85 protein-coding genes, 2 tRNA genes, 1 rRNA gene and 1 pseudogene (1 of these 89 only partly in view) are annotated in these 95071 nt (G+C 38.7%); 43 read left to right on the plus strand and 46 right to left on the minus strand.

The features are described from left to right. The 7 genes from ZA06_RS08370 to ZA06_RS08405 form a co-directional block, all read right to left on the minus strand. Positions 1-724: the 5' portion of an MBOAT family O-acyltransferase gene (locus ZA06_RS08370; protein WP_240472225.1), read on the minus strand. 632 nt of this gene lie to the left of the window's left edge; the window shows 724 of its 1356 coding nt (coding positions 1-724); its start codon is at positions 722-724; its stop codon lies off the left edge, out of view. A gap of 354 nt (positions 725-1078) precedes the next feature. Continuing rightward, positions 1079-1771, minus strand: coding sequence for an ATP-binding cassette domain-containing protein (locus tag ZA06_RS08375; RefSeq protein WP_053976913.1), 693 nt, complete (start codon positions 1769-1771; stop codon positions 1079-1081). After that, the gene (locus ZA06_RS08380; RefSeq protein WP_157503157.1) at positions 1768-2043 is read right to left on the minus strand and encodes a hypothetical protein; all 276 of its coding nucleotides are present in this window, start codon (positions 2041-2043) and stop codon (positions 1768-1770) included. Before ZA06_RS08380 ends, ZA06_RS08375 begins: the two co-directional genes overlap by 4 nt. 175 nt (positions 2044-2218) lie before the next feature. Continuing rightward, positions 2219-2575 (minus strand): hypothetical protein, encoded by a 357-nt coding sequence (locus ZA06_RS08385; RefSeq protein ID WP_053976915.1) that lies wholly within the window; start codon positions 2573-2575, stop codon positions 2219-2221. 153 nt (positions 2576-2728) lie between these two features. Next, positions 2729-3661 (minus strand): hypothetical protein, encoded by a 933-nt coding sequence (locus tag ZA06_RS08390; RefSeq protein WP_053976916.1) that lies wholly within the window; start codon positions 3659-3661, stop codon positions 2729-2731. A 68-nt stretch (positions 3662-3729) separates the two neighbouring features. Beyond that, entirely contained in the window at positions 3730-4221 is a 492-nt protein-coding gene (locus ZA06_RS08395; protein ID WP_053976917.1) for a hypothetical protein, read from the minus strand. Between the two features lie 1157 nt (positions 4222-5378). After that, positions 5379-6122, minus strand: coding sequence for an energy transducer TonB family protein (locus ZA06_RS08405; RefSeq protein ID WP_053976919.1), 744 nt, complete (start codon positions 6120-6122; stop codon positions 5379-5381). Positions 6123-6353: 231 nt separating this feature from the next. On the opposite strand from ZA06_RS08405, the gene ZA06_RS08410 reads away from it, so the two are divergent. Then, positions 6354-7397: a TlpA disulfide reductase family protein gene (locus tag ZA06_RS08410; RefSeq protein ID WP_053976920.1), complete on the plus strand. Its 1044-nt coding sequence runs from the start codon at positions 6354-6356 to the stop codon at positions 7395-7397. 131 nt (positions 7398-7528) lie between these two features. Here ZA06_RS08410 and truB read toward each other — a convergent pair whose 3' ends face one another. The 5 genes from truB to ZA06_RS08435 all read right to left on the minus strand — a co-directional run bounded on the left by truB (position 7529) and on the right by ZA06_RS08435 (position 11087). Next, positions 7529-8224 (minus strand): tRNA pseudouridine(55) synthase TruB, encoded by a 696-nt coding sequence (truB, locus tag ZA06_RS08415; RefSeq protein ID WP_394332247.1) that lies wholly within the window; start codon positions 8222-8224, stop codon positions 7529-7531. A gap of 12 nt (positions 8225-8236) precedes the next feature. Next, the gene (locus ZA06_RS08420; RefSeq protein WP_053976922.1) at positions 8237-9028 is read right to left on the minus strand and encodes an undecaprenyl-diphosphate phosphatase; all 792 of its coding nucleotides are present in this window, start codon (positions 9026-9028) and stop codon (positions 8237-8239) included. A 51-nt stretch (positions 9029-9079) separates the two neighbouring features. Beyond that, a complete protein-coding gene (locus tag ZA06_RS08425) occupies positions 9080-9349 on the minus strand; it encodes a DUF3098 domain-containing protein (protein WP_053976923.1) in 270 nt (89 codons plus the stop codon). Positions 9350-9557: 208 nt separating this feature from the next. Next, positions 9558-10181, minus strand: coding sequence for a class I SAM-dependent methyltransferase (locus ZA06_RS08430; RefSeq protein WP_053976924.1), 624 nt, complete (start codon positions 10179-10181; stop codon positions 9558-9560). A gap of 27 nt (positions 10182-10208) precedes the next feature. Next, positions 10209-11087 carry a cell division protein FtsX gene (locus ZA06_RS08435; protein WP_053976925.1) on the minus strand — a complete coding sequence of 293 codons (879 nt, stop codon included), beginning with the start codon at positions 11085-11087 and terminating at the stop codon, positions 10209-10211. 328 nt (positions 11088-11415) lie between these two features. On the opposite strand from ZA06_RS08435, the gene leuS reads away from it, so the two are divergent. Then, entirely contained in the window at positions 11416-14235 is a 2820-nt protein-coding gene (gene leuS, locus ZA06_RS08445; protein WP_053976927.1) for a leucine--tRNA ligase, read from the plus strand. Positions 14236-14650: 415 nt separating this feature from the next. Beyond that, on the plus strand, positions 14651-15760 hold the full coding sequence (gene ald / locus ZA06_RS08450; protein WP_053976928.1) for an alanine dehydrogenase: 1110 nt from the start codon (positions 14651-14653) through the stop codon (positions 15758-15760). Positions 15761-15850: 90 nt separating this feature from the next. On the opposite strand, the gene ZA06_RS08455 is transcribed toward ald, so the two are convergent. Further along, positions 15851-17098, minus strand: coding sequence for a hypothetical protein (locus ZA06_RS08455; RefSeq protein WP_053976929.1), 1248 nt, complete (start codon positions 17096-17098; stop codon positions 15851-15853). A gap of 203 nt (positions 17099-17301) precedes the next feature. Between ZA06_RS08455 and ZA06_RS08460 the strand changes: the two genes are divergently transcribed. After that, positions 17302-18006, plus strand: a complete 705-nt coding sequence (locus ZA06_RS08460) for a zinc metallopeptidase (protein WP_371328827.1) — start codon at positions 17302-17304, stop codon at positions 18004-18006. A gap of 94 nt (positions 18007-18100) precedes the next feature. Continuing rightward, positions 18101-18805 carry a Bax inhibitor-1/YccA family protein gene (locus ZA06_RS08465; RefSeq protein ID WP_053976930.1) on the plus strand — a complete coding sequence of 235 codons (705 nt, stop codon included), beginning with the start codon at positions 18101-18103 and terminating at the stop codon, positions 18803-18805. 105 nt (positions 18806-18910) lie between these two features. On the opposite strand, the gene ZA06_RS08470 is transcribed toward ZA06_RS08465, so the two are convergent. Both ZA06_RS08470 and ZA06_RS08475 read right to left on the minus strand, forming a co-directional pair. Further along, positions 18911-19381, minus strand: coding sequence for an Lrp/AsnC ligand binding domain-containing protein (locus ZA06_RS08470; RefSeq protein WP_053976931.1), 471 nt, complete (start codon positions 19379-19381; stop codon positions 18911-18913). A gap of 93 nt (positions 19382-19474) precedes the next feature. Then, positions 19475-20839, minus strand: a complete 1365-nt coding sequence (locus ZA06_RS08475) for a saccharopine dehydrogenase family protein (RefSeq protein WP_053976932.1) — start codon at positions 20837-20839, stop codon at positions 19475-19477. Between the two features lie 75 nt (positions 20840-20914). On the opposite strand from ZA06_RS08475, the gene ZA06_RS08480 reads away from it, so the two are divergent. Then, a complete protein-coding gene (locus ZA06_RS08480; protein WP_053976933.1) occupies positions 20915-21307 on the plus strand; it encodes a DUF423 domain-containing protein in 393 nt (130 codons plus the stop codon). 64 nt (positions 21308-21371) lie between these two features. After that, positions 21372-22988: a phosphoenolpyruvate carboxykinase (ATP) gene (gene pckA, locus ZA06_RS08485; protein WP_053976934.1), complete on the plus strand. Its 1617-nt coding sequence runs from the start codon at positions 21372-21374 to the stop codon at positions 22986-22988. Between the two features lie 77 nt (positions 22989-23065). Here the strand turns inward: pckA and ZA06_RS08490 are convergent, their stop codons facing one another. Next, complete coding sequence (locus tag ZA06_RS08490; RefSeq protein ID WP_053976935.1) at positions 23066-23815, minus strand: uroporphyrinogen-III synthase; 750 nt, start codon at positions 23813-23815, stop codon at positions 23066-23068. Between the two features lie 22 nt (positions 23816-23837). Next, positions 23838-24485 (minus strand): DUF4271 domain-containing protein, encoded by a 648-nt coding sequence (locus ZA06_RS08495; RefSeq protein ID WP_053976936.1) that lies wholly within the window; start codon positions 24483-24485, stop codon positions 23838-23840. A 103-nt stretch (positions 24486-24588) separates the two neighbouring features. Between ZA06_RS08495 and ZA06_RS08500 the strand changes: the two genes are divergently transcribed. The 3 genes from ZA06_RS08500 to ZA06_RS08510 are packed head-to-tail and all read left to right on the plus strand — an operon-like array spanning position 24589 to position 27147. After that, complete coding sequence (locus ZA06_RS08500) at positions 24589-25311, plus strand: polyprenol monophosphomannose synthase (RefSeq protein ID WP_053976937.1); 723 nt, start codon at positions 24589-24591, stop codon at positions 25309-25311. Position 25312: 1 nt separating this feature from the next. Then, positions 25313-26659: a dihydroorotase gene (locus ZA06_RS08505; protein WP_053976938.1), complete on the plus strand. Its 1347-nt coding sequence runs from the start codon at positions 25313-25315 to the stop codon at positions 26657-26659. Next, positions 26656-27147, plus strand: a complete 492-nt coding sequence (locus ZA06_RS08510; protein ID WP_053976939.1) for a DUF4296 domain-containing protein — start codon at positions 26656-26658, stop codon at positions 27145-27147. The genes ZA06_RS08505 and ZA06_RS08510 overlap by 4 nt, the downstream gene beginning before the upstream one ends. Positions 27148-27156: 9 nt before the next feature. Here ZA06_RS08510 and ZA06_RS08515 read toward each other — a convergent pair whose 3' ends face one another. Continuing rightward, entirely contained in the window at positions 27157-28170 is a 1014-nt protein-coding gene (locus tag ZA06_RS08515; RefSeq protein ID WP_053976940.1) for an NAD-dependent epimerase/dehydratase family protein, read from the minus strand. Between the two features lie 90 nt (positions 28171-28260). On the opposite strand from ZA06_RS08515, the gene tyrS reads away from it, so the two are divergent. After that, a complete protein-coding gene (tyrS, locus tag ZA06_RS08520) occupies positions 28261-29574 on the plus strand; it encodes a tyrosine--tRNA ligase (RefSeq protein WP_053976941.1) in 1314 nt (437 codons plus the stop codon). A gap of 104 nt (positions 29575-29678) precedes the next feature. Here tyrS and ZA06_RS08525 read toward each other — a convergent pair whose 3' ends face one another. Then, the gene (locus tag ZA06_RS08525; RefSeq protein WP_053976942.1) at positions 29679-30659 is read right to left on the minus strand and encodes a LuxE/PaaK family acyltransferase; all 981 of its coding nucleotides are present in this window, start codon (positions 30657-30659) and stop codon (positions 29679-29681) included. Positions 30660-30730: 71 nt separating this feature from the next. Then, on the minus strand, positions 30731-32458 hold the full coding sequence (locus tag ZA06_RS08530; protein ID WP_053976943.1) for a T9SS type A sorting domain-containing protein: 1728 nt from the start codon (positions 32456-32458) through the stop codon (positions 30731-30733). Positions 32459-32744: 286 nt separating this feature from the next. On the opposite strand from ZA06_RS08530, the gene ZA06_RS08535 reads away from it, so the two are divergent. Together ZA06_RS08535 and ZA06_RS08540 are read left to right on the plus strand one after the other, a co-directional pair. Further along, a complete protein-coding gene (locus tag ZA06_RS08535; RefSeq protein ID WP_053976944.1) occupies positions 32745-33428 on the plus strand; it encodes a response regulator transcription factor in 684 nt (227 codons plus the stop codon). Continuing rightward, positions 33428-34477 carry a sensor histidine kinase gene (locus tag ZA06_RS08540; RefSeq protein ID WP_053976945.1) on the plus strand — a complete coding sequence of 350 codons (1050 nt, stop codon included), beginning with the start codon at positions 33428-33430 and terminating at the stop codon, positions 34475-34477. Before ZA06_RS08535 ends, ZA06_RS08540 begins: the two co-directional genes overlap by 1 nt. On the opposite strand, the gene ZA06_RS08545 is transcribed toward ZA06_RS08540, so the two are convergent. After that, positions 34451-35506: a glycosyltransferase gene (locus ZA06_RS08545; protein ID WP_053976946.1), complete on the minus strand. Its 1056-nt coding sequence runs from the start codon at positions 35504-35506 to the stop codon at positions 34451-34453. The two genes, ZA06_RS08540 and ZA06_RS08545, sit on opposite strands and share 27 nt — an antisense overlap. 159 nt (positions 35507-35665) lie before the next feature. Between ZA06_RS08545 and trmB the strand changes: the two genes are divergently transcribed. From trmB to ZA06_RS08595, 10 genes are all read left to right on the plus strand, one after another. Continuing rightward, entirely contained in the window at positions 35666-36346 is a 681-nt protein-coding gene (trmB, locus tag ZA06_RS08550; protein WP_053976947.1) for a tRNA (guanosine(46)-N7)-methyltransferase TrmB, read from the plus strand. Continuing rightward, entirely contained in the window at positions 36343-36975 is a 633-nt protein-coding gene (locus tag ZA06_RS08555; RefSeq protein WP_053976948.1) for a LysE family translocator, read from the plus strand. The genes trmB and ZA06_RS08555 overlap by 4 nt, the downstream gene beginning before the upstream one ends. Continuing rightward, a complete protein-coding gene (locus ZA06_RS08560) occupies positions 36972-37301 on the plus strand; it encodes an MGMT family protein (protein WP_053976949.1) in 330 nt (109 codons plus the stop codon). Before ZA06_RS08555 ends, ZA06_RS08560 begins: the two co-directional genes overlap by 4 nt. 214 nt (positions 37302-37515) lie before the next feature. After that, the gene (locus tag ZA06_RS08565; protein WP_053976950.1) at positions 37516-38649 is read left to right on the plus strand and encodes an Mrp/NBP35 family ATP-binding protein; all 1134 of its coding nucleotides are present in this window, start codon (positions 37516-37518) and stop codon (positions 38647-38649) included. A gap of 23 nt (positions 38650-38672) precedes the next feature. After that, positions 38673-38915, plus strand: coding sequence for a NifU family protein (locus tag ZA06_RS08570; RefSeq protein ID WP_053976951.1), 243 nt, complete (start codon positions 38673-38675; stop codon positions 38913-38915). 100 nt (positions 38916-39015) lie between these two features. Next, on the plus strand, positions 39016-40077 hold the full coding sequence (locus ZA06_RS08575) for an NAD(P)/FAD-dependent oxidoreductase (protein WP_053976952.1): 1062 nt from the start codon (positions 39016-39018) through the stop codon (positions 40075-40077). Positions 40078-40082: 5 nt separating this feature from the next. Further along, a complete protein-coding gene (locus ZA06_RS08580; RefSeq protein WP_053976953.1) occupies positions 40083-40415 on the plus strand; it encodes a 2Fe-2S iron-sulfur cluster-binding family protein in 333 nt (110 codons plus the stop codon). A gap of 60 nt (positions 40416-40475) precedes the next feature. Beyond that, entirely contained in the window at positions 40476-41819 is a 1344-nt protein-coding gene (locus tag ZA06_RS08585; protein WP_053976954.1) for a porin family protein, read from the plus strand. A gap of 55 nt (positions 41820-41874) precedes the next feature. After that, positions 41875-42930, plus strand: a complete 1056-nt coding sequence (locus ZA06_RS08590; protein WP_240472226.1) for an imelysin family protein — start codon at positions 41875-41877, stop codon at positions 42928-42930. 20 nt (positions 42931-42950) lie between these two features. Then, a complete protein-coding gene (locus ZA06_RS08595; protein WP_053976955.1) occupies positions 42951-44339 on the plus strand; it encodes a di-heme oxidoreductase family protein in 1389 nt (462 codons plus the stop codon). On the opposite strand, the gene ZA06_RS08600 is transcribed toward ZA06_RS08595, so the two are convergent. Beyond that, the gene (locus ZA06_RS08600) at positions 44326-45231 is read right to left on the minus strand and encodes a metallophosphoesterase (RefSeq protein ID WP_053976956.1); all 906 of its coding nucleotides are present in this window, start codon (positions 45229-45231) and stop codon (positions 44326-44328) included. The two genes, ZA06_RS08595 and ZA06_RS08600, sit on opposite strands and share 14 nt — an antisense overlap. A 60-nt stretch (positions 45232-45291) precedes the next feature. After that, positions 45292-46470, minus strand: a complete 1179-nt coding sequence (locus ZA06_RS08605; RefSeq protein WP_053976957.1) for an acyl-CoA dehydrogenase family protein — start codon at positions 46468-46470, stop codon at positions 45292-45294. Positions 46471-46753: 283 nt separating this feature from the next. On the opposite strand from ZA06_RS08605, the gene ZA06_RS08610 reads away from it, so the two are divergent. Then, positions 46754-47368 carry a YceI family protein gene (locus ZA06_RS08610; RefSeq protein ID WP_053976958.1) on the plus strand — a complete coding sequence of 205 codons (615 nt, stop codon included), beginning with the start codon at positions 46754-46756 and terminating at the stop codon, positions 47366-47368. Positions 47369-47427: 59 nt separating this feature from the next. Here the strand turns inward: ZA06_RS08610 and ZA06_RS08615 are convergent, their stop codons facing one another. The 3 genes from ZA06_RS08615 to ZA06_RS08625 form a co-directional block, all read right to left on the minus strand. Continuing rightward, complete coding sequence (locus ZA06_RS08615; protein ID WP_053976959.1) at positions 47428-48141, minus strand: tRNA1(Val) (adenine(37)-N6)-methyltransferase; 714 nt, start codon at positions 48139-48141, stop codon at positions 47428-47430. A gap of 15 nt (positions 48142-48156) precedes the next feature. Beyond that, positions 48157-48684 carry a ribosome maturation factor RimM gene (gene rimM, locus ZA06_RS08620; protein ID WP_053976960.1) on the minus strand — a complete coding sequence of 176 codons (528 nt, stop codon included), beginning with the start codon at positions 48682-48684 and terminating at the stop codon, positions 48157-48159. A 127-nt stretch (positions 48685-48811) separates the two neighbouring features. Then, entirely contained in the window at positions 48812-49339 is a 528-nt protein-coding gene (locus tag ZA06_RS08625) for a 30S ribosomal protein S16 (RefSeq protein ID WP_053976961.1), read from the minus strand. Positions 49340-49505: 166 nt separating this feature from the next. On the opposite strand from ZA06_RS08625, the gene ZA06_RS08630 reads away from it, so the two are divergent. From ZA06_RS08630 to ZA06_RS08655, 6 genes are all read left to right on the plus strand, one after another. Next, the gene (locus ZA06_RS08630) at positions 49506-50201 is read left to right on the plus strand and encodes a DUF6252 family protein (protein WP_157503161.1); all 696 of its coding nucleotides are present in this window, start codon (positions 49506-49508) and stop codon (positions 50199-50201) included. A gap of 216 nt (positions 50202-50417) precedes the next feature. Next, on the plus strand, positions 50418-54806 hold the full coding sequence (dnaE, locus tag ZA06_RS08635) for a DNA polymerase III subunit alpha (RefSeq protein WP_053976963.1): 4389 nt from the start codon (positions 50418-50420) through the stop codon (positions 54804-54806). Between the two features lie 153 nt (positions 54807-54959). Beyond that, the gene (gene trxA, locus ZA06_RS08640; RefSeq protein ID WP_053976964.1) at positions 54960-55277 is read left to right on the plus strand and encodes a thioredoxin; all 318 of its coding nucleotides are present in this window, start codon (positions 54960-54962) and stop codon (positions 55275-55277) included. Positions 55278-55357: 80 nt separating this feature from the next. Next, a complete protein-coding gene (locus ZA06_RS08645; protein ID WP_053976965.1) occupies positions 55358-55900 on the plus strand; it encodes a ClpP family protease in 543 nt (180 codons plus the stop codon). 19 nt (positions 55901-55919) lie between these two features. Continuing rightward, entirely contained in the window at positions 55920-56849 is a 930-nt protein-coding gene (locus ZA06_RS08650; RefSeq protein ID WP_053976966.1) for a DUF58 domain-containing protein, read from the plus strand. A gap of 81 nt (positions 56850-56930) precedes the next feature. After that, positions 56931-57004: transfer RNA gene (locus ZA06_RS08655), tRNA-Asp, on the plus strand. A gap of 244 nt (positions 57005-57248) precedes the next feature. Here ZA06_RS08655 and ZA06_RS08660 read toward each other — a convergent pair. Continuing rightward, entirely contained in the window at positions 57249-57575 is a 327-nt protein-coding gene (locus tag ZA06_RS08660; RefSeq protein WP_053976967.1) for a hypothetical protein, read from the minus strand. Between the two features lie 60 nt (positions 57576-57635). Here ZA06_RS08660 and ZA06_RS17265 point away from each other — a divergent pair, with 60 nt between their 5' ends. Then, positions 57636-57791, plus strand: a complete 156-nt coding sequence (locus ZA06_RS17265; RefSeq protein ID WP_394332252.1) for an Arm DNA-binding domain-containing protein — start codon at positions 57636-57638, stop codon at positions 57789-57791. 215 nt (positions 57792-58006) lie between these two features. Here ZA06_RS17265 and ZA06_RS08665 read toward each other — a convergent pair whose 3' ends face one another. From ZA06_RS08665 to ZA06_RS08685, 6 genes and pseudogenes are all read right to left on the minus strand, one after another. Next, positions 58007-59530, minus strand: coding sequence for a DUF1214 domain-containing protein (locus ZA06_RS08665; protein WP_053977110.1), 1524 nt, complete (start codon positions 59528-59530; stop codon positions 58007-58009). A 375-nt stretch (positions 59531-59905) separates the two neighbouring features. Further along, the gene (locus ZA06_RS08670; protein ID WP_053976968.1) at positions 59906-61732 is read right to left on the minus strand and encodes a T9SS type B sorting domain-containing protein; all 1827 of its coding nucleotides are present in this window, start codon (positions 61730-61732) and stop codon (positions 59906-59908) included. 36 nt (positions 61733-61768) lie between these two features. Further along, a pseudogene (locus ZA06_RS17185) lies at positions 61769-62080 on the minus strand (PKD domain-containing protein); the annotation flags it as partial. Between the two features lie 12 nt (positions 62081-62092). Continuing rightward, positions 62093-62608, minus strand: a complete 516-nt coding sequence (locus ZA06_RS08675) for a hypothetical protein (RefSeq protein ID WP_053976969.1) — start codon at positions 62606-62608, stop codon at positions 62093-62095. 251 nt (positions 62609-62859) lie between these two features. Then, a complete protein-coding gene (locus ZA06_RS08680) occupies positions 62860-63429 on the minus strand; it encodes an InlB B-repeat-containing protein (RefSeq protein ID WP_053976970.1) in 570 nt (189 codons plus the stop codon). A 316-nt stretch (positions 63430-63745) separates the two neighbouring features. After that, positions 63746-64528: a hypothetical protein gene (locus ZA06_RS08685; RefSeq protein ID WP_053976971.1), complete on the minus strand. Its 783-nt coding sequence runs from the start codon at positions 64526-64528 to the stop codon at positions 63746-63748. A gap of 382 nt (positions 64529-64910) precedes the next feature. Here ZA06_RS08685 and ZA06_RS08690 point away from each other — a divergent pair, with 382 nt between their 5' ends. Further along, positions 64911-65384, plus strand: coding sequence for a hypothetical protein (locus ZA06_RS08690; protein ID WP_157503163.1), 474 nt, complete (start codon positions 64911-64913; stop codon positions 65382-65384). Positions 65385-65451: 67 nt separating this feature from the next. Next, positions 65452-65619, plus strand: coding sequence for a hypothetical protein (locus tag ZA06_RS16915; RefSeq protein WP_157503165.1), 168 nt, complete (start codon positions 65452-65454; stop codon positions 65617-65619). A gap of 58 nt (positions 65620-65677) precedes the next feature. Here the strand turns inward: ZA06_RS16915 and ZA06_RS08695 are convergent, their stop codons facing one another. From ZA06_RS08695 to ZA06_RS08705, 3 genes are all read right to left on the minus strand, one after another. Continuing rightward, on the minus strand, positions 65678-66109 hold the full coding sequence (locus ZA06_RS08695) for a hypothetical protein (RefSeq protein WP_053976973.1): 432 nt from the start codon (positions 66107-66109) through the stop codon (positions 65678-65680). A 244-nt stretch (positions 66110-66353) separates the two neighbouring features. Beyond that, positions 66354-66665, minus strand: a complete 312-nt coding sequence (locus tag ZA06_RS08700; protein ID WP_053976974.1) for a hypothetical protein — start codon at positions 66663-66665, stop codon at positions 66354-66356. A 209-nt stretch (positions 66666-66874) separates the two neighbouring features. Next, on the minus strand, positions 66875-67468 hold the full coding sequence (locus ZA06_RS08705; protein ID WP_157503167.1) for a hypothetical protein: 594 nt from the start codon (positions 67466-67468) through the stop codon (positions 66875-66877). A gap of 293 nt (positions 67469-67761) precedes the next feature. On the opposite strand from ZA06_RS08705, the gene ZA06_RS08710 reads away from it, so the two are divergent. Further along, the gene (locus ZA06_RS08710) at positions 67762-69618 is read left to right on the plus strand and encodes a helix-turn-helix domain-containing protein (RefSeq protein ID WP_053976976.1); all 1857 of its coding nucleotides are present in this window, start codon (positions 67762-67764) and stop codon (positions 69616-69618) included. 52 nt (positions 69619-69670) lie between these two features. Here the strand turns inward: ZA06_RS08710 and ZA06_RS08715 are convergent, their stop codons facing one another. Together ZA06_RS08715 and ZA06_RS08720 are read right to left on the minus strand one after the other, a co-directional pair. Further along, positions 69671-70999, minus strand: a complete 1329-nt coding sequence (locus ZA06_RS08715; RefSeq protein WP_053976977.1) for a DUF5723 family protein — start codon at positions 70997-70999, stop codon at positions 69671-69673. Positions 71000-71269: 270 nt separating this feature from the next. Further along, positions 71270-71662: a hypothetical protein gene (locus tag ZA06_RS08720; RefSeq protein ID WP_053976978.1), complete on the minus strand. Its 393-nt coding sequence runs from the start codon at positions 71660-71662 to the stop codon at positions 71270-71272. A 249-nt stretch (positions 71663-71911) separates the two neighbouring features. Between ZA06_RS08720 and ZA06_RS08725 the strand changes: the two genes are divergently transcribed. Both ZA06_RS08725 and ZA06_RS08730 read left to right on the plus strand, forming a co-directional pair. Continuing rightward, positions 71912-73237 (plus strand): pectate lyase family protein, encoded by a 1326-nt coding sequence (locus ZA06_RS08725; RefSeq protein WP_053976979.1) that lies wholly within the window; start codon positions 71912-71914, stop codon positions 73235-73237. 310 nt (positions 73238-73547) lie between these two features. Beyond that, positions 73548-77585, plus strand: a complete 4038-nt coding sequence (locus ZA06_RS08730) for a pectinesterase family protein (RefSeq protein ID WP_053976980.1) — start codon at positions 73548-73550, stop codon at positions 77583-77585. Positions 77586-77726: 141 nt separating this feature from the next. On the opposite strand, the gene ZA06_RS08735 is transcribed toward ZA06_RS08730, so the two are convergent. From ZA06_RS08735 to ZA06_RS08750, 4 genes are all read right to left on the minus strand, one after another. After that, positions 77727-78077 (minus strand): DUF2200 domain-containing protein, encoded by a 351-nt coding sequence (locus tag ZA06_RS08735; RefSeq protein ID WP_053976981.1) that lies wholly within the window; start codon positions 78075-78077, stop codon positions 77727-77729. Between the two features lie 131 nt (positions 78078-78208). Next, the gene (locus ZA06_RS08740) at positions 78209-79876 is read right to left on the minus strand and encodes a formate--tetrahydrofolate ligase (protein WP_053976982.1); all 1668 of its coding nucleotides are present in this window, start codon (positions 79874-79876) and stop codon (positions 78209-78211) included. A gap of 215 nt (positions 79877-80091) precedes the next feature. Beyond that, entirely contained in the window at positions 80092-81417 is a 1326-nt protein-coding gene (locus ZA06_RS08745; protein WP_053976983.1) for an adenylate/guanylate cyclase domain-containing protein, read from the minus strand. Positions 81418-81474: 57 nt separating this feature from the next. Further along, the gene (locus ZA06_RS08750; RefSeq protein WP_053976984.1) at positions 81475-82299 is read right to left on the minus strand and encodes a PAS domain-containing protein; all 825 of its coding nucleotides are present in this window, start codon (positions 82297-82299) and stop codon (positions 81475-81477) included. Between the two features lie 267 nt (positions 82300-82566). Here ZA06_RS08750 and ZA06_RS08755 point away from each other — a divergent pair, with 267 nt between their 5' ends. Beyond that, the gene (locus tag ZA06_RS08755) at positions 82567-82899 is read left to right on the plus strand and encodes a DUF2853 family protein (protein WP_053976985.1); all 333 of its coding nucleotides are present in this window, start codon (positions 82567-82569) and stop codon (positions 82897-82899) included. A 53-nt stretch (positions 82900-82952) separates the two neighbouring features. Here the strand turns inward: ZA06_RS08755 and polA are convergent, their stop codons facing one another. Both polA and ZA06_RS08765 read right to left on the minus strand, forming a co-directional pair. After that, positions 82953-85793: a DNA polymerase I gene (gene polA / locus ZA06_RS08760; protein ID WP_053976986.1), complete on the minus strand. Its 2841-nt coding sequence runs from the start codon at positions 85791-85793 to the stop codon at positions 82953-82955. A 125-nt stretch (positions 85794-85918) separates the two neighbouring features. Beyond that, complete coding sequence (locus ZA06_RS08765; protein WP_053976987.1) at positions 85919-86200, minus strand: hypothetical protein; 282 nt, start codon at positions 86198-86200, stop codon at positions 85919-85921. A 173-nt stretch (positions 86201-86373) separates the two neighbouring features. Here ZA06_RS08765 and ZA06_RS08770 point away from each other — a divergent pair, with 173 nt between their 5' ends. From ZA06_RS08770 to ZA06_RS08780, 3 genes are all read left to right on the plus strand, one after another. Beyond that, the gene (locus ZA06_RS08770) at positions 86374-87786 is read left to right on the plus strand and encodes an aldehyde dehydrogenase family protein (protein ID WP_053976988.1); all 1413 of its coding nucleotides are present in this window, start codon (positions 86374-86376) and stop codon (positions 87784-87786) included. Positions 87787-87890: 104 nt separating this feature from the next. Then, a complete protein-coding gene (locus ZA06_RS08775; protein ID WP_053976989.1) occupies positions 87891-89117 on the plus strand; it encodes a metallophosphoesterase in 1227 nt (408 codons plus the stop codon). A gap of 108 nt (positions 89118-89225) precedes the next feature. After that, complete coding sequence (locus ZA06_RS08780) at positions 89226-89522, plus strand: thioredoxin family protein (protein ID WP_053976990.1); 297 nt, start codon at positions 89226-89228, stop codon at positions 89520-89522. Positions 89523-89528: 6 nt separating this feature from the next. On the opposite strand, the gene ZA06_RS08785 is transcribed toward ZA06_RS08780, so the two are convergent. Both ZA06_RS08785 and ZA06_RS08790 read right to left on the minus strand, forming a co-directional pair. Beyond that, positions 89529-90191, minus strand: a complete 663-nt coding sequence (locus ZA06_RS08785; protein WP_053976991.1) for a polysaccharide deacetylase family protein — start codon at positions 90189-90191, stop codon at positions 89529-89531. 48 nt (positions 90192-90239) lie between these two features. After that, complete coding sequence (locus ZA06_RS08790; protein WP_053977111.1) at positions 90240-93557, minus strand: glycosyltransferase family 117 protein; 3318 nt, start codon at positions 93555-93557, stop codon at positions 90240-90242. A 152-nt stretch (positions 93558-93709) separates the two neighbouring features. Between ZA06_RS08790 and ZA06_RS08795 the strand changes: the two genes are divergently transcribed. The 3 genes from ZA06_RS08795 to ZA06_RS08810 form a co-directional block, all read left to right on the plus strand. After that, positions 93710-93782: transfer RNA gene (locus ZA06_RS08795), tRNA-Gln, on the plus strand. Between the two features lie 162 nt (positions 93783-93944). Next, a complete protein-coding gene (locus tag ZA06_RS08800; protein WP_053976992.1) occupies positions 93945-94331 on the plus strand; it encodes a hypothetical protein in 387 nt (128 codons plus the stop codon). Positions 94332-94961: 630 nt separating this feature from the next. Continuing rightward, positions 94962-95071: ribosomal RNA gene (locus tag ZA06_RS08810) — 16S ribosomal RNA — on the plus strand; the annotation flags it as partial.

Consider the following 95071-nt stretch of genomic DNA (forward strand, 5'->3'; position numbering starts at 1 on the left):
TGAAGCCCATTAGTTTTGCTGTTCCAATGGCAATATCGGAGTAACCTGCAAAGTCATAATAGATTTGAAAGGCATATAAAAAGGTTGCTAATAGGATGGTGGTTGAATTATAAATCCCTACATCTCCATAAACCATGTCCACGTAAGCTCCCAAACTATCTGCAATTACAATCTTTCGAAATAGCCCAATTAATAGTTGTACTACTCCTTCGTTAAACCATTCCTTTTTAAAACTGCGTTGTTTCTCAATTTGGGGCAAGAGGTTAGAAGCCCTTTCTATGGGGCCGGCAACCAACTGAGGGAAAAATGCGATATAGGTGAAGAAGGCAATAATATCTTTAGTAGGTTGAAACTGCCCTCTGTAAATGTCAATTGTATAACTTAAGGTTTGGAAGGTATAAAAGCTAATGCCTACCGGAAGGATGATATTTAATGTTAAATCATTGGGGTGCCAGCCAAAAGAGCTAACTAAGTCTGTGAACGATTCTGCAAAAAAGTTGTAGTATTTAAAAATAGACAGTAAGCCTAAATTGGCTATTAAACTCACTAAAAGCCATTGCTTTTTGCCCTTTTGAGTAGTAACGTTAAATATTCTTGCTCCAGCTGTAAAATCGATTATTGAACTAATGACAATCAACGACAAGAATCTCCAATCCCACCAGGCATAAAATATATAGCTTGATACCAGCAACAGGATGTTCTGAGCTTTTAAATTTCTGTTCAAGCTCCAATAGAGAATAAATACTGTTGGAAAGAATAATAAGAAATCAAACGAATTGAATAACATATTACAGCTGGCGTTAATTGTTATGGTTAATATGGATGCTGCATTTTAAAACTGTTAAATGGTTGAATTGTAATTTACCCCTTTGGTAAAAGAATAAATGGATTTCTTAAAGTTTGTAAAATAATTAAAAGTTTGATATGCAGTAAATTGTTGACCCTAAATTAGATATTGAAATCAAAATAAACAAGTTTCTTCTAAAAGTAAATTGCTAAGGATTCAACTTTTTCAGAAAGCTATAAACAATTCCCTGTAGAATGAAATTCGAAATAAATGGTTGTTTTTTTAGTTTTATTAGGATTGTTGAAAGGAGGATACCTGCTCATAGACACCTTCAGACATATATCCCAAGGTTACCAGTTCTTTGAGGTCCTGTATTGATTTTAGGAAACCGTTTTGTAAATACATAATACGGTCTGCCAATTGGATAACATTTTCATAATCGTGGTCTGTGATGATAAAGCCTTTGGACGATTTCAGTCCATTGATGTACTCAATAACATAGGTTTTCATTATCGGGCTAAGACCATTAAAGGGTTCATCCAACAACACAAAGTCTGCATTGGAATGTGCCATCAGCAAAATTTCAACAATGCGTTTTTCGCCACCGCTTAACTGTTGATTCTGCTTTTTTAGTAGAGGTTGTATGTATTCGTTTTCAAGTACTGCTTCTCTATGTGCTTTCTCAAGAAACAAATGGATCAAATACTTTACGGAAACATTGTTGGGCAAGAAGTTGTCCTGAGGCAGGTAATTGATAAGGCCTCTACCGTATTTAACGGATTTGATTATGTTTTCGCCTACCCTTACAAATTTAAAATCGGCTTTTTCGATACCAAAAATAATTTTGAGCAAGGTAGATTTACCTGAGCCATTGCGTCCAATCAAACCAACCGTCTCCCCTTTTTTACAGGACATATACACATCACTTAGGATGACCTTTGTGTCATAACTTTTTGAAACACTGTCTATATGTAAATGATTCATAATATCGACAGTATTACAAGGTTGATCAAGCAAATACCAATGGTCGACCCCCAGAGGGTGCGCTTGCTCAAACCTAGATTGTAGTAATAATAGTACTGTTGTTTGTCTTTAAGGTCGTAGAAGAAGAATTGCATCTTCGGAGCCGTAAACAAAAAGCACCATCCAATGGTTGCTGGCTCCCCTCCAAACAAAAGCCCTAGTGCAATGGCAATGGCATAGGCTAGAAAGAAATGTGGTTTTTGGAATAACAAAAGGTTTTTTAGGAGTCTCAAGCTATAAGTATAGGGTTAAGTTGGTTGCTGTAATTTAAGAGAATAAACAGGTTTGAAAAGTTAGGTATTCAATATTTCAATTCCAAATCAAGTTGCCTTCCCTCGGCTTGAGCCTTTTTGTCCTTTTCTGAACCGACGGCAATGCCCATAGCCATGCCAATAGGAAGTCCAATACCTAAAAAAGCCATATTTCCAAGGCTTGTGCCAAAAACCACCCCAAGTGGAATCCCAAAAACAGATATTCCAATAGCCATCCATTTCTGTTGGTAATAATTTTTGGGACTAATTGCAATTCTTTCTCCAATAATGTTACAATCTTTTTCAGGCCTTTTTTTAGTTGCGTTCGCAAGGTTTTTTCATTGTCGGGTAGTGCGTTTAGGGCTTCAATATGGGTGTTGATGGTATTTACAATAGCTTCTGGAAGGTCTCTTTTTTGCAGTTCGTTAAGGAGTTTTTCAAATTTAATATAGGCCCTTTCCAGTTTAGGGGTGTCTTTAATGATGGTGCGTGGTTGAAGAGCAGTTAATGTCATGACTATTTGCTTGATAAATATTGGGCATAATACCTAGTATGAATCCTTAAAGTTACTAAAAGCAAAAGTAAAGGCTTCCTTTTTTAATAGTTTTCTGGTTCTTTTCATTCTTATTTAATAGCAAAGCATCATTGCTAATTCTTTAGCTTATGTTTATCTATTTATTCTATTTTTAGTGAATGTTTTTAATTTCCAATTTTTAATATCTATCGCTAACAATCCATTCCAATACCAATCGGTATCTGGTTGGAAACCGGAATAGATGTATGTCAATTCCTTATCGGTTGCTAAAGGAATAGGCTTCATGTCCTCAATAGCTAAATATTCAGTTGTTAGGGAGTCCTTTATCATTCCGTTTTGTATTAAAAATACACTGTAGGTACTTTTTGGGTAACTACCTGAGGAAACAACTGAGATAGTATCTTTATTGTGAATAAGTGTAGATTCTGAAAAGATAGTGTTGTATGTTTTACTAATAAGGCTTTTATAGTTCATTTCTGTACTGTCTTTTGTAATGGTTTCAGGCGATTTGTTAAGTAAACCTGTAAGATCCTTATTTGTGGATATGGCAATTATAGGGTCATCTTGGGCTTCCTTAATTTCGTAGCTAGCTACATAGTAAGATTCTATAGAGGCATCATAGAACTTATATTTATTTCTGTAAATGGTGTCAAATACATCTTGTTGGGAGTTAATTAATAGTAAGCGGTCGATCCCTGTTGTTGAAAAATGTACATTGATAATACTATCTGGCATTTCATATATTGTTTCCAAATCTCCCTTGTGTACAATTCCAGTAGAAGCCTTATGTAGTTGCTCCCATAGTTCATCTGTGTAATTAGAAGTTAAACTTAAAGGGAGGTGATAATCCTTATGATTTTCAAACTTCGAGATATAATCAACAAGTATCGTGGTGTCTGTAACGTGGGGGGTATTTAATGGAATAGCACTGCTTTTTGTTTGTAAAGAATTTTTTTTATAGTGCTCAGAGGCTTGCAAGTCATCTTGATGGGGGTCATGTTTTACCTGTCCACATGAAAGTATTTGGATTGCAATAGCAATTGAAATGTATCGAATGTATTTCATCTAAAGGGAATTAATGTTAATAAACAAGGGTGCTTTTGTTAACCCATGCTCGTGTCTGGGTATTGCGTTTAGTTGAGGTTCTCAATCAGTTTTAATTTTTTTAGAAAGATAATGGTCAAGACGATTAAAATAATCCATCTTGAAAAATAAATACCTGAAGTCAACCAGCCGTAAGTTGCAAGAAATTCATAACTATTATAAACTGTGTCTTTTATTGTTAGGCGTTCCGTGTATAGTCCTGATAATTTGCTGGTAATTGGTATTAAAAATATGGAAATTACTCCTAGTACAATAAACAATCTCTTGGGAAAACGAGTCAGATAAATACCACTTAAATTTGTGTCTAGTTTAATGTTTTTTAACATCAGGAAAGTCGTGGATAGATATAACAGTAACGTAATTATAGGCATGGAATAGTTTATGATGCCTAAAGGAATCCCTGCTTCCAATTGCGCAAAGTAGATTAGGTAGCAAACAAAGTTTAGAATGGCATCAATTCCTGTAATGAATATAAATCCGAAGATGATCCATAATACCAATAAAATATTTTCTTTAGTCATTTAATCTTTTTAAAATTTACCAAACTAATCGTTTCTATCAGACCTTTAAGGTTTTAAAAACCTTGAAGGTCTAGCTACCGTAGTCTCACCAATCCAATTGTTACGCAAGGCTTTCTTGGTTTTCATCTCCCCTAAATATACTCTTTTCCACCATATCCCTCGAGTTTTTACTTGCATTTTGTAATCTTATAGCTACATAGATGCCTTTGTTTGGGAGTGAAGCCCGTTTTAGGGCTTGTTGTAGTTTGCAAACTCTAGTGTGCACTGTGATTAGGGCTTGCTTTAGCCTTTGTTCGGGGAGGGGTGCCTCCTGCCCAAATTGCCTCGAGGCATTCTCGAAGAAACCTCGAACCATCCTCGAACATACCCCCTATAAAAATGGGTTGAGCAGTCATTAAGCGTCAAGAGTAGTCATAAGCGGTCATAACACGTCATAAGCAGTCATAAGACGTCACACTATTGCAAATGTGAAATAATTTTTGTAAATGAGTTAATGTTAGGTGATTAATCGATGAGGAGGAGTGTTTTGAGTTTGCTAGATGGGTTGGGACTGTAAAGCGCTTCTCGATACTATTGTCCTGCATTAGCATGTAGGCCAATCACTCGAAGTGACGGATAGGGGCGGGAAAAAAGTAGTTGGTTTCTAAATAAATTTGGAAAAATATTGGTAAGGTAATCTCTTAGTATTTAGAGGGTGTCTTATGGTTTATTGTAAAATGGTTTACTTTAAATCAAAACGAGTAAACAAATAGGATAAACTATCGGAAGGGTAAATATTGTAGTGATTAGGGATATACAAAAAGTCGTCATAGATTACATATGTACTTCCATGCTCTCCTTTTATACCTGAAGTTTTAAAAACTTTACCGTCATTAACTCTTTCAAAAATTACATTATAAATCCATGGGAAAAGTAACTCTTTTTTTGTCTTTTTTACATATCTCTTAGGTTCATTTATTTCAATATAGCTAACCTTGAGTATTTGTTGTTTTACCTCAGTGGGTAAATCTTGATAGGCAACTATAGTTTTTTCGAGTTCATCTACTTGAAAAGAATTACAACAAAGGGTGAGAATGATTAATGGAAGAAATTATCTTTTCATATTAATTTTAAGGAATCCAGATGCAATAATTGTTTACATGCTAAGTCCTTGTTGATCACTTCCCCTTAAAATAAAAAGTAATGGACCCCAATTGGCTTGAGAGATTGCCATTATCAAACTGTGCCGATTTTGCGTACTCCAAAGCGTGGTCCAAAAGGCATTGGTTGGTGGAAGTTGAGGATTTGTTAATGTAGGCATCGGTTACTTCGCCTGTATTGTTAACTGTAATATTCACTACAATTTTACCGCTTTCCTCACACAGGTAACGCGGGGTTTCGTTGCTTAAAAGTTCACGACCTTTTAAGGAATAGGTCAAGGTGCTTAAAGGGTTGTTATTGGCATTTTTCTCACTCTTGTCTGCCGTTTTCATGGCCAACATGTCCTTGGCCTTTTTATAGCGTTCCAATTCATCTTGGTTTACACTATAGTCGCCAGAGCCGTTAAAGGTATTGCTGGAGGTTACTACATCATTGGTCTCCATGTCTGGGGAGGCTTCCTCCAATTGTTGGGTGGTTTTTTCAAAATCGTTGGCGTTCATCGACTTGAAGTTTTTCATCATGTCCTTAAACTCTTGGTCTTCATTGTACGCTTGGTTAGTAGTTTTGCCCAAGGCCTTTTCTAGGGCTTCCAGTTCCTTGAGTTCTTCAATTTCCTCTGGGGTAGGCGGTTCCATTTCATAATAGCTTTCGGAGATGGTGGCCTGTTGCTTTGTTATGTGAAAGCTAAAGAGCATCATCACCACAATTCCCGTAATGAGCGCGGTGATAATTAAGGCTTTATGTTTTTCTATGAATTCCAAATTTGCGACTTGAGTGCATAAATATATACGTTAATTTAACTAAAATGGATTAAAAGAGCATAAATTCGATGAAAATGGCTACAGAGGAGCGTTTTCGTACCTGTCTATTTTTGGCTAAAATGCCGTACAAGTAGCCGTTAATTTAGTATGAAATCAAAAAAATAACAATAGCTATTGGAAGCTATGCTGTTATATATGTATGTTAGCAGCAAGTAAAACCAACAAACGTAAATGAAAAATCCCTTAATCTTTTGTTTTAGTCTAATAATACTGATTTCCTGCAATAAGGAGAAAGCTCTAGAACCTCAATTTGAATTAATAGGTAAAACAAGCTTTTTAGAAAATGGAGAGAAAGTTTATCTTGAATACAATTTAGAACAGGAATTCGAAGACAGAATAATTATTGACTCAACTGTTATTGAAAATAACTCTTTTCAATTCACAACTAAATTACCACATTCCACATTACAATCTGTAATTTATACTAAAGATTATAAAGATGCTAAAAAGATTTGGTTAGAAAATAATGAAATTCTTTTTGACGCAAGTAATTCCGTTTTTAGAAATGCAATAGTAACAGGTTCAGAAACCCAAAATTTAGCTAGTAATATAGATTCATTAAGTTATTCAATGACTGATGAGCAAGTTGATAGCCTAAAATTAAGTTTCATAAAGAATCACCCAAAAAGCACATTAAGTGCATTTTATCTTTCAAAAAACATTACAGGAATAAAAAAACAAGATGTTATAAATTTATATAACTCGTTTAGCGATTCCGTAAAACAGTCGGAATATGGACAACTAATTGCCCAATTTATTGAGTTAAATAAAAACTTGAAAATTGGCGATAATTTTGTTGATTTTGAAATGGAATCACCTAACTCTGAAAAAATAAAACTATCAGATTTTAAAGGCAAAGTATTATTGTTGGACTTTTGGGCATCATGGTGTGGTGGCTGTAGAAAAACTCATCCTGACTTAGTAAAAGTTTATAATGAATATAAAGATAAAGGGTTTGAAATTATTTCTATTTCACTTGACAATAAAAAGGACAATTGGATTAAAGCGATTGAACAAGATAGTTTAACTTGGATACATTTAAGTGACTTAAAAGGTACTCATAATTTAGCTAAATTAGCTTACGGAATTAGTGCTGTTCCTGACAATTACCTAGTTGACGTCAATGGGAAAATTATCAGTAGAAACTTAAATCCTAAAGAACTTAAAATTAAATTATCAGAAATAATGTCAGCTGCCAATACCGTATATAATTAATGCTCACTTCTGTGTCAATCTAAAACTTCTCACATATTTATTATACTGATTTTCCTTCGGAAAATCAGCCGTGTGCTTACACGAACTAGCTATATGCTAGCCGATCGCTGTTCCTGTTGTGTTTGTAATAACTATTCCGAAACTAGGGTCTTTATAAAATTTTCCGGGGTGAGGGCTTTGGCCACATCAAAATCGCCAATCTTGGTACGGCGCAATACCGAGAGGTGACCTCCAGAGTTCAAGGCTTTCCCGAAATCGTGCGCCAAGGAACGAATGTAAGTTCCTTTGCTGCATACTACTCTAAAATCGACTTCGTTCTCCCCAATACGGGTGATTTCAAATTCAGAAATATTAATGGTTCTTGGTTTTACTTCTACCTCTTCACCAGCTCTGGCAAATTCATACAAACGTTTTCCGTCTTTTTTTATGGCCGAAAATACAGGTGGGTATTGCTCGATATCGCCCAGAAAGCTTTTGGTGGTCTCATGGATTAGGGCTTCGGTAATATGGTCGGTTGGATAGGTGGCATCAATTTCGGTTTCCAAATCGAAGGAAGGGGTGGTACTGCCCAACACAATGGTGCCGGTATATTCCTTTATCTGTGCCTGAAAAGTGTTGATCTGCTTGGTCATTTTTCCGGTACAGATCACCAAAAGCCCAGAGGCCAAAGGGTCTAAAGTTCCGGCGTGGCCTACCTTTATCTTTTTAATGTTATGGGCATGCCTGATTTCCCAACGCAGTTTGTTTACCACTTGAAAGGAAGTCCAGGTAAGGGGTTTGTCTATTAATAATACTTGTCCGTCTTTAAAATCTTCAGCAGTCATCATCACAAAATCAAATTACATTAAGGCCACCACAATGGCAATTAGGCCCACAATGGCACAGTACACAGAGAAATAGGAAAGTTTGCTTTTCTTCACCAAGGCAATCATCCAGGTACAGGCAAAAAGTCCCGCCACAAAGGCCGCCACAAAACCAATACTAAGAGCAGTAAAGTTGGAACTTTCGTAGCTCAATTCTCCGCCAAGGACATCTTTGGCAATCTTTCCAAAGATAAGGGGCACCACCATTAAAAATGAAAAACGGGCCGCTTTAGTTTTGTCGTTCCCCAACAGTACCGAGGTGGAAATAGTTGCTCCAGAACGCGAAATACCGGGCAACATGGCAACGGCCTGCGATATACCAATAACAAAGGCATTGCTAAAGCTTACCGGTTTGTTGGTGTTTCGGGCACGGTCTGCCAAAAACAATAGGGCGGCAGTTACCAATAGCATACAGCCAACCAACAGTATGTTACCGCCAAAAAGTTCTTCTAACTCCGATTCAAAAAACACCCCGATAATTACAGCTGGAATCATGGACAGGGCAATCTTAGAAGCAAACTGAAGGTCTTCGTTCCATTGGAACTTGAAAATACCCTCCAATAGGCTCAAAATATCCTTTCTAAACACGACAATAGTACTTAGGGCGGTGGCAAAATGCAGTACCACGGTAAACATTAAACTTTCTTGAGGAATGGAACTGTCTCCCAAAATGGCTTTCCCTAACTCGAGGTGGCCACTAGAGGATACGGGTAAAAATTCGGTAAGCCCTTGTACAATTCCAAGGATGATGGCGTCGATAATGTCCATACGGTATAAATATCAATAATGGGATGTCAAACAGAAAGGCGAAGGCCTCAACTAGTTGTTGGATTTTGGCGCTTTATGTGGGTTGAGCAAGATGGCATAGATTTCAATCGCAAAGCCAATAAGCACTAGGGTAGGAGCCACTCGGATGCGTCTGAAATTAAAAATTTCGGGGTTGAATACATTAGGGTCGTCACTACCACCTCCGGACATTAAAATAAATCCAAGGCCAATACAGGCCAAGCCAATAAGCATGAACTGGTAGTTTTTCTTCCCGAAAAGAAAGTCTTGTTTGTTGGTTTCTTTTTGCTTTTGTGCTCCCATATGCTGTAAAATTCTTTGAAACAAATTGCATTGCCAACAACCTAGGCAACGGCCTTTGTACTACTAGGCACTTTAGGCAAGTGCAAAGTAACGGTTTTATTTAAAACTTTCGCGTTAAGGAGCTGTAAATTTGGAGGGGATGGTTGGCAGGAATAAGAAATGGTTTTGTTGGCTTGAACTTATATATCTATGATAGGACTCCAGTACCTTATAATAGTTTTTTAAACACCGTCATTCGTTCTACTAAACTCTCAATAGCCAAGTTGAATGTATCTGCAATATATCTCATGGTTTGTTCGGTGTAGATAAATACGTGGGTGGCATCCTTGCGGTAATACCAAGTGTCGAAATCCGGATGGCCTTGGTACAAATGCGTCATGATATACAATCGGCCTTCGGGTTGTAAAAGCTCTACCAATTGGGCAATCTCTTGTTTGGGATTGTAAAAGTGTTCAAAGACTTCACAGCTAAAAATATAATCGTAACGATGGTTTTTGTAAGCTGGATCAGGATAGAAATAGGGATCGAACAGGTGTACTTGATACTGTTGTTCCCGAAGCATTTTCGTAATTACGGGACCACTGCCACAGCCATAGTCCAAGCCTAAATGCTCAGGAGTCTGTGCTTTTAAAATGGCATTGGTAATTGGGGATGTAAAGGTTTGGTAACCTTGGTCGTTGACATCGTTGTTGTGGGACTCGTAATGGGCTTTTTCCTGTTCGGCTGTAAAGTAGTGGATCTTGTCCATTACAAAGGCACCACAGGTATGACAGATAAAATAATAGGCATCGGCCTTTTGGTTGAGCTGGCTGTCACAAAGGGTACAATGCATAGGGTGTGGTGTTAGGCCTTAAGTTGTTTAATAATACAACTGGTCTGTTTTTAGGTTCAAGAAACGTTGGGTGGCAATAAACGTACTGATCCAAGTAATTAAAATTCCCATCAAAAATACGGCCGCAAACAAGGCGGCAATCAATACTGGTTGCCCTAAAAGGCCTAGTTCTGGGAAGGTTTTGTTGAGGTAATGCAACACTACGGCCATTCCTGCCAGAGCAACGATAGAGCCAATAATGCCCAACTGAACATTTTTCAACACAAAAGGTCGTCTAATAAAACGTTTGGTTGCCCCAACCATTTGCATGGTCTTGATGATAAAACGCTTGGAGTAAACGGCTAACCTAATAGAACTGTTAATCAATAATACCGCAATGAGGGTAAACAGTCCGCTAATAACCAACACCCAAAAGGTGATTTTCTTTACGTTATCGTTCATGAGTTCTACCAAGTCGTTGTCGTAACGGATTTCTTCAATAAAAGCTTTGGTAGAGAGTTCTTCGGTAATTTCATCTAAGGTCGCGTTGGTAACATAATCGGCCTTTAGGTATACGTCGATGGAGTTCTGCAAAGGGTTGTAACCCACAAAATCCATAAAGTCCTCACCGGTCTCTGCTTTCATGAGTTCGGCAGCTTCTTCTTTGGAAACATAGGTGATGGATTTGGTGTAATCAGCCATGGAAAGGCTCTTTTCAAGTTGGTTCACCTCCACTTCCTTGGCAGAATCGTTCAAATAAATGGTCAATACCACCTGCTCTTTAAAGTGGTCTGCCACCTTTTTGGCATTCAACACCAAAAGGCCCAAACAACCTAATAAAAACAGTACCAGTGCAATACTGATGACCACTGAAAAATAGGATGAAATTAACTTGCGCTTTTGGTATCTGTCAAAAGAAGAGCTCATATGTAATGTTGTTAGCGACGTAAAAATATAAAAGAATTCTATACCCCTTAGGTTTACAACGTTTAAACTTTCAACATTGTTATATTAAGCTTAAATTTGCGCTTTTAAAACCAAATCGATGCGGAGCATCGAAACCTTTTGCGCAGAATGTGTTGGCAAAACTTCGAATGTAGTGAAGCAAAGCGGAACGCGAAGTTTTGACAAGGGTTTTTTCAATGTCTGTTTGACATTGGGAAAAATTCCTCGCAAAAGAGTCCTTTCTTTTGATTCGTTTTCTTTGGACAAGCAAAGAAAATGAATGGGGAACTAAAAATAGAATATTATAGGTATGACATACAACTTCAATACAATTGAGAAAAAGTGGCAAGACTACTGGGCAAAGAACCAAACCTTCAAAGCCGAAAACAACAGCGATAAACCCAAATACTACGTATTGGACATGTTCCCTTACCCAAGTGGTGCGGGACTGCATGTTGGGCACCCACTGGGATATATTGCTACCGATATTTATGCACGTTACAAACGCCATAAGGGTTTTAATGTATTGCACCCTCAAGGGTACGATAGCTTTGGTTTGCCGGCAGAACAGTATGCCATCCAAACAGGACAGCATCCCGCCATCACCACCGAAACCAATATTGCAACCTATAGAAGGCAGTTGGATAAAATTGGTTTTTCATTCGATTGGTCTCGTGAAGTGCGTACCAGCAATCCAGAATATTACAAATGGACACAATGGATCTTTATCCAATTGTTTGAGTCTTGGTACAATTATGACAACAACAAAGCAGAGCCTATAGAGACCCTTGTGGTAAAATTTGCAGCGGAAGGGAACGCAAATATCAATGCGGCATGCGATGATACTATAGAAGCGTTTTCAGCAGAAGAATGGAACCAATTCTCTTCTGAAAAACAACAGGGAATCCTTTTGCAATACCGTTTGACTTATTTGGCAGAAACCGAAGTGAACTGGTGTCCTGCTTTGGGTACGGTTTTGGCAAATGACGAAATTGTAAACGGTGTGTCCGAACGTGGGGGGCATCCTGTAGTACGTAAAAAAATGACCCAATGGAGCATGCGTATTTCTGCCTTTGCAGAGCGTTTGCTGCAAGGTTTGGAAACTATCGATTGGACGGATTCGCTAAAAGAAAGTCAACGCAACTGGATCGGGAAGTCGGTTGGGGCTAGCGTCACCTTTAATGTAAATGGTCATGATGAGGTGATTGAGGTGTTCACTACACGTCCTGATACCATTTTTGGGGTGAGCTTTATGACCTTGGCACCAGAGCACGACTTGGTGTCAAAAATCGTAACCGATGATCAAAAAGAAGCGGTGAACAATTACATTGAAGCGACAGCAAAGCGTAGCGAACGTGAGCGTATGGCCGATGTAAAGACCATTTCTGGAGTGTTTACAGGGGCTTATGTAGAGCACCCGTTCAGTAAAGAACCTATTCCAATTTGGATTGGCGATTATGTATTGGCCAGCTACGGAACAGGGGCGGTAATGGCCGTGCCTTGTGGAGATCAGCGCGATTATGATTTTGCGAAGCATTTCAATATTGAGATTCCTAATATTTTTGAAGGCGTGGATATTTCCGAGGAGGCTTTTGCCGATAAGGAAGCCACCATTATTGCCAACAGCCATTTCCTAAACGGATTGAATTATAAAGACGCTACCAAAAAGGTCATCGAACAATTGGAGGCCCTTGGTCAAGGTAATGGAAAAACCAATTACCGTTTGCGCGATGCGGTATTTAGCCGTCAGCGTTATTGGGGGGAGCCGTTCCCAGTGTATTATGTGAATGGCATGCCACAAATGATTGATCAGGCACATTTGCCAATCACCTTGCCGGAAGTTGAAAAGTACTTGCCAACAGAAACTGGGGAGCCGCCATTGGGTCGCGCCGATGTTTGGGCCTGGTGTACCGAAACCAACACGGTGGTAAGCAACGGTAACATAAACAACACGACGGTATTTCCTTTGGAATTGAACACCATGCCGGGATGGGCTGGGAGTTCTTGGTATTTCTTCCGTTATATGGAAGAAGCGGCCAAACGTGGTGAAGCCTTTGCAAGCGAAGAGGCTTTAAAATACTGGGAAAACGTCGACCTATATATTGGTGGAAGCGAGCACGCCACAGGGCACTTGTTATATGCCCGTTTTTGGACCAAGTTCCTTAAGGATCGTGGGTATGTAGGGGTTGAAGAACCATTTAAAAAGTTGATCAACCAAGGAATGATTTTGGGGACTTCGGCTTTTGTGTATAGAGTTGAAGGTGAAAATAAATTCTTGTCAAAAGGATTAATTGAAGGGCAAAAAGTACAGCCAATCCATTCGGATGTATCTTTTGTAAACGCTTCAGATGAATTGGATGTTGAAGCGTTTAAAAACTGGAGAGAGGAATTTAAGGACGCAGAGTTTGTATTGGAAGATGGGGTATATAAAGTAGGTCGCGAGGTTGAAAAAATGTCCAAGTCCAAATACAATGTAGTAAATCCAGATAATATCTGTGAGGAGTACGGAGCAGACAGTTTACGTTTGTATGAAATGTTCCTTGGGCCATTGGAGCAGGCCAAACCTTGGAATACGGCGGGAATTACAGGTGTGCATGGTTTCCTAAAGAAACTTTGGAAATTGTTCTTAGAGAATGATGCCCTAAAAGTAACCGATAGCGAAGCCACCAAGGACAACTTAAAGACGCTTCATAAAACCATTAAAAAGGTAGAAGAAGATATCGAGAATTTCTCGTTCAACACATCGGTGTCTACTTTTATGATTGCTGTAAATGAGTTGACTGCCCAAAAATGTACCAGCAAAGCAGTATTGGAACCTTTGTTGGTGTTGATTTCTCCTTATGCGCCACATATTGCAGAGGAACTTTGGAGCCAATTAGGAAATGAAGGAAGTATTTCTACCGCAGCCTTCCCTGTGTTTGATGAAAAGCACTTGGTGGAAAGTAGTAAAAACTACCCTATTTCCTTCAATGGTAAAATGCGTTTTACTTTGGAGTTGCCTTTGGATATGAGCAAGGAAGACATCGAGAAAACGGTGATGGCTCATGAGAAAACCCAAGAGCAGTTGCAGGGACGTACCCCTAAAAAGGTTATTATTGTACATGGAAAGATTGTGAACATTGTAGGCTAATTGGTCTAATGTGATATAGTTGAGAGGCTTCGATTTCGTATCGGAGCCTCTTTTTTTTAATAGTATCCCAATCGTCAGTTCGAGTGGATTTCTGCAAGAAATCTGTATCGAGAAATTTTTTTGAAGTATTCCTAACCGTCAGTTCGAGTGAAATTCTTGAAAAGAATTTTGTATCGAGAACATTTACTAGTTTCAGTTCTTTTTCTCGATAGAATTGTTTGTGATTGGTATCCCAACTAATCACTCGAAATGACGAACTGATAAAAATGGCATTCCTTTTCAATTAAAAAATCCTTTAAATAGAATCCACTTTTTGAGGATTCTATAAAAATCCCAAAAACCTGATTTTCATTTATATGCTTTCGTAGATTCCTTGTATCTTTAAGTCCATCATAACCTTAAAACCTTCGATACCATGAAAATTGGCGTTCCAAAAGAAATTAAAAACAACGAAAGTAGGGTGGGCATGACCCCCGCTGGTGTGTTTGAATTAATCAATAGAAATCATACTGTTTATGTGCAATCCACTGCCGGCGAAGGAAGTGGATTTTTTGATGAAGATTATTTGGAAGTGGGAGCCATTATCTTGGATACCATTGAAGAAGTGTATGCGTCAAGCGATATGATTGTAAAGGTAAAGGAGCCCATTGCTTCCGAATATCCTTTGGTAAAGCCTAATCAAATTATTTTTACATATTTCCATTTTGCTTCGAGTGAACAACTGACTTTGGCGATGCTGAAAAGTGAAGCGGTATGTATTGCCTATGAAACCGTAGAAGATGAAGATGGTTCCTTGCCATTATTGACTCCAATGTCTGAAGTTGCCGGAAGAATGGCCATTCAGCAGGGGGCAAAGTATTTGGAAAAACCGATTAAGGGAAGAGGGGTGTTGCTAGGTGGTGTGCCTGGCGTACCTCCGGGCAAGGTGTTGGTGTTGGGCGCAGGTGTTGTGGGGGTGCAGGCTGCTAAAATGGCGGCTGGTTTGGGAGCCCATGTTACCATTATGGACATTAATATGAAACGTTTGCGCTATGTAAATGACATCATGCCCAATCATGTGGTGACAGAATTTTCAAGTGTCTACAATATTAAAAAGCACATCAAAACCCATGATTTGATTATTGGAGGGGTTCTGATAAAAGGAGGAAAAGCACCTAAATTGATTACGAGGGACATGTTGAAGGAGATGCGCCCAGGAACGGTGTTAATTGATGTGGCGGTGGACCAAGGCGGTTGTATAGAAACTACCAAACCTACTACTCATGAAAACCCTACGTTTATTATAGACGATATTGTACATTACTGTGTGGCCAATATGCCGGGAGCAGTACCTTATACTTCTACAATGGCACTGACCAATGTCACCTTGCCCTATGTGTTGAAATTGGCAGATATGGGCTGGGAAGAGGCCTGTAAACAAGATGCTTCATTGTCTAAAGGATTGAACATTGTCAAAGGTGAAATTGTATATGATGGAATCGCGGAATCCTTTGGGTGGACATCAAAGATGATGGAACCGAAGTAAAGAGAATATTTATAGTTGTTGTATATATTAAAGAAAGAAGGCTTCAAATAGTTGGAGCCTTCTTTTTTATGCTGAATGTTTGTTTGCTGATTAATCCAGTCTTACCAAGGATACCGCTTCTGTGTCCATTTCTTCCTCAATAATAGTCACATCTCCTGTAGTGCTCATTTCACCTATCACTTTTTTACCATCGCTGTATCTAAGGCCACTAAATAATAGTTTGTCATTTTGGTCAAGACTCATGGTGTAGATTTCATAGGCATTGGATGAAATCATCTCATAAGAATTATCACTTAGGTTCATTTTGTAAACATTAGTGCCATTGTACATGTACAAGGTTTCCTCTGTTTGGATGATGGCTTCGGGATTGTACGGCAATTCTATTTCAGTAAAGGTATTAGTGTCTTCCGAAAATTCATAATGAAATCCATTTGTGTGACTAACGCTTATGAATAGGGTTGAGTTAGGTTTGTCTACATGAAAATAGAAGCTGTTAGAATAAGTGTTTAAATTAGGTCCGGTAAATGAATAAGTTGAATCAAAATTTCCTGTAGAGCTATCAACCATATAAAAGGTAGAATCCCCATATTCACGATAATATAGGTTGTTATTTTTACCAACCCAGTAGAAGTCAACTTGATTTTCGCTAATAACTTCAACGCCCCCAGTAGCTTTAAGTACTTTTAATTGATCTTGATTATAGTAAATATTTCCTTGTTGATCTATGTCATAGAACAATATGCTTTGTCCGCTCAGTCCAATATCTGTATATGAAGGGGTGGGTAAGCTACTAAGGTTAAGTTTGTAGAATTCTTCTGAATATCCAGGGAAATAGATGTTGTCATTACTGTCCATGTCATAGCTTTTGCTGTTTAAAAAGTGACGAGTATCCATCGGTGGTTGTGCTAAAGGGTTTCCTATTTCAAAATTGTAAATGGCACCATCATTTTTTCCTACCAATAGGGAGTTGTACTCTTGTGTGTTGCCAATAGTGTCATAGACTTTAAAATAGCCGTTTAAAACGATAAATTCAGGGTTTAGGTCAATAATTTTGTTGACATCTATTTGGGTATTCGTGGCGCCTTCATCCAATGAAGTGCCGTCTGCATTGATAAAGGAAACCTCTTCAAAATTACCATTGGTAGTAAGTTTGTAAAGGGATGCGGTACCATCGTTGCCATTTCTTCCGAAACTTGATGTAGGATTCATGACTGCCAAGTTTTGGGCGTCTGTAATATCCAAAGCTATTTTTTGGTAGATTTTTTGGCTTCCTTCTTCATCTTTAGAGCAAGAAATAAGTGTTGCTGCCACAAAAAGGGCACAAATAAAGTGTTTCATAATAAAAAGGGGGATTTTGGTTAGGTTAATGAATTGATTTGTGTAAAAATATTTCTACAAATATAGAAATTATATTGAGTTTCAAAAATTTAGAGGAATTGGTGGATGGCCGTCAGATTATGTGAGTAACTGACAAAATTTCCTTACCATAAAATGGCCTGCTTTTTGTTATCTTTATAGAACAAATTTTAAACTCAAAAACTATGGGCGGATATATGGGGTATTACTTACTTATTGGTGGGATTGCATTGGTAAGTTGGTTAGTAAGTAATCAATTAAAACAGAAATTTAAACTGTACTCTAAAGTTCACTTAAGAAATGGCATGAGTGGAAAGGAAATTGCCGAAAAAATGTTGGCCGATAATGGTATTACAGATGTTCAGGTGATATCTACTAGAGGACAATTGACAGATCATTACAATCCAAAGAATAAAACGGTGAACCTAAGTGAAGCGGTGTACAGTCAACGAAATGCCGCCGCCGCTGCTGTGGCAGCTCACGAATGTGGACATGCGGTACAGCATGCTCAGGCATATAAAGCCTTGCAAATGCGTTCGGCTTTGGTGCCAGTGGTAAGTGTCACTTCGGGCATGTCGCAATGGCTGGTGATTGGAGGCTTGGTATTAGGGGCTGCAGCTGGTGTTGGTATGGGCTTTTGGATAGCCATATTGGGCTTGGTATTTATGGGAGCAGCAACGCTTTTCAGCTTTATTACCTTACCGGTAGAATATGATGCCAGTAACAGAGCTTTGGCATGGTTGAAAAACAAACATATGCTTACACCTGAGGAGTATGCAGGTTCTGAAGATGCCTTAAAATGGGCGGCGCGGACCTATTTGGTAGCTGCTATTGGCGCTTTAGCTTCCTTATTGTACTGGGCTATGCAGGTATTTGGTGGCCGTGATTAGTAAGGTCAATCTTATAAAAATTAAAGTCAGATGATCGCATCTGACTTTTTTTTGCTACTTTCAAAATCTAAACCAATAAACTAACTTATATTTTATGGAACAGAATGTTCAACCCAAATTCTTGTTGAACCAACTGGCAGAAACCGACCGTGTTGAGTTTTACAAAAAGACCTATACCCATGTAGCAGGGGGTGTATTGGCCTTTATTCTTTTTGAATACCTTTTATTGCAAAGTGATGCTGTTGTCAACTTTATGTTTTCTATGATGGATGGCTTTAAATGGCTATTATTATTAGGAGGCTTTATGTTGGTGGCCAATTATGCCGAGAGTACCGCAATGCGTTCAGAGGATAAAAATATGCAATACCTTGCTTTTGGAATTTATATCCTGGCAGAGGCCCTTATTTTTGTGCCATTGATTTATATGGCCATCAATTTTACCCAATCGGGGCCTGAATTACTTAATCAAGCGGCTATTGTTACCTTGTCATTGTTCACGGGTTTGTCGGCGGTGGTTTTCTTGACCAAAAAAGATTTCTCCTTCTTGAGAACAGGTTTGACCATCGGCTTTTTTATTGCTCTTGGTTTGATAATTGCTGGAGCTATTTTTGGATTCAATTTGGGTTTATGGTTTTCTGTGGCTATGTGCTTATTGGCGGGAGGGACCATTTTATACCAAACATCCAACTTGGTGAATAAATACACTCCAGACGATTACATTCCTGCAGCCTTGGGTCTGTTTGCGTCCCTAATGCTTTTATTTTGGTATGTATTACGTATTTTAATGTCTAGAGACTAGAGAATTTTATCTACAATTGTAAAAAGAGAGCCCTTGATTAAGGGCTCTCTTTCTTTTATGAAATAATTATTGTTTTTATGATGCTTGAATCTGAGGACAGACAAATTATACATTGATCTGCCTATCGATTTGCTGTGCCAAGGAAATAAAGGTTTCGGTTCTGGAAACCCCAGTAATGGATTGAATGTCTTTATTTAGAAGGTGCATAAGATGCTCGTTGTCCTTACAAAGGACTTTAATGAAAATACTCCAGTTTCCGGTTGTGTAGTGGCACTCGATGACCTCTGGTATTTTTTTTAGTTGTTTTACGGCTTCGGGATTGCTAACGGCTTTATCCAGATAAATCCCAATAAAGGCCATGGTGGTATATCCTAAAATTTTAGGATTGATAATGAACTTGGAGCCAGCAATCAATCCAGACTTTTCCAATTTACGTAAACGCTGGTGGATGGCTGCCCCAGAAATGCCTACTTGTCTGGCAATTTCCAAAATGGGAGTTCGGGCATCTTCCATAAGTGCCCTGAGGATCTTTTTATCGATACCGTCTATTTGGATATTTTGATTGACGACTTTCATGGCAAATCATGTGTTTACAGAAAAATTGAAACCTATTTATCAGGTTAAAAGTATAAAGTTAACAAACAGCCGTCAATTTATTGCCTTTTTTCATTAAAGTATTAACGGATTATAACCTAAGTAAGGGACTTCGTATTCATTAAACACAATGTCATATTGTTCCAATTCTTGAAGAATGGGGCCATACACATCTTTATGGATTGGTATTTGCACCCCAGGCCTTGTGATTTTTTCGTTTAGGACTGCCAAAGTTGTAATAGCTACAGGGAGTCCTACAGTTTTTGCCATGGCAGTATAGGTTTTGTCTTCACCCAAACAAACCATAGTAGCATCTATTTGATGTTTCTTTCCATGGAGTTCGTAGCCAAACTTATGGTACATCACAATCATGTCCTTGTCGTCATTGCCCAAGGTCCAACTATCCTCCAAAATCTTTTGAAGGATCTCGGCAGGGGTTGCCTTTTTCAAACCAACTTTTTTAGTGCTGCTAAAGATATCTAGTTCCACTAATTTGTCCCATACAATGTCATCCTGATCTATTTTAAGGGCGTGGCGAAGTTTTAGTTCCACCGAATCTGTAGGACTATAAGGCAAAAAGGCATTTACAAAGTCGCGATAGCTCATATGCTCACTGCCGTCCATAGTATATTCGTCATCGGTCATGCCTAGTTGCACAAAAATGTTCCAGGCTCTGCTAAACCCAACTTTACGAATAGTACCTCTATAAAGTGTGATGGCGTCGTCAAGACCATAGACACTTTGGTATTTTAGGGAGTCGCGATTGGCATAGGCTTCAAAGCGACCATAACCCTCAATGTCCAAAAATTCCGTACGTCTAAAAAGACGGTTATAAGGAATGTATTTGAAGGTGCCCTCCTGTAAAAACTTGGCCGCGCCTCCTTGACCTGCCAAAACCACGTTACGTGGATTCCACGTAAATTTGTAGTTCCATAGGTTATTGTCACTTTCAGGGGCAACCAAACCACCTGTAAAGGATTCAAATAACAACATTTTACCACCCTGTTCCCTAATGCGATCTATGACCTTCATGGCACTCATATGGTCGATTCCTGGATCTACCCCAACTTCGTTCATAAAAATGAGGTCTTTTTCCTTAGCGACTTTGTCCAAATTCTGCATTTCTTCACTAACATAGGAAGCGGTTACCATATTTTTGTTGAACGAAATACAGTCTTTGGCAATCTCTACATGCATTCTAGCCGGGAGCATGGACACGACGATATCGGCATTTTGAATAGCGGATTGTCGTGACTTTTTATCCTTTACATCCAAAACTATGGCCTGGGCATTATGGTGATGATTGATCAGTTTTTTTGCGTTGGTAAAGTTTACGTCACCAACGATTACAAAAAGTTGTTCTTCGTCGGATTTGTCCAATAAATATTTGATCAGGTAAGAAGCAGATTTCCCTGAACCAATCACTAAAATCTTTCGCATAATGAGAATAGTTAGTTAATTTTGTTACGAATGTAATAAAATGTTAAGGCATTAAAAACCAAATTTTTAAAATATATGAATAAAACCATTTTGATTGCAGCGTCGCTTTTGGGAGGCATTAGTATAGTTTTAGGGGCCTTTGGCGCCCATGGTTTAAAGGAATTAATCGCTGTAGACGCACAGCAGACATTTGAAACTGGGGTGCGTTATCAAATGTACCATGCTTTATTGCTGTTATTTGTGGGAAGTACTCAATTTATTCAACCTAAAACCAAAAAAATAATGTTCTATTTAGTCATGGTTGGCATCCTGTTTTTTTCAGGATCCATTTATGGCCTGGCCACCAATGACCTTACAGGGTTCAACTTCAAAACGATAGGTTTTATCACCCCAATAGGAGGGCTGCTTTTGATAGTCTCTTGGGGCTTGATGTTCTGGGACTTTTTTAAATTAAAAACCGATAAATAAGGTTTTAGGTGGTACTTTAAAATATTGTTGTTAATTTTGCGGAACAAACAACACAAACAAAATTATGGTAGAAAATACCCAAACTACGAAAACGATTTCGCTAGATGGCTACGGAATCAAGAATGCTAAGGTCAAGTATCAACTATCCCCAGAAGAATTACACAACATTACAATTGCCAAAGGACAGGGAGTGGAAGCTTCCTCTGGAGCGTTGGCAATCAATACAGGAGAGTTTACTGGAAGATCTCCAAAAGACCGTTTTATCGTAAAAGACGAGATTACCAAAGACAAAGTTTGGTGGGGGGATATCAATATTCCTTTTGAGTCTGACAAGTTTGAAAAATTATACAATAAAGTAACAGAATACCTTTCAGGAAAGGAAGTTTTTGTGCGCGACAGTTATGCCTGCGCCGATGATAACTACCGATTGAACATTCGTGTGATCAATGAATATCCTTGGAGCAACATGTTTGCCTATAACATGTTTTTGCGTCCTACCGAGGAGGAATTGGAAGGTTTTGAAGCAGAATGGACCATTGTAAATGCCCCAGGTTTTATGGCTAATCCTGAAGTGGATGGAACCCGCCAACACAACTTCGCAATTTTGGATTTTACCAGAAAAGTGGCTCTAATTGGTGGTACCGGATACACTGGAGAAATCAAAAAGGGAATCTTCTCTGCATTGAATTTTATTTTGCCAGTTTACAAGAACACTTTACCCATGCACTGTAGTGCCAATGTTGGTGAAGAAGGTGACACGGCTATTTTCTTTGGATTGTCTGGAACTGGAAAAACAACCCTTTCGGCAGATCCAAACAGAAAATTGATTGGAGATGACGAGCACGGTTGGACCAATGAAAATACGGTGTTCAACTTTGAAGGTGGATGTTATGCCAAGGTTATTAACCTATGCGAAGAAAATGAACCAGATATTTTCAAAGCCATTACAAAGGGAGCTATTCTTGAAAATGTGATTTTGGATGAGAATGGCGTGGTTGATTTTTCCAATACTTCCATTACACAAAATACACGTGTAAGTTATCCTATCCAACATATCAATAACATTCAAGAACCTTCTATAGGGAAAAATCCTAAGAACATTTTCTTCCTGACTGCCGATGCGTTTGGGGTATTGCCTCCTATTTCAAAATTGACTCCTGCTCAAGCTGCTTACCATTTTATCTCGGGTTATACAGCTAAAGTGGCAGGTACTGAAGCTGGGGTGTTGGAACCTCAGCCTTCGTTCTCAGCTTGTTTTGGAGCGCCTTTTATGCCATTGCACCCAACCAAGTATGCTGAAATGTTGAGCAAAAAAATGAAAGAAACAGGTGTGAACGTTTGGTTGGTAAACACAGGTTGGACTGGAGGTCCTTACGGTGTTGGAACCAGAATGAAATTGAAATACACTAGAGCGATGATCAATGCCGTATTGAACGGTGATTTAGGATTGTATTCATATGACGATTACCACATCCACTCAGTGTTTGGGGTTGCACAACCAAGAAGCTGTCCTGGAGTGCCAACCGAAGTGTTGAGTCCAAGAACTACCTGGAACAATGATGAGGCTTACTACAAGATGGCCTTTAAGTTGACCAATGCATTCAGGGAAAACTTCAAGAAGTTTGAAAGCTACGCAAACGAGGAAATTAGAAGAGGAGGGCCGCAACGTTACGCCTTCTAGATGCTATAAATATGAAAAAGAAAAATAAAAAAGCGATTCAATTTTGAATCGCTTTTTTTATGGTTAAGAGTAAAGGTTTATTTTCCCTTATTCACTTTTTCAATATACTTCTCTAAGGCCATAGTCATGGATGGTGTTTCAGGAGTTGGTGCGGCAATGTCTACACGTAGTCCTTTTTCTTCCACGGCTTTTATGGTGGTATTTCCAAATACGGCAATGCGCGTATTGTTCTGTTTGAAATCTGGGAAGTTGTGGAATAATGATTCAATACCAGATGGGCTAAAGAACACTAAAATGTCATAAAACACGTCTTCAAGATCCGAAAGGTCGCTGATAACGGTTCTGTAGAAAACGGCTTCTTTCCATTTTACGTTCAGGGCATTCATGGTATCTGGCACTTCCGGCTTCAATTTGTCGGTAGTTGGCAATAGGAAACTTTCGTCCTTGTATTTTTTAATTAATGGAGAAAGTTCTGCAAAGGTGCGTTTTCCAACATAAATTTTACGCTTACGGTACACTACGTATTTTTGCAAGTAAAAAGCCACGGCTTCAGACTGGCAAAAATATTTCATGGTATCTGGCACTTTAAAGCGCATCTCATCAGCTACTCTAAAAAAGTGATCCACAGAATTTCTACTGGTAAGTATAATAGCAGTATATTGGCTCAAATCTACTTTTTGTTGTCTGATTTCCTTGGCAGGAACTCCCTCAACATGAATAAAAGGGCGGAAGTCTATCTTTACTTTTTGTTTTTCCTGAAGATCAAAATAAGGCGAATTTTCTATTTTAGGTTCTGGTTGCGACACTAAAATTGTTTTCACTTTCATAGGCTTTGGTATAGGTTTAAGCTTAGTAATTGATTAATATGTGATATAAAATTAGATAAGGACCAATTTCAAGTGCGCAAAGATACAAAATAAAATAGAATAAGTTATTCATTATCATATTTTGGTGGCTCTTGAAAGTGGTTGCAAATCCAATGATATTGATAAGTACCATCAGCCCTAAGGTGCCAAAAATAACGGCTTTTGATGGGGCAATGGTGTATATTAGTAAGATGTTGATTGGCAATAGAAACAGACCGCTCAAGTTTTTGAAACTGGTCTTTTGGAACAGGTATTGGTCCATGGCGTCATCAATTTCAAAAAGGCTGCCCAAAAGACGTTCCAACAGAATTTTTATAAGCAGCAATGCTCCAATTCCGATAAGTAATTTTGAAAAGCCTATCAAGTTGAAATTGGCAGGGTCTATGAGTGTAGAGTAGGTTATGTAGGTGAAAATGGACACCGAAATAATCAAGTTCAAAAAAAGGAGGGTGTCAAAGCCATCCACAAATTTTTGGTCTCTTCCGTAGATTTTTAAATATTTGGAATTCCCAATAAGGACTAGAAAGTCGTAAAAACGGTGCTCGAACATAAATTTGGCCATTGCTATAAAGCTTAAACTCATAACAATTAAAATAGTAAACCATTCGTTGGAAACAACCTCTCTTAACATAGCGCTAAATTACTAAGAATTTTTTAGCTGTTTAACTTTTAATTAAGGACTTTTCAATAAAAATAATACTTTAAAAAACTTACTTTTGCTAAAATTTGATTGCATGAGGGATGCCATTGTCATCATACCAACCTATAACGAAATTGAAAATATTGAGGCCATAATCAGGGCCGTATTTACTCAGGACAAGGCCTTCGATATTTTGGTGGTTGATGATAACTCCCCAGATTTAACAGGACTTAAGGTAGTGGAACTTCAAAAGGAGTTTCCAGATTCCTTATTTTTGTTAAAGCGTGAGAGCAAAACAGGGTTGGGAAGGGCCTATATAGATGGTTTCAAATGGTGTTTGGAAAAGAAGTACGAGTATATTTTTGAAATGGATGCCGACTTCTCGCACGACCCCAAGGATTTGGTAAGGCTTTACAATGCCTGTGCCATTGAAGGTGCCGATGTGTCCATTGGTTCACGCTACATTAAAGGTGTGAATGTGGTTAATTGGCCTATGAGCAGGGTGTTGATGTCCTATTTTGCATCGAAATATGTAAGGCTGATCACCCGGATGAAACTGCAGGATACCACAGCAGGTTTTGTATGCTACAAGCGGCAAGTCCTGGAAGCTATCAATCTGGATGGCATCAAATTTGTGGGCTACGCTTTTCAAATTGAAATGAAATTTAAAGCGTATCTTAAAAAATTTAAAATAATAGAAGTGCCCGTGATCTTCACGGACCGCTCCAAAGGAAAATCGAAAATGAGCAGTGGCATCATTTCCGAAGCCATTTTTGGGGTGTTGAATATGAAATTAAAAAGCTTAGTTGGGAAATAGTATGAAAGCAAGTACGGTACTTATTAAAAATGCCAAGATTGTTAATGAGGGCAAAATTTTTGAAGGAGACATATTAATTGAAGGAGAGTATATCAAGGAGATTGCAGATTCCATTAGTGCAAAATCATCTACGGTAAAGGTGATTGATGCCGAAGGGAATTATGTCTTCCCTGGCGCTATCGATGATCAAGTGCATTTTAGGGAGCCAGGATTGACCCATAAAGCAGATATTGAGTCGGAATCCAAAGCGGCTATTGCAGGAGGGATTACTTCTTTTATTGAAATGCCCAACACGGTTCCGCAAACTACTACCATTGAAAAATTGGAGGAGAAATTTGCCATTGCGGCCGAAAAATCTCATGCTAATTATTCCTTTATGTTTGGTGGTACCAATGACAACTTGGAGGAGATTTTAAAAGTTGATGAAAAGAATGTTGCTGCTTTGAAATTGTTTTTGGGTTCTTCTACAGGAAATATGTTGGTGGACGATCCAAAAACCTTGGAAAAAATCTTCAGCAGTACCAATTTATTGATTGCCGTACACTGCGAGGACGAAGAAACCATCAAGGCAAATATGGCCAAGTATACGGAAAAGTATGGAGATGATATTCCAATCAAGTTCCACCCAGCAATTAGAAGTGAGGAGGCTTGTTATTTGTCCTCTTCAAAAGCTATTGAATTGGCAAAGAAAACAGGGGCAAGATTGCATATTTTCCATTTGTCCACAGCAAAAGAAACAGAACTGTTCACCAATAAAATCCCACTTAAGGAGAAGAAAATTACCGCTGAAGTTTGTGTGCACCACTTATGGTTTAGTGATGAAGATTACGATACGAAAGGAACGTTTATTAAATGGAATCCAGCCGTAAAATCGGCCAAGGATCGGGACGGACTTTGGAAAGCCTTATTGGATGGCCGTATTGATGTGATTGCTACAGACCACGCGCCTCATACTTTGGAAGAAAAGAAAAATGTGTATACCAAAGCCCCTTCGGGAGGGCCTTTGGTACAACATGCTTTGGTTGCCATGATTGAGGCTTATCACAGAGAAAAAATATCATTGGAGAAAATTGCAGAAAAGATGTGCCATAATCCGGCCATTTTGTTCCAAATTGAAAAACGAGGATATATCCGTGAAGGCTATTTTGCCGATTTGGTTATCGTAGATATCAACAGCCCATGGTCTGTAAAAAAAGAGAATATTCTTTATAAATGTGGTTGGTCGCCGTTTGAGGGAACTACGTTTAAATCCCGCATAACCCACACCTTTGTAAACGGTAGTTTGGTATATAATAACTTTAAGTTTACCAACGGGAAAGCTGCCAAGCGATTAACTTTTGATAGATGAAGCAACTACTGATTTTTTCTCTGTTACTTGCTTGCTGTTGGGGCTGTAAGGATGAGCAAAGGCCTAAAAAGCCAGACAACCTGATTGCTAAAGAAAAGATGTCGGATATTTTATATGACGTTTTTTTGATGAATGCAGCCAAGTCCATGAAAAAACAAACTTTAGAGGATAAAGGAATCCATCCAGAGGATTATGTATTCAAAAAGCATGGTATTGATAGTTTGCAGTTTGCCCAAAGTAACGACTATTATGCGTATGATACCGAAACCTATGATGCCATTATTAAAAGAGTTGAGGAACGCATCGATGTTCAAAAGAACCATTTTGATTCTATAAGGGAAGTAGAGGAAAGCGAGAAAACACGTCAACAAGATTCGGTTAAAAAGGCAAGGGATTCTGTAAGGGCAACCAAAACCGATAAAAAGATTGATGTAGATTCAATAAAAAAGGCCACTTTAAGAAAGCCTGGATTACCACAAATAGATTGACGTCTCTTATTAAAGGTCTTTTAAAAAATATTGACAAACACCCTCTATACTTGTATCAATATCCTTGAAGGTGTAGTTTAAGGTGTTTTTTACTTTTGAGCTATCGTAAAAAGAAGTGTTTCTAACGGTTTTGGCCATTTGCTTTGAAAGTTGCCTGTTGGCACCAGTGAGTTTATGTCTAAGCCAGTCCAATCGCCAACCCATTTCCAAAAACAATTGTGGAAGTTCCTTTTTTGCAGGGCTTACATCTAAGGCCGTTGCTATTTTATACTGAAAATCCTTAAAAGGAAGATTGGTCGAAACCAAAATGAAATTTTCGTTGGTAATTTCACTGTGCATCAATTGGAGCATAATGTTTACAACATCCTCCACATCTACATAGCCACCTGTACCGGTAGTATAGTAAGGGATGCCTTTATGGATCCTTCTAATAAGACCACTGCTACCATTTCCATTCCAAAAGCCAGGACCTATAATTACCCCTGGATTTACCATAACCACATCCAAACCTTCTTGAGAGCCCCGCCAAACTTCCATTTCGGCGCCGTATTTGGTAATACTATACACACTGTTATCATCTTCTGGGTTCCAAGGCGTAGTTTCGTCTATAAGCATCTCTGGTTTTGGAGGTTTGCCAACCGTGGCAATAGAACTGACATAGCATAGTTTTGAAACGCGGTTGATCAAACATAAATTGACCACATTGGCAGTGCCTTCAATATTTATTTTTCGAAGTTTGTAATAGTCGTTGGGAGCAAAGGACACTAAGGCTGCACAATGATAGACCTGTGTGATTCCTTGAAAAACGATTTCTAAGGATGGAATGTCAGTAATGTCGGCTTTAATCCATTCAATGGCATCAAACAGTTTTTCGGAATCCTGCGAGTAATATGAAAAAACCTTTTTAACGGAAGAAAGACTTTCGGGATTCCTGTAAATAGCCCTAACTTTTTCATTGTTACTGATGAGTTTGTAGAGCAAATGCGACCCTACCAAACCTGTGCCTCCTGTGACTAAAACCATGGAACTAAAGTAAAGAATTATTCATAAAGCATGAGGATTTCTACATTGATTTTTATCTTTGCGAAAAATAAGTGATCAATAGAAAATATTATGGCAAATAAGCTTGTTGAAGAATTGAGATGGAGAGGAATGGTGCATGATATGATGCCCGGGACCGAAGAACAGTTGAATAAGGAAATGACTACTGCATATATTGGGTTTGATCCCACATCAGATTCTTTGCATATAGGAAGTTTGGTGCCGATTATTTTATTGGTGCATTTGGAAAAAGCTGGCCACAAACCAATTGCGTTGGTAGGTGGAGCTACAGGAATGATTGGAGATCCTTCAGGGAAAAGCGATGAGAGAAACCTTTTGGATGAAGCAACCTTGAACCACAACGTGGAAGGTATAAAAGGTGTGCTGTCTAGATTTTTGGACTTCAATTCTACAGAAGCCAATGCGCCTGTATTGGTTAACAACTACGATTGGATGAAGACCTTTTCGTTCATCGACTTTGCTCGTGAGGTAGGAAAGCGTATTACGGTTAACTATATGATGGCCAAAGATTCTGTTAAAAAACGTTTGTCCGGTGATGAGGGAAGTGTTGGGATGTCTTTTACTGAGTTTACTTACCAATTGATTCAAGGATACGATTTTTACCATTTGTATAAAAACTACAATTGTTTGTTGCAGATGGGAGGAAGTGACCAATGGGGAAATATTACTACAGGAACGGAGTTGGTGCGTCGTATGAATGTTGGGGAAGAGGCCAAGGCCTACGCTATGACCTGTCCATTGATTACAAAGGCAGACGGTTCTAAATTCGGGAAGTCTGAAGGCGGAAATGTATGGTTGGATGCCGATAAAACTTCGGTGTATAAATTCTACCAATTCTGGTTAAACACCACCGATGAGGATGCTGAAAAGTATATTAAAATTTTTACCTTTTTAGATAAGGAAACTATTGAAGCCCTAATTGCAGAACACAAGGAAATACCACATGCAAGAATCCTTCAAAAACGATTGGCAGAAGAAGTGACCACATTTGTACACTCGAAAGAAGAATTGGAAAATGCCATAAAAGCTTCCAATATCTTGTTCAGCAAAACCTTTAAGGCAGACATTCAAACTTTAAATGAAAGTACCTTTTTGGATGTGTTTGAAGGCGTGCCGCAAGCGGAGATTTCTAAAGCAGAATTTGCGGAAGGAGGCCTGGATATGATTGCGGCGCTTTCAGCCAAAACAGGATTCTTAGGGTCTAACAGTGAAGCTAGAAGAGCACTTAAGGAAAATGCGGTGGCGGTGAACAAAGAAAAAGTGAAGGAAGATTACATCTTGAGTGAAGAAGATTTGATCCACGGACAGTATATCATCATCAACAAAGGGAAGAAAAACACTTACATCATTAAGTTAGTAGCATAAAAAAACGCCCGGAAGCAAAACCGGGCGTTCAATTAACCAACCAACTAAAAAAATAAATTTGCTTTTTTCTTAGCAAACCCTTGGTCGGTAAAAATTTATGAACCTTACAGCGCCATTAAATTACAGCCTCTAATATCTGAATGATCGAAACGACCAATAACTTCAAAAGTGTTGTTTGGATAGGCTCGGCCAAGATCTTGAGTGGCAATAAAAGCGCAAGAATTTAGGTTGGCAAGGTCAATCACGTTGATACCTCCGGTTTTATGATTGTCTACTAAAGTAAGCGCATCTTCAGGATCGCGAGTAAGGATTTGCATCCAAGGAGGGCATTCAAAAATACCTTGCCCTTTGGAATAACCTTGACTTAATAATTCCGTCATACCATATTCACTGTGGATGTATTCAACCCCAAACCCTTTTTTCAAAATTTGATGGAGTTCTTCTCTAATCAATTCCTTTCTGCGGCCTTTCATTCCGCCAGTTTCCATAACAATAGTGTGTTTTAAATCGAATTGAAAGGATTCCACCAAATCCAAAAGTGCAAAGGAAACCCCTATGAGTAAAGTCTTTTTTTGTTGAGCTTCCAACTCCAAAAGTTTCTCTTTTAAATCGCTCAGGTTATGAAGGTAAAAGCCGCTTTCAGGGTGTTTGGATTGATTAATCATATCGTTCACCATATAGATGAGCGATGAACCGTCGCGTTCCAAATAGGAAGGTAACAAGGCCAAAACCACATAGTCCTCAACAGGGCCGTAAAAATGTTCAAACCCCTTTCTAAAACTTTGTTCATAAATAGAAAGGTCGGTAACATAATGTTTGCTGGTGATTGATCCGGTGGTGCCCGAACTGCTAAATGTTTTTTGAATGGTTTCTTTACTGCTCAATACTTCATGCGACTTGAAAAACTGGATAGGCAGAAAAGGAATGTTCCGATAGTTTGAAATATCGCTTGGGTGGATGTACAGCAAATCGCAGAAGGATCGGTATACTGTATTGTGTTTGAATTGAAACTTAAAAACGTCCAGGGCTACTTTTTGAAACTCTTCCTGAGTTTGTATCCCGAAAATGTCTTGGGCTGATATCATGGTAACAAAAGTAGGTAAAAATAAAAAGCGCTGCCATGGCAACGCTTTTTAAAGATTCGGATGAAGTTTCCTTATTTGATGATCAGTTTTTTGGTAACTGAAGCATTGTTTTGTTCCAATTTCAAAAGGTACAATCCAGGGGCTAGAGTGCTCACATTTAGTTGTCCATTTAAAACTTCGGAGTTAAATACATTTTTACCCAACATATCAAGAACTGTTACTGAAATATCACCTTGGTAAGCGGTGGAAATAGTCACAAAACCAGAGTTTGTAGGATTAGGGTAAAGGGAAAACTCAAGATTTTCAAATTGATTTACTGAAAGTGTCATGTCCATCAAGCTTCTAGAAGTGATTTGTGGTGTGCCGTTAAATTCATTTACCAACGCGACAACAGGAACTGCTCCAGAAGGAATGGTAGTACCAATATAATCGGCTTCACTAAAATTAGTTCTGAAATTGATAGTAGAGCCATCACTTAAGTCGTAGTTGCTGGCAGAAGCAAATGTTGCTCCGGCATCTGTAAATGTGGCATCAACAATCTCCACTAACTCCGATTCGTAATCTTCCCAATTTGTTAAAAGGGTGGCGATGGTTACAATTTCTGGAGTCACGGCACTTCCTGTTGCTACAGAAGCGTCTTGCATTGGCACAAGTTCCAATACACCGTTATATTCAATCGCTTGGCCAACAAGTCCGCTAATGCCATTTCCTTCTGTAAAACTTGTAGTTATGATACCTGCATTATCGTCAATTAAAATACCGGCGCTGGCATCTTGAATGTATTTTTGATTTCTGAATGTTCTGGTGTAAGTAATGGTGGGAGTACTCAATAATTCGTAATAATGCTCATCTCCATTAGCTAGTACATCATCTCTCAAAGCGGCTAGATTTTCTACTTGCATTATTTCTTCAACATCAAATTCAACCGTGGCACTTACCACAGGGCTAATGGGAGCGTGGTTGTTGTCAACCAAAATCATTTCAACAACATATTCGCCTCCGTTGGTTACAGTAATGCTAACATCGTCTGTATCGTATTTCATAGGTTGGGAAACAGCGCCTTCACCATTATCTATAGTCCAGTGAATATGACCATCGATGCCTTCTCCGGGATTGCCAACCACAAAGTTTTGGACACTTATGGAAAGGGTTACGGAGGTCGTTCCTGGGATAAATTCTTCTCCATTGCTAGGAGATAGAATGGTTAAACTTGGAGCAGTGGAACCTTCGGTGCTATAAGTGCCAATTGGGAACACAGAAGCGCAGGTGCCATTGCTGGTACAGCCATCTGTGATATCGGGACCGCTATAGGTCCAATTGCCCAACACAAAAATGCTACCGTCAGGTCCAGTTCCGTCAACACGGTAAGCCCATCCGTCTAAATATTCCCAAGCCTCTCCAGTTCCATCTGTATTGATGTCTCCAAAAGTGTCAATAACAGAGCTGTTGAAGAATAATTCCAAAGCATCGTCGCCATTTACATTGGCAGCATCTGAAATGAAATCTGGGGTAATTCCAAAGTATTCTACAACAGAAGTTTCATCTGAAGCAATATAAAGATATTCTCCAGCTGAGGCAGATCCAGAAAAAGTGACTTCTTCGTCATCGGTACCTCCTCCATTGTTGGCAGAACCAAAACCGTAAAGGGATAAATCGGCAATATCATTGATAACATAAAGCTCGACAACCTTAGGTAGACCACCCGATAATGGACCATCAAAAACGCCGGATATTACCATATCCTGGCCAAAAGATAACATTGTAGTAAGCGTAAATACTAAAAAGTAAATTTTTTTCATAAATTTCAGTGTTTAAATTAGTAATGCTGTTCCTACAAATATAAACAGAAAACAGAACGATTTTGATGAAATGAAAATATAAATGCTTATTTTACAATAAATTAACGTTGATTTTAAATTGAGGGTTAAAAATTGTAGTTTGAAATTATTCGAAAAAAAATGGGAACTTTGTAGGAGATTATTTAAGGGTAAGTGAAAAGTTATCTTAATGTTATCATTGTGTAACGAAGTATAAATTTTTGTTATTAGTTTTATCTTTGACGCTGAAAAGATTACAACAAAACCGATGAAAAAAAAGGACATAAAAATTCTTCTGGTTGACGATGAACCGGACATTTTGGAAATTGTAGGATACAACCTTAGTTCTGAAGGCTATCAGGTGATTACGGCAGAAAACGGTCTTGAGGCTGTTAAAAAGGCCAAGGCTGAAAAGCCTCAGTTGATCATTTTGGATGTAATGATGCCTGAAATGGACGGAATTGAGGCTTGTGAACAAATCAGAAAGGTTCCAGAATTAAGCGAAACCATCATTACGTTTTTTACGGCTAGAGGAGAAGATTATTCCCAAGTGGCAGGCTTTGAAGCTGGAGCCGATGATTATATCACCAAGCCTATCAAGCCAAAAGTATTGATTAGTAAAGTAAAGGCTTTATTGAGACGTTTGAAGGAGGAGGATTCCGCTGAAAACGTGATGAAAGTTGGTAACTTGACCATCAATAGAGAAGAGTACAAGATTTCGGTTAAGGGAGAAGAAATCGTTTTGCCTAGAAAAGAGTTTGAACTATTATCTTTGTTGGCAACTAAACCTGGGAAAGTATTTAAAAGAGAGGAAATACTGGATAAGGTTTGGGGGAACGAAGTTGTTGTTGGAGGGCGTACGATCGATGTCCATATTAGAAAGCTGAGAGAAAAAATAGGAGATGATAGCTTTAAAACCGTTAAAGGAGTAGGCTATAAGTTTGTAGATTAATGCAGAAGAAAAAAATAAAGAAATCGTATAAGTTCGCTATTAGAACTTCTACATACATTACACTTTTTTTAACGCTCTTTATGAGTGTTTTTTTATATACCTCAAATCTAGAATATTGGTGGGTGTTAATTTTGGGGTTTGCAGTGGTTTCCTATCTGTTTTCCTTTGCTGTGATCCAATACCGTGTGGAGCGGTTTATATACCGTAGGGTTAAAAAGATTTATGATGATTTAACTTTATTGGAATCTGCCTCTTTAAGAAAACAGCCCATTACTACCGATATGGCTACGCTTACCCATGAAATAGACAAGTATGCCAAGGATAAGAAGCTGGAGATTGAAACCTTGAAGGTGCGAGAAGAATACCGAAAGGAGTTTTTGGGAAATGTTGCCCATGAGCTTAAAACCCCTTTGTTTACGGTGCAAGGGTATTTGGAAACCTTGATTGATGGTGCTCAAAACGATAAGAAAATTCGTGAAAAGTACTTGGAAAGAGCAAATAAAGGTGTGGAGCGCCTCATCTATATTGTGAGCGATTTGGATATGATTACCAAATTGGAAGCTGGTGATCTAAGTTTGAACGTTGAGGTTTTTGATATTGTGGAGTTGGTGGAGAACGTTTTCGACATGTTGGAAATGAAGGCGGCCAAAAAGAAAATATCTTTGGTTTTTGATATGGATTATACGTCTCCAGTGATGGTAAGGGCCGATAAGGAACGTATTCAACAAGTACTTACAAACCTTATTGTAAACTCTATAAAATATGGACGCGATAAAGGAACTACGGAAGTGAGTATCGAAAACCTAATCAAGAATAAAGTAATTGTTAGGGTAACCGATAACGGAGAAGGTATTGGAAAGGAAAATATCCCGAGATTGTTTGAACGCTTTTTCCGTGTAGACAAGAGTGGCTCTCGTAAAGAAGGAGGTTCTGGGTTGGGTCTTGCCATCGTAAAGCATATCATAGAGGCTCATGACGAAAAGATTTATGTAGAGAGTGAAATTGGTGTTGGAAGTGAATTTTCATTCACCCTTGAAAAGGCTGAATAGCTTTTTGTAATTCACATCGTATTCCAATTCAGAAAGTCCTTGGTAGGCATTCACCCGCTGCAACTGCTCTAGGTTAAAATCATCTTGTTTGCAATACGGTACCAATTTTTGGCTGTCCAATCTTTTGGCAAGGTATTCCTGTTCAAATTGACCAGGAGTTGGAATAAAAAAGGCTTTTTTGCCCAGTTTGGCCAAATCCATAACTGTAGTGTATCCAGATCTGGATACAATAAGCGAACTTTGGTGGATGGTGGCTTCCAATTGGTCACTGCTCATATAATTGTAAATGGTCATATTGCCCTTTTGTTCACAGGTTTGCTGCTCATCCATCACCCCTTTTATAAAAACAGTTTTGATAGACTGGTCTTTAAAAAGCTCCAAAACTTTTTCTTCCAAAAGGGTACGTTGCGGTTCTGGTCCCGACAATAATACCATGATGTCATAGACATCTTTGGAGTCCTGTTTTTCAAAACGGCTAATAGGCCCCAGATATCTTAAGGGGATTTCAAAATTATCAACATGGCCTAATTGCCCGCTTAAATTTGGTGATTTTAAACTGTCCGGAACCCAACATTCGTTATACTTCTTAATGTAGGATTGATGCATGCGCGTACTGAACCAGGTGGTATTGCCACTTAATACTCGTAATTGGTGGGAAATAATTACCGAAGGAACTTTCTTGGAGTAGGCCCCAAGTCTGTTGTCTGAAATGATACCGTCAATATTGTGGGTTGCAATGATCTGGTCGACCATCTTGTTTTCGTTTTGTATGGCCTTTAAAATGTTTGGGGCATTGGCAATCAATTTCAGTTTGAACCACTGTCCCTTTTTTGCGTAATGAATTTTATAAGAAGGCAGTTCCAAGGATTCCAAATTGGGGAATTCTTTTCTTAAAAGAGCCAGAGCATCACCATCGGAAGCAATGATAGGTTCAAAATTATGGGCTAATAAAGCACGGATAATTGGAATGCAGCGGGTGGCGTGACCCAATCCCCAGTTAAGGGGCATGACTAAAATGCGTTTTTTCATAGTGACGCTAAAGGGCTTTCTGTTGCTTATAGTTTTCAATGGGAAACTTGCGCAAGCCAAACCTCCCAAGATGCACTAATAATCAAAGATAAGTATAATACTGCTTCCATATATTTCCTTAATTTTACCGAATCTTATTATAAACATTAAATTGAAGTAGTGGGAAGTAAAAATAAGCTCAAGCGTTTTAAGGAAAATGAGACGTTTTCAAATGTATTTCAGCCTACAAGGGATGAATTGGTGAATGCGGAATTTGCGTTGAAGGGGAACTGGAATGACACAGTTTTTAAAAACGATCATCCGTTGGTGTTGGAATTGGGATGTGGAAAAGGAGAGTATTCCGTGGCCTTGGCGCAAAAATATCCAGAGAAGAATTTTATAGGAATTGACATTAAGGGAGCCCGTTTTTGGAGAGGGGCCAAAACAGCAGTGGAAGATGGGATTGATAATGTTGCCTTTTTGAGAACGCAGATTGAATTGATCGAGTATGCCTTTGCTGAAAATGAAGTGGACGAAATTTGGATTACGTTTCCAGATCCGCAGATTAAGTACAAACGTACCAAGCACCGTTTGACCAATTCGGAATTTTTAAAACGCTACAAGCACATTCTTAAGCCAGATGGTATTGTTAACCTAAAAACCGATAGCGAATTTATGCATGGTTACACCCTAGGTTTGTTACATGGTGAAGGACATGAAGTGTTGTATTCCAACCATGATGTGTACAGACAGGAAGGTAGCCCAGAAGAAGTAACGAGCATACAAACGTTTTATGAGAGTCAATATTTAGAACAAAACAAACCAATTACGTATATTAGGTTTAAAATCAAAGATTCTTGAATATTACCATAACCTTTGTTTTAGGGTTCTTGGCTGCTTTTTTAGCAGTCATGCCTCCTGGCTTGTTGAATATGACTGCTGCCAAAATCAGCTTAAGGGAAGGTCATACAAGAGGTATCGTATTTTCTATAGGCGCTTGTATTATTGTATTTATCCAAACCCTTATCGCAACCGTTTTTGCCAGATATTTAAACAAACACCCTGATGTTGTAGAAATTTTACAGCGCGTAGCTTTTGTGATTTTTGTGTTGGTGACCGTGTATTTTCTTTTGGTTGCCAAGGGAAGGGAAAAAGTGGAGGAAGAGCTGGAGCCTAAAAGCAAGCGTAGCCGATTTTTTCAAGGCGTTTTTATGTCCAGTATCAATGTGTTTCCTATTCCGTTTCAGGCGTATATGGCCATTACTTTGGCTTCTTTAGGTTGGCTGCAATTTGACACCACGAGTATTGCGGCCTATGTTGCTGGAGCTGCCATGGGCTCTTTTGCAATGTTGTACATTTACATGTTCTTCTTTGAAAAAATCAAGCATTTGAAATTTACCTCCCAAAAGAACATGAACTATATTATTGGGGGGATTACGGGAATCATTTCTTTGATCACTTTGGTCAATATCATTAAGGACTTGAAATGAAACCCGAGACCTTAAGTTTTTTTGAAAAAGTATACGAGGTGGCCAAACAGATTCCAAGTGGGCGCGTAACCAGTTATGGCGCTATTGCCAAATACCTTGGTGCTGCCAGAAGTGCCCGAATGGTGGGCTATGCCATGAATGGTTCAACGGGGAAGGATGTGCCTGCCCATCGTGTGGTAAACCGTTTTGGGTTGCTAACCGGTAAGTTTCATTTTGAAGGTTCCAGCCATATGCAACAGCTTTTGGAAAGCGAAGGAATAAGGGTAAGGGATAACCAAGTGCAAGACTTTGAAAAGGTATTTTGGGATCCGTCAAAAGAATTATAATCAAACAAAATTTGGGCATAAATCATTTCAATTAAACTGTTTCTCATTCTAAACATTTCACAGTATATTTGCATCTTAGAATAAGTCTAAATTAGTGAGATTTAGCTTTTTGTGATTTATAGAAAATAAGGAGGAGACCATCCTTTATAAATCGAAAACGAAGGGCTAAAAACAAGATTCAAAACAGTAGGAAATTCTGCGTAGAGAGTATATTATGAAGTTAAAAAAACAAGACATATCAAAGGCACTTGAAAGTATTTCAGCTCCTGGAGAAGGACAAAATATGATTGAGAGTGGTGCCGTAACCAATATAGTGACTTTTGGAGATGAGGTGGTAGTAGATATTACTATTTCAAACCCAAGTTTACAGGCCAAAAAGAAAACGGAAGTGGAGATCATGAAAGTCATCCACGACAAGGTGTATGAAAAGGCCAAAATCAAAGTAAACGTGAAGGTAAATGCTCCAGATAACCCAAAGAATGAAATTAAAGGGAAGAAAATTCCTGGAATCCAAAATATAGTAGCGGTTGCTTCTGGTAAAGGAGGGGTTGGAAAATCTACGGTGACTTCCAATTTAGCCGTGTCTTTGGCCAAAATGGGATTCAATGTAGGAATCTTGGATGCTGATATTTATGGGCCTTCGGTACCAATCATGTTCGATGTTGAAAATGAAAAGCCCGTGGCTGTTAATGTGGATGGAAAGTCGAAAATGAAGCCCATCGAAAGCTATGGCGTGAAGGTATTGTCTATTGGATTTTTCACCAGACCAGATCAAGCCGTTGTTTGGCGTGGTCCTATGGCCGCAAAAGCCTTAAATCAAATGATTTTTGATGCGGCTTGGGGAGACTTAGATTTCTTGTTAATCGATTTGCCTCCAGGAACCGGTGATATTCATTTAAGTATTATGCAATCCTTGCCTATTACTGGGGCGGTTGTAGTAAGTACGCCACAAAACGTTGCTTTGGCCGATGCTAAAAAGGGAGTGGCTATGTTCCAACAGGACAGTATTAACGTGCCGGTTTTAGGTATTATAGAAAATATGGCCTATTTTACACCAGCAGAATTGCCAGATAATAAATACTATATCTTCGGAAAAGAAGGAGCCAAGAATTTAGCTGAAGATTTGGATGTGCCATTTTTGGGTGAAATTCCATTGGTGCAAAGCATTCGCGAAGCGGGTGACGTAGGACGTCCAGCAGCACTGCAAACGGCAACTCCTTTAGAGCAATCTTTTGAAGCCCTTACTAGAAATGTGGTAGAGCAAGTAGTAAGAAGAAATGAAGATTTACCGCCAACCGAAGCAATTAAAATTACTACAATGGCAGGATGTTCTGCTGTTAAAAAATAAAAGTTACACTTTTCACTTATATAATGACAACAGAAGAATTAAAAATAAATGTAGAGAAAGCGCTAGCTGAAATCCGTCCCTTTTTAGAAAGTGATGGAGGTAACATTTCCCTAGTTTCTATCGAGGACGATAAATTGGTAAAAGTGCAGTTGGAAGGTGCTTGTGTAGGATGTAGCGTGAACCAGATGACTTTGAAGTCTGGGGTTGAGATGACCATTAAAAAGTATGCGCCTCAAATTGAGCAAGTCATCAATGTTGAGGGGTAAATAGGGAGTCTCTTGGGAAATCAATTTATTCCCAAAAATGATAAATATCATATAGAGCAATATTTCATGTGCATATGTTTGTTGCAGAAAGAACTAATTCATGATTAAAACAGATATTCTTATTATTGGTGCTGGACCAACAGGACTTTTTACGGTATTTGAAGCAGGTTTACTAAAATTAAAATGCCACCTTATAGATGCATTGCCGCAAGCTGGAGGACAGTGTTCCGAAATATATCCTAAAAAACCTATTTATGATATTCCTGCTTATCCGGAAATTCTCGCGGGGGATCTAACCGAAAAGCTTTTAGAGCAGGGGAAACAGTTTGAACCTGGTTTTACCTTGGGTGAGCGCGCCGAAACCATTAAGAAATTGGAAGACGGTAGCTTTATCGTTACTACCAATAAAGGAACAAAACACCATGCACCGGTGGTTGCTATTGCTGGTGGTTTGGGGAGTTTTGAACCTAGAAAGCCTTTAATCCATAACATTGCCAACTTTGAGGACAAAGGTGTAGAATATATGATTAAAGATCCTGAAGTGTACCGCAACAAGAGAGTGGTTATTGCAGGTGGGGGTGATTCTGCATTGGATTGGAGTATCTTTTTAAGCAATGTAGCTTCAGAAGTGACTTTGATTCACAGGAGAAATGAATTTAGGGGAGCCTTGGATTCTGTTGAAAAGGTACAGGAGTTAAAGAATAAAGGGAAGATCAATCTTATTACACCAGCAGAGGTTGTTGGGATTTTGGGGGATGATCACCTAACCGGTGTGGTCGTTACAAAAGCAGATCATATTCCAACGGAATTAGAGATAGAATGCGATCATTTTATTCCTCTTTTTGGTTTGTCACCTAAGTTGGGACCTATTGCAAACTGGGGCTTGGAAATCGAAAAGAATGCCATAAAAGTGAACAACGCTTTAGATTACCAAACAAACATTCCTGGTATTTTTGCCATAGGAGACGTGAACACTTATCCTGGGAAATTAAAGTTGATTCTTTGTGGATTCCATGAAGCAACTTTAATGTGTCAGGCAGCCTATCAAATTATCAATCCAGGGAAACGCTATGTGTTAAAATATACCACGGTAAGCGGTATTGATGGTTTTGATGGAACCAGAAAGGAAGCGCCTAAGGCAGTTGTAAAATCAATCGACTAAAAAGAATGAGTCAAGACATAAACATTACAATTATAGATAGAGAAGGGGTGTCTCATGAAATTGAGGCACCTACTGATATGGCCATGAACCTAATGGAAGTGGTGAGAAGTTATGAATTGGCTCCAGAGGGCACTATTGGTGTGTGTGGAGGTATGGCTATGTGCGCTTCTTGCCAATGCTATGTGTTATCCGATAATGAACTGCCTGAAATGCAGGACGAAGAAGAGGCCATGTTGGCCGAAGCTTTCTACGTAAAAGACAATAGCCGTCTAGGTTGTCAGATTCAGATGACGCCAGAAATGGAAGGTCTAAAAGTGGAGTTGGCCCCTGAGTCTTAATTTTTTAGATTTTATTTGGATTAAATCCAAATAACGTTAATTTTGTGCCAAATTTTTCAAATGAATCGGCACATTACATTCTTAATGGTATTCTTTGGCTGGGCAGTTTCCGCCCAGCAAACCATAGATCAAGCTACTTACGATCAGCTTAAGTCTGAAATCAAACAGGAACTTTTACAAGAAGTAAAAGATTCCATGACCGACAAAAAACAAAACTGGTTTTCCCTTAGCCGGTTTTCATTGAATGGTTATGGCGTAGTCAACTACTACAACTATGATTACGATACAGACCCTAACCTTAAAAATCAGTTCGATCCAGAACGTCTTAACTTATACTTAAAATACCAATTCAACGATTGGATCAATTTCAAATCCGAGATTGAATTTGAACATGGGGGTACAGCAACCACATTGGAGTTGGATACCCAAGAAGAGTTTGGTGAATTTGAGCAAGAAATTGAAAAAGGTGGTGGTGTTAAATTGGAGCAGGCACATATCAATTTTAAAATTCTTCCTTATTTCAATGCACGTGTAGGACGCATGAAAATGTACTTTGGGTTGCATCAAACTTTGGATACGCCAACTCGCTATTTTACCACGCACCGTCAAGAAATGGAAAACGAAATCCTGCCTTTGGGATGGTATGAAAACGGGATTGAATTATACGGAACCTTCGCAAAAAGATTCACTTATAAGTTTTATATGGTAAGCGGTTTGGATGCCAGTGGATTTTCCTCAAGAGGATGGATCAAGAATGGATACCAATCTAGATTTGAGACGGCCAATGCAGAAAGTGTGGCTTTGGCATTGCGTTTAGATTATAAGTTTGGAACGCATAAAGATACGTTTATTGGTTTTGCAGCCTATATGAACGATGCTGCTGCCAACAGACCTAAAAATGATATGGACGATACGGCCTATGTTACCATGGTGGAAGGGCACGTTAGCTATAACGAAGGAAACCTTCGCTTTAATGCCATTGGTCTTTACGGGAACATTCAAAACTCTGATATCGTTTCAAAGAAAAACGCTAATCTTTCCAATAATTTAGGCGTTAAAAGAACTCCAGTAGGAAAAACAGCCTTGGGAGTTTCTGCTGAGGTAGGTTATAATGTTTTACCTCATTTAAAGGCTTCCACAAAACAAATGTTGTACCCATTTGTAAGATACGATTACTACGATACTATGCATTCTGTAGCGGGTGAAATTATTGACAACCCAAGATGGGAACGCAGCAGTATTACTGGAGGGTTGAACTGGTTTGTACATCCTCAAATTGTGTTCAAGGCACATTATTCCGATAGAAAGTTAGGCTCTGAAAATTATGACCTGGCCACTTTGGAATATAGCGGTGAGAAGCAACATGAAAAAACATTCAGTACAGGAATAGGATTCTTTTTCTAATATATAAACAAGTTAAAATCAAATGAAAATGAGCAACTCAATCAAATCAATCTTAATGCTGGCATTTATTTCCACGGTGTTTGTGTCTTGTAGCGATAGCAACGAAGATTCTAACAACGATGATGCTATAAATGAAGCACTATACCAAGAGGTATTGACCAACTTGTCTGTGTCTGTAATTACAGAAACTTACAATTCAATGAACAACAATGCAATCGCATTGAAAGAGGCTGTAGCCAACTTAACTATTGGAGACGAAACAGCATTGCAAACAGTTAAAGAGGCGTGGCAAGCTACACGTAAGCCTTGGGAAAACTCTGAAGGATTTTTATACGGACCGGTAGATACTGAAGGTATCGATCCAGCCATCGATTCTTGGCCAGTAGACGTAAATGCTATCAACGGTATTTTGAATAGTGGAGACCCTATTACTGAAAGTTTGTTGGAGAGCAACAATGAAGCTCGTGGATTCCATACCATCGAGTACTTTGTATGGGGAATCGAGGGAGATAAAGCGGCTTCTGAACTTACAGAACGTGAGTTGGAATATTTGGTAGCTGCTACTGAAAACTTACAATCTAAAACAGCTCAATTGTACAACGGATGGATTGCTACAGGTGGAAATTTCGCCAACAATTTCGTTAACGCTGGTGAGTCTGGATCTATCTACACCTCACAAAAAGGTGCGCTTCAAGAAATCGTAGAAGGACTTTCTATCATTGCTGATGAGGTTGGAAATGGTAAAATTGAAGAGCCTTTGAACGGAAACAATGGTGGTGCAAAACCAGAAGCTGAAGAATCTCGTTTCAGCAACAATTCTAAATTGGATTTCTCTAACAACATGAGAAGTATCCTTAATGTATACGTAGGAGATTATAACGGAATTAATGGGAAAGGAATTTCTGAAATTGTAGCGACTGTAGACAGTAGCTTGGATCAAGAAATTCAGGGAGCTATCACCACTGCTATCTATGCTATTGATGCGATACCTGGCACTTTCACAGAAGCAATTTACGACAATCGTGATGCTGTTGGATTAGCACAGGAAAAAGTATTGGAACTTCAAAGTTTATTGGATAGTCAATTATTGCCTTTAATAGGTAATCTTTAATCAAGATATTTTTTAATAAAATGAGAAAGGCAAACAGGTTATTGGTAGGAACCCTTTTAATGGGAATGGTAGTGTCGTGTCAAAAAGATGACCAAGAAGGCTATGAGTCGGTGAATCCGTTAACCGAAAGAACTACGGCGGGTGGAGAGACTACGGTGTATCTTACCTCAAGTAATTCGTTCAGTACTCCTGCTGCTAACCTGTCTGCTTCTCAAATAGCCGATCATTTTGATGCCGATTTGGAATTCGGAGCGGTATTTGTATCGGCCCCTGCAGAGGTTAACGGTGGTGTTGGTCCTGTATTCAATAATACCTCTTGTATTTCTTGCCATCCAAAAGATGGAAGAAGTGCATTTCCATCAAATATTAATAGTTTAAGTGGGTTTTTCTTAAGGGCCAGTCTTCCTGGAACAGATGCTTTGGGCGGACCTGTAGCGGTGCCTGGATTTGGTAAACAATTGCAGAATCAAGCCATTTACGGCTATGAACCGGAAGTGCAGTTTTCGGTGGAGTTTACAAATCAAGTAGAGACTTTAGCAGATGGTACCGAAGTTATCTTAAAGAAGCCTAGCTATAATGTTGTGGATACCTATATTCCGTTTCCTTCGGAAGCAAATCTGTCCCCAAGATTGGCGCCGCCAGTATTTGGATTGGGCTTATTAGAGGTAATTCCGGAATACTACATTTTGCAATATGAAGATGTCAATGACGCCGATGGTGATGGCATTTCAGGAAAGGCGAACTACGTTTACAATCACGTCACAGAATCGATGACATTGGGCCGTTTTGGATGGAAAGCCAACACAGCTTCCATCATCGAGCAATGTGCCGGAGCTTATTTGGAGGATATGGGAATCACGACTCCTTTATTTCCTCAGGAAACTGGGCATGACCAATCCAACGGAAATGATGGTTTTGGAGATGATCCTGAAGTGTCCTATGACGTTTTGGAACAGGTGGCATTTTATTGTAAAACTTTGGGGGTTCCTGCTGCTAGAAATTTAGATCAGGAACACATTCAAAATGGTGCCAGAATTTTTGAAGAGTTGCAATGTGCTAGTTGTCATGTTCCCAAAATGATTTCTGAAGAAGCTGATATCAATGTTTTGGCCAATCAAGAGTTTTATCCTTACACGGATATGCTGTTACACGATATGGGGCCTGGTTTAGCAGACAATCGTTCAGACTTTTTAGCCGATGGACAAGAGTGGAAAACACGTCCGTTATGGGGAATTGGTTTGACACAGGTTGTAAATGGCCATACGCACTTTTTACATGACGGTAGAGCCAAGAATGTAACAGAAGCTATTTTGTGGCATGGAGGTGAAGCGGAAGCAGCCAAAAATGGTTTTAAAAACCTTTCTGCTAGTGAAAGACAAGACCTTTTGGACTTCGTCAATTCGCTTTAAACATATGGTATTCGGATAGCTTTCTAGGGCCTTCTAACATTTCACGGACAATTTTCAGGGTGCCGTCATTTGTGGTAGAGGTTTCCCATTTCACTAAAGAAATTTGTCCATTTTCAATTTCTATTCCCGTAATGCATCTCGGATGCACGCAGCTTCCATCATTAAAAAACGCAATCTCATTTGGAGAGGGGAATCTTGGGCGATGGGTATGCCCAACAATAGTAATTAAATTGTTGTTCGCTTGAATCCAATCCTTGATGCGGCGTTCTACCTTTATGAGTTCCTTGTAATTTATGGCAGGACTCGTTGGGTCTGCAATGCCCATAACGTTTAGGGGCTTCCAAAGAATTCTTACCAAAAACTGACTCCATTTCCAACAGACATAATTCCACCAATCTGCTTGATGACCGTGGGTTAAAAACAGTTCCTGCCCCGTTTGAGAGTGTTTTAGAATTATGGCTTCATGAACTTCAATTCCTGGGAATAATGGTTTATGGGTTCCACTTCGTTTATCAAAATAACTGTAGAGTTGTTTTTTGACATATTCAGGGTTTTTGTAGACCATATCGTGGTTGCCCCATAACATGGTAAACCTATTTTGATTGAAGTAAAGCTGAATTTGCCTATACACATCTTTGTGGGCTTGAAGAACGTGGCTATAGAACAGGTTTTCCCATAAATCGTCACCATCTCCCAATTCGCAATAATAAAAGCCTTTTGCAAAATATTGTTTTAGCGCATGAAGGTAGATATTGCGATTATTGGCAAAATCATCGGCAAAACTGTTGTCACCTCTGTGGCAGTCGCTAAAAAGTATGAATTTACTACTGTCATCAAAGGGGATGACCTTTGCATTTTTATACGCCCTATCTAATCTGGATTTTGAAGACATAGTATAAAGATGCAAAAAAAGCGAGTAAAAACTCGCTTTTAGTAACATATTTTAAATCAATTATTTAAAGGCGTTGAGGCCAGTAACGTCAAAACCAGTAATCAACAAGTGGATGTCGTGGGTACCTTCGTAAGTAATCACACTCTCCAAATTCATGGAATGGCGCATAATGCTGTATTCTCCAGTAATTCCCATACCTCCCAAAATCTGGCGAGCCTCACGAGCGATGTTGATGGCCATATCCACATTGTTGCGTTTCGCCATAGAGATTTGTGCGGAAGTCGCTTTGCCTTCATTTCTCAATACCCCCAGACGCCAAGTTAATAATTGGGCTTTGGTGATTTCGGTAATCATCTCAGCCAATTTCTTTTGTTGTAATTGGAACTGACCAATAGGTTTTCCAAATTGCGTGCGTTCCTTGCTATATCTCAAAGCTGTATCGTAACAGTCCATAGCGGCTCCAATGGCTCCCCAAGCAATGCCATATCTGGCGGAATCCAAACAACCAAGTGGCGCTCCCAAACCAGATTTTCCCGGTAACAAGTTTTCCTTTGGAACTTTTACATTGTCAAATATAAGCTCTCCAGTAGCCGAGGCTCTTAAAGACCATTTGTTGTGGGTTTCCGGAGTTGAGAATCCTTCCATGCCACGTTCTACAATCAACCCATGGATACGGCCTTCTTCATTCTTGGCCCATACAACGGCAACTTGAGCAAAAGGTGCGTTGGAAATCCACATTTTGGCACCATTTAAAAGATAGTGGTCTCCCATATCCTTAAAATTGGTAACCATGCCTCCTGGGTTACTACCGTGGTCTGGTTCAGTCAAGCCGAAGCAGCCCATCCATTCACCACTCGCTAATTTTGGCAAGTATTTTTGGCGTTGCTCTTCGTTTCCGTATTTCCAAATAGGATACATTACCAAGGATGATTGTACAGAAGCGGTACTGCGTACTCCGGAATCTCCTCTTTCAATTTCTTGCATGATCAAACCGTACGAAATTTGATCCAATCCAGCCCCGCCATATTCTTCAGGAATATAAGGTCCAAAGGCGCCTATTTCAGCCAATCCGTTGATGATTTGTGTTGGGAATTCTGCACGTTGGGCATAGTCCTCAATAATTGGAGATACATCGCGCTTCACCCATTCACGGGCAGCATCGCGAACCAATTTGTGTTCTTCGGTTAGCAATTCGTCAAGTTGGTAATAGTCTGGTGCTTCAAATAAATCTGGTTTCATGCTATATTTTTAAAAGTGATGGCGGTACTATTCGCCTGCCATGTCAATTATTTTTATGTTATGCCGCACTTTTTATTCCGTTATTTTTAACGGCCTTTTTTGAGCGGTTCACAAAAGTAGCGAAATCGTTTTCAAGATGCTAATTTTTAATTGGTGAAGCAGTTTGGGTATTCTACGTATAATTGAAAAATGAAAAAGCGAGGCTCTTTCAAGGTGAAGGAAAAGATATGGGCTATATTTGTTTATACAAATCATTTAACCAGTTACTGAATTTTAAAACAATATGAAGAAAGTAATTTATAGTGTGGCCTTGATCGGGCTGTTGGTGTCTTGTAAAAGCGAAACCAAAAAGGTAACGGAACCCATCGTTGAAGAAACCGCTCAAGAAATAGTGGAGGTTGAAAAGGAGCCAAGTATTAAAGATGTTGATTTTACATGGACAGCCTTTAAAACACCTGCTAAAGCAGGGGTGAATGGTACCTTTTCTGAAATAGCTTATGGAGAATTGACAGAAGCCGATGTTCTTGAGGACAAGTTTAAAGGGCTTACCTTTAACATGGATAAAACAACCGTGAGTACGGGAGACGCAGCTAGGGATACCACTTTAAAGAATGAATTTTTTGCCCAACTTGTGGGAGATATTTCAGGGCGAATCCTAGAGGTAAAAGATGGTAAGGCGAAGTTGGAAATTAAACTGAATGACAAAACCATTAACAAGGAATTTTCGTTTGTGCCAGCGGCAGATGGTCAATCAGTTACCTTTGAAGGAAGTGTTGATCTTTTGGAGGACTTTGGAGCAAACACTGCTTTTGATGCTTTGCACGCTGCTTGTAATGCTTTGCACGAGGGAAAGACTTGGACGGATGTAAATCTTAAAGCTGTAGTAAGTTTGCAGTAATTTATTGCAGTAATAAAAAAGGAAAAGCGTTGTCATGTTTGAACAACGCTTTTTTTATGTTACATTTTCAAATAGAAATCTTTGGTAAGCGCAATATAATCTTCGGTGTATTGGTGGCGGGCTGTTTCTATGATAAGTTCTTTGGTGTCTACTTCGGTTTCATTGAATGAGAATTGAATGAGGCTGCGCTTGATTTCGGTTTCTGGAGTGCCTTTTATCTGTAGAATTTTATTGGGATACAATTGGAATTCCCTCGCCAATGCGATAAAATTATCTGTTTCAGAATACGGTATGATCACGCAAAAGATACCGGTTTCATCTAGTAAATGTGCAGCGCTTTCCAATAGATGGCCAAAAGGCATAGCGTCTTCAAAACGGGCTAAGTCACGTTGAGTGTTGTCTGTTTTATAGGCATCGGAATAGAAAGGCGGATTTGAAATGATCAAATCATATTTATCTTCTATCTCTTCTACAAATTCCACCAATGAAGCATGGTAGCAAAACAAACGATCTCCCCAAGGGGAATTTTCAAAATTGGAAACACATTGTTCGTAGGCATCATCATCAATCTCCAGAGCATCGATAAGTTCAGCATTGCTGCGCTGTGCCAGCATAAGTGCTAAAACTCCTGTTCCAGCTCCAATATCCAAAACAGAAAAAGGGTTGGCTTCCACAGAAGCCCATGCACCCAAAAGTACACTGTCCGTGCCTATTTTCATGGCACACTTATCTTGTTCAACGGTAAATTGCTTAAATGCAAATGGTTTGTTCATTGGTCTGCAAATAATCTATTCTAGGTACAAATCGATCAATCCTTCTGGCGTTTCTACCAAAATAGTTTTGGTTTCTCTGTTCACTTCCTTAATGAATTCGTCGTTCATTGGAATCAAGATTTCAATGCCATTCCTGTCTATTTCAAACAGCGCTTGTGCTGTACTGTCATTAATATCTTTAATGGTCCCGATTGGTCCAAAGTTGACATCTTCGATAGCATAACCAATGACTTCGTGGAAATAGAATTTGTTGCCTTCCAGCTTAGGTAGAAATTCCAAAGGTAAATACAAATCACATTTCATGATGCTGTCCGCATCCTGTTCGGTGTCGACTTCTTCAAATTTAATGCGAAGCAAATCCGATTTGTGCAACTGGGAGGATTCAATAAAAAATGGCAGCAGATTGTTGCGCAGTTCTACAAAAACAGAGTCTAGATTGTCGTAAAGTTCTGGCTCATCGGTATCTAGTTTTACCAGTACTTCGCCTTTGAAACTGTATTTTTTTACAATCTTACCTAGATAAAAGCAATCTTTTTTTTGCATTGTGAGTGGGTTTTGCCTGAAAAATGAAATAAGTTAAATGTTCTTGGGGATGTGGGAGACAAACGGAATGGTACAAAAAACTCCGATAGTGACTATCGGAGTTTTAAAAGTATAAAAAATAAATTTTTTATTCTTCTTCGTTAGCAGTTTCTTCTTCTGCTGTTTCAGCGTTTGCAGCTTCTTCAGCAGCTTTAGCTTCTGCCTCAGCTTCAGCAGCCGCAGCCGCTCTAGCGTCGTTTACAGCTTTTTCTGCTTCCAATGCTTTAGCTTTAGCATCTGCATCAGCTTTTGCTAAAGTGTCTTTTTTAGCATCCACTTTCCCGCTTTTCTCTTCCAACCAAGCATTGAATTTAGCTTCAGCTTGCTCTTCTGTTAAAGCTCCTTTTCTTACTCCGCCAGCCAAATGGTTTTTAAGTAAAGCTCCTTTGTAAGACAAAATAGCTCTAGCCGTATCAGTTGGTTGTGCACCATTCTGAAGCCATTTTACAGCACCGTCAACATCTAAGTCAATAGTAGCTGGGTTAGAAGTTGGATTGTAAGTTCCTAATTTTTCTAAGAATTTACCATCTCTTTTTGCTCTTGCATCTGCTGCAACGATCCAGAAAAAAGGTTTTCCTTTTTTACCGTGTCTTTGTAATCTGATTTTAACTGACATATCAATTAATTAGTGAGGTTCGCGACCTCGGTTATTAATAAGTGTGCAAAGATACTACAATTTTAATTAATAGCATAAATTTTTTAGAATTAGACAGTGACAGAATTTTATTATACTTTTGGGTTTTTCAAAGCGTTATTTTAATTAGCCTTAAAAATTAAGCCCTATGAATAAGATGAAAAATATAATGTTTTTTGCGTTGACCTTGTTTGCAGTCTTTGGCTGTGGTGATGACTTGGAGTTCAGTACGCCTGCTGTAGTTGGAAAGAAAGACGGAGATCCTTGGAGAGCAAAGTTTTATGCGGCAGATATTGATGAAGGTGGTTTGGTTGTGCAAGGAGGAACTAGTTATGAAACATTGTCTTTAGTGACTACCTTGGACGATGTAGGGACGTACTATTTGGGTGGGGATAACCAAAATGAAGCACGATTTACAGATGCATATGGTGTCACCTATTCAACATTAAATACACCTGACCCAAGTTTACAAGTGTATCCGGCAGATGGAGAGATTATAATTGTAGATTTTGATAAGCCTACAAATACTGTTACAGGTAAATTCAAATTCAATGCTTTTTCAAAGGATGGTTTGGCGAGTGTGAATTTCATTCAGGGTGAATTTTATAAAGTACCACTTATAGGTGGATTATTGGTGACAGGAGGAGGGACCAGTTGTCAACAGGCCCAGAAAATTTCAGCTGAAGCCGCATCATCATTAGCGGCCTCAAGCAGTGAATTACCTGAATATGCTGAGTTGTGTAATGCTTATAAGGAAGCTCTAGCTGTGCAGATTAATTCTTGTGGAGATAGTTCTGGAACGTTGCAGGCAGCTATTGATGCCTTGGGAGATTGTAATCCATAAGGAAACTGAAAATAAGATATTAAAAAGCGCCTTGTACAAGGCGCTTTTTTTTGTTTACAACTCTTTATAACTTTGGCTTTGTTGCGTTTTATTTATGCGTATTTTTAAAGGCTTTTCAATAGTTGCAAAATCGTTTTTTAAGGTGTTGATATAGATGTAGATGCCTTTCTTTGAAACCGCAATTATTACCAATACTGGAATTACAACAGGAGATTTATGTACTTAATTTTTGATACCGAAACAACTGGTTTGCCCAAGCGTTGGGATGCCCCTATTTCAGATACCGATAACTGGCCAAGAGCGATACAGATTGCATGGCAGTTACACGATGAGTTAGGACGCTGTGTAGAGCATCAGGATTTTTTGATACAGCCTGAAGGATTCAATATTCCGTATGATGCCGAGAAGGTCCACGGAATTTCTACCGAATTGGCCCAAGAACAAGGTGTGTCCTTAAGTGAGGTGTTGGAAAAATTCAATATAGCCTTATCCAAAACCAAATTTGTAGTTGGACAGAATGTTGGCTTTGATGTCAATATTATGGGGGCAGAATTCTATCGAGAAGGCGTAGCCAATGCACTTCAGGAATTACCGGTTTTGGATACCTGTACGGAACATACAGCGGAATTGTGTCAAATTCCTGGAGGACGTGGTGGTAAATTTAAGTTGCCAACCTTAACAGAATTGCACCAATACCTGTTCAACCAGCCTTTTGCCGAAGCACATAACGCAACTGCCGATGTTGAGGCAACAACACGTTGTTTCTTTGAATTGGTGCGTCGTCAAGAATTTACTGTTGAAGCTCTTGATGTAGAGCCTACATATTTCAATAGGTTTAGTGAAGCTAATCCTGGAGAAATCCAATTAATTGGCTTAAAACACATCAACCTTAAAAAGGCGAGTGATGCTATTAGAAAGCGTCTTGAAAAACAGCAGACTCCAGATATTACCGAAGCTGAAATTCAGCAGAATATATCAGATCTTGAGGAAGCTAATTTCGCGCATCTACATAACCATTCACAGTTCTCCGTATTGCAGTCTACTATTAGCATTCCGGATTTAGTAGCTGCTGCTGCAAAAAACAACATGCCTGGTGTAGCTATGACAGATCATGCCAATATGATGGGGGCCTTTCATTTTGTGCGTGCGGTATTGAATCATAACAAAGGAGTTAAGGCTAAAAATGAAGAAGCAATTGCAGCTGGGGGTGAAGCCAAATTAAAGGAAATCAAACCTATTGTAGGGTGTGAATTCTTTGTGTGTGAAGATCGGTTGGATAAAAGCCGTAAAGACAACGGATATCAAATAGTGATGTTGGCCAAGAATAAAAATGGCTATCACAATTTGGCCAAATTGTCTTCCATTGCCTTTACGGAAGGGTTCTATTACGTCCCAAGGATTGATAAGGAAATCATCAAACAATACAAGGAAGATGTGATTGTCTTGACGGGGAACCTTTATGGAGAAGTGCCGAGTAAGGTATTGAACGTTGGGGAAAATCAGGCAGAGGAAGCTTTGTTGTGGTGGAAGGAGATGTTTCAGGATGATTTGTATGTAGAAATCATGCGCCACAATCAGGAAGATGAAAACCGTGTGAATCCGGTGTTGGTTGATTTGGCTAAGAAACATGATGTTAAGGTAATTGCTACGAACAATACTTATTATGTAGATCAGAAAGATGCCAATGCACACGACATTTTGTTGTGTGTGAAGGATGGGGAAAAGCAAAGTACCCCAATTGGTAGAGGGCGTGGCTATCGCTACGGATTGCCAAACCAAGAATATTATTTCAAGTCGGCCGATGAAATGAAATCCTTGTTCAAGGACATTCCAGAGGCTATTTCAAATATTCAGGAAATTCTAGATAAGGTAGAAGCTTATGATTTGGCTCGGGATGTTCTCTTGCCGAAGTTTGATATTCCTGAGCAATTTCAGCATGAAGACGATTTAAAGGATGGAGGCAAACGTGGGGAGAATGCGTATTTAAAGCATTTGACCTACGAAGGAGCCAAAAGGCGTTATGAAGAAATTACGCCCTCCATTGCTGAGCGTTTAGACTTTGAGCTGGACGTTATCGAGAAAACGGGATATCCGGGTTACTTCTTGATTGTGGAAGACTTCATTCGGGAAGCTCGTAACATGGACGTGTCGGTAGGGCCGGGTCGTGGATCGGCGGCGGGATCTGCCGTAGCCTACTGTTTGGGGATTACCAATATAGACCCAATCAAGTACGATCTGCTTTTTGAGAGATTCTTGAATCCGGATCGTGTGAGTATGCCCGATATTGATATCGATTTTGATGATGAAGGACGTAGCCGTGTTATGGATTATGTAATCGGTAAATATGGAAGCAGTCAGGTGGCGCAAATTATCACCTACGGAACCATGGCGGCCAAGTCGTCTATTCGTGATACGGCAAGGGTGTTGGATTTGCCTTTGTTTGAAGCTGACAGGATTGCCAAATTGATCCCAAACATGACCAAACTGAACAAGATTTTTGGTTTGGATGAAAAAGGGTTGAAGGCAAAGTTCAAATCCGAAGAGATTGAATTGATACAGGAACTTTTCAATATTTCGGAAGGGGCAGGTTTAGATTCGGAGACGGTAAACATGGCCAGGGTTTTGGAAGGTTCTGTTCGAAATACAGGAATCCATGCCTGTGGGGTGATCATTACCCCAGATGATATTACCAAGTTCGTACCCGTGTCCTTAGCCAAGGATTCCGATTTGTATGTGACGCAGTTTGATAACTCGGTAGTGGAATCTGCAGGACTGTTAAAAATGGATTTCTTGGGGTTGAAAACACTGACCCTGATTAAGGATACCGTGAAGATTGTAAAGGCGAAACATGGCATAGAGTTGGATCCGGAGAATTTCCCTCTGGATGATCAAATGACTTATGAGCTGTTCCAGCGAGGTGAAACGGTTGGGGTGTTCCAATACGAATCCCCTGGGATGCAAAAACACATGCAGTCCTTAAAGCCAACGGTGTTTGATGACCTTATTGCCATGAACGCATTGTACCGTCCAGGGCCAATGGAATACATCCCAGACTTTATTGCGCGTAAGCATGGAGACCAGGAAATTGTTTACGATTTGCCGGCCATGGAGGAATATCTTAAGGAAACCTATGGGATTACGGTTTATCAGGAGCAGGTAATGTTGCTGTCGCAAAAATTGGCCAACTTCTCCAAGGGTGACGCCGATATGCTTCGTAAGGCGATGGGTAAAAAGATATTCGCTTTACTTGAAAAGTTGAAACCCCAGTTTTTGGATGGCGGGGAAGCTAATGGGCATCCGCGTAAGGTGTTGGAGAAGATTTGGAAAGACTGGGAAGCGTTTGCAAGTTACGCATTCAACAAATCCCACTCTACCTGTTATGCTTGGATTGCCTATCAAACAGCTTATTTAAAGGCGCATTATCCTGCGGAATATATGGCAGCGGTACTTTCCAATAACATGAACGACATCAAACAGGTGACTTTCTTTATGGAGGAGTGTAAGCGCATGAAATTAAATGTACTTGGGCCTGATGTTAATGAATCCTTTTATAAATTCTCCGTAAACGATCAAAATGCCGTGCGTTTTGGTATGGGAGCAATTAAAGGAGTGGGTCATGGTGCCGTAAAAACCATTGTTGATAATAGAAAGAAGGATGGTTTTTATAAGTCTATTTTCGATTTGGCCAAACGTATCGATTTAAGGGCTGCGAACAAGAAGGCCTTTGAAAACTTGGCTTTGGCTGGTGGGTTCGACTGTTTTTCTGGAACCCATCGTGCTCAATATTTCCATGATGAAGGAGATGGCATTACCTTTTTGGAAAAGGCGATTAAATATGGAAACAAGCACCAAGAGAACGAGAATTCGGCACAAGTAAGTCTTTTTGGAGAGTCTAGTGATGTGCAAATTGAAGAGCCTGTTGTACCGCCTTGCGAGACTTGGGGGACTATGGAAAAATTGGCTCGGGAAAAGGAAGTGGTAGGGATTTACATCTCAGGACACCCATTGGATGATTTCAAAATAGAATTGAATACTTTCTGTAATGCCACCTTGGCGGCATTGACACAACTGGATCAGTTTGTCAACCGTGAACTAACTGTGGGGGGTGTGGTGACCGATGTGCAGCACAGGGTGAGTAAGCAGGGGAAAGGTTGGGCCATGTTCACGATGGACGATTATAATAACAGTGTTGAATTCAGGATTTTTGGTGAAGAGTATTTGAAATTCCGACACTTTTTAGTGCAGAACTCCTTTGTATTTGTGAAAGTGTTTGTTCGAGAAGGATGGATTACCAATAAGGACACCGGGCAGCGAGGAGAGCCGAGGATGCAGTTCAACTATTTCCAATTGTTGCATGATGTTATGGAAACCTATGCTAGAAAGTTGTCCATTCAACTTAATATTGCTGATCTAGAAGAGGAAAAAGTACACATGCTTAGCGATTTGATAAGGATGCACTCTGGTGAAAAGGCATTGAACTTTACGGTATATGATAATGAGGAGCAAATAAAACTGGAAATGATTGGCCGAAAACAGAAGGTGCGGATTTCACAGGAATTGCTAAAGGAATTGGAGAATCAAAATATCCTTTACAAACTTAATTAGGTGGTTTTGGACTTATGCCAAATTAGCATAATAAGCTGAAACAATGTGGATATAATCAAAACATATTGTCAGTATGTAAGCTTTGGCAAATTTTTTGACTAAGTTTGCATATTCATAGAAAACTGAAGTAAAACACAATTTAAATTATAGATTATGGCATTAGAGATAACAGATGCAACGTTTGAAGAAACCGTTTTGAATAGTGACAAACCGGTTATGGTCGATTTTTGGGCGGCATGGTGTGGTCCTTGTAGAATGGTAGCACCTATCATTGACGAGATTAGCAAAGAATACGAAGGTAAAGCTGTTGTTGGTAAAGTTGATGTTGATGCTAACCAAGAATTTGCTGCAAAATATGGTGTGCGTAACATTCCTACGGTATTGGTATTCCAAAACGGTGAAGTTGTAGGTCGTCAAGTTGGTGTAGCTCAAAAGAGTGCTTATACAGAAGCTATCGATTCTCTATTATAAAAAATACTTTCCAAAAGAAATGTGAAAGGTTTGCTGTGTTCAGCAAACCTTTTTTTATTTTTAGGAAAAAATGATATACCATGAATAAACAGCCAAAAGTACAAGATCTTATAGATAGTAAATTGTTGGACCAACGCAAAGTGTTTCTGTGGGGGCAAGTAGATGATAAGTCTGCCAAACATGTTATTGACCGCTTATTGTATTTAGATGCCTTAGAGGTCAAGGATATTCAATTATACATTAATAGTCCAGGAGGCTATGTAACCTCGGGTTTTGCCATTTATGACTGCATTAAATCACTCAATAGCGATGTCTCTACCATATGCACAGGATTGGCGGCTTCTATGGGCTCTATTTTGCTTTCTGTGGGGAAAAAGGGTAAGCGGTTTATTCAACCTCACGCCAGAGTGATGATACATCAACCAAGTGGGGGAGCAAGAGGACCTGCAAGTGATATTGAGATTACTGCTTTGGAAATTATTAAAACCAAAGAATTGAGTGCTCAAATTTTGGCCGATAACTGTGGTCAGGATTTTGAGAAGGTAATGAAGGATTTTAACCGTGACCATTGGATGGGAGCAGAGGAATCGGTGGAATATGGCATTGTGGATGCTATTATATAAATGAGTGTTTTTTATTTGAATGGATTTACAACAGGAGCTAAATAAAACAGGTGGATTCAAAAATCTTGAACTACTGGCCAAACAGGTGGTAGAGGGCTTTATTGCGGGCATGCATAAAAGCCCCTTTCATGGGTTTTCGGCTGAGTTTGCTGAACATAAAATCTATAATCGGGGTGAGAGTACCAAACACATTGATTGGAAACTCTTTGCCAAAACCGATAAACTCTTCACCAAACGTTACGATGAAGAGACCAATTTGCGTTGCCATTTAATTATAGATAACAGTAGCTCGATGCATTATCCTGAAATGCGCCAGTTTTCAATAGACCATTTAAACAAAGTTGCCTTTTCAGCTTTGGCATCGGCTTCTTTGATGCATATTTTAAAGAAACAGCGCGATGCGGTAGGTTTGAGCATTTACAGTGATGCTTATGATTATTACGCGCCTGAAAAGGGCAGTGAACGCCATCATCAGATGTTATTGCACAGGTTAAGTGATATGGTCATGGCTAAACCTGAACAAAGGCAAACGGAAACTTATACCTATCTACATCAAATAGCCGAAAAGATCCATAGACGTTCCTTGATTTTCTTTTTCACCGATATGTTCCAGACTTCTACCAATGAGGCAAAGTTGTTTGAAGCCTTGAGGCATTTAAAGTACAATAAGCACGAAGTGGTGCTGTTTCATGTGTTCGATAAGGAGAAAGAACTTCAATTTGATTTCGATAATACCCCAAAAAGGTTCATCGATGTGGAGACGGGAGAGTACATTAACCTATATCCAGACACCATTAAGGATAATTATGAGGAGGCAGTTGGCACTTATTTTAACGAGCTCCGATTAAAATGTGGGCAATACGGAATAAAATATGTAGAAGCCGACATAAAAAAAGATTTCGATAAAGTATTGACAACGTATATGATAGAGAGAAATAAATTTTTGTAGTGAAATTTTTTTCATTTTTTCTTCAAAAAATGTTTGCGCAATTGAAAAAGGGTTGTATATTTGCAACCGCAATGAAGCAACGGTTTGGTAGTTCAGTTGGTTAGAATACCTGCCTGTCACGCAGGGGGTCGCGGGTTCGAGTCCCGTCCAGACCGCAAAATTGCCTTAAAAGCTCCGAGAAATTGGAGCTTTTTTTTGGCCTAAAGTTTAGTTGTGTTGTTCCCAGGGCAATCTGGGAGTTGTGAGCCTCCCCAACAGGAGACTTGCCAATGAGAAGCTTTCCTTTTTTCTTAATTGAAGATTGGGATGCTTTTTTGTTTTAGGGGTGTTTGTATTTCTTAATTACGCTGACTTATCAGGTTTTTTCTTCTAAAAGGTGTGCTGGTAGGTGTGCATAAATTACTTCGGGTGTGGATTGAAATACATGAAACTTCTATCTATTGTTCTAGGAGTATTTCTAAACTCTTTAAGGGCTTTAGTTGTTTTAGAACTTCTTTGGGAAAAGTCTACCAAGAAGAAATTGAATAGATAGCCGTCATTTTCATTCTTGGGCTTTTTGTGGTAGTATTTTAGGTTAACATACTTAATTATAAGCTCAGTCATGAACTTAACGGAATAGGACTTTCTACTCAGAAATTCATTATCAAAATCTGCCAATTTTTTCTTTGGGACATAAGCCCTAAATCCTTCATAAAGGAAAATGCATTCTTTCGCTACTTTACCCATAATCCCATTTAAAATAAATAATCAACCTTAAATTTAGATATAATTATGAAGAACCATATCATGAAAATATTATTTGTTCTGGCTAAGAATAGGTCAAACAAGAATGGTAAATCAGTTGTTAAGTGTAGGGTGACTTACTTCCTGAAAAGAAAGGAATTTTCCACAGGGATTTTTATTAATCCTGAACACTGGAACAGTAGGCAAGAGATTATATAGCTGTAAAGACCTTTGAAACCACTGTGTTGTTGTATAATGATGTGCCTATGGATATATAGTGTCAAAGCTGTTGGGACATGCTAAAATCCAGACTGCACAAGACCATTATGGAGAGATAATTCAGGAGCGGTTAAGTAATGAGATAGATAGGATAAACAGGGAAAGTTAATTGCTTTCCCTGTTTAGTATCTAATTGTGTTGTTAGCGTTTGGTTTTTAATTAACAATTACAAAATCAGGGAGAGAGAAGGACTTGTCAAAGAATGGTTGTGTAGGTGCATATAAGCGGAAATATACAAACCAACCATCTTGACCAACTGTTTTCATAAAATTGCTTTCCATTCCTTCGGGAGCTTTAGCACCTATGTATAAATCTACGCTGCCATCCTGGTTGTATTGTAATTGTTCCATTTTGCTATCCAAACTAGCCGATGCTATTTCGGTACCGCCATTATCATAGTTTCTTCTAGTATTTTCACTGTATAAACTTAAAGACCAAAACTGAGCTACGGGTACATCTTTGGGAATAGTTAATTTATATGTTTTGTCCGCTCTAAAGAGGTTTTTATCACTATCGCGTTTAACAGTCATATAAACTTGACCTTTACCAGGGGTTGGATTTACCATGCCTTCTGAAGAAGTTACGGCTTCGTAAAACCAAACGGCTCTTTCGTCTAATTCAACTTTATCCTTTGTTATTTGTGGTACAGTAAAGTCAAAAGATTTGTACCAACTTGTGCCTTCCCAATAAGGTTCAGCAAATCGTGGATTCATTTGCATGTTTTTAAGCATAAGCTCACCCATTGCGCCTCCTTCCAGTAATATTCTTTTTTGTCTTTCATTTGGTACAAATGGGGTTCCTTTTGCAACGCCTAAAGGCTCAAGCATTGCTGCCAATGCTTTGTCTTGATTTCTAGTAGGTTCCTCCTGGTATAATTCACTCAATAATTTCCAGAATTCCAAGCCTCGAGGTGCTGTGCCAGACCATTCTTTATCAACGCCTTTAATAAATCTAATAGATTCGTAGCCACCGTCAACCCGAGCTACCTGCATTTCCTTTTCAATTTTAGATTCAAATTCTGGACTTGGATCTAGCAACCGTACACCAATAAAAATGTTGTTGGTTTCAGATTGGAAAACATAGTCCGCTTGTCCTTGGTATTTTGATAGGTCATCTTCTGGCCCGGCAATAATATAGGTGCCTCCCTTTCCTTGATCTGGCCCAGTTTGGCCAATATCACTTACAGGTCTTTGCCAAAGATCTAAAAACATGCCTGCCATGGGGCCTTGAGGCACTTTAACCTTTATGGAACCTTCAGCAAGTGACAGGAAATTGATAACGTAAGGTGTAGTAAGGTTAGCGGTTACTATGCCTCGTTTTTCCTTTAAGGATTTGTAAACCACAAAATCACCTAGTTTTGTTGCGTTAAAAGTTTTGGCTTGTTCTACTTGCCATTGCTTGAAAGAAACCATTGGTGTAGCCCAAATGTAAGCTTGGGAAGCTCTTTGGAAATCCAATGCATCAAATAATTCATCCGAGCCTTCTGTTATGTAATTATGTTCCATAACAATTTTTCCATAGGGAGTTGTTATGTCTTCGTCACCTATCAATGTTGCATTTTCCAAAGAAATTTCACTGGTTGGTAGTTTTTCTTCGGGTGTATTCGGTTCTTTTTCTTTTTTACAATTAATGAAGAGGAGTGAAATGAGAATTAATGTGAAATTAGTTTTAAATTTCATGGTTTTAGATTTAAATTCAACAATTCGTGTTAATAGGTAATAGATTGAAAGATAGTGTTTTATAATTATAAATAGGTTTGATGGTAAGAAAAATAAAACTTGAAATTCTCTAATTGCTAGGTTAAGAGAAATTTGCCTATTGTCTTTTTTTATGATGTTGTTGGATGTGACCAAACTGTTGGGCATACTTAAATAAAGACCACGCAGGACTATTATGGAGAGGTAATTCAGGAAAGGTTAAGCAATAAGATAGATTGGAAAAACAGGGGGGTAGTTAGTCCCCTGTTATTATTTGGTATTAACACTATCCTATGTTTGTGTTTTCTTTTTATAATATAGGCCATTATTGATTAAGTTTGGAAATGGTTAGGTTTGTTATCTTTTCAATGAGAAATGCCCGTAAAAAAATCGACCATTACCCATATCTGCTTTAAACCAATAATCATTTGACATCATTTCTTTACCATTATAGACTCCGTTCCAGCCTGAATCAATTGATGATAATTGGGTTAATAATTTTCCGTACCTGTCAAAAATTAATATTCTTGAAAGGGGAAAGTTGCGGATACCTTTAATGTGCCAAAAATCATTGTAACCATCATTGTTTGGGGTGAACAATTTTGGATAATCAATAATTGTCACTTCTTCTGAATCTTGACCGCAGCCATCCCTGTCTCTAACGGATACAGTGTAAATGCCACCTTCAATATTTGAGAAATAATTACTGTCTTGGTAATTTATGCCGCCAATAGAGTATTCAAAATCTCCATCACCAGGAGCTATTATTTCAATATAATTATTTCCTAAATCTCCAAAATTTACTTGTTGTATTTCTGGCAATACAGAGCGAATAAGATTAAAATCAAATGAGTTTTCACAAGTTATGCCGTTTTCAATTTGTGTCGCAGTGATAGTATAATTTCCTTCCTCTGCTATTTCTGCACTATCTGTATTAGAAATTAGAGTTCCGTCTTCATAGAACCAATTATATGAATTAAATCCAGAATTTATATTTAATGTAATTGATGGCTCCAAATTGCAAATGAAGTATTCATCTTCTAAGTCAATTTCAGGAAGCTCATTAACGATTAAATCAAATGATGTTTCTGAATAGCAAATGGGATTTGAGGTATCTTCGACCCTAACATTAATGGTTTGTGAGAAAGGTTCTGTGTTCTGGAATACTACTGGTAGAGGACTTGGAAGTAAGTTGTCATTTGAATCGTAGTATTCAATGGATAAACCTATTTGATTGCCAATTAGTTGTTGCGCTATTTTGGAAGTGTCAAATTCAGCATATCCATTTCCTTGGTCACATTCATATAAATTATCAGGTTGGTTAATATTTGGTTGCGTCACGGTTTGCAGTTGTAGTGTAGTTTCTGCATAACAGGTTGAATTATTATCGGTTACTCTCACAGTTATTAATTCACTGTATGGATTAGAGTTTGTATAGGGGGTTGGTAATGGGCTTGTTAATTCTTTACCTGTTTGGTCAAAATAATTAACGGTCATTCCCGTTAGTCCATTTAAGACTTGACTTTCTATATTTGAAGTGTCAAAATATTCAGAAATACCATCATTATTATCATCACAGCCATAAACTATTTGTAATTGATTAGGTTTAGGGTTATCATTAACTAATAGGTTGATAATAGTTTCAGATGAGCAATTAGTATTTGTATTGGTTAGTATGGCTTTTATATAATCTTTATTAACTTCAAGATTTGTGAAGTTATAGTAATCTGAGGCTAAAATTAAACTGTTATTATTGTCTACTAATTCAATAGTTAAACCTGATTGCCCTTTCATTAATTCTTTTGGAACATCAGTTAAATCAAATACAGCAAAACCATTCTCATCATTGTCACATGAATAGATGTCATCAATTTGAATTGAACTTGGAAGTGGGTCGGCAATAAAACTAAATGAAGTTTCTGTAAAGCAACACAAATCACTGCTATTACTTACTCTAGCGGTTATTATTTGAGAATTGGGCTGGGTATTGGTATAGGGATTAGGTAATGGGCTTGGTAGCTCGTTACCATTTTGGTTGTAATATGAAACTACAACTCCTGTTTGTCCGTTTAAGATTTGTGATTCTATGATAGACGTATTGAAACTAGAGGAAATTCCTGATCCTAAAAGATCTTCACATGCATGAATATCATTAATTGGATGGGCAATTGGTGGTTCTGCCACAGGAATGTTCTCGTTTAAAACATAGGTTGTTCCATTTGTTTGCGTAATTGTTGCAGTAATTGGATATTGGCCAGGGGAAGAAAAGTCATGCGAGGGGGAAACTAGTGTTGAATTGTTGTTTACTCCAGTTGTTGGGTCTCCAAAATCCCATTCAACGGAACTTATGTTACTAGTATTGTTTAGTTGGAACTCTTTGTTGGTTTCAGAGCAATTATTAGTATAATTTAATGTAAAAGGAGTAACTGAACTATTTACTAAGCCCGATACATTTATATAAAAATTATAATTGGAGCCGGGCCATAAAGGGTGATTGATTTCATCAGAATTTATATAATTTGCACCGGCAATACAACCTCTGTACTATGAGATACCAGTATCATTTGTTGTGCCAGCAATATGGGCAAGAGAGGAGGCGTTGGTAGTAACCAGTTTTTTAACTTCAACTAGGATTCTATCTACATTTGCCGGGACAATTATTGGGTCTTGAAAATTAACTGTAATAACTGTTGCGTTTGGATCTTGAATTGAAGTGTAAGGGAGGGTTTGTGCTTGGCTACTGCCTATTAAAGTTGCTGTAGAAAATGAATCAGGGAAATTATCGTCAATTTCATATATATTAAACTTTATACTTGTGCCCCATGTTGTGTAACTTATAGCAACCTGTCCTTCAGTTAAAACTAAATCTTCATTTGAATCAATTCCATAATCAGATAACAAAAAATCTCTTGCCCAGTAAATGTTCGTATATGTACATGAGTGATCTGTTGTTTTTATTAATGGGCCGCAGTTATGGGTTAAAGTGATTTGTGCATTTAATTTAAAATAACAACAAAGGAATATTAGTGCAAAAAAATTAAACTTTAAGGCTTTATTCATTTTGATTGAGTTGGTTGGCTAAGGTTTCTATAGGCATTGTCAGGTGAAATTCCGTTAGGATTCTCAGGGGACAAAACCAAGATAGCAAAAGTGTGGGGTTTTCTGTGAGAAAAATCAAGGAAATGAATTATACATGGTGAGTAATTGTTTTTGTGTTGACTATTCTTATGGCTACACTTTATAAAATTTTTTTGAATTGAGTTATACTTTAGATTTTGTGACCTATTATAGATTATGGGTTAAAGAATTGATTAATTATCTGTATCTGTCCATAATACCTCTGGGCCATAATTAATTTGGTCAGATGATTGTATTTCTTTAAAAGAATGTTCCTTGATGTCGTAGTATTTTTGCCATAAAGTAGGATATGGTTGATAAGTGCCCTCAACATTGTAAAGTTTCATAATTCCTAATCTTTCATCTTCCCATACCCAATCTGCAGTGTAAAATAATTCGTCATTCAAATAGCCCTCTGTTGTGCCATTTGAATATATAATTTTTTTTGCATTTTGATATGCATATTCATAATCAGTATACCAGAATTTATCAAACAATTGCAATTTATCTCCAACCAATTGTGATTCGGAACAGCCATTAGGATTAACATTTTCTCCAGCTTGGGTGTCAGGACAATTATCTAAATTATTTTCAACTCCATCTTCGTCATCATCAATTTTAACAAAAATTGCAGTAACAGTCTTATTAGAATTAACTGTAATTGTTATTGGATTCAGAGATCCGGTTACATCTCCATCCCAGTTTTCAAAATCGTAGTATTTTGATGGAGAGGCTGAAAGTGTAATAGTTTGTCCATTTTTCAAATGTCCCAGAACTAGGTGATATTGAACCTCCTTCAATAGGGCTTACGTTCGTAGATATTGAATGTTCTTGTGGAGTATTTTCTTTTGAACATGAAATAAGTATAAAGAAAATAAATGCGGATAAACTACAAGAAAATATTTTCATATTAATGGGGTGTTTGTCAATAAACATGTTTTTTTAAATGTTTTCAGTAGTTTGCGTGTGGTTTGTTGCTTGAAAATACGCACAATTTTCAGGGTTAAGAAAGTAAGATAGCAATTATAAGATAGCAATTATAAGATAGCAATGAATTGTAAATTGTGTTACGGGCAGTATTCAGTTGTTGTACTCATAAGTGAATTTATTTGAGCTAATTAAATAACCATCATTATCGTAAATATTGGTGTAGTTTTCTTCAGAAGTAACTTCATTATTGAATAGAGAAGTTGTTACTTTTTTTGTTGGATTGTTTTTTGTCGGAATAAATTTAAAATATCCGATCCATTGTGTAGATAAGTGCATTGGATTAATGTTGATATAAGGACTATTTTTATCATCATATGTATATTCACGAAATCCGTCATTATAATTATTAGTATGTGATGCGATATAGGTACTTTTTACTATGTTATCATCACCGTCATATTCAAAAATTTGTTCAGAAAGTAAAAGACTAGAATCATCTTGATAATATTCAATTTTATGTACTAAATCGTCTATATAAAACAGGCGTATTTTATATTCAAATATTCCTGAGCTATAATGGCTCTGAGCGTGTATTTCATGCAGCTGATTATTCGTATAGATATATTTTTCTGAATATTTTAAATCAACATTGTTTCCAGTTTTGGTTGCTGTACTGTCTAGCCTGCCGTTTTCGTAATAAAAATATTTTATGTTTTGGGGCTTGGTTGGGTTTTCAGGGTAAACATAATGTTCAATTTTATCTATAGATAAATCGTCGTTATAAAAAAAGAGGTTTGCTTTATAATTATTTTCTGTAACTTTTAGAAGTAATTTTGTTGAATTTTTTTCTTGGGAATCATTATTGTTCTCAGCTGAACAGGCAAAAATTAAAAACGCTAAAAAAGTGGCAAGTGATAAATTAAATTTTCTCATTGAGTTAATTTTTTTATGTTTTTTAACGGATGGATAAAATGAAATGTTATTATATCCATTCTATTTATTTCGACAAAACTACATATAATTCTTACATATCCATTGGTGTATAATAGAATTAAACCTATAGCTGTTTAAGAAGGTTGTTAATGTTAGTGATTATGTCTCTCCTAAGTATGAGACTTACCAATGAGAAGCTTTCCTTTTTTCTTAATTGAAGATTGGGATGCTTTTTGTTTTAGGGGTGTTTTCGGTTCTTTAATAAGCGCCCAATTTGTCAATTTTCTCCTCAAGTGTAGCTATGTGCTTTATAGACGTTACTAAATTTTTTAGCAGTAATGCAAAAGTTCAATTTGTAATGTATTTTTTATAATTTCATGTTATGAAATATACGAGCCGCTACCTTTTGGGTATTTTGTTTTTAATGATCTGCAATTGTGACGGTATTTATATGGACCGCATCTATACAATAGTAGTTTATAACAGTTCCGAAAATAATATTAAATATCATTTTGGGGATGAGTATTCTCCAATTATCTATAATGACACTATATTACCTTTAAATAAAGATGATTTAACTTTTGGAATTGTAGCTGCACAGACAAACACTTTTCTGGGTAATTCAGAGAAATGGCAAGCAAGAATTGACAGATTAGAACGAGATACTCTTTCTATCTATATTTTTGATCAAAATGAATTATCTAATTTAGGTTGGACTGAAATTAGGGATAACTACCTGGTCTTAAAAAGGTATGATTTAAGTGTTCAGGGTCTAGAAAATCTCAATTTTCAAATTGAATATCCGCCTAATCCGGATATGTCAGGTGTTAAGCAGTTTCCTCCTTATGGGGAGTAGTTGAATAGAGATATTCTTATCCAATAATGAATGAAGAAAATTAAAAACATTACAGCTGTATTCTGAATTGCTTTCTGATGATGGAATACTGTATGTATGGATATTTGATGAAGAGGTAATTAATAATACTCCTTGGGAGGAAATTGTGGAAAATGGAGAAGATTTTATTTGGAGTGAGTTGACACTGAAGGAACTGATAGATATGAATTGGATTATAGAATATGATGGAAATTGAGATAAAAAGAACAGGGAGCTATAGCTCCCTGTTTTATTTTTAATGTTATTAGTTTTATCTATAATTTGACGGTTAACCCAATACCAGGAGATAAGCCAGCAACGTTTCCTCCTGCTATTTCTGCATAGACGCCCCATTTGTCATTCCAGAACCAGCGACCGCCAATCTGCAGGCCAAAATCAATATCACTGTCGTCATGGCCACTTCCCATATAAACCGAATATCCAAAATTGGCTCCTCCGTAAACGTCCCAAGCAGGAGCAGTTAGACCAAATAAATTGTCGAAATAATAGTTGCCTTTGACACCTAAGTTCAACCAGTCAAAATCTAAACTGGTTCCTCCTCCGGGAGCAATGGTAATATCCCTGTGAATAGGAATTTCATAATTAGCACCCACAAAGCCAAAGTTCAATTCGCTTCTAGCTTGTCCGAAAACACTTGCCGCACTAAATAGTAGAGCAGAGACAAATAATAAAGTTAATTTATTCATAATTTAAAGTTATAAGTTAAACTCATTAATTACATGTTTAAATGAGGTTTGAGTTTATGCACCGTGTATGGTGTGATGTAGGGCTTTAAAAAATGTAAATAGTTTGTAGTCACTAAATTAAGTATTTTTTTTTCTCTAACCTAACGGATTTTTCAACAATCATTAAGGAGATTCTTTCAGCTTTGTCTAGAGGAGGGATTTTATATAAAAGTAAAGGGGCTCGGTGAGAGGAGTCTAATTAGTATTATTGGGTAATTTGAATCCAATCCATTTCATAGCATTCATCTGGAATTTTTTTGATGTAGCCCGATAGGCTCTGTCTGGTTGTGGTGCTTATATTTTCAACATATACACAATGGCTACCTTCAGCTACATAAATATCCCTTAGCCGCTCCAATTCGTTTTTGTATATGAAGGCAATTTTTAAGCAGGATTGCTCTTCATAGGTGCATTCACAATCTGTAAAATAGGAGATTTCATAGGTGCAACTTTCATCATCTTCACTTGAACAGCTAAAAATCAGAAATATGCCTAGTAAAAAGTAATGTAACTTCATGTTGGAAACAATTTAAGATCCTGATTTATATAAAGTTACGAAATTTTAAATGTTTGATTTTTAGAAGAGTGATATAAATTTAAATAATGAAGGCTGAGATTTTTTAATGTCCCTTATTGTTAACCGGACTGAGGGAAAAATAAGTCCCGATACCACTTTAAAGATAAAATGCCATCGGGACTTTTACAGAATTTATTCGTCTGGTTCAACTATTTGTTGGCTTTGGGGAGAACCAAGGTGCCTGTAACTTGGTGGTCTGTTTGGAATTCGGGGATGAAATTTCCGTCATCATCAAAGGAATTGACATAACTATTAAAAGTGGCATTTCCAGTGGCGCCTTCAAATCTGCCAGTACCTCCATTAAAAACAATAGGATCTTCAAAATAACCTTCATAAAAAGGATCGTCAATAATCATGACTTCACCGTAGGATCCGTCATCGGGATTGGTAAAATACAGCTCATCTCCATTGGCAGCTATCAGCACGCCATCAACATTGGTATAGGTCAAACCAGCTTCGCAAAATTTAATGGTAACGCTAAAGTTTCCTAAATGGGTGCCTGTTCCAGCACCAACTTGGTAATTAAATCCAACGAATGGGGCTTCGGTACAATAACCCTCCCCAGTCAAACTATAATTTCGCTTGGTGAAAAAAATCAATTTTAATGGTTTTTCTACAGAGCCATTAGCCATCTTGGCTTGAGTGGCGCTTTCGTTGCTTATCATATCGGTTTCTTGGGTGTCGCATGCTGTGAAGCTCAACAACAGGGTGCATGCCGAAAGGAATAGAGAAAGTGGTTTCATGATGCTTAAATTTTATATGGTTATGTTTTTGATTATTCGTGTATATAAAGGTATTGCGGACGTGTTTATTTTGGGAAAATACATGTTGCATGCAACTTAAACTATGTTGCAAACCCTGTAACAAAAGTGGTTTATTCCGTGGTATACGATAAATTCACATCCTTAAGGTTGATGAAAAAGAAGCAATGCAGGTCAAAGCTTTTTTTAATTTTTAGTAATTTTAGAATCAGCACATTAGCTGAATTGGGGAACTGGTTTGCAATCATTGAGATTGCTTAAAGACATGTGGGGATATGGATCCGCTGATATCAATGAATCAAGCTTTTATTGAAAAGCTGTATGGGATTTTAGAAGAGAACTATCAGGATGAGAACTTTGGAGTGAAGGAGTTGGCTTCAGAGGCGGGAATTAGCAGGTCTCAACTGCACCGAAAATTGCAAACTCTAAAAGGAATGTCGGCCAGTAAATTTATCAGGTCGTTTCGTCTTGAGAAGGCACACACGCTTTTGGAAAATAATGTCTCAACCGTTTCCGAAGTGTCCTATGCTGTGGGGTTTAACAGTCCTTCCTATTTTATTAAATGCTTTCACGACCATTACAAATGTTCTCCAGGTGAATTGAAATCGCTCAATTCAATTAATAATGTGGATAGATTGAAACAACAATCCATACCCGATGAGCGTTCTTCCAGTGTAGGTCAAAGAATTTGGGTAGTAGTAATGGCTACCTTTGTGGCAGGCTTGGTGATTTTCAATTTGTGGTATATCAGTCCTAAAAATCAACCATTGTCCCTGGCGGTGCTGCCCTTTAGAAATTTGAGCGAAGACCCGTCCAACCAATATTTCTCCGATGGTATTATGGACATGATCACGAGTCAATTGTCTCATGTAGATGGGCTAAATGTCATTTCCAGGACTACCATGGAACATTACAGGGGAACTACCAGAACCATCCCTGAAATTTCAAAGGCGCTCAACGTGTCCTATATATTGGAAGGCAGTGTTCAGCGGTATGCCGATAAAACACAAATTATTCTTCAATTGATCGATGCCAAGGAGGACAGGCATCTTTGGTCTCAAAATTATGAGCGGGCCTATGAGGATATCTTTGAGTTGCAGGGTGCGATTGCTCAGGACGTGGCCAAACAGCTTAAAGTGACTATTGGTCCAAATAAGGATAGAATACATCAAACTAAAGCACCTAAAAACTTTGAAGCCTTCAATACCTATTTAAAAGGACGTTTTTTTTGGCACCGACGTACAGAGGAGGATTTGAAGAAAAGCATTTATTATTTTGAAAAGGCTATAGAAATAGATCCTCATTATGCCTTGGCTTATGCAGGTTTGGCCGATGCCTATTTTATCATGGTTTGGTGGGGTTGGTATGATGTGGAAATGGGGATCGCTAAAGCCCGAAAGTATGTGGATATGGCATTGAATTTAGATTCCAAGGACGCTTCTGCCCATGCTACGTTAGGGGGGATTTTAGCTTGGTATGATTGGAATTGGGAAATGGCAGAAGAAGAGTTGAAAAAGGCTGTTTCCATAGATCCTCAGTATGCTACGGGGCATCAATATTATGCTGAGTTGTTGGACATTTTGGGAAGAAATAGAGAGGCAAGGGAGCAGATTGACCTGGCGTTAAAGTACAACCCCAATTCGCGAGTTGGAAATAGCATAAGCGCCATGGTGTTTTACAATACAGGCAATTTTAAAAGAGCTTTAGAAGAACAAACTAAGTCGGCAGAAATTTCTGGAATACCGGACTATACTTTCTGTATGAAAAATTTAATGTGGTTGGAGGATCAAGAAGAGGCGCTGAACTGTTTCAAGAAAATGGAATCGGTCAATGAAGATGATATGGCGCAAATTGATCTGTTGTTTAAAAATGGAGGTATGGAGGCGGTGTTAAGGGCCTATGCCGATCGGTTAGAATTTAAAAGTGGGGAACCTTACTATAAATTGGGAACTTTATACTGTTTGGCTAAAAATTATGAAAAAGCTTTGGAGTGTTTGGAGAAGAGCTATGAAGCTAGGGAACTTTTGATGCCACGAATGAAAAACAATTACGATTTTAAAGAACTAAGGAACGAACCTAGATTTTTAAAGTTGGTTGAAAATATGGGGCAGCATAAAAACTTTGAGGAGTGATTTTAATATATCGGGATATAAAAAGTGCCCCAAAATTGGGGCACTTTTGTCTTTATTGATAAATAGGGATTTTAAGTCCTAGATAAATATCTGCCGTTTTCGTCGATTTTGAAAAGGCATTGGAGAGTATGGAGCCAGAGCCTACCATTAGTGGGCCTGCTCTTAGACCACAGCCCCAAGCAAAGTTTCCGTATTCCCTAAAACTCGCCGGCAGATAAAAACTGAACCATTTAATTTCGTATCGCGGGGCAATAGTTATTGCATTGATAATACTCGATGCAGTGGAATTGCTTTTGTCGGTTAGGGAAAATGAGCCTTGTACGCTCACAAATAATGATTTTACAATACTATAATCTGCTAAGAAATGTAGGGCAGTTGGCAATTGTATTTTACTGTCTGTAAGCTTTTCTGTGTAATCGTAATATTCGTCAAGAATATCTTCTACTTCTTTGTCCTCAAACTCGTCGGTATTTACTATGTTGTTCAAATCATAACTGGTTTCTGTTGTGCCTTTGTAAGTCACTGAACCTATATCTGTAACCGATACGCCTACCTTTAACTTGTAGTCCTTAAGTTTTTTTGAAGTGGAGTCTATAACTGCATTTCGGCGCCATTCGTATGTGGCTCCTATATCGGCCCCAAATCCGGTACTTAAATTGGATAAATCCAAATCGTCAGTATCAAAACCTTGGGTCGAAGCATAGTTAAGGTTACCCGTTGTAGTGAGCAAGTCAGTATCTGCGCTGTAGTGTCCCTGAATTTGATCGGCGTTTATGTAAATACTTCCTGCTCCTTGAATATATTTTAAGGTGACTCCTGCCTTTAGGAAGTGATGCTGCTTGTCCAATAGCACTGTTCCATAACTAAGGCCTAATTCTCCCCAAACATGTACGGTGCCGTTCAAATTATTAATATTAATGTCAATATCTTCGTCGTCCTCAAATCCATTTTCTAAATCATCAAAGAGTTTCCCGTTCATATTATGGAGATTCAAAAAACTTCTAGCCCTTGTGGTTATGGCAATGCTATGCTTTGGGGTGATGTTCATCATAAAGGAAGGACCCAATGCATCCATATTAAGGAAAAAATTATTGTTGTTGCTGGCTGTGGTATTGGAATCTTCTTCAAAATCGAATTCTCCATTACTTTTAAAAAGGTCTTTAAAGTTGAAACTTAAATAGTCGCTTCCTGCAAAGGAGCTAAAAGAAAAGAAGTTGATATCCGTTTTAAAGGGAGAATCCACAACATTAGAAGGGTTAACTAAGACACTGTGGATTCCAGCATAATTGTCAATATTGAAACCTACATAGTTTTGGGATTGCATGGAAAAGTTAGTAGCAAGTCCTAGAAAAAGGAATGCAAACAGGAAAAGTTGTTTCATGAGGGTTTTTGTTGGTTGATAGCGGCCAAATATATTAAAAGTTTTGAAAGTGAAATATTACAGATATGAAAACTTTACATTAAATTTTTTTAGTTGAATCCATTGCACTCTAACTATATCGGAGGAAATTTTAGTGTTTTAAGGAATGGTTGCTTTGTAAGTAAATGGGAGAAGGGAAGAGGCATTCTTTTGTTTTTTGGAAAGGGGGGAGTACTATTTGGGTAAGAATATAAAAAAAATCCCTTGCTCGAAGTAGCAAGGGATTTTATATTATAAAACCCATTTGGCTAATTTATATTTTCGCTTGAAAGGCTTGATTTCTTTGTTGATTTTCTTTTTGTAGGATTTCAACATATCGTCATTTCCAAAGGCACTTTCAAGGACACCATCCCGTTGATTTTTTCTATTCGTCAGTTTTTTGATCTTGGTATCATCATCGTCATCTCCACTGGCGATGTCCATAATGTCCTGAACATAGCTGCGATTTTCTGACTCAATTTTGTCTTTGAGTTCAGAGGAAATTCCTAAATCATTCCCTGGATTAAGGGTAGAAAGTAAATCTGATGAAAATTGGGCCGAAGGCTTGGTGATGGTTTGGGCCTGAAAACTAAATGAAATAAGGGTGAAGAGTATCACTCCAAGGTACGTTACTTTGGTGCTCATAATAATTGATTTTAATAGTTTCTTAAATGTAATCAATTAAAAATCAGTAAACAACAGTTTATTTTTTATTCTTAAGCCGTACTCTTCTGAAGTGATAGAATCTCATTTTAACAACGCTATTGGGTTCTTGGTATTGGAGAATTGAATATTATGTCTTAATTTGGTAATCGATTACATTGTTATAATAGTAACGAAATGCTTTCTAGGCTATGGCATTGTGATTCCTTCCTAATTTAATTTGAGATACTCATGAAAAAACGATTACTTTTTGCTGCCTTATTGGCGGGTATGTTCCATGTGAATGGGCAAAATTATTATATGGAATCGCCGGAAGGCTTTGGAGCTGCAGCTACTGGAGGTGGGAGTGCCACTCCTATTACGGTTACTACTTATACAGCTTTAAAGACGAATATTGAGGCGGCTGGTCCCAAAGTTATTTTGGTTTCCGGAACCATCACCATTCCAGAAGGTCAGCAAATTAGTAAAGTAGTGACCGACAAAACTATTTTAGGGTTGCCGGGTGCCAAATTGGTTAACAATAGCCAGACTCAAAGTGGTTCAGGGATTTTGAACTTGAAAAATGGATCGAATAACGTAATTATAAGAAACTTGATTTTTGAAGGTCCAGGTGCCTATGATGTGGATGGACGTGATAATTTAACGGCCGATGGTTGTACCAATTTATGGGTGGACCATTGTGAGTTTCAGGATGGTGTGGATGGCAATTTCGATATTAAAGGAAATTCAGATGATGTGACTGTGTCTTGGTGTAAGTTTACCTATTTAAAGCCTGCCGTTCCAGGTGGTCCAGGGGGATCTAATGACCACAGGTTTTCCAATTTGGTGGGTTCTAGCAGCACCAATGCTCCTGTAGATGGACATTACAGTGTGACCTTTCAAAATTGCTTTTGGGCAGATGGTGTGAAGGCCAGAATGCCTCGAGCCAGAAATGCCGAATTGCATATTCTCAATTGTTATGTCAATACAGATGTATCGAGTTCTACAGCCCTAGGATTGGGAGGTGGTATCAATGATCTTACCTGCTATGTGGAAAATACAGATTTTGCCAATGTGGGCAATGTGTACCAAAATGCCAGTTCCGACGGAGGAACCGTGTCCTTGGTATTTGACAACTGCTTAAATGGCGAGTCTAATGTTGGCACAGTTACGGCGCCTACGTATAGCTATACCGTGATTGAGGTAGAAGATGTTGCTGAGGTGATTAGTAATGAAAGTTGTGGTGCTGGAGCTACTCTCGATATTACTGATACAGGGGAAATTTCCTCCTCTTGTGATAATCTGGGCCTTCAAGACTTAGAAAGCATAGGAGTAAAAGTATATCCAACGATTGTGGAAGATATGTGCTATATTGAAGTTCCGTCCAAACTTAATGGAAATGTGTCTATAGAAATTTTTACTGTAACAGGACAAAAATTGGATGCCCTTCCAAATACTCATGAAATGGATGGGTTAGAAAGATACGCCTTAGATTTGAGTCAATTTTCCAAAGGCATGTACATATGTAAACTTCAAATTAATGGAAAAACTGAAAGCTTCCGTTTGATGAAACGATAGAAAATAGTTTAAAAACCCTAAGACGAGTTCTTGGGGTTTTTTTATCCCTGATTAATAAATTGATTTTTTAGAAGTGTTATAAATGTGAAATTCACACTTTTTTGAGTAATATTTTTTGATTATAACAATTTTGTAATATATTTACGTAATCGATTACATTAATTTTAAGTAGTTGTCGACCTTCTTAAAATGTCATCGATTCCCCTTATTAATTGGCTAAACCTACCATTGTTGGTAAAGAATGTCCTGAGTTAATGTCAGTCATTGACTTGGCGTTTTTTGATAATTAACTAGAACAAATTGTTACTACATGAAAAAACATTACTTTCTTTTGCAACTGTTCCTTTTATGTGTTGTAGCTGCCGTTCAAGGGCAGACCACTACCAGCTACAATTTAGGGGACCAATCCACCTTTACCAATTCGGGTAATCAGTGGGATCCTGTGACTTCTACTACAAGTCCAGATGGGAACGTTAGAACCCAAGCCGCTACAAGTTTGTGGCATAGTGCCGGATATGGCATTGCCTTCCAAAATGGAAATTCATTGGAAATAGACGTAACGGGTACTTGTACCATCCGTTTTTACGGATCGGTCTACAGTGCGGGAACCTTAGATGGTGGTACTTCCTTAGGAGGAAACGATCTTGGCACTTTAGATGTAGATATGGATGCATATCCAGAAATGGCAGACCAAACGGGGTACTATGAATACAGTTATACGGGAGGGGCCGGAACCCTATATTTTACATTTAGTGGTTCCAATGCTTACACTCCGGCTATAGAGGTCACCTATCCCTATACCATTTATAATTTGGGAGATCAATCTACTTTTACCAATACTGGAGTGCAATGGGATCCCGTAACATCCACTACAAGTCCTGATGGGAAGGTAAGAACTCAAGCGGCAACATCTCAGTGGCATAGCACCGGTTATGGGGTTGCCTTTAAGGAAGGAAACTCTTTGGAAATTGATGTGGAGGGGACCAATACTACGGTTCGCTTTTACGGATCGGTGTATAGCGCGGGCACTATGAGTGGAGGAACCTCCTTGGGAGGTAACGATTTGGGAGTGATGGACGTTGATATGGATGCCTACCCTGAAATGGGAGACCAAACAGGCTACTATGAGTTTACTTATGTAGGCGGAGCTACTACCTTATATTTTACATTTAATGGCTCCAATGCTTATACGCCTGCCATTCAGGTGACCAATCTTCCTGCGTCTATCATTATGACAGATGTTTGGGATTTTGGGGCAGAGCAATTTGATGAGGTTTTGTATAATAATCATTTGAATGAAGAAGTAATCAATGCTTGGTATGATGGTGTAACTCCAGGAACAAGCGGGGTAAACCTACCGTCATTTTCAGCTGGCGATTTGGGTTATGTTACCAATGGTACCAGCGATCGTTTAAGAACTACCAACACCAATATTACCCGTTGGGATGAAAATATTGCTAGTTCAACTAATTTCACTGGAAGGGTATACGTTAATTCTGGAGCTAATACGAATCGTTACTTGACGCTGAATTTACAGGAAGACGATGAAGTTACCATTCATGCCAGAACAGATTCAGGAGGAAATATCAATTTTGAATATGCCGCCGACCCGGCTGCCCAAAAAGATGAGGTTGAAATGCCTGCCGCAGAGGTAGAACTGCAATTCGTGGCCCAATATGCTGGAGAATACCATGTATATGACAATATAGGGAAGCCTAGTTATTTTAGGGTTTTAAGAAAAGCCGCCAATTACATAACGATTACAGGAAATGTAGATGCTACTGAAGCACCTGGAATTCCTGAAGGATATACTGTACAGTATACTAACGAAGCAGGTAAAATGTATGAAGCTGTGGTGACCGATGGAACTTACAGCATCGAGGTGCCTGCACCTTATACTTATGCCTTAAGTCTAGGGGGCGCCAATGGGTATGTTATTACCAACGGAGATACTGTTGAGGTAACAGAGGAAAGCACTACGCATGACATTACAGTGTTACAAGTAGATTTATACAATTTAAGTGGTGCTATCACAGGATTGTCAGACCTTTCAAATTTGGAATTACATTTCACGCCAGATCCATTAGTGGAAACCATTTACCAACCAATAGTTACTGTGGATGCCGAAGCAATGACCTATACGGTAAACCTTGAAGCGGATTTAGAATATACCATTTCTGCAGAAGGTGTTAACGACTATGAGATTTTGGATAACACCATTACTATAGGAACTGCAGCTGCTACTTCCGATGTCAATTTCACTTTAAAGCCAGTATATAACGTAAGCATTATTGCTCCGGATTTGGATGCTGAGCAAATGAATGCTTTGAGTTTAACCTTTACCAATAATAACGAAGAAGGCTATACCTATACTTTTGCCGATGTTACTACTGTGTCATTACGCGATGGGGTTTATAGTATTACATATGATGGATTGGACGCCTATCCAATTGAATTGGCCCTAACTTCCAATGTAACTGTTGATGGAGCCGATACTTCTAAGGAACTTTCTTTTGATCCTGTAAGCGAATGGCTATTCGATGATAAAGTCATTTCCAATGCTGTGGCATATAAAGGATTGATTTTTTCAGGAAGTGTAAGCGTAAGAGGGGATCACAGTCCACCAGACCTAGTGGCTTCTACAGGTGCAACTATTGCCGTGCCAATTGCGGTTGATCAAAAAGTGATTGTAACCGATTACTACCAATCCAATTATACCATCGAAGATGGCGATGTGGTGGCCAATACTTCTGGAAGTACCAGTTCTAGTGTCGTTTCTGAATATGTATATGAGGGTACGGTCGATGGTACGGTGACGATTTCGGTAGGTGGAACTTCTTATTTCCGCTCTATTAAAGTGGTAGATATTGTAGCTTATACCGCTGTGATTACTGTGGGAGTTGACAAGGATTACCAAACTATTAACGCTGCTTTGGATGCTGTAGCCAATATGGAACGTCCAAACAACGAATTGGTAACTATTGTAATCGATCCGGGAAATTATGAAGAGATGTTGGTGGTTTCAAGTCATAACGTGACATTGAAAAATGCGTCATCTACTCCAAGTATTGCAATTTTGAACGAAGGTGTAGATATAGATGCCAATGCCGTTCGTATTACCTCTTATTATGGACAGAAGTACAATTTCTTTAGTCAAGGCACAGACAATAAATGGAGTGCTGAAGCTTTGGCGGTAAATACTGAAAACGGTTATACTTATTATGTGAATCAAGAAGGAACTGGAGGAGGAACTTCCTATTGGAATGCTACAGTAGTGATTACTGCCGAGGATGTGACTTTTGAAAACATCATTTTAGAAAACTCTTTTAACCAATACATTTCCCAAAAGGAATCGGAAGATACCGTATTGGCCAAAGCGCCAAGTGAACCAACCCGTCCAACCGATTATGGAAACACAAGTGTTCAGGATCGCTCGGCTGGTTATGTAACACAGGCTGCCGCTATAGGAATTGCCAATAGTGCCGATAGAGTAATCTTGAACAATTGCCGTGTTATTGGACGTCAGGATTCCTTCTATGGAGCATCCGGAGCTCGTGTCGCCATTTACAAAGGTGCCATGATGGGAGCTGTGGATTATCTGTTTGGAGGGATGACAGCAGTATTTTATCAAACCGATTTGGTATTGAACACCAGTGATTCCAGCAACGATGCTGCCTATATTACCGCAGCACAACAAACCAGTGGGAGAGGGTTTTTAATGTATGAATGTCACGTAGTATCACCAGTACCAGGTGTGGAGACCGCTTCTACTTATGGTTCTAAACCGGGGTATTTTGGACGTCCTTGGGCACCGAATACAAGTGAAGTGGTGTTCTACAATACGACTATTGATGAGTCAACATATCCAGGATCGGAAGGCTTGTCCTTGATTGCACCAGCAGGCTGGACCAGTAGTTTGGGAGGCGAGTCGTCTATGATGTATGAATATGGTACTATTGAAAATGCTGAAGGCGTAGATAATTCCGATAGCCGTGCATCTTGGTCTACCGTGTTGACCACTGCAGAATTGACTGATGGAACAGCTATCAATACTCTTAATTTTACCCAAGGAAATGATGGTTGGGACCCTTTTCCGGAATTAGACGGCTCATTGGGAATTGAAGATGACATTATGGAAACTGCGGTTACCGTGAGAGCTTACCGTCAGCAGTTATTTATTTCCAATGTGTCTTCTGCAACTCAGGTAAAAGTGTATGCTTTAACAGGTGCCTTAGTACATGAGTTTGAAACCAATCAGGATACGTCAATAGATATTGCGAATGGTCTTTGGATTGTAAACTTAAATGCTCAAGATGGTTCAAAAACCATAAAATTGATAGCACATTAAAAGTTAGTTGTTTTAAAAAATAGACAGGATCAATTAGTATGGTAAACAATCCTGTTTAGACTGTTATTTGTTTTAAAAAGCTCCAAAATATTTTGGGGCTTTTTTGTGTTTTAAATCGAGAAGATGAAAAGAGAGGTCTTTTTAAGTTCTCAAAATCTTTTCCATAGCCCTTCCCTTGGCCAATTCATCAATAAGTTTGTCCAAATACCTAATTTGTTGCATGAGATCTTCTTCAATTTCTTCTACACGGTAACCACAGATAACACCTGTAATTTTGGAGGCATTGGGGTTAATTTCGGGAGCTTCTGCAAAAAAGGTTTCAAAATCGGCCTTGGTATCTATTTGCTCCTGAAGTTCGGTTAGGTCATATCCCGTAAGCCAACAAATAATGGTGTCTACTTCCTCTTTGGTGCGGCCTTTTTTCTCTGCTTTGGCAACATAGTGGGGATAGACGCTGGCAAATGCCATTTTATATATTCTCGTGTTTTTCATGATCTTTTGGTTTTGTTAACAGTGTTGGATTTGGTAATAACAAGATACACAATAAATGGTTCAAGTGAATTAAGGCAAACAAAAAGCCCAAAATTTATCTTTTTGGGCTTTTCATTATTTAGTAATGCAGTTTAAAATAGGCCTTCAATGTTGCCGTCGGCATCTATGGTTATAAGTTCTGCCGAAGGTGTGGCTGGCAATCCTGGCATTCGCAAAATGGCGCCGGCAATAGGAATGATAAATCCTGCTCCTGAAGCAACTTCAAATTCTCTAATATTGATATCGAAGTTTTCCGGGCGGCCCAGTTTCTTTTCGTCATCACTCAAACTTTTCTGCGTTTTAGCCATACAAACCGGAAGGTCTCCAAAACCAAGCGCTTCAAAGCGCTTCATCTGATTCATTGCTTTATTGGAAAGGATGACATGTTTGGCTCCGTAAATGGTTCGGGTAATTTTTTCCATTTTGGTTCTGATGGAATCCGATAATTCATAAGTGTGGCTGATTTTTTCGGTGCAATTTTCAGCAGCTTCAACCACTAATTTTGCCAAATCTGTACAGCCGTCACCTCCTTTGGCCCATCCATAGCTTAGGGCTACTGGTACGCCCATTTTCTCACAGTGTTCAAAGAGCAACTGTTTTTCAGCTTCGGTATCACTATCAAAAGCATTTATGGAAATCACCACAGGTACCCCGAAACTTTTCAAACTGTCCACATGGCGTTCCAAATTTGGGAGCCCTTTGGCAAGAGCTTCGGTGTCTTCTTGTGTCAATTCCGACAAGGATTTTCCTCCGTGGTATTTTAAAGCTCTAATAGTGGCTACCAATACAACCGCCTTAGGGGAGAGTCCTGCATTTTGGCATTTTATATTCATGAATTTTTCGGCCCCTAAATCGGCGCCAAAACCAGCTTCGGTGACTACATAGTCGGCAAGGCTCATTCCCATTTTTGTGGCAAGGATTGAGTTGGTACCTTGTGCTATATTGGCAAACGGGCCACCGTGGATAATAGCAGGTGTTCCTTCCAAAGTTTGAACTAAATTAGGCTTAATGGCATCCTTCATCAAAACGGCCATAGCACCGTGGGCGTTGAGGTCTTTGGCGAAAACTGGTTTCCCTTCCCAAGTATCTCCTATATAAATGTTGCCCATGCGTTCTGTAAGGTCTTCCAAACTCGTACTCATACAAAGAATGGCCATAATTTCTGAGGCAGCCGTAATGTTGAAGCCTGTTTCGCGAGGCACACCTCCTGCTTTTCCTCCCAAGGCGCCCACAATGTTGCGAAGGGCTCGGTCGTTCATGTCCATACAGCGTTTCCAAAGCACTGTTCGGGGGTCAATGCCTAAACTTCTAGTTTTACTTTGGATGTTATTGTCTATTAGTGCTGCCAAAAGGTTGTTGGCTTTTTCTACAGCATGGAAATCTCCCGTAAAATGTAGGTTGATGTCTACCATTGGGATTACTTGGCTCCATCCACCTCCGGCGGCACCGCCTTTAATCCCAAATACAGGGCCTAAACTAGGTTCGCGCAAAACGGTTACCGTTTTTTTGCCAATTTTACTCAGGCCATCGGCCAAACCAATAGAAGTAGTGGTTTTTCCTTCACCGGCAGGGGTTGGAGTAATGGCAGTGACCAAAATTAAATTGCTTTGGTCAACCTTGTTTTGGTCAATAAGGTCCAAAGGAAGCTTTGCCTTGTCCGATCCGTAATAATCCAGTTGAGATTCGTCGATATTTAGTGTGGCTGCAATGTCGCGGATATGCTTTGGGGCGACGCTTTGCGATATTTGAAGATCCGTCATTTGTAATGGTCTTTTATGTATTATTGAGTTATGAACTTAAGGTATAAAGATACTTAAAAGCCTATAAAAAGAAGGAGGATAAAGGAGGTTTTATAGGAAGAAATGCTAAGCATTTTGTATTGAAATTCCTTTTATAGGAACGCAATAGCTGCCCTATAGCATCCCCATATCAACCCTATGGATACCTTATGGGAGGTGTATAGAGAAAAATGGCTTTAAGCGTATTTTTTCATTTCGGTGGTAATGATGGTCAAGGCCTGTTCCCAAGCTTTTAATAATTGCCCACTGCTATAATCACCCAATTCTTCTTCTATGGTTTCCAAAAGTGAAGATAAGACTACTGGATAATGGGCTTCACTAACCCCATACCTAGCATGACTTTCGCCTAACATTTTAAGACCTAAAGTAAGGTGTTCTGGCCTGCTCATAGAATAGACGATACCTCCTAGCATATGAGTGAGTAAGCGTCCTTGGGAAGCCATGTTATTTTTGAAAAGGGCTCTAGCTTCCGGAGCTTTTTCAAATACCCGATTATAAAACTTAGTAGCAAAGGCCTCTTCATTGCGTAAGATGTAGTCTAAGGAACGCTGCAATTCCAATTGAATATCCATTTCCTTGAATCCCTTCAATTCGTAGAGTGTGGTTTGGTGTTCATGGCCGTCCATTTGTGGGGTAAAGACCTGTCCCGTTTCCAAAGTGCCTTCGGGCAGTCCTTTATAAATGGATTCCGAAATCAAGATATTGGTCAGGGCCGTTTTGTTGAAGGATTGGATACGGCTAGCCGTATTAACAGGGTCGCCAACTACCGCAAATTGCTTATGTTTTGGATGGCCCAAGTGGCCAATGTAGGCTTTTCCAAAATTGATGCCTATGCCCAGCTTAATGGTCACATCAAAATCTACCAATTCAAAACGGTTGAGTCGTTCAATCGCATATTGCATACCCAATGCCGCCCTTACGGCATCCTGACAATTTTTGTTCCGAAGCCCTCCTGAAACTCCAAAAAGACCAATGATTTCATCGCCGGCATATTGATAGATGACACCGTTGTTAATTAAGATAGGATCTCCCAATACAGTATAGAACCGGTTAAGAATATGGGCAACATCAAAGTTGCTGTTTTCCGAAGCCATTTTGGTAAAGCCTCTAATATCGCAGAACAAAATTGCAATGGCACGCTCTTCTGCAGAACCTTCGGGAACGGTCTCCAATTGTAATTTATTGACTTCGGCGCTGGTCCATACCAAACGTTGAATACTTACATCCCCTTTTGGATAGCATTGGCAGGCCAATCTAATGGAAGGGTCCCATTTCCTAATGCTCGCTACTTCTTGCTCCTTAAGGGTTCTAGGCGTAAGGTTGTGCAGACCGTCCAAAACCCGAATTCGGCAAGTGGTACATAAACCATTGCCACCACATTCGTGCATGTGCGGTATTTGGTTGTTGATGGACAGTTCTAGGAGTGTAGAGTCAGGATCGGTGTGTTCAATCTGTTGGTTGATGCCAGTATAGGTAACCACGGGAATCTTTACATTAGCCATGTTAGAAAGCTTTGTTTCTTATAAAGATACTAAAATATAATATGCTGATGTACAGTTTTAAAAGTCTCTAAAATGCCGTTTCCCTTCTTGAGCTTTTTGGAATTCGGATTTGCTCAAAATGTTTTCGTTAAGTACCATGTCTGTCCTTATTATGGAATCCAAAAAAGAATTCATAATCTTTGGATTGTGGCGCACTTCGTCATTAATATAGTTGTAGTCTATGTTAATGCATATGGCGCCAATCAAGCCGTCTTTTTCTTTATAAATAGGAATGGTAGTGCATTTAAATTTACGGGCACCAATATTGAGTTCGTAATTGATTTTGTCTTCGTTATGCGAATTGCGTCTTTTTAGGTCCAATACCAAATTGGTGGCGGGTGCTTCTATATTGCGACCAGTGACATTATTCTTGATATAGTAAAGAGCTTTGGAAGGGTTGGTAAGGTTGTGAAGTAGAATCTCAATACCAGAATCTGGGAAACTATCCCCAATATGTTGTACAATGCGTTTGTAGTTTTTTAGATAATTGACCGATTCATCCAAAACTTGGTCGCCTTTATATTTTTTATACAATTTATTATAGCGCTTTCTGAACGGATTTTTCAAAAGGTGTTTTACATTGTTTTGTTCTCCTATAAGTACCAATTGTCTTCCTGCTTGGGGATTGGTTTTTTGGAGTAGCTCACTCACGGCCTCATTAAACAAATCTAGATCGAAACACAGCAAATTGTCCTGGTTCACTTTAAAAGGATAAAAAGGATAGTCTTCAAGAGGCGTGCCTTGTTGCTGTTTACGTTCCCTAATGCGTCCAATAATATAACCAAAACCAAGCATGATTAAGGAGGCAACAATGCTCAGGCCAATATTGAGTAAACTTTCCATAGTGTTTATGAGTTGTGGTTGGAGATCTTTGGTTAGATTTTATGCTGTTTAAATTACAAAAAAGTTTAAAACTGAAAGTGTTAAGTCTAAATATCAGTGTGTGAATGAAATTTTTTAAGTTGAAAATGGACCTGTCCGTTAAGCAAAAGTTAATTAATAGGAAGGGTTAAAAAATAGATGAAAAGTGATTGAGGTAATGTGCTGTAAATTGCTTAATTTAACCTATCTATTTGAAAATCAATTATTAATCCATAAAATTTTAAGAACATGAATGACGTAGAAGCAAAATTGTCAGAGCTTAAAGAAATTGCTGTCAGCCAACTGAACAAATGTGGTGTGAGTGATATTGACCATGCCCAATTGGACGGTTACGTAAATAGTTTAAAAACTATGGTAGACAACCACGATGCGTCCTTGGTAGCAGCCCAAGATCCATCGGAGTTGGAAACGGTGCGTAGGAATTTTGTTGAAAAGAAGTTGGGAATCACCGATAAGGACAAGGCCATGGCTGCCATTACAAAGGTTGCCGAAACAATGTCTGAATTTAAAAATAAAAACCGGCCTGCATTTTATTATCTAGTAGCTAAAGAATTGGGCTAGAAAATTCATCCGGAAAGAAAAAAAGCTATCGAATTTCGATAGCTTTTTCTGTATTAGTGGGCTTCCAGCCAATTGTCTCCTGTGTCTAAATCAACCACCAACGGTACTGCTAAGCTGTAGGCACTTTCCATTTCGGTTTTGACCAAGGTTTTGATGGTTTCCAATTCTGGTTTGTACACATCAAACACCAATTCATCATGTACCTGTAATAACATCTTGGTTTTGTAATTGCCTTCTTCCAATTTCTTATAAATATTGATCATGGCAATTTTAATAATGTCGGCGGCACTTCCCTGTATAGGAGCGTTCACAGCATTACGTTCTGCGCCACTTCGCACCACCGCATTTCTAGAATTGATATCTTTTAAATAGCGGCGTCTTCCCAAAACGGTTTGTACATAGCCGTGGTCTCTTGCAAAATCTACCTGCTCACTGATAAATCTCTTTAATTTTGGATAGGTAGCATAATAAGTATCTATCAATTCCTTGGCTTCGCTTCTTGAAAGATCGGTTTGGTTGCTCAATCCAAAGGCAGACACGCCATAAATAATTCCAAAGTTAACGGTTTTGGCATTGCTACGTTGTTCTCTGGTAACTTCTTCCAAAGGCACATTAAATACTTTTGAAGCTGTTGAAGCGTGAATGTCTTCACCATGTTTAAAAGCGTTGATCATGGTTTCTTCTTCACTTAGAGCAGCAATGATGCGTAACTCAATTTGAGAATAATCCGCAGCCAAAAGGGTGTAGTCTTCATTGCGTGGAATAAATGCCTTACGAACCTGTCTACCACGTTCCGTACGTATTGGGATGTTCTGCAAGTTAGGGTTGTTACTACTCAAGCGTCCTGTAGCAGCCACGGTTTGCATATAATCTGTATGCACTCTCCCAGTGGAAGGTTCTACCTGTAGAGGTAGGGCATCTACATAAGTGCTTTTTAATTTGCTTAGGCCGCGGAAATCCAAAATATGTTGAATGATTTCATGGTCTTTGGCGAGGTAGGACAGAATATCTTCGGAAGTGGCATATTGCCCTGTCTTGGTCTTTTTGGGTTTGTCTACCAATTTTAATTTGTCAAAAAGGATATCTCCCAATTGCTTTGGAGAGGCAATGTTAAATTCTTCTCCAGCCTCCGTATATATTTTTTGCTCCAAATCGGCGATGTCCTTATTAAGTGCTTCCGAAAGTTGCTTCAGGAATTCTTGGTCCAAATTAATACCTTCCAATTCCATGGCAGCCAAAACCCGTAAAAGAGGTACTTCAATATCATCGAAAAGAGCTTGTGTATTGGCAGCGCCCAATTCTTTGGCAAAGTGTTCTTTTAGTTGCAGGGTAATGTCGGCATCTTCAACAGCATATTCCGTTTGTTTTTCCAGAGATACCTGTCGCATGGATAATTGATTTTTACCTTTTTTTCCAATAAGACTTTCAATGGAAATAGGCGTGTAGTTGAGATAGGTTTCAGCCAACACATCCATGTTGTGACGCATGTCTGGGTTGATGAGGTAATGAGCCAACATGGTGTCAAACAGTTTGCCTTTTACCTGAATATTGTATTTGGCCAAAACCTTAATATCGTATTTAAGGTTCTGACCTATTTTTTCAATCGTTTCGTTTTCAAAAAACTCTCGGAACTGCTCAATCAATGCTTGGGCTTGATCACGATCTTCGGGAAACGGCACGTAGAAACCTTTTCCTGCTTCCCATGAAAATGCTATCCCCACCAATTCTGCCGTCAAAGGATTGATGCCTGTAGTTTCAGTGTCAAAACACACCGAAGTTTGTTGCATCAAGTTTTTGATCAATAATTTTATGGCCAAAGGCGAATCGGCACTTTGATAAAAATGCGAGGTAGAAATGGAGGTGTTTCTAGAGAATTCAGTTGTTGGAGCAGATGAACTGGAATCGTCCCCAAAAAGAGAAAATTGACCAGCTCCAGCCGTTGTTTGTTTTGCTGAGGTTGTAAGAACCGAGTTGCCTTCTGCAGAGTTGTCGGCAGAGGTAGTGTCTGCTTGAGCAGCAAAAGTTTTAATAAAATTGTCAATCAGCCTTCTAAATTCCAATTCCTGAAAAATGTTCTTTACCGCTTCAACATCAGGTTCAGACATTTCAAAATCGGTTTCACAGAATTCCACAGGCACATCCAGCATGATAGTGGCCAGTTTTTTGCTCATAAGGCCAAGTTCTTTGTTGGCCTCTATTTTCTCCTTCATTTTTCCCTTTAGCTCATGGGTATTGTCCAAAAGGTTTTCCATGCTGCCAAACTGCGCCAAGAACTTTTTGGCCGTTTTTTCCCCAACTCCTGGAAGCCCTGGGATGTTGTCCGCAGAATCTCCCATCATTCCCAAAAAGTCAATGACTTGCAAAGGATCATTCACTTCAAATTTTTCTTTCACTTCGGGAATTCCCCAAGTTTCATAGCCGCCGCCAAATACAGGGCGGTACATAAAAATATTGTCTGAAACCAATTGGGCAAAATCCTTATCTGGAGTGACCATAAAGGTTTGGTAGCCTTGTTTTTCTGCCTGTTTTGAAAGGGTTCCTATAATGTCATCTGCTTCGTATCCTTCCTTTTCCATGATAGGAATGTGCATGCATTTTAGGATTTCATGGATATATGGTACCGCAATCCTGATGGCTTCTGGTGTTTCGTCCCGATTGGCTTTGTAGGCCTCAAACATCTCTACACGATCGGTACTACCACCTTTATCAAAACATACGGCCAAGTGGTCTGGGCGTTCCCGTTTGATGACATCCAAAAGGGAGTTCATAAACCCTAATATGGCAGAGGTGTCCACTCCCTTGGAGTTGATTCTTGGGTTTTTGATAAAAGCATAATACCCTCTAAAAATCAGGGCGTAGGCATCGACTAAAAAAAGACGTTTAGGTGCTGACATGTATTTGTTTTTGAAAGAACTTCAAAACTACGAAAAGTTAGGGGCGAATAGAAATGTGTGTTGAGATTATTCCAGAAAAAAACCGAAGCGTGAACTTCGGTTTTCTCTTTTTGGCCGGTAATGCATTAGCAAAGCTTTATGGACTTCGCCTTGATTTGGAGGCTTTTCTTATAAGCTTTCACGCTAATGATATCATTACTTTTTCTATAGTTGAGGTCTAAAACCTGAGCCTTGATGGCCGATTTTAGCTCTGTACCTTCTTTAATCTCTTTTGTGGATTCGGTTTTTTCGACCGAAGTTTCCTTAATTATTTTAGTATCTTGTTGTAAGTTTTCAGTAGTATTGTTTTGTCCAATTAACATGATTGGTAGAAAGCCTAATACTATAAATGCGATAACTTTTTTCATGACCTAAAAGTGGGTTTTTGTTTGTAATGCAAGTCAAAGAAACATAACTGATACGGTTACAGTAAATTAATTAGATGAAAAACGTCGATAAATGGATTATCTGACAAACAGCACCAAAAATATCGATGAAATGCACCTTAGAGCCTTCAATCTTCTAAATTAGATCACAGTAAATGCTACAATCCGCTGCCAATAAGTATGATAGCTTGTTTGAAAAACAACAGCAGAGTCAATTTCTCATAGGAAATACAAACTACAAAACCCGAATTCAAAAACTAAAAAAGCTACAGGAGGCTATAGAATTTAGGTATAGGGAAGCTATTCAAAAAGCTCTGTACAATGATTTTAAAAAGCCATTTGCAGAAACCGATCTTACTGAAATCTATCCAGTGGTAAGTGAAATCAAGTTTGCTTGCAAGTATTTAAAACAATGGTTAAAACCCCAAAAGGTGGAAACACCATTGGCTTTGTTGGGGACATCGTCATGGTATCAACATGAACCCAAAGGTGTCTGTTTGATTATGGCGCCTTGGAACTTTCCGTTGAATCTAACATTGGGGCCCTTGGTATCTGCTATTGCTGCCGGGAATACGGTGGTTTTGAAACCTTCGGAAATGACGCCGCATATTTCAAAAGTGATGGAAGAGATTATTATGGACCTATTCCCTGAAGAGGAGGTTGCCTTGGTACAAGGAGATGTTGAAGTGTCCCAGGAATTGTTGAAACTGCCCTTCAACCATATCTTTTTTACAGGGTCACCCGGAGTGGGAAAGTTGGTGATGAAAGCTGCTTCAGAACATTTAACGTCGGTTACCTTGGAATTGGGAGGAAAATCGCCCACAATTATAGATGAAACCGCCAATCTAAAACTGGCTGCAAAACGGATTGCCTGGGGGAAGTTCATAAACAACGGGCAAATTTGTTTGTCGCCAGATTATGTGTTGGTCAAAGAATCGGTAAAGGATGATTTTATTAAAGCACTACAATTGCAGTTAGAAGAATTTTATTCTAAGAATCCTCAAGAGTCATCGGCTTATTGTAGAGTTGTAAACAGAAAACATTTTGATAGGTTGGTGGATCATTTGGATGATGCCAAGAACCGCAAGGCTAGTTTTGATATTGGAGGAGAAGCTATAAAGGAAGATTGTTATATCGCTCCAACTGTGGTTAGCAACTTGCAAGATGAGGCAAGTCTGTTGCAGGAAGAGATTTTTGGGCCTATTTTGCCTATTAAGACCTATAATACGGTAGAGGATATTTTGGAATATGTCAATGCTAAATCCAAACCTTTGGCGCTATATATCTACAGTAAAAACCAACGCTTCATTGACCAGATTTTAAAGAATACCAGAGCTGGGAGTACCGCAATTAATGCCAATGTGCTGCAATATTCCAATCATTATCTGCCATTTGGAGGAAGTAACACCAGTGGAATCGGTAAAAGTCATGGGTATTTTGGGTTTCAGGAGTTTTCAAATCAGCGGGCGGTTTTAAAACAGCATACATCAGGAGCAATTGAACTGTTGTTTCCTCCGTATACGTCCTTAAAACAGAAATTAATTAATATGACCATAAAGTGGTTTTAATGAACAGCTCATTTTAAAGTATTAAAATCTTAAGGTATAGTTAAATATGCTTCGGTGGATGGCAATACCATTAAAATGAGGTTATCTTTGGGCAAATTTGAATTATGGTTCGTTGGATTATTTTCGGGATTGTTTATGCGCTGCTAACGGCTTATGGTTTGCAGGCCATTAAAACAATTTTTAAATATAATTGGGTGCAATATGTCTTCATTGCAATTGCCCTCCTAGTCTTGGGGAATTTTATCTTCCAATTTGTTGTTGGGCCGGAAGGTCGGGTATTGACGCAGTCCAAAAGTTATGCCTTTGGTTTTTTGTTGGTGTTCCTGTCTTTTAACATTGTCGTGGTTCCTATTCTTTTGGGTGAAGATGTTCTCAGGTTGATTTTTGGGGTGTATGATAAATACGCATCAGGAAAAGAGTCTTTATATATTCCCTCTAGGCGAAAGTTTGTAAGTCAGTTGGCGCTTGGTTTGGCAACCATTCCGTTTTCATCCTTATTGTACGGTATGTATAAAGGGAAATATGATTATAGAGTGTTGAAATATACACTGCATTTTGAAGATCTTCCCGAAGCTTTTGATGGCTACAGGATTACACAAATTAGTGATGTTCATAGTGGTAGTTTTGATGACAGAAACAAGGTGGCCTATGGTATTGACCTTATCAAAAAGCAGGAGAGCGACATGATTTTGTTCACAGGGGATATGGTCAACAATAAGGCAGAAGAAATGCATGATTGGAAGGACTTGTTTGGACAATTGGAAGCCAAGGATGGCGTGTATTCGGTATTGGGAAATCATGATTATGGAGATTATGTGGAATGGAATTCCGAAGCAGATAAACATGCCAATTTGGAAGAGTTGAAGCAAATTCAAAAAGATATGGGCTTTGATTTGTTGTTGAACGAAAGCCGTTTTATAGAGCGAAACGGGCAGCGTTTGGCACTTGTTGGCGTTGAAAATTGGGGGAGAGGACCATTCAAAAAAGCAGGTGACCTTAAAAAAGCAGTGCAATCTGTTGATGAAAATGACTTTAAAATATTGATGAGTCATGACCCATCCCATTGGGAAGATGTCGTGGTTCATGATGATTACCATTATCACTTAACCTTGAGTGGTCATACCCATGGCATGCAATTTGGGATTGAAATCCCAGGTTGGGTGAAGTGGAGTCCTGCCAAATGGCGTTATAAATATTGGGCAGGTATCTATGAGCAAATGGGACAATACATTAATGTCAACCGCGGATTTGGTTATTTAGGTTTTCCGGGGCGCACGGGTATTTGGCCAGAGGTAACTGTCATTGAGTTAAGAAAAGGTAAAGTATCCTAATTTTTATTGAAAGAATTAGTAGAAACCTTACAATTTTGATATGATATTGTTTAAATTGGGAAAATATATGTAGGTTTGTATAACTGATTTGGCCTAAAACAATTATGTATGTCAAAATTTGGGGAATTAATAGATGTTGATATCCCGGTTCTATTGGATTTTTTCACAGAATGGAGTGAACCATCTATCGCCATGCACCCTGTACTAAGGGATGTGGCAGCAGCCCTTGGAGATAAAGCCAAGGTCATCAAAATTGATGTCGATAAAAATAAGGAGCTTGCCGATGCCCTTAGAGTAAAAGGCCTACCTACTTTGATTATCTATAAGAATGGTGAGATGAAATGGCGCCACAGTGGGGAGCAAGATGCTAATACGCTTATCGGTATTATTCAAGAATTTATTTAAGAATCTCTATAGGGATTTAAAAGTATATCCCAGTTGTTTGAAGTGCTCCAGAACTTTTGGAAGCACATAACTCATATTTTTGTTTGCCTTTACGCTATCGTGAAACACTACGATGCTTCCATCTTTTGCTTTTGAAGTTACATATTCCAAACACTGTTCTTTGGAAATGTCTTTGTCCCAATCATAAGAAATCACGTCCCACATGATAATTTTGTAATCTTGTGCAAGCAATCCTTCGGTTTGGGAAGGCTTTATTTTGCCATATGGGGGTCTGAATAATTTAGGTGCTAAAAGAGAAGTTTTGCTGAGGCCAAGTTGGTCACTTTCGGTATCTATGATCTGTTGGGCCTTTAATGTGTTTTCGAGATAGTCTTCAGTTTCGCTTTTCCAGCCTTTCAGATGATTGAAGGTGTGGTTACCAATACGGTGTTCTTCCTCTAAAACTTTGTGGAATATCTCAGGATATTTTTTGATGTTGTCTCCAATGCAAAAGAAGGTGGCTTTGGCATCAAATTGTTTGAGGATGTCCAAAGTCCATTCGGTAATTTCTGGGGTAGGACCATCGTCAAAGGTGAGGTAGATCGTTTTTTCGCCGGAAGGCATGTCCCAAACATAGTTTGGGAACATTCGCTTCACTACTTCCGGTGTTTTGATGGGTGCAACTTTCATGATAGGGTGTCTTTAAAAAGCAATCCCAAGAGGCATGATTTGTTAGCCTTATTCTTCCAGTTTCAAAATGCTGTCGATGGTGTCCACAGCTATATCTTCATCTTCAATCAAAGATTCTACAGCAGGTTCTTCATCTGTAAAGTGCCCAAAGAGTTTCAAATAATTGTTGAATTTTTGGGTTTCTTCCATCGCAAAATCTTTATCGTTATAGATTACCAAGATGTCTACCAAACTTCTATAGCGTTCAATATCCGTAACAATTTCATCCAAATAACGCGTTTGGTTTTCTATACTCAAGCCACTGTAGTAAGTAAGTTTCTCTTGGTATTTTTGAGAAACCTCCTTGTAAAGTTTACGACCCTTTTCTTTTTGGCCCATTTCATAGTAGGCGCTAATGTAGGGCTCCAATAATGTGTAATATCCGTAAATGTCTACTGGCATTTTTTCCATGGCCAAATCGGCAACTTTTTCGGCTCGCTCGTAGTCTTCCTCATTAATCAACTGTTCGATAAGTCTGGCAAGATTTCCGCGGTAAGTAATTCCGTTTTTACGGGTTTCTACATCGTGGTAAATATCGGTGCCACTGTTACCCCAATCCCAAGACATTACTTTGTCGTACATCAAATCGCTATCTACGCGGCCCATGTCAAATGGATTTGCTCTGTCTACAGGAGTTTTTATAGGAACCAATTTATAACATAGACCATCCAATTGCAGGTAATCTTTCATCCAGATATAATCTTCGTCTCCAAAAGCTCCACCCGTGAAATAGATTGGTCGTTCCCAATTGTTATTGGCAATAATATCCAACATCATCAACCTGTTTTTATAGATGGCTCCAGAAGTGATGCGCACATCTATATAAGGCACAATCTTGTCGGCATCTTTTTCCTTAACAATGCCATTTTTCAAAACAGCATCCTTGTCTACAGGAATTCTGATATTCTCCGTAGGGAAGTAGTTTGAATTCAATAAGTTTTCAGGGTAATAACTTGGATCTTCACCATCTTGCTGTAACCTATACTTAAATTTAGCTTTAGGACTGTCACTAGTGATAAAGTTTAAAAAGTCTTTAATTGACACAGTATCGTCAGAAATTCTTCTTTTTATAATAACATCTCTGGTACCATATTTATACTTGTCATGTGTAAGTTGAGAAGGGATTGGATCACTCTCATAAGCCTTTCGTTTCATTTGATCGATATACCAATCGGTTTGGAATAAACTGGTGTTCACTACTCGCACATCGGTGCGGATACCTTCAATTTCTTGGGCATACCAAAGTGGGAAACTATCATTATCTCCAATAGTAAACAAAATAGCATTAGGCGCACAAGACTCCAAATATTGAGCAGCCATAGCTTGTGCAGTACGTTTGTTGGATCTGTCGTGGTCATCCCAGTTGTTGGCAGCAAGAATAGCTGGCACTAATACTAGACACACAGTGGTAATTGCAGGTGCCAAGAACTTTGATTTGGTGAAGTTTTTCAATAGATCATAAAGGGCATACACTCCAAATCCTATCCAAAGGGCAAAAACGTAGAAAGATCCTACCACTGAATAATCACGTTCTCTAGGTTCAAAAGGTCTTACATTGGTATAGAACTGAATGGCCAAACCTGTAAACAGGAAGAACACCAACATAGTCCAGAATGTTTTCTTGTCTTTGTTCAATAAGAACATGAAACCAATCAATCCTAATATAAACGGTAGGAAGTAATAGGTGTTACGTCCTTTATTATTTAATACATCACTAGGAAGGTTGTCTTGGGACATTCCCAAATGCAGTTCGTCAATAAACTTTATACCGCTGATCCAGTTTCCGTGGAGGTCATCAAATTTCCCTTGGATATCATCTTGCTTCCCTACAAAGTTCCACATAAAGTAACGCCAGTACATATAGCCAAGTTGATATTCCAACATATAGCTGATGTTTTTTCCTAAGGAAGGCTTTTCGATATCCAAGAATTGTTGTCCATACTGTTTTAGGAAATTGTGATAGCCTTCATAATCGATACGGCCTTCGGCAACACGCTTTCTAAAATCATTTACCAAAGCGCGTACCTCATTTTCCATTTGGTACTCTGGTTTGATCTTGAAGTCCAAAAGTCCTGTAAAACGCATATAGTTTTCGGCATGCTCTGTACTCCACATTCTAGGTAGTAAAGCGGCCTGAGTAGAGTTGTAGTTCTGTTTGGCGTTTTTATAATTGTTTACAACAACATATTTGCCTTTTTCAAGGTCCTTTTCATATTTAGGTTTGTCGTCAACAAAAGGTTGGTTTTCGTCATAACCTGTATACTGGTCTGTAAACAAGGGACCGTAGAAAAGGTGAGTTTCCGGATATTGCTCAAGGTTATAGTAGGCCAAAAGCTCTCGGGCACTGGAAGGGTTATTCTCATTAATAATGGTATTGGCATTGGCTCTAATAGGGAGCATCAACCAAGAAGAAAATCCTATAATTATAAAGGTAAGACATAGGATGCCGGTGTTTAAATGCTTGTATCCTTTGTCACGGGTATATTTCAGTCCAAAATAAATCAAGCCAATCAGCACAATGCCTGCAATAATAGATCCTGAATTAAATGGTAATCCAACAGTATTTACAAAAAATAACTCTGAGGCACTGAAGGCTCTCATGATATTTGGAGCCAATAATTTAAAGATGAACAATAAAATGGCAATAGCAATGGCATTGGCAATGAGAAAATTCTTAACTGTTACAGTTTTGTAGTTCTTAAAGAAGTAGATCAAACCAATGGCGGGAATGGTCAATAACCCCATAAAGTGAACCCCAAAGGAAAGCCCAATGATAAAGGCAATTAAAATGAGCCAACGGTTTCCTCTAGGTGTGTGCATATCCTGTTCCCAACGCAATCCTAGCCAAAACATTACAGACATGATAAGGGTAGCCATGGCATAAACCTCAGTTTCAACAGCATTGAACCAAAACGAATCTGTAAAGGTAAAAGCAAGACTTCCTACCAAACCACTTCCCAAAATAGCCATTGCAGCCTGTTGGGTCATGCCTTCTTCATCTTCTTTTACCAATTTCTTCAATAATAAGGTAATGGTCCAAAACATGAATAAAATGGTGAATGCACTGGAAACGGCACTCATCATATTTAGCATCATTCCTACCTGTGAAGGTTCTAATGCAAATAGGGAGAAAAACGCTCCTAGCATTTGGAACAATGGTGCTCCAGGCGGATGTCCAACCTGCAGTTTTGAAGAAGTTAAAATGTATTCTCCAGCATCCCAAAAGCTTACGGTGGGTTCAATGGTTAAAGCGTAAGTGATAAGAGCTATTGTAAAAGCGATCCATCCCAGGATGGTATTCCATTTCTTGAAGTTGAAATGTGTCATAAGATGTTGTCTATTGTTGCGGACGAATTTAGTAATAAATATGATAAACACTATGGCTTTTAGGTAAACCTTGGGTTGATTGAAAATTTTTTTAAAAAAACTTTTGCGCATGTCAAAGATTGTATTAAATTTGCACTCGCAAAACAAAGCGATGGCCTATGGTGTAACTGGCAACACGTCTGGTTTTGGTCCAGAAGAGTCTAGGTTCGAGCCCTAGTAGGCCAACAAAAGCCTCCCGATTTCGGGAGGCTTTTTTGTTTCATGGTGTTTTGTGATTTGTTTTCCGGTTTCATTGCATTGAAATATTCTTTCTAAGGAAAATAATGTCGCTACTCCCTTGTGTCTATTTTCTATTTTGAACATCTTTGGAGGTTTTGATTTCTACTTATGAAAAAGACATTTGTATTTCTATGCTTATTTTTGGTATTATTTTTTTCCTGTTCAAATGATGATTTGGAAAATGAAGTTGGCAGCTGGAATGCAGTCGAGATATATTACGATGGTCACTTGGTGGCTCTGGCCTGTGTTGAGCACAAATATTTAAAGGTTGAAGAAGGCGGTGTTTATAGTTGGAAATTTAAAGATGCTGCTGCAGCACCGGAAAGTTGTTATTCGGAGCCGGACTATAAGTCATTGTGGAAGAAAAATGGTGACGACTATGAATTTTATACTAATCCGGGCAATTATTTATTAGGTATAGGGACTGTTGTGAATGGAGAATTAATTGTTGATTATCCCTCCATTGATATCAAAATAGTTTTCACTCATTATTAAAAGGTGTTTCTTCATTCTGAATAATGGTGGGTGAATAGAAGTTTTTCCTGTTTGGTGTATCGTTTATATGTTTGGTGTATCGTTTATATGTAAGGAGAGGGGTGTTTTGGATTTGTGTCCTTTGTATACATTATATATGGTATGTATTCAAAAGGGCTGCAGGAAAGGGGCAACACGCCACTTCCTATAAGCCATAAATTATTTCCAATTCCAAACGCTTCAATTCCAGCCCTGTAAATTCCTTGTTTCAAAATATTTTCCAAAAACCGCAAAAAAGGCTTGCAGATATCCAAAAAGGCGGTATATTTGCAGCCGCAAAAACAGCGAGTGCTGCGAAGGCGAGAGGAGTTCATTGAGAGGGTCGGTTATAAGTGTTTTGAGAGGCGATTGCGCCACGAAAAAAAACTTTTTAAAAAAATAACCGAAACTGTTGCGAGCTTCAAAAAAGGGTTCTATATTTGCACCCGCTTAAGCGACAAGCTTAGGAAAAACAAAGAAGACAAGTTCATTAACATATTGAATTGACAGCGTAAGATTGGATCTTTTTTAAAGATCTGGTCGAACAAAGAACAAGCCATTTTGAGAACCAGAAAATTCCGTTTCGATAGTCTGAATAATATTTAAGATTTAACGATGAAGAGTTTGATCCTGGCTCAGGATGAACGCTAGCGGCAGGCCTAACACATGCAAGTCGAACGGTAACAGCACTTCGGTGGCTGACGAGTGGCGCACGGGTGCGT

The organism is Mangrovimonas xylaniphaga (assembly GCF_001280435.1).
Classification (GTDB): Bacteria; Bacteroidota; Bacteroidia; order Flavobacteriales; family Flavobacteriaceae; genus Mangrovimonas_A; species Mangrovimonas_A xylaniphaga.

Coding starts and splice junctions, on each gene's coding strand:
- ZA06_RS08645 (WP_053976965.1), top strand. CDS start 55,358: ATGAATAAACAGCCAAAAGTACAAGATCTTATAGATAGTAAATTGTTG.
- ZA06_RS08740 (WP_053976982.1), bottom strand. CDS start 79,876: ATGACGGATCTTCAAATATCGCAAAGCGTCGCCCCAAAGCATATCCGC.
- ZA06_RS08595 (WP_053976955.1), top strand. CDS start 42,951: ATGAGAAAGGCAAACAGGTTATTGGTAGGAACCCTTTTAATGGGAATG.
- ZA06_RS08540 (WP_053976945.1), top strand. CDS start 33,428: ATGCAGAAGAAAAAAATAAAGAAATCGTATAAGTTCGCTATTAGAACT.
- ZA06_RS08685 (WP_053976971.1), bottom strand. CDS start 64,528: ATGAGAAAATTTAATTTATCACTTGCCACTTTTTTAGCGTTTTTAATT.
- ZA06_RS08525 (WP_053976942.1), bottom strand. CDS start 30,659: ATGATATCAGCCCAAGACATTTTCGGGATACAAACTCAGGAAGAGTTT.
- trxA (WP_053976964.1), top strand. CDS start 54,960: ATGGCATTAGAGATAACAGATGCAACGTTTGAAGAAACCGTTTTGAAT.
- dnaE (WP_053976963.1), top strand. CDS start 50,418: ATGTACTTAATTTTTGATACCGAAACAACTGGTTTGCCCAAGCGTTGG.
- ZA06_RS08720 (WP_053976978.1), bottom strand. CDS start 71,662: ATGAGCACCAAAGTAACGTACCTTGGAGTGATACTCTTCACCCTTATT.
- ZA06_RS08605 (WP_053976957.1), bottom strand. CDS start 46,470: ATGAAACCAGATTTATTTGAAGCACCAGACTATTACCAACTTGACGAA.
- ZA06_RS08770 (WP_053976988.1), top strand. CDS start 86,374: ATGCTACAATCCGCTGCCAATAAGTATGATAGCTTGTTTGAAAAACAA.
- ZA06_RS08490 (WP_053976935.1), bottom strand. CDS start 23,815: ATGAAAGTGAAAACAATTTTAGTGTCGCAACCAGAACCTAAAATAGAA.
- ZA06_RS08575 (WP_053976952.1), top strand. CDS start 39,016: ATGATTAAAACAGATATTCTTATTATTGGTGCTGGACCAACAGGACTT.
- ZA06_RS08455 (WP_053976929.1), bottom strand. CDS start 17,098: ATGAAACACTTTATTTGTGCCCTTTTTGTGGCAGCAACACTTATTTCT.
- ZA06_RS08480 (WP_053976933.1), top strand. CDS start 20,915: ATGAATAAAACCATTTTGATTGCAGCGTCGCTTTTGGGAGGCATTAGT.
- ZA06_RS08600 (WP_053976956.1), bottom strand. CDS start 45,231: ATGTCTTCAAAATCCAGATTAGATAGGGCGTATAAAAATGCAAAGGTC.
- ZA06_RS08665 (WP_053977110.1), bottom strand. CDS start 59,530: ATGAAATTTAAAACTAATTTCACATTAATTCTCATTTCACTCCTCTTC.
- pckA (WP_053976934.1), top strand. CDS start 21,372: ATGGTAGAAAATACCCAAACTACGAAAACGATTTCGCTAGATGGCTAC.
- ZA06_RS08395 (WP_053976917.1), bottom strand. CDS start 4,221: ATGACTAAAGAAAATATTTTATTGGTATTATGGATCATCTTCGGATTT.
- ZA06_RS08390 (WP_053976916.1), bottom strand. CDS start 3,661: ATGAAATACATTCGATACATTTCAATTGCTATTGCAATCCAAATACTT.
- ZA06_RS08460 (WP_371328827.1), top strand. CDS start 17,302: ATGGGCGGATATATGGGGTATTACTTACTTATTGGTGGGATTGCATTG.
- ZA06_RS08675 (WP_053976969.1), bottom strand. CDS start 62,608: ATGAATAAAGCCTTAAAGTTTAATTTTTTTGCACTAATATTCCTTTGT.
- ZA06_RS08590 (WP_240472226.1), top strand. CDS start 41,875: ATGCTGGCATTTATTTCCACGGTGTTTGTGTCTTGTAGCGATAGCAAC.
- leuS (WP_053976927.1), top strand. CDS start 11,416: ATGACATACAACTTCAATACAATTGAGAAAAAGTGGCAAGACTACTGG.
- ZA06_RS08775 (WP_053976989.1), top strand. CDS start 87,891: ATGGTTCGTTGGATTATTTTCGGGATTGTTTATGCGCTGCTAACGGCT.
- ZA06_RS08505 (WP_053976938.1), top strand. CDS start 25,313: ATGAAAGCAAGTACGGTACTTATTAAAAATGCCAAGATTGTTAATGAG.
- ZA06_RS08515 (WP_053976940.1), bottom strand. CDS start 28,170: ATGGTTTTAGTCACAGGAGGCACAGGTTTGGTAGGGTCGCATTTGCTC.
- ZA06_RS17265 (WP_394332252.1), top strand. CDS start 57,636: ATGAAAATATTATTTGTTCTGGCTAAGAATAGGTCAAACAAGAATGGT.
- ZA06_RS08800 (WP_053976992.1), top strand. CDS start 93,945: ATGAAAAAGACATTTGTATTTCTATGCTTATTTTTGGTATTATTTTTT.
- ZA06_RS08650 (WP_053976966.1), top strand. CDS start 55,920: ATGGATTTACAACAGGAGCTAAATAAAACAGGTGGATTCAAAAATCTT.
- ZA06_RS08425 (WP_053976923.1), bottom strand. CDS start 9,349: ATGGGAGCACAAAAGCAAAAAGAAACCAACAAACAAGACTTTCTTTTC.
- ZA06_RS08545 (WP_053976946.1), bottom strand. CDS start 35,506: ATGAAAAAACGCATTTTAGTCATGCCCCTTAACTGGGGATTGGGTCAC.
- ZA06_RS08715 (WP_053976977.1), bottom strand. CDS start 70,999: ATGAAACAACTTTTCCTGTTTGCATTCCTTTTTCTAGGACTTGCTACT.
- ZA06_RS08475 (WP_053976932.1), bottom strand. CDS start 20,839: ATGCGAAAGATTTTAGTGATTGGTTCAGGGAAATCTGCTTCTTACCTG.
- truB (WP_394332247.1), bottom strand. CDS start 8,224: ATGATGACTGCTGAAGATTTTAAAGACGGACAAGTATTATTAATAGAC.
- ZA06_RS08790 (WP_053977111.1), bottom strand. CDS start 93,557: ATGACACATTTCAACTTCAAGAAATGGAATACCATCCTGGGATGGATC.
- ZA06_RS08585 (WP_053976954.1), top strand. CDS start 40,476: ATGAATCGGCACATTACATTCTTAATGGTATTCTTTGGCTGGGCAGTT.
- rimM (WP_053976960.1), bottom strand. CDS start 48,684: ATGCAAAAAAAAGATTGCTTTTATCTAGGTAAGATTGTAAAAAAATAC.
- ZA06_RS08535 (WP_053976944.1), top strand. CDS start 32,745: ATGAAAAAAAAGGACATAAAAATTCTTCTGGTTGACGATGAACCGGAC.
- ZA06_RS08410 (WP_053976920.1), top strand. CDS start 6,354: ATGAAAAATCCCTTAATCTTTTGTTTTAGTCTAATAATACTGATTTCC.
- ZA06_RS08430 (WP_053976924.1), bottom strand. CDS start 10,181: ATGCATTGTACCCTTTGTGACAGCCAGCTCAACCAAAAGGCCGATGCC.
- ZA06_RS08700 (WP_053976974.1), bottom strand. CDS start 66,665: ATGAAGTTACATTACTTTTTACTAGGCATATTTCTGATTTTTAGCTGT.
- ZA06_RS08765 (WP_053976987.1), bottom strand. CDS start 86,200: ATGAAAAAAGTTATCGCATTTATAGTATTAGGCTTTCTACCAATCATG.
- ZA06_RS08710 (WP_053976976.1), top strand. CDS start 67,762: ATGGATCCGCTGATATCAATGAATCAAGCTTTTATTGAAAAGCTGTAT.
- ZA06_RS08470 (WP_053976931.1), bottom strand. CDS start 19,381: ATGAAAGTCGTCAATCAAAATATCCAAATAGACGGTATCGATAAAAAG.
- polA (WP_053976986.1), bottom strand. CDS start 85,793: ATGTCAGCACCTAAACGTCTTTTTTTAGTCGATGCCTACGCCCTGATT.
- ZA06_RS08530 (WP_053976943.1), bottom strand. CDS start 32,458: ATGAAAAAAATTTACTTTTTAGTATTTACGCTTACTACAATGTTATCT.
- ZA06_RS08625 (WP_053976961.1), bottom strand. CDS start 49,339: ATGTCAGTTAAAATCAGATTACAAAGACACGGTAAAAAAGGAAAACCT.
- ZA06_RS08630 (WP_157503161.1), top strand. CDS start 49,506: ATGAATAAGATGAAAAATATAATGTTTTTTGCGTTGACCTTGTTTGCA.
- ZA06_RS08660 (WP_053976967.1), bottom strand. CDS start 57,575: ATGGGTAAAGTAGCGAAAGAATGCATTTTCCTTTATGAAGGATTTAGG.
- ald (WP_053976928.1), top strand. CDS start 14,651: ATGAAAATTGGCGTTCCAAAAGAAATTAAAAACAACGAAAGTAGGGTG.
- ZA06_RS08565 (WP_053976950.1), top strand. CDS start 37,516: ATGAAGTTAAAAAAACAAGACATATCAAAGGCACTTGAAAGTATTTCA.
- ZA06_RS08755 (WP_053976985.1), top strand. CDS start 82,567: ATGAATGACGTAGAAGCAAAATTGTCAGAGCTTAAAGAAATTGCTGTC.
- ZA06_RS08465 (WP_053976930.1), top strand. CDS start 18,101: ATGGAACAGAATGTTCAACCCAAATTCTTGTTGAACCAACTGGCAGAA.
- ZA06_RS08725 (WP_053976979.1), top strand. CDS start 71,912: ATGAAAAAACGATTACTTTTTGCTGCCTTATTGGCGGGTATGTTCCAT.
- ZA06_RS08580 (WP_053976953.1), top strand. CDS start 40,083: ATGAGTCAAGACATAAACATTACAATTATAGATAGAGAAGGGGTGTCT.
- ZA06_RS08510 (WP_053976939.1), top strand. CDS start 26,656: ATGAAGCAACTACTGATTTTTTCTCTGTTACTTGCTTGCTGTTGGGGC.
- ZA06_RS08435 (WP_053976925.1), bottom strand. CDS start 11,087: ATGAGCTCTTCTTTTGACAGATACCAAAAGCGCAAGTTAATTTCATCC.
- tyrS (WP_053976941.1), top strand. CDS start 28,261: ATGGCAAATAAGCTTGTTGAAGAATTGAGATGGAGAGGAATGGTGCAT.
- ZA06_RS08420 (WP_053976922.1), bottom strand. CDS start 9,028: ATGGACATTATCGACGCCATCATCCTTGGAATTGTACAAGGGCTTACC.
- ZA06_RS08745 (WP_053976983.1), bottom strand. CDS start 81,417: ATGGCTAATGTAAAGATTCCCGTGGTTACCTATACTGGCATCAACCAA.
- ZA06_RS08780 (WP_053976990.1), top strand. CDS start 89,226: ATGTCAAAATTTGGGGAATTAATAGATGTTGATATCCCGGTTCTATTG.
- ZA06_RS08615 (WP_053976959.1), bottom strand. CDS start 48,141: ATGAACAAACCATTTGCATTTAAGCAATTTACCGTTGAACAAGATAAG.
- ZA06_RS08730 (WP_053976980.1), top strand. CDS start 73,548: ATGAAAAAACATTACTTTCTTTTGCAACTGTTCCTTTTATGTGTTGTA.
- ZA06_RS08495 (WP_053976936.1), bottom strand. CDS start 24,485: ATGTTAAGAGAGGTTGTTTCCAACGAATGGTTTACTATTTTAATTGTT.
- ZA06_RS08750 (WP_053976984.1), bottom strand. CDS start 82,299: ATGGAAAGTTTACTCAATATTGGCCTGAGCATTGTTGCCTCCTTAATC.
- ZA06_RS08385 (WP_053976915.1), bottom strand. CDS start 2,575: ATGACATTAACTGCTCTTCAACCACGCACCATCATTAAAGACACCCCT.
- ZA06_RS08695 (WP_053976973.1), bottom strand. CDS start 66,109: ATGAATAAATTAACTTTATTATTTGTCTCTGCTCTACTATTTAGTGCG.
- ZA06_RS08735 (WP_053976981.1), bottom strand. CDS start 78,077: ATGAAAAACACGAGAATATATAAAATGGCATTTGCCAGCGTCTATCCC.
- ZA06_RS08560 (WP_053976949.1), top strand. CDS start 36,972: ATGAAACCCGAGACCTTAAGTTTTTTTGAAAAAGTATACGAGGTGGCC.
- ZA06_RS08375 (WP_053976913.1), bottom strand. CDS start 1,771: ATGAATCATTTACATATAGACAGTGTTTCAAAAAGTTATGACACAAAG.
- ZA06_RS08570 (WP_053976951.1), top strand. CDS start 38,673: ATGACAACAGAAGAATTAAAAATAAATGTAGAGAAAGCGCTAGCTGAA.
- ZA06_RS08610 (WP_053976958.1), top strand. CDS start 46,754: ATGAAGAAAGTAATTTATAGTGTGGCCTTGATCGGGCTGTTGGTGTCT.
- ZA06_RS08785 (WP_053976991.1), bottom strand. CDS start 90,191: ATGAAAGTTGCACCCATCAAAACACCGGAAGTAGTGAAGCGAATGTTC.
- ZA06_RS08500 (WP_053976937.1), top strand. CDS start 24,589: ATGAGGGATGCCATTGTCATCATACCAACCTATAACGAAATTGAAAAT.
- ZA06_RS08690 (WP_157503163.1), top strand. CDS start 64,911: ATGAAATATACGAGCCGCTACCTTTTGGGTATTTTGTTTTTAATGATC.
- ZA06_RS08705 (WP_157503167.1), bottom strand. CDS start 67,468: ATGAAACCACTTTCTCTATTCCTTTCGGCATGCACCCTGTTGTTGAGC.